The organism is Paenibacillus sp. NPDC058898, from assembly GCF_049316025.1.
Taxonomy (GTDB): domain Bacteria; phylum Bacillota; class Bacilli; order Paenibacillales; family Paenibacillaceae; genus Paenibacillus_AQ.
Genome location: NZ_JBMOSM010000014.1, coordinates 1 through 115,343, shown reverse-complemented (window position 1 = coordinate 115,343; position 115,343 = coordinate 1). Strand labels below are relative to the sequence as shown.

The following is a 115,343-nucleotide window of genomic DNA, read 5'->3' as shown; positions in this document are numbered from 1 at the left end:
CTGCAACTATCCTCCGGACGCCTGCTCATTGCCGCGCTTTCCTCACCCAACCTGTCGCTGGCTTTAGCCTTTGTGGGCGGTATTTTATCTTTTGCCGATGACCTGCTCCCGGATCGGATGTACCAATCGCTGTTTCAATCGGCAGGGAAGCTGCTGCCCGGCAGTTGGATCAGCATTGCTGCTGTGGCGCTCATCATATCCTGGCTGCTCTCCGCCGTGCTCTACACGATCAAATATGCGGGATTTACCGTCGAACGCATCGGGAAACAAATCTCGGTCAGCTGCGGTCTGCTGGAGAGAAAAAGACTGCTCTTCTCTCCCGAACGCGTGCTGGCCATTACCGTTAAAGAAGGCGTATTCCGGCGCTGGTTCGGTTACGCTGAAGTGAAGGTTCATGTGCTAACGTCCGAGTCCGACAAGCATTTCATGCTTCATCCTCTACTGAAGACTGGAGATATTCCGGCACTGCTGAATCGGGTTACGCCTCAATTCAGCGCTCAGACCATTACCGCTTCGCCGCCGCCCCGCGCAAAATGGATGTACTTGCGGTGGAAGCTGGCTTTTGCCGCGGTAGTTAGTGCCGCGTGCATTTGGTATTTTGACAAGCTCGGTTTGTTATCGCTTCTGCTGCTTCCGCTCTCGTTAGCTTGGGGACTCCTTTCGCACCGGGATTCCGGACTTAATGTAACAGACAAACAGCTAACGATCCGCAGCCGTTTCATTGCTATGTCCACCAGGTATATACGCAGGCCGCAGATTATCGCCATGGAGGTTAGCGGTACCCGCAGACAGCGGAGAAGAGGGCTTCTATCCCTTCAAGTGAAGATGATATTCAGCGAGATCAACGAAAGTTTAAGCGGAATGGATCAGCGAGAGATCGAGGCTGTTCGGGCTTGGTTCCAAAAGAAAAAGGGCGAGAACTCCGCATCTGCTGAACGGAGTGGTCCCGCTTCATCAATTGAACACTTATAAACGTTCGGTCTCCGTTCTTCCTGAACGACCAAAGCCCGACAATCGGTAAACCATAAGGGTTATCACAAGAAATACGCCATATACGCCGATGGTGATGATGATGTGGGAAGGGTCGGTCATGAGATGATCCCCCACCATCGAGAACAGCAGCATGGCTGGGATTTTGCCTAACGCGGACGCGATGCTGTATGATGCGAACGTTACCTTGCTGAGAGCCGCGTACACATTGATGACAATGGAAGGAATAAACGGGATTAACCGGGTAAACAGGATGGTCAAAAAGGCGTTCCGTTCGAACATTGTTGTCACTTTTCCCAGCCTGTTATAACGGTAAAGCACCCGGTCGCCCCATTCCTGATAGCCGTATCGGATGAACATAAACATAAGGATGGAAGCGGCGGTGGAGCCGACCCAAGTGACAATTCCGCCGATGACCGGCCCCAGGGCGGCACCGATAACGCCTCCTACCACCGGATAAGGGATCACCGGAAACAAGGCCATGATGACGGCCATGAACATCATCAGCATGATACTGTCTGTCGATCGAATCCATACCAATATGGCATCGCCATAAAAGTAAACAAGACCACCTACGGCGGCGTAAACCAATGCCATTCCTAATTTCTTGAACATGCACCACACTCCAGGTCGTAATGCACCTATTGTATCACGCATATCCATTGGAACAAGCGCAAAAGGGACATCCCAAGGCTATAAGCCGGGATGTCCCTTTTGCTTGAAATGGGCTGGTCGTTCCCTGAAGCTACATGTTGCTAGGGAAGTGGAACAGCCGTTAACCGGTATGGATTAGATCCTATCGCGCTCATGTCAACTCACGGTCTGCTCGGTTTCCCTGGTGGTTTCCCTGGCGGATTCACCGGGGGCTTTCCAGGCTTACCACTATGCTTCACTTTCACCGTGACCGGTTTGCTTGGGGCACTCTCATTATGCAGACGATCAACTGCCGTCACGACATACGTATAGGTTTGTCCCTCCGCTACGGTATGATCGACAAAGAATTGCATCTTATCGGCTGTTTTTCGGAGAGTCCCTAACAAATGCGACGGATCTTGAACACTGCCGGTTCCTCTGCCATCAAAACGATAAACCGCATAATACGTCTCATCATCTGTCGACCTCCAGCTTAGCTGCACACCATCCTGCTCGTGATCAGCCTTTGGCTTCTTAGGCGAAGTCGGCGCTTCCGAATCGATCCAAGGCATCGCCGGGATCAATGCCGGATACCGATACAGATCGTTCTTCAGTCTGTCTGTAAATCCGAGCGCATTGTCCTTAAACCATTTGGAGCTGAAGTATATGCTGCCCCGGACTTCCTCAAAGTTGCGATTGTAATGGATCTGGTTCGGCATCTCTTCGGGGTTGGACCAATCGGCATTCGACCCGATTCTATATACCGCTTGTCCGCTGTATAGATGAACGTTCTTGCCGGACACCACTCCGCTCCACCAATCGATCAGCTTATCGTAAGCGGCAGCGGAATAACCGATATTCCAATAAATCTGAGGCGTGATATAATCGATCCACTCTTCTTCAACCCATTTCTTCGAGTCGGCATAGATGGCATTGTAACTCTCAAGACCATTGGTTTCAGAGCCGGTCGGATCGCTGGATTTATTTTTCCAGATACCAAACGGACTGATGCCGAATTTCACGTAACTCTTCTCTGCCTTGATGGCTTCGTTCACGTTCTGAATGAATTGATTGACGTTATTTCTTCTCCAGTCTCCCTTATTCGTAAAGGAGCCTTTGTATTGGTTAAAGGTGTCCGTATCCGGGAAATCCACGCCGGTTACGGGATACGGGTAGAAGTAATCGTCAAAATGCACGGCGTCGATGTCGTAATTCCGAACGACCTCCATGATGCCGTCGATAATAAACTGCTGCGCTTCCGGTATTCCTGGGTTGAAATACAGCTTGCCGCCATATTCTTCAACCCACTCCGGATGCTGCCTGGCCGGGTGGTTTGCTACAAGTTTGTTAACGTCTCCTTGAAGACTGATGCGGTATGGATTAAACCAGGCATGAAACTCCATGTTCCGCTTATGGACTTCCTCCAGCAGGAATGCCAGCGGATCATACCCCGGATCCTTACCCTGAACTCCCGACAGCCATTCTGACCATGGCCCGTAATTGGACGGGTAGAATGCGTCCGCCGTCGGCTTGATCTGCATAATGACCGCATTCATTCCCGCATCCTCCAACTGATCAAGCAGGCTGATAAACTGCTGCTTCTGCTGATCCGGATCGGTGACTCCTTTGGCTGGCCAGTCAATATTGTCGACGGTTGCAATCCAGGCCGCTCTCATCTCGGCTTTCGGATGCTCAGAAGCTTTGTTCACCGTGATATAGAGGGAACTGGTCTTTCCTTGGAATGTGGCTGTTACTCTAGCGGAACCTATCTTCAAGCCGGATACCACTCCTTTATCATCGACAGCGGCTACATCCGGATGACTGCTGGTAAACGTAACGCCTTCCGTTATGATCACCGGCTCCTCCATCCAGGAGTAGGTTGCGGACACCGCCGTCTCGAAGGAGTCTCCAACCGTAACCGCTGTAAGTCCTTGAAGTTCGATGCTCTGCAGAACAGGAACCGGATCCGTCACCGTAATGGCATGCTGCGTGGTTATTCCGCGGTACGAAGCCATAATGTCTGCCGTTCCTGCGGAAACTGCGGTCAATTGACCGGTTTGATCTACCGATACAACGCCCGGTTGATGGCTTGCATAACTAATTCCTTCAGTCAGCCATACAGGGTCCGTCTGGTTTCCGTATACGGAGTAAACCACACTGGTTCTCATGTTGCCGGTAAGACTGGTCTCCATATGAAGCGGCCCCGATAACAGCAATTCTCCAGGGGCTGGCACATCCTGCGTAATATGAAGCTCATACTGAGATTTTGGTCCATCTCCGTATTCTGCCGTTATGGTTACCGTTCCCGGCGCCAATGCTTCAATAGTGTCGTATGTAGCGCCCGTGACCGTAGCGATGTTATCGTCACTGCTGGTGAGTTTCACGCCGGTTGTTAATATTGCAGGTTCCGTATGTCCTTCATAGGTTGCATATACTTGGGGCTTCGCCGTTTCTCCTACGCCCATGGGCGTCAGCCCGCCAATGTCGAGCCCGTGCACCTGGGAAGCCGTATAGAATGCGGACAACCTGTCGAAGTATACGGTACCTTTGTTTTTATTCGTGTCCTTTAATTCGGTGATATAGATTTGATTCACTTTGAGAGGAGCCTTGATGGTAGAGGGGACGTTAAATTTGACGTATTTCCAGCCCTTCCAGCTAAAACCGGAGGTAGAGGTTAAATCCACAGCATGCTTGCCGCCGGAAGCGTCCTGAAGCTGAGCCCGGAGCCAGTGGTTCCCGCCATCGCCGTAAACCCATAAACCGAGTGCAGTCGGTGAACCGGGGACGCTTCTGCCGGTAGAACCGTCCGGATCTTTGAAGTTGAGATAAGCCGCCGAGGTACCGGATTCGCTGCCCACAAAATCATACGTTAGAGCTGCAGCGTGATGTCCATAATAGATTGGTTCCGGCCTCCCCACTACATCCAGCTGAGCCTTTCCCCTTACGGAGGTTGCGGACATATTTGTTACCGATTCGAAATTTTCAATCACAACAGCGCGTGGATCTCCGGCGTCTGCGTCTACATCAACGGAACTGCTGCCCCATGCAGAAACAGCTGTACTGAACATCATCGCTAACGCCAGCGTCATGCACAGGATCGGCCTGCTGCTTCGATAGACATGTCTTCTGGTTTTCATTCACTAATTCACTCCCTACTTTTATGAATGCGCTTACTATTCGTTGAACCCGAATACGATTACGATTCGAATCGGCGCCCCCCACCTCCTACCTCTGTCGCTAAAAGTAGATGATCGGCATGGATTCGAACACACGCGTTCATCTCTACCTCTATCATATTGAAATTTTATTTCAAATTTCAATAGTTTTTATAAAATATAATTTTATATTTCGAGCAGGAATTTAAGCTGCCATGGCGTATGCAATCGCAAAAAAGAAGCCAACACGGGACAATCCCCCGTATTGGCTTCCTGATTCATTCAGTTCACGTGTTCAAGAAGTCCGATAATCAGCGTCACGGCTTCCGCCCGTGTTGCGAATTGCTGTGGAGCGAAGCGATTGTTACCCACACCGCCCACAAGTCCTGCATCAACCGCAGTCGCAATATACGGCGCAGCCCACTTCGGAATTTCCTTCGTATCTTTAAAGGTCAGTTTCGCTACCGAGTCGGGATTTATTCCGCTGGCACGAACGATCATCGCTACCAGCTCGGCCCGGTTCAGCGGCTTGTGCGGACCGAAGGAGCCATCCTTGTAACCGCTGATGATGCCTGCTGCCACGCCTTGCACTACAGCATCCTTGGCCCACGAAGGAATCTTGCCTGCGTCCGTGAACGTAAGCTTAGTCCCGCCTTCGGTCAGATGCAGCGCGCGGCCCAGCATAGCCGTGAATTCAGCCCGCGTCACCTGTTGATTTGGCCTGAAGGTTCCGTCCCCATACCCGTTGACAAAGCCTGCTGCCACGGCCTTATCGATGGCTGATTTGGCCCAGTGACCCGCAGTATCCTTCAGCGCCGGTGGATTCCCATTACCCGAATCCGTACCGGGGTTGCTTCCAGGCTGAGAACCTGTTTCCGATCCGTTACCCGGGTTCGTTCCATTCCCGGCACCTGAACCGTTCTCCGAGCCTGATCCTGAGCCACTTCCTGAACCGGAACCTGGATTATTGCCTGAACCAGAGTTGCTTCCTGATCCTGGATTGGATGTGCCAGGCCCCGGATTCGGTGTTCCTGGACCTGGTCCCGGACCTGGAGTTCCTGGATCGGGATTCGGCGTTTGAACATCCTTCTTCACGATACCGAATTGATCAATGATAAATGGCTGTGCACCATTGAGGTTCTGATCAATTTCATAGCTGACCGCGGTCAGCTTGCCGCCATCGATCGTAATACCGACGAAGTTTTGTACCTGGCTGCGTTTCGGACGCCGGTTATCGCTCGGATCCGGTCCGTATTTGGCCGCATGATTTTCTTCCGCGCGTTCAAACAGTCCGTAGTATGCATCCCCAAGCTTCTCGCTCGGATTCTTATAATAAACTTTCGGTCCTGCGGTTGCCGGAATCAAATAGATTGTACCGTCAGGATTCACCGAGTATTCCAGCTTCTCACCGTTTAGCATCTCCGTAATCTTCCCCGGCTCTGCCGCTTTGCCGTCAGCCTTGATCGGTTTGGTGCGGGCATAAATATGATCATGACCCTGCAATACAAAATCAATGCCGAGCTCTGCCATTAACGGAGCAATCTTGGACCGGACGCCATTAGCACCCATAATATCGGAGTCCGTGGCATGATTCGACGTGGTGTACGGACCTTTATGAATATTGACGATCACCCACTCCGCTCCGGCTTTTTTAGCCTTCTGCACATCTTGTTTGAGCCATTCCACCTGCTCGACAGAGAAATTATCGTACACGTCCGAGTCCTCATTGGAATTCAACACAACGAAATGCGCGTTGCTGTAATCGTATGAGTAGTACGCTCCAGTCTCGGTTGCCGAATTATCCGGCTGCTGTACATTGAAATGTTCGATGAAGGCGTAGTTTTCATCCTCGTGGTTACCCGCAGATGGCACCAGCGTCGTATGGAGCAAGCTTTCCTGCGAATGACCTAACAGCCAATTCCACTGTTCTTCCTTGACGCCCTTGTCTACAATATCGCCGTTATGGACAACGAATTGCGCTTCCGGCACGGTAGCCAGCGCCTTGGCAAGTGTCTCGGATGAAAGCACCGCTTCATCTTCTGCCTTCGCCTGCGTATCGGCCAAATCAATGAACGTGAACGCTCCTTTCTCCGGCGCAGTCCGGAAGGTTCCCGTCTCACTCCAAACCCCAAGCGCTGCATCCCCTACGCGGAAATCGTAAGACGTATTGGGCTTGAGTTTCGTTGCTTCCGCTTTATGCACAAGTTCTGCTGCTGAATTAGTAGAAGCAGCCGAACGTCCTTGGAACGTGATCCCATTCGTAAAGTCAGGAGCGACAGCAGACTTCTCCACGATCTGAAGGTCACTGCCTGTCACCTGCTGGGATGTATACCAGGTGAAACCCTTGGATGTTTTGGCATCGCCGTGGAACGTAACCGTCACTTTGCTCACTTTTTCCTGAACAGGATCCGGCTTCGTCTCCTTCATGATTCCAAACTGATCCACGATAAACGGCTGCCCGTTCATCTGATTCTGATCGATTTCATACGTCACAGCTGTCAGCCTGCCACCGTCGATCGTAAACCCGACAAAGTTCTGAACCTGGCCTCTGGCAAGGCTGGTTGTATTTCCGTACTGGCGGGCGTGGTTCTCTTCGGCGCGCTCAAACAAATTGAAATATGAATCACCCAGCTCCGGCTTCTGGTTCTTGAAATAAACCTTGGCTCCTGCGGTGGCAGGAATCATGTAGATGGTTCCATCCGGCTTAACTGCATATTCGATGTTCTGCCCATTAAGCATCTCGGTAATTTTCGTGACATCCTCGGCGGTTCCGTCGCTCTTGATCGGCTTTGTCCGCGCATAGATGTGATCATGGCCCTGCAGCACCATATCAATTCCAAGCTCGTTCATCAAAGGAGCAATTTTGTTCCTTACTCCGTTCGCACCAATGATGTCACTGTCGGTTGCGTGGTTCGAAGTTGTATACGGCCCTTTATGGATATTGACGATAATCCAGTCTGCGCCGGCAGCCTTCGCTTGCTCCACATCCTGCTTCATCCACGCGACTTGCTCTGCAGAGAAGTTCGCGTACTCGGGCGAATTCTCATTGGAGTTAAGCACGATGAAATGCGCATTGCTGTAATCATAAGAGTAGTACGCGCCAGTAATCGTTGCAGCGTTGTCTGGCTGCTTCACATTAAAATGCTCGTAGAAGGCATAATTCTTATTCTCGTGATTCCCTGCGGAAGGGGCAATCGTTGTATTCAAAAGGCTGGATTGCGAATGACCCAGCAACCAGTTCCATTCCTGCTCCGATGTGCCGTTCTCCACCACATCTCCGTTATGGACAACGAATTTAGCATCTGGAATAGTGGCAAGTGCTTTGGACAAGGTAGCTGCCGACAGCATCGCCTCGTCCTCTTCCTTCGCTTGTGTATCCGTCAGATCGATAAACGTGAAGGCACCGCTGACAGGTGCCGTCTGAAAGGTACCCACCTCGCTCCACACATTCAGGCTCTGGTCCCCAACTCTGAAATAATAGGAGGTATCCGCCATTAAACCTGTCGCTTCCGCTTTATGTACATGCTCTCCCGGAGAATTCGAGGAGACGGAAGTACGACCGCTAAATGCTAGCGCCTGACTGAAGTCCGGCCCGGCCCCGCGATTCTCCACAACCTGGACATCGCTTTGGGAAGAGCCCAGCGGCGTATACCAGGTAAAGCCTTTCGCGCTGGTCGCGTCTCCATGGAAGGTTACCGTTACCTTGGAAATATCCAGTGCCGGTGCCTGCGCTAACGCGGCAAGCTCCATATCGAAATATAGATCCGAGCTGCTGTCGCTCTGCTGATGGATCTCGACCGCAATTTCGTTATTGCCGTCCTGCAAATATGTTTTCAGCGGCTCGGTCAGGTCCACGTCCCCATATATAACGGGCAGGTCCTTGCTCGAGGTCGCCTTCATGTCGTACATGATTTCGCCTTCCGGCATGCCCATGCGTCTTACTTCATGGCCATTGACGTAGAGCACGGCGCCGTCATCAATGCCGAACGTGCCGAGAATCTGGCCGTAACTGTCAATTTGGGCCTTGTTGACTTGAAGATTCGTTCGGAAATACGTCGTGCGGTGCTTGAGTTTTTTATCCGTACCATAGTCTACTATGGTGCCCAGCGGACCAAACTCCGTGGTTGCTATGCTGCTTCCGTTATCTTTATAACCGAAAGGAGCGAATCCGGATTCCCATGAGGAATCATCATAGGTGGAACGCCATACGGTTGTTAAATCTTGGCCCTGATCAAAATACTTCCACTCCGCATTGCGCTGAAGTAAGATATCAGGCTGATCCTGCGTTGCTGCTTCAACAGTGGATAAGGATCCGATTCCTGCAAATAATCCAAACACTAACGCTATGGATAACAGCATGGATAATAGCCTTTTGTACAGATGAGTAATCATGTATTCTCTCCTTTATGATGTTGGATGTGTGTGAAGCAAGACTGTCAAACAGCTCCAGCATAACAAGAGAAGATTAATAGCTTGTCATCCCAACGTAAAACTTATGTAAATAATGACATTGAAAACATATGATATTGCTCACGTCATCTGAACTATGACAAAAACAAAAAAAGCAGGGCGAGAAGTTCTCTCGCACTGCTCCCTTATTTGCCAAGATGGCTTAACCTTCCGAAGGATACTTCAGTCCCCACTGCCCCCGGATTTGATCCAGCAGCCTCATAATCGCAAGCGACTCATCAAGCGGCATCACGTCGCTCTCCAGCCGCCCTTCCAGCAGACACCGCCCCACTTCGTATGCCTCGAAGCTATACCCTTTCTCCTGCCGGTCATCTGTAACAACCACCGGTTCCTCGCCATCTACATAAAGCGCAGCGGATGTTGCATTCAAGAAGGACGGAATGTGAATATACCCGTTGGTGCCATAAATATAAGCTTCATTCGTCAATCCAAGCCGGATCGCCCCGTTTAACGAAGCGGTCTTGCCCGATTCATAAGATAGAATCACCGAGAACTGCTCATCTACGCCCGTCTCACCGATATGCGCGGTACTCCAAATCTTCTCCGGCTCGGTTCCAAAAATCATGGATGCAAACGACACCGGATAAATACCCGCATCCAGCAGCGCGCCGCCGCCAAGTTCCAAATTCAGCAAACGTCCCTGCGGATTCCAGCCGCTACGGAAACCAAAATCGGCCTTCAGCAGCCGAACGTCGCCGATAAGCCCGTCGTTCAACCATTCGCGCACCTTCCGAATCGGGGGAAGGAAACGCGTCCACATGGCCTCCATCAGGAACAGCTTTTGCTCCCGTGCAGCTGCCACTAATTCCTCCAATTCATCCCCGTTAATCGTAAAGGGTTTCTCGCACAGGACGGCTTTGCCTGCCTGAAGACACATTAAGGCATGATCCCGGTGCAGCGGATGCGGAGTCGCTATGTAAACAACGTCAATATCGGGATCCTTCACGAGTTCCTCGTAACTGCCATAGGCCCGCGGTATATCGTATTTAGACGCAAACTCTCCTGCATTGCTTGCCGTACGAGAGCCCACGGCCACAAACTGAGCGTTCTCCACATACGCCAGATCGGCTGCAAACTGCTCCGCAATCCAGCCTGTCCCTATGATTCCCCATCTGATCTTGCCCGGATTCTGTATCATCATTTACTCCTCCTCATCATCTTCCTGGATTAGCCTTGCCTAAAGCTTGTAGAAGCTGTCCCTCTCCACTTTGCAAATTCGTAAGCCAAAGCTTTTATACCACTCGTTCTTGCCCCGTTCCTGGGCTACCTGATGAGCAGCATTCTCCTTCCATAAACGAATGGCCTCCAGGGAATCCCAGTACGATACCGTGATCCCAAGGCCCTCATCCCGTGCAGACTCCAGCCCCAAATAGCCGGGCTGCTGCGCGGCGAGCTCTGCCATTTTATCGGACATCTCCCCATAACCCCGGTCACCCTCTGTTCGTTTGGACACAAAAATGCAGGCATAGTAAGGTGGCTTCGGCGTATTCGCGTATTCCGTCATTCTCTCTCCTTCTTTCCGGTTTCCAGTTTAGCCATTAATTCGATTCACATTCGTTCATTGACTATGACATCATTATATCGGAACTTCCGCCATTCTTTAACCTGTAAGAAAAATGTCTCTAGAAGTATATGCCGTGAAGACAGACCTCGATTAGTCTTAAAAAAAAGAAACCGCCTCTCTCCTCTATGATCATCTACAGGAGAAGAGAAGCGGTAGTCTGCCTTCTAGCCTTTACTTCAGTTTGTGCAACAGATTATAGATGACCTGCGCGCTTTCCGCACGCGTGGTCAGGCCTTCCGGTTCAAAGCGGCTCGGTGTACGGCCCTGAACAAATCCGAGGGCATGCGCGGTTTCTACCGCTTCCCTAACCCAGCCCGGGGATGAAGCAAGATCGGCAAAATCGCTGCCCTCGCTGATGTTCTCCTGCTGTAGTTTCATCGCGTGGGCATAAGCGCGCACCAGCATCGCCGCCATTTCCTGACGCTTGATCGGGGCATCCGGATCAAAACGGTCTTTGCTTATTCCATTCACGATGCCCGACCCGGCCGCTGCGGCCACAGCCTCTGCGTACCATTTGCCTGAAGCTACATCGGCAAACGGCGCAGAGCTCTCTGCCTGAAGATCGAGCAGACGAACCAGCATCGCCGCAAATTCAGCCCGGGTCACTTGCTGAGCCGGTGCGAAGCGTTCCGTGCTGACGCCTTCGATGAGCTGCTTCGCTGCCAAGTCGGTAATCACTTCTGCAGCCCAGAATGAAGATGGCACATCGGCAAAGGTTTTCTCATAATCAAGTAAACCATAGGCGCTGAAATGTCGGATCCCCGAAGTCATGCGGCCATCTTTTTCCACTCCGCCTATATACTCCAACTCACCATTTTCGGACAAATAGTACATCGCAATTCTTTTACCGTTAGTGTCATTAGATAACGGCAGTTCCAGCGTAATCGGATGATCGAATTCAGTTAAGTTGTAAACTTTTCCATCCGCTGTCGTTAATCGAAGCTGGAACTCCAGCATGGCTCCGACTGCTGTCAGCTTGGCCCCGGAGACGCGGGCAGCTTGCGCGATTCGCTCCTTCATCTCCGCATCCGATAACGTGGCGGCACTCAGTTTCATCGTGCTCTTCTCAAGCTGGCCAGGATATGCAAGACCACCCAACTGGCGAAGCACTTCGGCCGGGATCGTTATGGCCACATTCTTCGCTTCAATATGGATCGAACCATCCTTAAGTATGTCTGCTGCATTCCCTGGCAGCGTGATATCCGTAAAGCTTCCATTCATCGTGATTACAACCTGCCCGTTCGACAGCTGAGCTGCCAGCTCGCTCGCTGATAAGGTGACGCTGCCTGACGGTGGTGTCACAGGCGGAGTGACCGGTGGTGTTACTGGCGGTGTCACAGGCGGCGTTACCGGTGGTGTTACCGGCGGCTGTACCGGAGGGTCTACCGGTGGCTCCGGTCCCGGATCAGGATTTCCCCCGCCCCGGGTGGTCACCTTCAAATCATATTCCGACTTGAACCCTTCGTAGGTTGCCGAAATCACGGTCGCCCCTTCGGCCAATGCCCGGACTGTGCCTAACTCATCGATCGAGGCGATCTCTGGCTTACTGCTCTCGTAGGTTACACCTTCGATTAAGCGGATACGGCTGCCGTCGGTATAAACCGCCTCCGTGACGGCCTGATCGGTATCCCCGACCTTCAACTCGGTTTTACCACCTAAGGCGATCGACTCCATGCTGCCGTTCGGAATTCGGTCCACCGTAATCTTCACATCTGCATAGACGTCCGGTGCTACCGTGCTGGTCGCTCTTACGACCGCGCTGCCCAGACCTTGAGCCGTCACGATGCCGTCTGCAGATACGGTGACGACATCATTCGCCGGTTCGGAACTGTATACGGACCACACAACGGTTCGTTCAGCCCTGCGCGGCTTCACTTGAGCCAGCAATTTCTGGCTCTCGCCTACAGCTAGTGTCAGCTGGCTTGGCGTTACTTCAATCTGCTGCGGCTCCGGCTTCGTATCCGATTTCGCCAGCGTAAACTCATCCACGACGCGTCCGTCAACCGTTTTGGTTACATAATAAAGCTCGTCTCCCTCCACTTCCACGGAAGCATACATCTGAGTTGGTTCATCGTCGACCACCTCATGCCAGCCTCGCTCCGTGTGAGAGTAGAATTTAGGTCCTGACGATCCCGCTACGACGTAGGTTGTGCCCTTCCCGTCCGCAGCAATCTGGTTGTTCATCATCGGATAGGAACGAATATAAATATGATCATGTCCGTTTAACACGAGATCCACACCGGATTCCTCAAGCACCGGCGCCCACAGACTGCGTACCTCGGCGGAGTCATAGATGCTTCCGTAAGGCCCGCGGTGGAACATCACGATAGTCCAATCTTTGTCATTGCTAGCCAGATCCTGTTGGAGCCACTTTTTCTGATCCTCCAACTGATACTCGCTGTTCAGCATAATAAAATGAATGTTCTTGTAGTCAAAAGAGAAATTGGTTCCCTTCAGGGTGTCCAAACCATTGCCCGGCTGGTTAAAGTGAGCCAGGAAGTCTCCGTTCTCGTTATTCCCCATCACTTCATGGTTGCCGATGGCAGACACTAACGTCGTATTCAGGAAATGCTTCTGGGCTTCAGCGAACCAGTAGTTCCACTGCTCCTCCAGGAATCCCTTGTCGACCATATCGCCGGCATGGACCATAAATTCGGCGTCCGGATGCTCGGCTGCCGCCTTGTCGATCGTATTCCCCCACAGCTCGAACTCCTTCGCTGTGGATGCCTGGGAATCGGCAAAATACAGGAATTTCGTTGTATCTCCCGTAAGCTCCGTTGTGCTAAAAGAGCCTTGGGCACTGTAATGGCCTTGTCCATCACCGACACGGTACACATACTCTGTGCCTGGCTCAAGTCCGGCTGCCGTCGCTTTATGGACACGAACGGTGCCGAGATCCAAGGTATGGTACAGCTCGCTGGCACCATTGAACTTCTGGACGTTCGGCGCATCGAAATCCGTAAATTCGGACCGCTTGGCCAGTTCCACAACGGTCCCATCCGTCGCCGGGTCCGTGTGCCAGTTCAGCATCCGCGACGTGGTCGGATCTTCGCCCATACCCACGCTGATGTTGAATGGAGTAGGACTTCCAGCCAGCGGCGAAACCTTAAACTCCAAGGCCGGGCTATATTGATTATTCTTTACGGCTTGCACGGTATACGTCTTCACCTGGGATGTTAGCGCCGCCGTCTTCAGGATGCCCGCAGCATCTGTTTTGCCCACCGCCGCTACGTCAGCCATGATCTGAACGCCTTCCACAGGTTGACCTTGGGCATCGGTCACTTCAAACACGGTTTTGTATCCCTGTACGGTTCCTTCCTCATTCCAGCTCAGCGCATAATGCGTTGCGATCTGCGATTCTATCGGAAGACCGTAGAACGAAAATTCGGTATTGCCCGTATCGGCAAAGGATACCGCCCCGGACGTGAGTGATAGAATGCTGCTGCCGGTGGCGTTCTTTTTCACGTCATACCGGATTTGGCCGATCCAATCCGTATCCTGCAGGGATGCGGTATGGATGTCCTTCCAGGTCACTCTCACCTTTCCAGTTGTACCGTCGATGTTCCCGCTAACCTGGGTTGGACTCAGCTTGTCTCCCGGTATGAGCTCCAGATTCTCCACTTTGGTGGGATCGAATTGGAAATCGACATGCCCGCCGCGAATTTGGGAGGTCTTCACTCCGCCGATATCGAGCGTATAACTGCCGCCAACATAGATCGTATCCGGCGTATCGTACACCACCTTGGCTGCGCCCGTATTTACGGTGAAGTTCCATTCCTTGGTCGTTTGGTTGCCCGACAGATCGCGGACGGTTACTTTCGCCTGATGAACGCCATCGGCAAGCGGAACGCTCGGCGTGTAATGGATTCTTCCTTCCGGCGGATACAGGGTGTGCTGCACCGGACTGCCGTCCAGATAGAATCGGATTTTGTCCGGATCAATTAAGGTGGTTCCCGGGTGCGCGACAGGATCATAACCTGCATCCTCGGCATACACGGCTATGGTCGGCGTATTCACCTTGATTTCCGCACCGCCAGCCGGCGAGAATTTCTTCAGAATCGGCGGTTCGATATCGTCATTAGCCGGGCCGTACAATGCCCGAATTTCGTCCACGTAGATGGCACCGGCGTCTTTTTTCGCGGCCTGGGTTTCCATATAACGAACAGGCATGTCCATCACCAACGGAAGGGTTCTCCCTTTGGGAACGGACGCTTCGAGATACTTCCATCCCTTGAAATCAACGCCAATCGTCTGATCGGTAAAATCGAGCGGGATCGCGCCCTTGCTGTCACGAATCTGGGCACGGAGCCAGTGCGCATTGCCGTCCCCGTAGACCCACATGCTGATCTTCTCCGGATAACCAGGAATTTCGATATTGTCCGCTGTGTCATTCGTCTGCAGATAAGCGCCGGAGGTGCCTGTCATTCCGGTAAAATCATACTCCAGCTTCAATGCGCCATTCCCCGAGCGAATGTAGGTCTCATCGGTTTCAATGGATACCTTGGTCGACTTATACTGGGCTCCGGCACTTGGTTTATAACGGCTGAGGCCGTTCTCAAAATCCTCGAGCATCACCGGAGGAAGACCGACATTCACATCAATGGAAGTTTCAACATTTCCGTATTTCACATGGATTTTGCCGCTGACATCCTGCTTGTCCGTGGCGGTAAACGTTCCATTTGCGTCAATCGTCCCGATGTCGCCTTCGGTTCGCCATTCAAAACGACTGTTATCCGCCTGAATCACCTGTCCATTTCGAAGCGCGGTCACCTTAAGCGTCTCGGTCGAGCCGGAAGAGAAGGTCTTCACGGCGTCCGAGAACTTGAGCTCGGTCAGCTCATTAACGACTTCCAACGCGGCTGTTCCGGTCAGATTGCCGGATTGTACGGATACTTCGGTTACACCCGGTTGATTCCCTGCCGTAAACGTACCGCTTGCGTCGATCTTCCCATAAGCAGGGTCAACGCTCCATGCCGCAGCCTCCGTCATTTTCGCCGGATGCAGGTTCTGGTCCACGGCTGCCGCCTTGAAAGTTGTAGAGGAACCTATCAGCACTCTCTCCAGTGTAGGTGCAACGACCAGTTTATTCGGTGCTCCTTCAGGCGCCTTGTTCACCAGCAAAATACCGTTGGCCGTCTTGCGTTCACCGCCATCGGATGGCGAGTTGAGCACCTTGCGCGTGGCTTCTCCCGACAGGCGGGCAACAAAGGTAGCTGATCCGCCTCCATCCAGATTCAGTGCGTTTACCACACCAAGCTCTTGCAGCATTTCGCCAAGCTCAATGTAGTTAAGCCCTTCACTGAAGCCGGGCTGACGACCATCGACCTCGAACAGCACAACGGTTCCATCCGCTTTGGTTCCCACCACCGTTCTTGGATGCACGGCCGGATCGGTATGCTGCTGGACTACGCCATCCTGCACCAGCATCACCGTACCGCCAATCGCCATCGTGACATCCTTCCACTCGTTGTCCAGCTCAAAACTTGCCTTTACTTCATCCCCTGCCTGGAGTCCGGCAAGCTTGCTCCGCTGTGATCCCGATGCGGATAGTACCACCTGGCCTGGGCCAATCGGCGAATTCCCCTGATCTTTAAGAACAGAGGCCACCTTCATCGTCAAGATCTCCCCACTGGCGACCCTGCCGCTCACAATCTCCAAAATGACCTCGTCGCCAAGATTATTGGTCATCGTTGTAGCATTGAATTTTTCGGTATAAAGGACAAGTGCGTCCGTCCCTCTGAGACGGTTGATGGATGATAGACTGCTTACCGCTCCACCTATCGTCACGTTTTTCGTCAATTTCGGACTGCCGTACATGCTGGTCCCATCCGGCTTAATGCCAAAGGCGTTCCGGCCACTGGGCGGATCCGTTAATAACTCCCCACCCCCCATAAACAATCCGAGCGGAATTCCGGTGGACATATCGTAAAAATCCCCATTCACTGCCGCGATGACGCGGTTGCCTGCCTTGTCGGCATCGGATGCCATTTTGCTGACTCCCTGCATGCCGTAGACCTTGCCATCGGTGAGGCCGGGCTGAAGCTCCAGATTCCCTTGCGATGGATCAAACTCCACCATGTGGACCTTCTGCTCGCCACTGCCCTTTTGCATATTCGCCCATGTATATGTAGCCCCTGGCCCAATCTCCATCTGCCGCATATCAATGACCGATGACGCAGCGGCGACCGGGTCGGCAGCAGCTTGTCCTGCGGGAAGCAGCAGCGAAAGCAACATCACTCCGCTGAGCAGCGACGATATTCTCTTTTTGCTTTTTATCATGTACATTAATTCCTCCTTCTCTGTGCTTGGACTCTTGTTTTCTCCCGGATGTTTGTCCGTGAATGAAAGACCTACTCGGGAGTATAACGTTAGCTTGTTAATTCCACCTCCAATCTGTGTTAAGACGAAGTTAACTCTGCCGCTATCGGCTGTTACATTCCGTCATTAGCTGGAAGGGCTGCAAAAATGTATGCTTCCGCTTCATATTCACCGCTACCACCAACGACCGAAGTTAACCTGTCTTCTTTTCCTTATCATATTGAAATTTTATTTCGAATTACAATATGTTTTGTAAAACTTTATTTTGTTTTTTAGAGCAGGAATTTCTGGCTGGATGGAGTAAGTGCGGATTTTGTCGAATTCTGAGAATGAGAAAAAATCCATACCGTTTCTGACATTTTTTGCGAAGGTCTTCCTCAGCGCACAAAAAAACAACCGCGTCCTATGGTTATGGCCGCAGTTGTTTATAAACTTCCTTTTATTTTTTGGTGACATTGCCGTTGACATCAATTTTTGCATTATAGGAGAGTTTGTTCAGTTTCGCGATGATGTCTTTGTTGTACTTCTTGTCCATCAGATTCGGTTGACCTTGAATAATTTTCACCGGCGTAATCCGGCTCGTGATCTTGGAACCCTGGATCTCAAAATGGACCATCATCGACAGCAAGGTATTGTCACCGCCCCGGGTCGAGCGATTAAACACGAAGTTGCCCAGCGAATAATAAATCGGTTTGTTCTTGTAATACTCAATGCCCATCAACGTATGGCTGTGGGAACCAATAATAATGTCGGCACCCGCATCGATCATCTTCTTCGCCATCGTGCGTGCATATTCTTCCGGATAGTCGGCAAATTCCTCATTCCAGTGGATATACACGATCGTATAATCGTTTGTTTTTGCCGATTTCTTAATATGGGTCAACATCGGCTCCATTGTGTACGCGGAAGCAGCGCCCGGATGGTTCTTGCCCGCGATCCAAGAATTACCCGAGAGGACCCGGCTGACGCCCAGCACCGCAATTTTCTTCCCTTCAATGTTCTGCACGTAAGGCTGGAAGGCCTCGTCAATATTGCGCCCGGCTCCCGTGTACCCGATCTTCTGGCGCTTCAAATGTGTAATCGTATCCAGCATCGCATGCTGCCCATAGTCCAGAATGTGGTTGTTAGCCAGCGTTACGCCGTCGATTCCTGCATAGACCAAGCCTTCAAGCGTATCCGGCTTCGAACGGAAAGCAAAGGTTTTATCCGCAGCCTTACCCCGAGTGGAGACCGGTGTCTCCAGATTGGCAAACGCCATGTCCGCTTTTTTCAAGATGGGGGCGACCTTCTTAAATGGGTATAGGTTCCCGAATCTATCAATCTGACTCCCCACGTAGCCGTCCAACAGAATGTCACCTGCAAAAACAAGATCTATCGGTTTGCTCTTCGACTTGGCTTGAGTGGTTGTGCCCGCTGTATCCTTGGTCTCCTGGACCTTGCTCTGAGTCTCTTTCTCATTCGTGCCCGCTGCCGAAACGATGCTGACCGGGAGAATCATAACGATAACCAGAATGAGGCAAAATAATCTTTTCATATCGATGCCGCCTTTCCAAATAAGAACTTCTAAGAAGCTAGTCATTTACCACGTTTATCCTATCATAATTTGATATAAAAGGGTAATTCTATAAAATGAACCATTTAATAGAATTACATAATGGATTCTAACCAGTTATCCCTTTCAGCACTACGCATGCGGATTATTCTTCCGATCCCTGTTGCCCCCAGATTTTTTAACGGATTAACAGTGGTTGAACATCCAGATAAATCAAAACTATCTTTTTCTATCCATAGTCTTAGACTTGAAAAGCGGACAAAAAGTTTCAAACTTTGCAAATCAGATTGAAAATATTATAAATTGCTTATATATTTAAACGTATCGCAAGTATAACCTTCATTTTAATTACGTTTTGTAATAATTATGTCGGCTAACTCTTACATATAAGTAAAACCAAAGGAGCTGCAGCCCATGAATATTCATTCTTCCGGTGAAAACGGGCCTCCCCTGATTGATGATACGGACCGCAAAATCATTGCGATCCTCGGCAAGAACGGGCGAATCTCGTACACGGATTTGGCTAAGGAGATTGGGTTGTCCCGCGTTGCCGTACAGGCCAGGGTCAACGCCCTAATCGATGACGGCGTTATTGAACGGTTCGCGGCGGTCATTAATCCGGAGAAAGTGGGGATTTCGGTGTCTGCTTTTTTCAATGTAGAGGTCGAACCCAAACATCTACAGCAGGTAGCGGACACATTGGAGAACGAGCCGTATGTAACAAGTCTGTATCATATGACCGGTCCCAGTAAGCTACATATGCACGGACTATTTACCGATCATAAGGAAATGGAAATGTTTTTAAATGAGAAGCTTTACCCGCTCCCGGGCATTACAAGTGTGGATACGCAGATCTTAATCAAGCGTTATAAAAGCCGAATGGGCATCCGACTTTAACTCTTACAACAGAAAGGACTCATACCTTGCCTGATAAAACTAGCAACCCATACATGGAATTAACGTTCGGCATGTTCCGAACCGGAATACTCGGCTACGGCGGCGGTCCTTCAGTTATTCCGTTGATCCGTCACGAGGCCGTCGTTCGTTACAATTGGCTCAGCGACGATGAATTCGGGGAGGTGCTCGCGTTAGCCAACGCGCTTCCGGGTCCCATCGCCACGAAGATGGCTGCCTATCTCGGTTACCGGGAAAAAGGGGTGCTTGGCGCCATAGTTGCCATTCTCGCGCATATCCTTCCGACCTGTATTGCGATGATCGCGCTGTTGTCGGCGGTGACGTTCCTTAGCAGCTCCAAAGTGGTGGCAGGCATGATTGCCGGCGTTACGCCGGTCATTGCCGTGATGCTGGGAACGATGGCTTACGAATTCGGCGAAAAGGCTGTAAAGGGGCTCGGCATCTACGCCGGGATCGGATTTTTCGCAGTATCGTTTCTTCTGCTGGAGAGTTTCCAGATTCATCCGGCCATTGTCATTATACTGTTCCTTGCCTACGGCACCGTACATTTCAAAACCGTAGCCAAATTAAAAAAACAAAGACAGGATAAGGAGGGGTCCGCCTAATGGAAGAATGGCTTCAGCTGCTGATCAGCTTTTTCGTCTCCAACGTGCTCGGTTATGGCGGCGGTCCCGCTTCCATCCCGCTCATGTACAAGGAGATCGTCACGAATCACGGATGGCTGACCGATCCGGAGTTCTCCAACATGCTGGCCCTTGGCAACGCGCTTCCCGGGCCGATCGCCACCAAAATCGCCGCTTTTGTCGGGTACGACGTATCCGGCTGGATGGGCATGACCCTTGCCCTCGCGGCTACGGTTATACCTTCGGCGGTAGCTCTCATCTGGCTTTTGAATCTACTGCAGAAATACCGTACGTCGCCAGTCGTCAAAGGGATGACCCTGTTAGTTCAGCCCGTCATCGCCATCATGATGCTGACCCTGACCTGGCAGATGGGCAAAAGCTCCGTCATCTCCATCGGCCTTCTGCAATCCCTCGGCATCGCCGCCATCGCCTTCTGGGCCATGAACATCCGCAAGATCCACCCGGCGCTTGTGATCCTGGCCGCGTTTGCTTACGGGGGATTGGTGTTGTCGCAGGTGGTGTGAGGGGGATTGTATAGAACAACTATAACCCGTTCGGGATAATCGCCATGACTAAAAGAGCGAGTGTGAGGGACTCATTCCCACCATACTCGCTCTTTTTTCAGTCGACAGCCATCCAAGCATGCCCCGGATCACGCACCTTACCTGTCCCCCGCTTAGACTGATAGGGCAATGAGTAGAAATTCACCTGTGAACCGGACGGTATATGATCGCTATATCATTTAATATGTCCGAAAGTACTCTTATTCGTCGTGAAGACTTCCTAACGGACACAGAATACCTTATTTTGTCCAAAATAGCCCTTTTGGTGACTTTAGCGGACCCAGAGGACCTTATTTGCTGTCTTTATTGGTATTGGCACCCGTAATTCGCACAATAGCGGATCTGGAGTCCGGTACTTTGTAAATAATCAGGTTGTGATCTTAAATAACGGATCTAGGGTCCGTTAAAAGCTGACACAAGTACCTTGAGCGCCCATGGTTGGCAATGAAACCTGCAGTTTCCCATTAAGTAATCCCAGGAAGTGACGCAAGGTCACAATAACCAGGAGCAGGCCAGGTAATTTGCCACATCCGATTATATCTCAATGCCACACCAATGTAATAGCGACAACTCGTTATATCCAACTCCCAGCGAATGTGCCTTGATCGTCACCTGCATCCATCAAGTATCCAATCGTCACCTGCATCCAACAAGTATCCAATGCTCGACGGCCCCACGTCTGTTCACATTGGATGGAGCCCCTCTGTCCTTAATGATACTCTTTCAACTCCCCACCTACTTCCTCCCCATCACCACCCCGATCTTGCCCTCATGTATCTCTACCTTATACTTCTTCACCCGGATGCGGTCGCTGAACAGCGACTTGCCGGTCTGCAGGTCAAATTCCCAGCCATGCCAGGGACAGCGGACGATCTCGCCTGTCCGGCCGTATTCGTAGTCGTATACCTCCGAAGGAAGCGTCGTACCGGAGACCAGTCCTGCGCAGATCGGCGCCCCCTGATGCGGACAGTAGTTGAGAATCGCATGAAACTCGCCGTTGATCCGATAGATTCCAATTTCGCGTCCCTCAATGTTTACGACCTGGTGTCCGCCCTCCGGTATGTCCTCCTCCGCCAGCACGTAATGTACTCCCATTCATGCACCTCCTTGCCTGTGCGCCCAGTTCGTTAATCAAGTTTGTCTTTCACCGCGTGCTATTCACCCAGAGTACCTTAGTTGACTCCAGTCAAATTCATTAATCCCGGTTATCGAGTTACCCTATCTGCCCAGCCACTCCCTATCATATTAATTAATCCAATGGCTCAATTTAGCTAAGGTATTCTATCCAGCAGTCCAAATCATCGAGTTCATAACCTACTCCTGCTCAGTAAAAAAATTGCCAGTTATTGACGTTCATCGTTGACCAGTTTCAATCTAGCAAGCTAATCTCATCTAGTAGGCTGGTTTCGTTCATACGAGTTCATACGAGCTAGCTTCGATCATGCGAGCTAGTTTCGACCATGCGAGCTAACTTCGATCATGCGAGCTAGTTTCGACCATGCAAGCTAACTTCGATCATGCGAGCTAGCTTCGATCATGCGAGCTAGTTTCGACCATGCGAGCTAACTTCAATCTAGCAAGTTAGTTTCATCAAATTGGCTCTACGTTTATCATCCATCCGCTCAATCCAATCTGTACAGCTGCTTCGCATTCTCGTAAAAAATCTTCAGCCGGGCCTCCGGCTTCAGCCCCCGCAAAATATGGCTTGGCGAGTCGAAGTCCCAATGCGGGTAGTCGCTGGAGTAGAGCAGCATGTTCTCGGCATCGATCATGTTGAAGAGATCGATGAGATGCTGCGGATTGTCGGGCTCCTCAATCGGCTGCGTGGATAAGTAGCAATGATCCCGGATGTATTCGCTCGGCATTCTCGTCAGCCAGGGCACGGTTGCGCGCAGCGCCTTGTAATTTTTGTCCAGCCGCCACATCAGGCCCGGCAGCCAAGCCACTCCGCCTTCAACCAGAACGACCTTCAGGTTCGGGTACTTCACGAATACGCCCTCGCATACCATGCTCACCAGATGCGCCATGAACATCTGGGAGAGGCAGGTGTGCCACTCAATGTAGCGGGTCGGGTAGCCGGCCGCGGTGGGAGCCGTCGAGCTCCCGCCGCCTTCCGCTCCCGGATGGATCCCGATTGGGAGACCCTTGCGCTCCGCTGCTTCGTAGATCGGGTGATAATGACGCTGACCCAGCGGCGAACGCGCCGCGCTGGAGATCATCACCTCCACGATATCCGGATGGCCGCCGATCCGGTCGATCTCGCGTGCCGCCAGCAAAGGGTCCTGAGTCGCTACCGCCATTGCGCCTTTGAATGCTTTATGTTTGCCGAGCCACTCGGCGATCAGATAATCGTTATAGGCCGAGCATATCGCGGCTGCGTAATCCGGATCATGGGTGGAAGAGATGTTGTAGACAACGCCCGTCAACACGGCGTAGTCCAGATTATAACCCTCGATCAGCTGCTTGATCATATAATCGGGGTCGGAACCGGCTTTGCCTCCACCCGGAGGGATCGAGTCCTTTTTCATCACGCCGATTGGCGAGTAATACCCTGAGCCTGCATAACCGATGCCAGATGCGGCTACCCGGGAGCGCCAGGGCTCCTGCAAATATGGAAGCAGCGCCCTGTCGTCCTGCTCGTTATGAACGTCGACGTCGATAATTTTCATATCGTCCATTGCCTGATTCCTCCAATCTCCATAAGTAATTACTTACCGCCATACGTGCGCGTGTAGGCGGTGTTGTACATAGTAAGGAGTTCATCGGAGCCGAGTTTCTTGGCCTGGTTAATAAATTGCTGATAGGTGGTGTCGTTAATCGGGGTTTTGCCGGTCACGAACTCCGTCACCTTTTGCTCAAGGAATTTGTTCAGATTGTTCAGCTTCGATTTCTCGAGCTCCAGCTCCTCTTCCGTCTTGACGATCTGTTTCGGTGCCGGGACAATGTACTGCTCATACCGGGCATTGATATCCTTGCTCTTCTCGCTTAAACCACGCTCCCACACTTCACGGGATTTAGCGTTATTCAGCGTGATTAGGTCATACCATACGCCCCAATCCTTACGCAGCGCATTAAACGGAGATTCGCCGAACTCCTTGTTATATACCGCTTTACCGTCCTCCATCGTATACGTTTTGCCTTCGATTCCCAGGGACAGATAATTCGTTCCCTCTTCGCTGACCAAATAATCAAGGAATTGAACGGCACGCTCTTTATCCTTCACTTTGGCCGATATCGCTCGACCGACAGTGCCAACGACCGGACGGGAAAACTGATAGTTCTTGACCCCTTCCGCGGCAAAGGAAGGAATCGCGTCGAGTTCATACTCGGCCGTACCAGCCCCCCTCGCCTTCGCTACGAGCGACTCCAGATCGGCCTTCCAGAAAAACGTCACCAAGGATTTGCCGGTTAGTATTCGCTCCTCCCACTGCGCTTGCGTTAGCAGCGAGAATTCCGGATCCAACAATTTTTCCGCATACAGCTTATTCAGATAGACCAGCATATCCTGATAATTCTCATGATATGGGGCAAACGCGTATTGATCCGTGGTCGGATCCAGATTGTAGAAACCGCTGATCCCCGTGAAGATACGCCCAAAGGTCGTATACAGCCCCGTATCGCCAACGATGGCGTTGGATATGAGCGGATAGGAATCCGGAACCTTCTCTTTCAATGTTTTCAGATACTGATAAAATTCATCCACGGTGGTCGGTGCCTTTATCCCATGCTGATCCATGATATCCTTGCGGGCATACCAGATAAAGTTGAAGCCCTTGCCCTCCGCATCCCCTTCCAATACGGGTACGGTGTACAAGCCTCCGTCCGTGCCCGTTGCCAGCGCCTTGGCTTCAGGATATTTTTCGTAAAAAGCTTTAAGATTCGGTGCCCGATCCAAGTAATCATTAAGGTTCAGGAACACCTTCTCCGGCCCATGCTCCCTGCCGTCCTGCGTCGGCACCTGGATAAAATCCGTGGCGGTATTCGTAGCAATCATGATCTGCCTCTTCTCCTCAAGCCCCTCCTGGCTCACGATCTGGAACTTCACTTTGACGCCCGTCTTCGCCTCGATCTCTTTGAAAATCTCCCAGTCATCCCGAACCTTGCCCTCGACCCGGTCGTATACCAGCCAAGAAAAAGTAACCGGTTTGTCAGGACTTAACGTTCCCGAATCATCCTTGCCCCCGCCGGAGCATCCCGCAACCAGCATCGCGCTGAGCAGGATCATGGCAAGCGCAGTTCTGAACCCCTTTCGCCTCATTCCCTAACCTCCTTTTTATCTTCACAGCGTATAGAGACGGATTTGCTTGAAATCCATAACTACCCCTTAATGCCGCCAATCATCGTGCCCTGTACAAAATATTTTTGGATAAACGGATAGACGCATAGGATCGGCAGCGTACCGATCATGATCATGGCGTATTTCAACGTCTCCAGATGCGTCAGGTCTCCCTCGCCCTGCACATTCGTACCGGCGATCAGGATGTTGCGCATCATAATCTGCAGCGGGTACATCTCCCGGTCATTCAGATAGATCAAAGCGCTGAAAAAAGAGTTCCATTGATTCACGGCCGTGAACAGGCCGATCGTGACCATCACCGGTACGGATAAAGGCAGCACGATCCGCACCAGAATCTGCATGGACCCGCATCCGTCGATGGCAGCCGCGTCCTCAAGCTCCTCCGGCAGCGCCTCGAAGAATGTCCGCATGATAAACAGATACCATGTGCTGATCAGTGACGGGAGCACGATCGCCCATATCGTATCGAGCATCCCCAGCCTTTGAACGATCAGGAAGGTTGGAATCATGCCGCCGCTGAACAGTAGTGTGAACGCCGCCATCAGCAGAATCACTCTTCGGCCGGGCAGCCATCGTTTCGCAAGCGGATATGCCATGGCGGAGGTCGCAATCAGCGTCAGTACCGTCTGAAGGAAGGTATAACGGATCGTATTCCAATAACTCACCCAGAGATCCGGGTTATAGATAAGCTGCTCGTAAGCGATCAGCGTGATCTTCTTCGGCCATAGCAGCACGGCGCCACTCGCGACCATGGCATTGTTGCTGATGGAAGCCGAGAATACGTAAACCATCGGATAAGCCATTACAATGATCAGCACAATCATGAACAATACATTGAATACGTCAAACAGCTTCGAGGCGAAGCTTTCCTGCTTTTTCATCGTGCACCTCCCTTACCACAGGCTGGTCTCCGAATATTTGCGTACGATCCGATTGGCCGCAACGACCAGAATGAAGCCAATCGCCGATTGGAACAGGCCCACCGCAGTGGCGAAGCTGAAATCGGCATCGAGGATGCCCCGCCGGTACACAAAGGTGTTAATGACATCCGAGGTTTCATAATTCATCGTGTTGTAGATCAATAGTATTTTCTCGAAGCTGGCCTCCATGAAATTACCAAGCGACAGCACGAACAGAATAATCATGACAGGCACCATGCCGATGAACGTAATATGTCTGACCTGCTGCCACCGATTCGCCCCATCCATCTTGGCCGCTTCATACAGCGTCGGATCGATTCCGGCAATCGCAGCCAGATAGAGAATGGTGCCCCACCCCACCTTCTGCCATATTTCGGAGCCCACATACACCGTCCGGAACCACTCCGGCATGCCCAGAAACATGATCGGCTCGATGCCAAGCAGCTTGACGAGCAGATGGTTTACCACGCCCGTGGTGGGAGACAGGAAGGTCACGAGAATGCCCGCGATCACGACGGTGGATAGGAAATGCGGCATATAGCTGATGTTTTGCACAAACCGTTTGAACCATTTGCTCTTCAACTCATGGAACAGGATCGCCAGAATGATCGGCGCCGGAAAATGAAACAGGAGATCATACACATTCAGCATGATCGTGTTGCGAATCAGCTTCCATGCATCGGGGGTGACGTAGAAAAATTCAATCAAATGCTTGAATCCGACAAACTTGCTTCCCAAAATACCCCGGCCGATCGAATAGTCCTGGAAGGCAATGATGATGCCGTACATCGGCGCGTACTTAAATATCAAGTAGTACAAAATGCCGGGCAGCATCAGCAAGTACAACGCTTTATGTTTTCTCAGAACATAGCCGATCCGTGATAGCTGCGCCAATAATCCCCACCTCCGATTGAAAGCATTTACATTCATTTGTTGTTGTCCCCACTATACGAGCCGTTCTTCCTTCGCGTAAAGCAAACATCTTTTCCTTAAGACACATGTTTTGCACTGCCTGTGCCGCAAGGCTTTCAGCCTGTTCCATGCAAAAAAAGAGACTTCAGAAAATAATGCAGTCTCTTCTTTCCTATTGGTGAAAACTCCGGTATTTGGCGGGCGTAATGCCTTCATATCGGCGGAAAGCCCGAATCAAAGAATTTCGGCCCCAATACCCGACCTTCTCGGCAATTTCGTCAATTTTCAAATCGGTTTCAAGCAAAAATTGCTTCGCCTTCATCAGCCGGTACTTGGCGATATATTCCACGTATTTCTCGCCGACCTCCTCCTTGAAGGTCCGGCTGAAATGCCCGATGGACATATTCAACATACCGGCAAAATACTCGATCGACATCTCTTGATCATAATGCTCATGAATGTATTCAACGATCTCGCTAAACTGTTGACTCCGGCTGCTGGAAGCCGGCTTCCGGAACAGAAAACCATGAATCTCTTCGAAACAGCACGTCAGCTCGTCCCATGTCATGCAGCGATTCATTCGTTCGAACAGACCCGAGTAATACGGAACATTGAGTTCATTGCGCTCCGATTCCACGGCCCGAATCCAGGTGTTCAGCACATCGGCTAGCAGATATTTCATCTGCATGGCAGATGCATCCTTGCCCTTTCCCTCCTCCAGCAGAGCAAGCACGGAATGAAGCAGCTTGTCATACTCCCTCGTTTTGTACTGATTGAGAATCCGCTGAACCTCCTGTACAGATAGAAAAGAATCCCACTGCTGCAGCTCCCGGGAGGGCTGATTGCCGCAAATCTCCACCGCGGAATGCAGCCCCCGGTACTTCAGCATGGCCAGCGCATGCTCATAAGACTGGTGCAGCTCCTCAATGGCATGAACGGTCTTTCCGATACCGATGGTCGCTTTATAATAAGCACCGTATTCCAGAAAAACGTGCCTTATCTGCTCCGCTATTTGTTCCGGATGGTCCTCGCCCTCCGTAATGGGACCATGCTCCACGATGCAAGCTATCAGATCCGGCCTTGTCTGGCAGATCCAGACCATGCCATGTGCCAGCCGATGAATCTTGTCCTTCAGCTCCGTCAGCAAAAAAGTCTTGGTGGATTCCGATGCCGACTCGTAAACGGTTGGATCATAATGGAACGAGATGCATAGGACGGTTCTTGCCGCCTTATGGCTGTAGGCAAACTCAATCTCCTTGGCATAGTACTCAATCGATAAAGCATCGCGGTATTGCCCCAGCAGGATTTTCGTAAAAAACTGCTCATGAACAATCGGCAGCATCCCGTTCACCATCTGGAACAGCTCTTTATTCTCCGTCATAATGAACTGGGAATAGCGTTTTATGACATCAAACTCGTTTCCTTCGTGGCCGACCTCCCCGTTCGGATCGTGATGCAGCTTCAGTCCATCCTTAATCTCCCGAATCGGTCGGTATAAGCGCCGGCTTAAATAATACGAGGCGAGTGCGCCAACAATGAAAAAGAATAGGAGGAACAACCAACAGATCCATCGGGTCATATAGACCGGCTTCATCAATGTACCCAAATCGATCATGCTGATATAATGCCAGGACTCGTCAAAGCCGGATGCCATGAAGGACAGTCCCGTCTTGTCCGATATCGTGAATTGCGAAGCAATGCCCTCTGTACGTATTCGCTGCTGCAGGGCAAGCTGGTCCTGCTCGGTCAGTCCGTTCTGGGCGATCACTTTGGCCCTATCATCCACAATCGCCGTGCCCGTAACCCAGCTCTCCGGAATATGAATCTGCTCCTGAAGCTTGTCTCGTTTCACTTCGACCAGGAGATAGACTTCAGGAGCCGCGGTATTAAACGGGTAGCTCATGGAAGCCGTCAACGTGTCGGGGGTATCCATAAAGTCCATCATTTTTTTGCCGGATAATTCAGCTTCCAGCTGATGGCGGCGGTTCAGATCCAGGGGATAATGGGAATGGAAATAATACGCTTTATTCGTGTAGGTTTCGGCATCCATCATCAAATCCTGGTGAACAAAATAATAATACGCCCTCTCGACGAGATCATCCGATTCCAGCTGCTGCAGCTGCTCCCGCAGGGAATGAAGCAGTTCCGGAAGCAGCTGGCTTTCCGGCGAAGAAGCCATGGGAGCGAGAAGCACGCTCCGTAATCTGGAGGTGCTGAGGATATTAATCATGCTCGTTTTCAAGGACTGAAGCTCGGTATCCGTCTGCTCGGAGAACCGATTCATCATCACTTGGTTAAAACGCTCGGCATCCTTTTCAATGATGCGAACGACCAGCACCTGGGCAAGAACCGACGCAACAATAACGGGAATGAGAATGAGGAGAAAATAGTTGGCGAACAGCCTCCAAAACAGGGTGTACCTTCTGGGAGGCGGAGAATCGGTATCTCCCGGCTCAGGTGATCGGTTAGGCGGCGTCCTTCGCTCCATGAATGTCCCCCCCTCTTGGTATTTAAAATTGCAAGTAACAAGGCTTGCAGTTACGTTTACTATATTTTGATGTAAGTTATAATATTCGCTGCAACTTCTGTGCATGGAGTTTCAAGCTTAGAGCAAAATTGATAACCAAAAAGAAACCTTGAATGGCACAAAGCCTTTCAAGGTATAAATTGATTTTTGACTATTCAATTTGCACTGAGACTCTCTTATCCCTATTTTTATTCTTCTTAATTAACTCACTAACTTCGTCTAATGTTTTCTATTTTTTTCATGTTTCATTCCTCATCCAATGTTCGACGTTAATTTCAATCTTGGTGTCCTCTAAAGCTGTATATTTATGTTGAACGGGTTTGCCGCTTGAATCCACCTCCACGATTCCATCCTGTCTACTGATTTGGTAGATAAACTCAGCATGTAAAGGTACCTGCAGTTGATTGTAGTACATACCCTTACTCGGATCTTGAATCAGAGGAAACCAAGCATACAGGTTCATATCGACGAGTGTATTTAGCGGAACATGAACAACCATGTCCAAGGTTACACACTCTTTTTTCTCATCAACAACACGAATCTCTGTAATAGCTTCCAAGTCCTTGTATTTAACGGTTACCGAGGTGACCCCTGTTTTCTTAGGCACGATGGTTCCGTTCGCTATTACTTCCGCGATCTCTTGATCATACACATGATAATCCGCTCGTAATAAGGACATTTTAAAGTCATCCCCAAATTCCAGAATCGCGTTCAGTCGGCTTGTGGGACCTACAATACCCACCTCTTCACAACCAATTAACGATAATGAGCGTGCTTCGCCTTTCCTTCCAAAAAAATGAATGAGTGGAGATGATAATCTTACTGCCCAATCTTTCTCCACATGAGCAGCACCCGGATCATTGAAATAGATCAATTGAGTGTCGGCTTCATAACCTAAATCTACGAGTTCCTCTGTCACTGCACGGGTATGCTTATCCATGACTAAAGTTCCTTCAGAGCTCCCTAAATCAATCCATATTTGGGATATTGGTTGCTTCTTTGTAAAAGTATGATACAGCCTGATTTCTTCGAGTGAAATGGGATCTACACAATAAAAATAAGGGGAAACGATAGCTAGTTTACCGAATATATCTGGATTACGAAATCCGATATGATAGGTAACTTGCCCGCCTCTGGATGAACCCATTAACGCCGTGTGTTCAGGATCTGATTTCGTTCGGAAAACCGAATCCACGTAAGACTTCACTTCTTCAATGATGAACTTTTCATATAGAAGACCTTTGGGGTGAATCGGAACTTTATCGAGTGGATACAGCACCCCTTCCAAGTCATGGGTATATTCGTCGGACCTCTCCAGTCCCATATTAGCAATACCTACAACGATGATCTCTTCCATCTTGTGATCACGGATCAATCGATCAACGGTTTTATCTACATGCCAAGAATACCCATTGAAGGCGGGGTGAAAGATATTTTGCCCGTCATGCATGTATAATACAGGGTATCGCTTCGTTTTGTCGTACGCATAACTAGGAGGAAGATATACAAAAATATCTCTCTTATTATCCAAATGCGCCGAGTAAAAGCTCTCAATTCGCAAAATGCTTGACTTGTATGTCATTTTCATCACCTTCTGCAATTCTCGGGTATGAGATCTACCCATTGATCGACTTTGTAATTCAGGATTAATCCATCATCCGTTGTAAACTTTCGATATGGAACTTCCCTGCCTTGAATGTCTGTTTCATGCATGCCTAATCCACGAGAAATACGGAATTCAAACGAAATGCCTCTTGGCACCTCAAACGTTCCCCCATATAGTCCTTCTTGAATCATTGGTAACTCTATACCGGCGTATAACTTATCTGTTTCTGGCGTAAATGCCGGCACTTTTACGGAAAGATTAACGGTGACTGTATCGGAAATAAAGGGCACAACTGCGATTTCGAATTGATTTGTTAGATTGTTATTCATATATGTGATGGTGGTCTTCCCTACTTTTTTGGGGATTAATCTTCCTTCCTTTGTTACCTCCAAAATATCGGGATCACCAACTTCGTAAGTTGCATTTAAATCCGTCATCATAAATCCGCTATCAAAATGCACCACCGAATTTAATGTTCTCTTAAGTCCATCTATGCCAACAGCTTCAGGACCATGCAAATCAACACGGACCGGCGTACCTATTTCGCCAAAAAAATAAATTAACGGCGCATGAACCCGAGCCGCCCAATCCTTTTGAGAGTGGCCAGAATTGACAGCAAGATAATACATCAGGTCATTTCCGGGCTGGTAGCCGCTTTTAATAAGTATATCTGCCACATATCTCACATGTTTCTCCATCACGGTGAAACCCTCAGCATCTCCTACATCTATCCATATTTTAAGATCCTTTTTTTCTGTGTATACACGGCTTAACCATCGATCTTCCATCGTGCTCGGGTCGACACTGACAAAGAATGGGCATAGCGCACCTACCATTCCAAAAGTATCTGATTGGCGGAATCCTATATTATAAGACACGAGTCCACCCGCGGAGGAGCCCATTAAAGCCGTGTTACGCTTATCAGGTAGCGTTCGATATTCTTTATCAATGTAAGGTTTAACTTCTTTAATAAGGAATTCCTCATAAAGTTCGCCTTGATTGGTCGTATTAAAAATATTATGTCCATCAGGATTGGCATGCATATATTCTGATATTCTAGTGTCTTCTACGTGAGAGATGGCAACAACGATAATTTCTTTCATTTTCCCCTGAGACACCAATGCATCCACTGTGGTATGAATATCCCAAGATTCGCCTTTGTGATCTTCAAAGAACATATGCTGACCGTCATGCATATAAAGGACAGGATATCTTTTTTCTACATCCTTTTCATAACTAACGGGTAAGTAAATAAACATATCTCTCACATTATTAAGAATACTGGAATAAAAGTTCTTGATGGCGATTAACCGCGATAAATTCACAAGGCATACTCCCTCAACTAAAATTATTAGGATTGGGTCGACAAGAAAAAGAATTTCTCCTTGTTTACATAATCCACATCCTGAATGTAACGATCCATCATGCGCACAACTCCTTTATAATCATTCAAATTGAACTTGATTTGATACATATCGTCTCTCAAGATCTCCGAACAATCGCAGGTGCATATGGCAACTATTTTTTTATGCGTTTTGAATACCTCGTTAGCTAAAAATTCGTTCACGACCATTCCAGGGCTGTCTGGAAATTGGGATAAGAACGTATTCATACTGCTAGCTGTGTTATCTGAGACATAAATCTGGTTTTCATCTAAATTTGACTTTTGTTTAATAAACTCCATGAGTTCAGCATTGTTATAGGAATCCATAATCAGAAATTGGGGGGATTCACCAAGTAAACGCTGAGATAAATGAAAGCTTTGCTCAAAATCTGGGAGGACTTTATGAAACAATGAGTTATCAATATAACTGTCCATTACAAATACGGGAACCCCAAATCCAAAATAATTGGATATCGTCGAGAATCTGTCTTGATCCACATTTATTAAGAACGCACCATCTAGATTTCTTTCCATAATAATCTTGTTGGATGGCGTCATGCTGTCGATTTGCATAAAGAGGACATGGTAACCTAACTCGCTGCATAACTGCTCAAGCTTAAAAATGGCTTTCGAATATTTTAAATCTGACCATACATGCTGTTTTTCTTCTTTGAACAAAATGATGCCAATTAATCCGGTTTTCTTGATTTTTAAAGACTGGGCTGTTCGGTTTGTTACGTACTTAAGCTGTTGGGCAATTTTAAGAACTTTAACACGCGTTTCATCCGAAATGGATTGCGTCTTCACATTGTTCAAAATATAAGAAACTGTCGCGATCGATACATTTGCTTCTTTTGCTATATCTTTAATAGTTGTTTTTTTCATGGATAAACCGCCTTTACTTAAACGTTTAAGAGATTTAACCATATCCCTATTCTTTTGTCAAACGGGTGGCCTTGGCGGTATTTAATACGATCCATCCGAATGCAGGTAAACTTACGTTAATTGCATCACCCTCCACTTCATATGTTCCGTTGCCTATCATTAGTTCGGGTGAAAATTCCTGATGAATTTTGAAATCAACTTGTTCCGATTGACTGCTGTTATTAAAACAAATGTAGATTCGTTCATTGTCATTCTTTCTTTGTACGACAAGTTGATTATTTTTGGCATACATAAAATCGAATGAGCCTTCTTGTAATACGCGATGTTTCTTTCGAAATGAAATCATATCCTGATAAAAATTAAAAAGCACGTGGTTTTGTTTCTCCTTTTCCCAAATCATTGGTTTCCTGCAATCTGGGTCTGCCCCCCCTGTCATCCCTACTTCATCTCCATAGTAAATGCAGGGCGTTCCAAGGAATATGAATTGAAACAGTACAGCCAGCTTTAATTTATTCTCATCCTGTGCGACTGTGAGCAGTCTCGGCGTATCGTGGCTTCCCAGAACGTTAAAGGTTGCTTCGTTTACTTGCTGCGGGTAATTAGCCAAGAGCCAATTGATTTGATAGGAGAACTGTACCGCATCCAGGTTATCCTTCGCAAAAAACTCGATAATGGCATCCGTTGCAGGATAGTTCATGACCGCGTCAAATTGGTCTCCTTCCAGCCACGGCATGGCATCGTGCCAAATCTCTCCCAGAATATATAAATCGGGTTTCAGCACTTTTAATGTTTTTCGGAACTCTCTCCAAAAATCGTGGTCAACCTCATTCGCCACATCCAGTCTCCAACCATCAATATCACATTCGGTAACCCAATATTGAGCAACTTCTAACAAGTATTTTCGCACTTCAGGGTTAGACGTATTAAGCTTAGGCATATGGGATTCAAAGGCAAAACAATGATAAGATGGTCTTGGCTCACATGTAATCGGAAATTGCTTGATATGGAACCAATCGCGATATTTAGATTTCTCTCCGTTCTCGATTACATCCTGGAAGGGTGCAAAGTCATAACCGCTGTGATTAAACACCGCATCAAGGATGACACGAATACCTCGCTCATGACATGAATTCACCAGTTTTTTTAATAACTTAACATCGCCAAAATAGGGATCAACTTTTAAGTAATCTGTCGTATCGTATTTATGATTTGTTTTGGCTTCGAATATAGGGGTAAAGTAAATGGCATTAACACCTAGGGAACTGATGTAATCTAACTGATCTAACACGCCTTGCAGATCTCCTCCATAATAATCTTGCGGATCTGGATTGCTGTCTTTCCAAGGACGCACAGATGCAGGATCATTGCTCGAATCACCGTTAGCAAACCTTTCAGGGAAAATTTGATAAAATACAGACTCCTTTACCCACGCTGGCGGTTTTAACACCTCATGCGACCAAATAAACGGAAAATCGAAAAATGTTAGAGGGTTCCCCGGTTTTTCTTTACAGAAACCTTTCTCCGTGTACCAATATGTTTGATCCCCTGATATCAAGTGAAAGGCGTATCTGAGTCGTAAATGTGTAGGTTCGATTTCTACTTGCCAGTAATCGAATAATTCGTCACTTGCTATTTTATGAAGAGCCTTTTCGCATGCGGTATTATCCCAATCATACTTATCACCGTAAAAGGCATGAACCTCTTCGAGGTCATCTTTTTTGGTCCGAATTCTGATATGAATGAGATGATCATCGTATGCATAGCAATAGGAATTCCTTGGTCGATGATAGATTGCTTCTAATAACATGATACACTCCTTAGACATATGTGATTTGTAATCCCTTAACCCTTATCCGCACCCGCTGCGATCCCGTTAATCAAATATTTCTGGAAGTACATATACAGGATCGTAATTGGCAACGCAACAAGCACAGCACCTGCGGCAAATAAGGTAAAGCTGGAATTCGTCTCGTTCGCAACCATATTATATAAACCTTGCGCTAGCGTCATTTTTTCTGATGATCTTAGAACAATTTGCGGCAAAATAAAATCCATGAAGGGCGTAATAAAACTATTCAGTGCAACGAATGTAATGGCCGGCAAAGACAAAGGTAAAATAATTTTAAAAAATGAATCCTTATTACTGGCCCCATCCATAAAAGCAGCTTCTTCTAGACTTTTGGGAATCGTGTCAAAATGACCCTTCATCACCCATGTTCCCATTGAGATGGACCCGCCAGCATAAATCAAAATTAACCCTAGATGTGTATCTAGCAACCTCGTTTGTAATAGCAGAACAAATAGTGCCATGACGGATAAGAATCCGGGAAACATTTGCAAGATTAATAACGTCATTAATCCTGTTTGTCTACCTTTAAATCGAAATCTAGAAAAGGCATAAGCCGTCGCAGCTACAAGTGAGGTGGATATCACCGCATTCGAAATGGCGATCTTTATTGTATTCTTGTACCACAGTCCAAAATCAGTGTTCCTCATAAGATCAACATAATGAGCAATCGTGGGATGATCAGGAAACATCTGACTCACCAATAAGGTATTGCCGGGATTAAGTGAAGTTCCAATAACCCAAATAATTGGATATATCGTGGTAATGAATAGCACAATAAAAATCATGTAGATGCCAATGACCAGCAAGTTGTCTTTTATTTTCGACATTTAGACCAAATCCTCTTCTTTATTTGACTTCATCCGCCTGTAATTCCATAAGGAGAAAAACGCAATGAAAACGAACATAATAATAGACACAGCGGAGGCCATATTAAATTGACTTTGGTTCAGTGTCATTTTAAAAATCCATGAGATCAGAATATCGGTGCTTCCTGCGTAGTAAAAGTCCGGATTTTCCGGTTTCCCATCCGTTAGTAAATAAATTAGATTGAAATTATTAAAATTAAAAGCGAATTGCATAATAAAAATAGGCGCGGTAGCCAATAAGACAAGAGGAAGAGTGATCTTAAAAAAGTTTTGTAATTTTGAGGCGCCGTCTACCTCTGCAGCTTCGTAAATGTCGCGCGGCATTGTCGTTAAGATCCCCGACATTAATGCCATGAGAAAAGGGGTTGAGAACCACAAATTCACCATAAGGATAGACACTTTCGCCATCGTCGGATCGGAGAGCCACGGTACAGGTGAGAAACCAAGCTTCACCACCAAATCGTTAATCGGACCGAATGAGCCGTTCAATAATACCCTAAAAACCAAAATCGATATGAATTGTGGAACCGCCCAAGGCAGGATAAAGATGGTTCTCCAAAACTTTTTGAATCGAATCCTTGGGTGATTCACCATCATCGCTAATAAAAGACCGCTCAGAAAAACGGTGCTCGTCGAAACTGTAGCCCATATCAAATTCCAGACGGATATACCGAAGAAGGTAGATCTCCATGATTCTTGTGCAAATAAATCATAGAACACGCTAAATCCGATCCAATCCACTAATGCACGATCCGGAATATGTCCAGGAGCAGAATAATTGGTAAATGCGATCAACACATTAAATAGCAGAGGTATTAAGGTCACAAACAAGACAAAAAAAGCTGCGGGCAATAACAAAAGGTAGGGCAATTTACGAAATTTCATGGTTTTAATGGAATCTGTAAATCGTGGAGCACATCCCCCTTTGTCTCTAAGCGCTCCGTTTTTCCTAGCATCATAAACATTCATGAAATAAAAACTCAAATACAAAAGAATGATTATGAATGTGATCAGACCATTGATTAATAGAAAAATAGAATGGTCACCCTGCACGACTTTCCCCTGAATAACCTTTGTAGGCACATCGCCTAATGTAATAAATCCCACTATGCCTTTATAGGCGACAGGATAATAGTTCCAGAAGAACAATTGGGCTAGGATCATATAAATCAAGCCCTTCAGATACTGCTTGTTGTACAGTTGGCCCAATCCAATAAAAACCGCAGACAAAATCATGCCTTTCGTCTGATGCTGACGAGAACTTTGGTTCAAATGCATATCTGAGACCGCCTTACTGAGATTTGGAGAATCATCCTACTTTTTCGTATTGATTGCTGTTTTGATTTGACTTACGGCTTGATTTAAAACTGTGCCCGGGTCTTGATTGTCATTCCAAATGGATGAGAGAGCAGCACTTGCAGGAACCCATACATTACCCATTTCGGGAATAGACGGCATTGGAATTGAATATTTCGCTTGCTCTAAGAAAGCCGTTGTATTAGGGTCGTTCGTAAGAAGCGGATCGTCCATCAGATCTTTCCTGGGAGGCAATTGAGTTGTCATTTCAAAACGTTTCGTTAAACTTTGTTTCGTTGTCGCATAACTAGCAAATAATTTTGCAGCAACGGGATATTTCGTGTATGAGTTCACATATAAACCTCTAATACCTGAAAAACTTACTGGATGTTCACCATTAGGCAATAGAGGTAAAGGAGCTACGCCATAATCCATTTCCGTACTTGCCAAAGTTGAAATGAACCACGGTCCATTAATAATGGCAGCTGTTTTGCCTTCTTGGAAAAATCCAGTGATAATATTATCATTGAGGTCGTTTATATTTAGGGGCAATACTTTTTTAAAGGATTGTAAGAATCTTGCTCCTTCAATCGACTTATCATTGTTAAGACCGATATCATTTATATCCGTCCCATGATTGCCAAATACATATCCTCCGTAACCGCCAAGGAATGAATAAGATAAATACAACTGACCTACATCCCACATAAAACCATATTTTTTATTTTTCGGATCGTTATAAGTTTCGGCGAACTTAATGATCTCCTCATAAGTCTTCGGGGCTTTCTCCATCAACTTCTTATTGTAAAAAAGCGCATAGGTGTCAATGGCTGTTGGAAACCCATACAGGACACCATCATAGCTAACGCCATCGATTGCAGAAGTCATAAAATCATCTTTTTCAGACTCGGTAAACACATCATTTTGCAATACGAGTCCTGCCATAACAGCGTTTCCCAATTGATCATGTGGCGATGAGAAGACATCGGCACCAATTCCAGCGGGTCCATCTGTGGTAAGTTTCTTGACGGCATCTATCGCAGGAACCGGCTCTACCTTTACTTTTATTCCATATTCCTTTTCAAAATCATCTGCGACCGCTTTCATAAAGTCGAGTTCAGGACCTTTCGATTCCCATACAAGCAATTCAGCCCCGGCCTCAGGCTTCATCCTATCTTGTTGTTCGTTACCTGCTGCTTCATTCCCTTGCGATTGCTGGCTTGATGATTGATTATCCGTTCCACATGCAGTGAGGAATGAAAAGCTGAACAACGTTAAAATGATTGTGGAAATCAACAAACGTTTTGACATGAATACTCCCCCTTTTCGATCACTTAAACGTTTAAGCTATATTTCACTGCTATAGTAACTTCTAATCCCCACCAAAGTCAATGTTAAATTCTTGAAAAAAATTGTGCTTCAGGGGAAATCTTCTCCCAGTAGCAGTACAAGTCAAAAAAACGGATGAACGTTAATTAACGTCCATCCGTTTATATTGTGACTTTTTATAGAACCGTATCCGTCTAAATACCCTGCAATCACATTACAACTAATACCGGAGGTTTTCTCAAAGATAAAGACAGCCAGACACAATGAACGGCCAACACCAGCAGGATCAATAAATCATAACCGATAAAGGCATCACTGTTGTCGTTACCGACAAACTGAACGAAGTTGTGAAGGAAGTGGAATAGTATGAGAGGTATAATATTTTTGTTCTTCACCATCAGCAGAGCCAGTACAGCGCCTATAAGCAGAGCATATACAATCTGTAAAATCGTTTGGAATGCGTCCTGCCCTGACAAGACGTTCAGTACGTGCGTGACCGCGAACAGAATGCTAGAGGTGATGACCGCGGTTTTAATGCCTTTGGGCAGCAGCGTCTTTAGAATCAATCCCCGATAGATGCTCTCCTCCACAAAACCAACTAGCAGGGTAAAGAAGATAAAGAACAGGACCTCCGAAGCGCTAATATCGCGCATTCCTTTGAGCGAGATGACAATCAGAATAAGGAGCAAGGGAGAATAATAGACCCAATCGTTGGCTGGAATACTGCTGAGCTTATGGAAACCGAGCGCATTCCACTTCTTTTTCCATGTAAAGTACACCATCAACACCAGCGCGATTGGGATAAATGAGATCAGCACAGGCGAAGTATAACTCAACTCTTTAATCGTGGCGTAAGCTCCAGCGGCAAATACGGCTAATAACAGCAGAACCTCGATAATGATAACAGTTAAAACCGGGCGGTTTTGTGAAAAAGAAACCCTAGTTTTCAGGTTTGACATGGTTCAGATCCTTCCTCTCCATAATATCCTTCAGCCATTGCCGTTCCATCTGAAAATGGTTCAATCCATACGCCAGAACCGATACCCGATAGTAATAATTCTCAGGATGTTCGATCTCAGCCAATTCTCCAGTCACGACGTTCTGCACCGCCTCAAGCATGTGAATTTCCTGATCCAGCTTAAATATGTACTCAGCCAATCGTTTTTGACGAAGGTCTTCATCCAAATAATCAAAAAAGAAAATGCGGATCAGCTGCTCATTGCGCCCCGTCTGCATCGGTCCGGACAACCAGTCGAGAAAAGCCTTTTGACCGCTAGGCAGCAGTGTATATAGCTTCTTGTTCTTGCTGTTGTCCGTTTCGGTCAGTGTGACCATGTCCTTCTCTGCGAGTCTCTTGAGCGCAGGATAAAGACTTCCGTAACTCGCTTTGTAGAAAGTGCCTACAGTGCTGTCGATTGTTTTCTTAAGATCATAGCCGCTCATTGTTCCTTCCATCAGCATGCCGAGGAGAATGTACTCCAGCAATGTCATCACCACGTTTCATATAATGTATCTATTTGATATATCTATTCGATATATTTATAATTAACTTTTTTTCGAATAAAGTCAAGGGGAATTTTAACAAGCGATTCTTTTCTTCCGTTCATCCATCGCCATCCACAAAAAAAACGCCCCTAGCATCTGTTACCTGACACCAGTGACGCTTATCTCTTGATTCATTCTTTATTCCATGCGTTCAAACAGTTCATCCAGACGAGCCTTTAATTCTTCCGCATCATAGCGAATGAACGCTCCATTCACTGTTCCGACCACCACCTCATGATCCGTTACGTTCAGTGCACCGTTTCTGGCATATTGCTCTCGCAAATCCACGTTGCCGGTAATCACGTTATGCAATCTTCCCAAGCTTCTGCCGTCGTCCTTGTTCAGCACCACAAGATCGCTTCCCAAGCTCAGAAGCAGGTAGCGGTCCAGGATTCCATAACTGCTGCCAACTAGATGGGATAGATCGTCACTCGCTTTGGATATGGTCTCCATCTTCCAAATTACGCTGCCGGTCTCTTTATCTACCGCTGCCGGGATGCCGTTCAATGTAAGATAGACTCGCTCTCCCTCGATGGCGCCGCGGGCAGCTTTGCCTTTCACGGTCCATAATTCCCGATCTTCCAAGCTGTCATACAATACGCTTTCGTAAGCGGTAGCCCCGCTGAAATACTTCCATTTCAACGCGCGCTGCACCAACAAATACCGCTCATTTAGCACCTCGAACCGTTCCATCTCATCGGCTGGATACACACCTTCGCGTTCGCCAGTTTCCGTATTGAGCAGAACCCACTCCTTGCCAAGCAGCATCCATCTTGTTGTCATATCCGTAGGAGATACCGGATCGTAGCGATAGCCTCCAGTAAAATACGGATTTCGGTTCGGATCGTCCATGAACTTTTTCCCGACTTTGTAATCCCATACGGCTTTGCCGGTTTCGGGATCGTAGGCGGTAAGCTGTCCGTTCTGCTCGATGAGCACGTACGGATCGTCCGTGCCCTGGTTCAACAAGCGGTGTTCGCCGGACAACGTCTTTTTCCAACGCAGCTTTCCGGTTTCCTGATCCAGCACGCTCAGCAAACTTTTGGTTTCGTTCAGATCGAGCGGTTCATCCAGAACTACCGTGTCTTGCGCAGCCGTCATCGTCAGTCCAAATTCGTTCTTCGGCTCAACCTCCCATAACACTTTTCCATCCGACAACCGGATATGCCGCACGCGGGCTACATAATCCTTTACCACCGGGTTATAAGCCGAGAACATCGTGACATTCTCCTGCTCCTTATCCGTGACGGCTGTATACCAGCCAAATCCCGCATCCTCCTGCCACAGCTTCTTGCCGGTGCCGCGGTCAATCGCATACAAAGAAGAATTATCATGCATCCCGCTGTATCCGCCATCATCCCCCTTGAGGAGCAGGACGTCCTCGTTTGCCTCAAGCAGGAAGGTGAAGTTCAGATTGCCCTGATTTCGCCAGTCGGGCTCAGCTTTTAGGGTCTTCGGCGGCGGCACGGCGGCAAAACGATAGGTAAACTCGTAATCATCGCCGGGACTGAAACTCCGTTCAAAGGATCCGGCCCCCGGAATCGTCCACTCGCTGAACGTCAGTTTTCCGGACGGTGAGAATGTCACGGTATAATGGGCATCCCGCTGCTCATATCTCCAGGTCTCGCCGAGTATCATCGGTTTATTGGAGCTCATCTCCTGATTCCGCGATGTCTCCCTCGCCTGCGGCTCGCCAAGCAGCTTTTTCACATAAGAAGAAGGGGTGCCTTTCTTGAAAAGAAACTCCGTCAAGTTGCGTACCACATCCGTCGTTATTTCCGAATTTCCATCGAGAAGCCCGTCAGGCATCGCCTTCTTGGCCGTCACGTCACTGCCTCGTACCCACATCATCGCCGGACGGTAGATCCGGTAATCTTCCTTCCACTTGGCAGGACTGATCATGACGCCGTACCAGTCCTTCCACTGGGCTACAGCGATGAGCGACGTTCCGGTTTGGGATATCGGCCATTTGATCATGCTGCCGGGAGCAAGATATATACTGCCGCTGCTGCGCAGTTGAAGCGAGAGCGGGAAAATTTCTTTCACTTGGGCAGCTTCCTTGGACACATACCATGTCGGGAGCCATAAGTCTCCCCGGGAATCGGATTTGATTAAAGCCAATTCCCCCTTCACGGAGGTAAGCCGGAGCGTTTCCCCCTTGGTGCCGTAATAGCTCACCTTGAGTTTTGTCAGATTACTATTCTTACTAAGCGTATTAGGAAATAAAGCAACCTTCTGCTGAATCGTAACGCCTTGGCCGGATGTAAAGCCCCCAGCTTCAGCAGCACCAGCGAATACGACATGAGCACTCACCTGTGTACCCTGAGTCGATTGCCCATTAAGTGAAATACAGACGGCTGCGGTTATTCCGATGAAAAGTCGCTTTCGGATCGATATGCGTAAACTCACAGAAAACCATCCTCTCCCATACAAGCCTATATAATGTAAACGCTATTATAAGGCAATCTGTTCCAAAATCAAAACAAAAAAACTCCCTTCCAGGAAAGGAGCCGTCCACATTTTCTTTATTGTCGTCTACATTCACGATAGGATCTCGTTAAAATGACTTCTGCAGCATATTCACAAATAGCCGTCTTCCCTGCATTATCGTACCTCCATACGCCAACTCGCTTCGGATAGGGTATGGCCCGGCGTTTGCCTGCCTGTCATTTTTCTGGTGCGATTCGTCACCCCGTCTGATATTTCCCCCCATAATTGCTCGAGAAAGGATGCTGGTGCCATCGATGAGTTTCTATTGGCTGCTGCCGCCCCTCCAATGGTTCGATTCTCAATCCGGGTATCTTCACCAGAAATCTTGAACTCTGCGCACCCCGATAGTAGCAAGACACCAACCAATACTATGATTGCTGGCCATACCATAGTAAGCCTAATGTTCCGTTTCGCATGATGTATGGATCCCATCCCGACTGCCTCCTTATGTACTCTCTGAAGGAAAGTATAAGGAACATATCTTATCAATCAGTGGGGTAAGTTCTTAACGAATGCTTAAATAAAGCTGAACAATTACCTTCGCTTATGCTGAATCAGATCGTCATACATTCGAAAAATATGCTTAAATCCATGTACTTCCCTCCGCTGAAGGGGTAAACAGCCAGAGCGCAATCCGAATTGACTTTAAAATGCTTGGAAGATTGGATTGAAAAAAATAAATGATTTGTGGTTGTAAACGGAATGGAAAATTTACCTATATATATGAAGGCCAATCAAACCATAAATAAGGAGAGTTGACCAATGAAAAATGTATTGTATGTACCCTTGGATGATCGCCCAGTAAACCTTGATGATGTAATCAAATTGGGACAAGCTTCGGGCTTGAACCTGATAACTCCTACTGCTGCAGTTATTCGTAACCGAATCGATTCGGTCGCAGAAGCCTCAGGCAGCCAACTTATAGGTACCTCCGCACCTACTTTTGGTAAACCGGAGGATATTCGTCAGTTCATATTGAATCATGCCTCTTCCGTACAGGGTTTTATTATTTCTATCGATATGCTCGTTTATGGGGGGTTAATCGGTAGTAGACGCTTGCGAACAAGCGGAGGAGGGACGTATCCCCATTATGATTCAGGGACAACAGACTTGCTTGACCTAATCCGCGAGATTAAACAACATTATCCCAGCAAGCCAATCTATGTGTTTGATACCATTTTGCGACTCGCTACGACCACTTATGTGGAGGGACTCTCTTATAACGCGTACACCGAGTCTCGCAGTTTCATGGGTATAGCTCGCAAAAAATATACAGACTTCAGCGATATTTTGAACGGCTATAATGTATCCAGTGATGGCGCCGAGCTGGGCGATACCGTCCACTTCAATAAAACCCATTACTACAACACAAGGCAACATAAGTTTAAAACCAATCATTATGTATTGGACAGGCTTGTACGTCAGGGCTATATTGATTTCCTGGCCGTTGGAGTGGACGATGCGAAAGTAGAAGGTGTGCAAATCAATGAAATTAAATTTGTGGAGAACTACATCGATCGTTATCTAGACGGTTGCGAGGGGCAAAATCCGAATCGTGCCATTATATTGCCTGATGCAGATGGCTTGGGTCATTCTCTGGTAGCACGGATGGCTAATCAATTGCATCGAGAAGGCAGCAAAACGCAAATTTCGCTGCAATATTACGGCCCTCATGGATCCACGATCATCAACGACTATGAATACATGACTTTACATCAGAATATTCTTCGTCATATTGATGTGGTTGGCGGCCAATATGTAACTTGCGAACCAAACATAGAAATTCTGGCAATCACAGACGAAACACAGGTGTCCCATGCCGTAAGCCGTATCCATGCCAATGGAGCAAACTTCGTAGCAACCGTGGTTATGGATTTCACCGGGAAAGGCTCTGCCAATCCCACAGTAACGGAAGCGCTGCTAGACAGCCAGTATACGGGACGCCTATTAGGTTATAGTGCATGGAACACTGCCGGGAACCTTATGGGCATCTCGCTTGGCATGGGGCAAGCGAGATATGCTTTTTTGGTATCAGAAACCTCTGCCTCCAAGTTGAACATGGCCGTTAACGCTCATGGGTCACTACTCTTTAAACGATTTTTGAAGGATTACTATTATAAGAGGCTTGCTGTCGTCGATGTCCGAAGCTATTCCAGAACTCCAAGCCATATTCGTTACGATAATCTTCAAGCCTCGTTCGCTGATCAGAACATGCGTCTCTTTAACACAGAATCAGCTTACCAGCAAGTGTTCACGATCCTTCGAGATCAAATGCAGATTCACCAAACAACGCTGGCTGGAAGGGACGCTTTCCTGATTGGCACCTCCGCTCCGACATGCAATGTCAAACAAATAAAGGGGTGTTCGTGGAGATTGGCAGAATACAGCAGTGCTTCGCTGGCTTATGACAATCCTGATTTCATCTGGTGGCGAGCCTTTGAGATCACACTCAATCCTAGGGTCACACTCCAATAACATGAGAATGAAAAAGGACAGCTCGGTCTTTATCGGAGCTGTCCTTTTTCTTTTGTCCGTTTTTATGAGTGGATTCAATAGTTCAACTTATAGAGTACCATTTCACAATAGATGTAAAAAATGGTATAATAAAATAGGAACAAATGTTCTTATTTTTTGCGGCTCGTTAACTTCTCTTTTTTCCCTAAATGATGAATACGATTATAGACAGGCATAGGAGGGATGCGTTATGAAGAAGCATATAACAGCATATGAACGCTATAAAACAGAAATTTATCGAATTGGTTGGAGAATACAATATCAGGCTAAAAAACTTAGAAAACGAGAAACGCCGTACCCAGATTTTAGTACCGTGCAGACAGGCTCATTTCATGCAAGATCCGATGACCGCATTTGGATTGGTCAATTACTGGATTCATTGCCTCCGCAAGGGAGAACCATTATATATAAACTCTTCATAGAAGACCTCACTGAAGCGGAAGTAGCCAAGCAGCTCCATATCTCTCAACAGGCGGTGAACCGATGGAAAAGAAAAATGATCCAAAAGTTATCTCAGATCGCGAATTCATGACTTTGCTGCAAGCTGCAAAGCAGAATGATGATCAAGCCATTCTGCAACTCATTGATTTATACAAAGACGATATTTTGAGAATCAGTCAATATATCTATATGCCTCAAGAGGATGCCATATCAACGATTGTCCTGGAGTTTATGGAAGTGATTCGGGAGAACAATGATACCTATGAGACAGAGTAACTTTGCAGTTTCAATTATGGCCTCGATATTAGTGGGTTTAATCCCCAGAAAAATTTCTTTCTTTCCAGTATAAACAAACCCAGTACCGGCGCGGTACTGGGTTGTGTTTTACAGTGTAAAAAAAGATGTAGTACATACAGGCAAGTTAAAGCATCCGTTATACGACTTTAGGAAACCGCGTTTCAAAGGTTGTCCTCTGCTGGTCGCTCCGTACCCGGATTTCACCGCCTTGGATCTCCACAATGCTCTTCGTAATGGCCAATCCCAAGCCGGTACCCCCTGTCTGCTTCGAACGTGAGGTCTCCACACGGTAGAAGCGATCAAAGATGAACGGCAAATCACGCTCAGGAATCGGATCTCCGTAGTTGGTGAAGCTAATGCTCACCTGATTGCCATCGCTGCGGACGGCGATGTCGATCTTTTTGCCCGAATCTCCGTAACGGATCGCATTGGTTATCAAATTCTCGTAAGCTCGGACAAGTTGGGCGCCATCTGCCTGAATAATGAGGCCTTCCTCTGCCGCAAGCTTGCATTCCATCCCGGATTTCTCCAGGGCAGGAACGAATTCCTCGATCAGCTGTCTAATGAACTGAGCCATATCGATCTTCTGGATATCCAGCGGAAGCCCGTTATTAATCCGTGTGTATTCGAACAAATCATCAATAAGCTTCTTTAGATTTTGCGCTTTCTCATAAGCGATATTCACGTAATATCGCAGCTCCACTTCATCCTGGTACCGGTCTTCCTCAATAACTTCCAGAAATCCCAGTATCGATGTAAGCGGCGTCCGCAAGTCATGGGAAACGCCCGTAATCAGATCATTCTTTGTTTTCTCCGCGTTACGCTCCTCCAGAATGGATTGGTGAAGCTGCCTGCTCATTTGGTTGATGCTCTCCGCCACCTCACCCAGCTGGCTGCCTGACTGCACCGGAATGTCGGTGTCGAAATTCCCCTTGGCAATCTCGCGAAGCCCATTCCTGATTTCCTCCAGATAAACGTTCAGCTGTTCGGTCATGCGGTTTATGCTGGAAGCGACGACGCCTAATTCATCTTGGGATTTAAGCTCGATTCTGGAATCGAATCGTCCCGCCGTGATGTCCTGAAGACCGGTCTGTATTTTCTGCAGATCAAGGACAAACCACTTCGTGCTCATATAATAGCTGGCAAAAAAGAGAATGATGCCCGTAACCAGCATAACCGGATCCGAGCCAATATGGTTAATGATCCAGACGAGCGGCGGCTTGATTGCCGGAATCGAGAGAATTAGCGTACTTAACGCATAGAGTATAATAAGCAGAGCTGCCGTGATGCCGATGCTGCTAAACAGCATAAGCAGCATCTTCAGACGGATGCTATGAAGCTTCATTACTTTCAAGTTAGTCACCTCTGCTTAAGTTTACTCTATTTTGTAACCAATCCCCCACACCGTCTTAATATATTCCGGCTGCTGCGGATCCTTCTCGATCTTCTCGCGCAGCTTGCGAATATGTACCATGACCGTATTTTTCGATTCCATGAACGGTTCGTTCCACACCTCAGTATAAATCTTGTCCATGCTAAGCACGAGTCCGCGATTGATGGCCAGCATATGCAGCAGGGCAAACTCGCGCGGCGTCAGCTTAATCTCAACGCCTGCCACCGTTACCCGGTGAGAAGCGACATTCATAATCAGCTCATCGATCTGGATTTCGTTCTCATCCCTCACCGAGTTGCTGTTCAGCTGTTTGTATCGGCGGAGCTGTGATTTGATTCTAGCGATTAATTCCAGCGGGCTGAACGGCTTGGTCACATAATCATCCGCGCCGATGCTGAGCCCGGCAATCTTGTCAATCTCCTGACTCTTGGCGGACAGCATGATGATCGGCGTGTTGTTCTCCTCCCGAATTCTCATACATGCCTCAATGCCATCCATCTGCGGCATCATGACATCCAGGATGATTAAATCCACTTTATGGGTTCTTAGAATCTCCAGCGCTTCCAGGCCGTGAGATGCGGTGAGCAGCGTGTAGCCCTCATTTCTGACGTAAATCTCCATCAATTTCAAAATTTCGGTTTCATCATCAACCATTAATATCGTAACTCCAGACATGGCTCCTCCTTGTTCCGAATGCGGCCGTCAGCACAACATCTGTACGTCGTCTTTCTCCATGGATGTCAGACCGCGTGGTGCGGTAATTGATGTTTCTTCTCCATAGCCATGCCCTCGTCTTCGGATGCGTCCTGGTTTGCGATGAAACCGACTACGAACCGGAAAACGGCACAGACGGCGAATCGACTGGCTTAACCGATTTCTTCGCCTTCGGAATATTACCGAATATCACCCATGAGCCCGGTATATATCGAACCGTCAATTCCACAACGATCCATGAACAGCCTAGCGCTGCCGCAAAACCTCCTGCATACCACAGATGGGTCAGCATCGAGCTCCCCGTAGTTAGCGGAAACTCCCGGTAGACGAGCAGAAAGAATGGATGAATGAGATATATCCCGAAGGATACGGCCCCCAGTCTCTCCAGCGCTGGTGTCCATCCGCGCACCCCTGCCCGATAGAACAGAATGGCAAACTGGAGCAGAACAAGCGTCCCAAAATAAGTATGCATATTCCACAATAGCTCATACAGCGTTGAATTATATCCGGTTCCGTGAAGACGGTTGTTGTAATAAATGTACACATGGCCGAGACCAGCAGCTGCCCATGCGATCCATAGCACCACCCAGGCGGCGATGCGGTGTGGTCGTGCGTTCGCGCGGCTAATGACAAGCCAGGCCTTCAGTTTCGGGTAATAGATGCCGATAAATGCTCCCAGCATGAAATAGGCAATGTAGGACAATGCCCAGCTCCCTTTATTCGGTACCTGCCAATAGTACTTATTCATTAGTATAAACGTCCACTGGATCACCAGTCCAATCGGTATCGCCCATTTCGCAAGCTGGGGCACCTTCTTGAACAGCCACAACACAAGCGGAAACAGCACATAAAACTGAATGCTAATAAATACGAAATATAGATGCGTATACGCTTTGCCCGTCAACAGCTTTTGAACAAAGCTCTCCATCGTCTCGCCAAACGGTCTGCCCTGATAATATAAATAGTGCAGCAGCGCGAAATAGAACACAGAGAACAGCGTATATGGAATGATAATATACAGCAGTCTTTTCTTGTAAAATCCACCGATCAGCTTTTTCGTCGTAGGACGGTCATAGTAATTATAAAAGAGTACCAGACTGCTCAAAAATATAAATGTTGGTGTTCCGTATTTCATGAAGATGTTCATGAAATTGTACATAAAAAAGTATTTGGAGTCTGTCATCGCAGATACAGCATACGAAGTGGAGTGCACAGACAACACGCCGAGGATGGCAAATGCGCGTACCAATTGCAGCTCGGGAAGACGTTCCCTTGGTAAAGCGTTTATTTTGTTCATGGCAGTACCCTCTCATCTTTAAAATCCGATTATTCCCGTTCATTCGGAAACGGATTCATCAAGTATAGTAGACATTTCTTAACGCCATACTTCCAAATTCTTATCATTTGCTTAAGATTATGGTCCTTCCTACTAATAAAATTCTCCTTGATTACGAAGAATCCTTGGACATACAATAAGAAAAACGTCTATTGACGCACTTTCTCAGTAGACAGACCGCATATAGCGGAAGTTTTTCTTACGAGATAAGGATGGTAAGCCTCAGATGTTTATCTTTCTTATCTCAAAAAAATAAACTTTTCAGAATGGGGGTGAATGGGATGTTGCACTTGATCCGTATCATTCGAAGTAGCTAGGCTCGGGTTCACAGAGGACCGGGCCATGCCAAAATTATAACTCGTAGCCATATGAGCTGCATTTTGCCATATAACATAAATCAGCTGCCGGACAGAAAGGGAGTCGTCCGTTCCTATGGACAAGTTCTCCTGCTCTATAACCAAGAAGTCTGCCGGCTTTTGGCTTCGAACGGATGAGGATCAGTCTGTTTACAGCATCCCATTTTATCTCATATGGAAGGTGGACAATATAAATGAATTCACAGGAATACAAGCAGTTTTATGATATTGTAGGGGCCTTAAACGGCTGGGACTTCAGCCAGGTCCGATGTATCTCGGAAGGTGTGAAGTGGGATTTTTACGATCAGGTCGGCACATTATGCAAACCATCCGACGTTGTGCTCGATATCGGCACGGGCGGCGGAGAAAGCTTGTTCTCCATCGCCGACAAAGCAGCCTTGCTGGTTGGAATCGATCTTTCACATGCGATGATAGAGACGGCCCTGCGGAATAAACGGAACGCCCTTGTTTCCAATGTACGCTTTATGCAGATGAATGCAGAGTCTCTTCAATTCCCGGAGGCGTTTTTCAATGTAATCTCATGCAGACACTCCCCTTTTCGTGCATCAGAGGTGGGAAGAGTACTAGATGAAGATGGCGTGTTTTTGACGCAGCAGGTTCGCGAATGTGATAAAGCCAATCTGGCTCAAGCCTTTGGCAGAGGACAATCCTCCCGTGAAGACGGTGCCTTAAAGGATCAATATATGAAGGAACTTCGGCTTGCCGGGTTCGGCGATATCCAATATGCCGAATACGATGCGGTTGAGTACTATGAGCGTGAAGAGGATCTTATCTTTCTGCTCAAGCACACGCCCATCATCCCCGGGTTTGGACAGGAGGAATTGGATTTTCGCATCCTGCAGCAGTTCATCAGAGACCATCGCACAGATCGTGGGATTCGGACGAATTCCGCACGGTTTATGATAGTGGCCCGGAAATAACCGGCCCCTCTGGAATTCCATAACCCGCAGCATCCCGCTGTTAAACAGAAAAAGCGCACAAAGGACAAATCCCTTGGCGCTTTTTTTATGCAAAACAGATTCGTATATTATCCCTTGGATGAATAGGTTGCCCATCGCATAAAAAAGCAAGCCCCCCCACAAAAGAGGAGCTTGCTTTCGGTATGGTTTATCATCGTATCAACCAAGGAGCGCTATTAGCCGTTGACCAGCAGTTCTTTCAGCTGCTTGATCTGCTTGCGCTCGCCCGCTAGTACCAGCGTCGATCCCGCTGTCAGGATGTCGTCCGGTCCCGGATTGATTTTCTGTTCTTTCTTGTTCACAATCGCTAATACATTAGCACCTGTACGTTGACGAACCTGAAGCCCTGCAATGGATTGTCCCACGCATTTGTAATGCGGCTCGATGCGTGCCCATTCGATGATCAGGTCTTCAAGTGTCACCTCTATTGTCTCCAGCGCTTTCGGCTTATACGTCATGCCGCCGATGATGCCGGCAATTTGTCTAGCCTCATCATCCTCTAATGTAATCTGGGAGATGGTCTCCTCAGGATCGTCATCTTCAAAATGGTACAGTTCTCTACGGCCATCGTCATGAATCACAATAACCAGCTTATCCCCTGATCTTGCCTGAATAAGGAATTTCTTCCCGATACCCGGCAGATCAGATTCGCGAATAATACTCATGTGAAAATCCTCCGTTCTGGGGTTAATTCAATCTCTAGATTATATAGATTAGTTGGAAGAAAGTAAATCATCCCAGCATCCTCATACTTTCCTTTTTTTTACTTTCTCCACAGGTTCGCTCCATTTGAATATTTTATTCACGCCACGATAGACCCGTTTTGACTCCTTGGCTAGAAGAGGCCCGAGGATCGCAAGAATCAGAACATATAGCGCCGAGAACGGTTTCAGCACGGCGGACAGTCCGCCAGCAAGTCCCAAATTCGCAACAATGATCGTGAACTCCCCGCGCGCCATAATAGTCAATCCGATGTTAAGAGACGACTTATGCGATAATCCTGCCTTGCGTCCTGCGATCATGCCTGCTACAAGGTTGCCAATAATAGTCAGTCCCACGGCACCGAGTGCCAGCCATAACGCATTCCCCAGCGTGGTCGGGTCGATACCGAGACCGAAACTGAAGAAGAAGATCGCTCCAAAGAAATCACGGAAAGGAATAACCAACTGCTCGATCCGTTCGCTATGATCTGTCTCGGATAAGGCTAGTCCGAACAACAGCGCGCCAATCGCTTCAGCCACGTGCAGCGTCTCTGAAAATCCAGCAATAAAGAACATTGACGAGAAAACAACGATAATGAAAATTTCGCTGGATGTAATATTCAGCAATTTGTTAAGTATAGGTGGACCTTTTCTCGCAATAACAAAGAACAACAGCATGTAACCTATGGATATACCTACGGAGATAATCGTTGCCCCTACCGATGTAGCCCCGCCTAACAGCAGTCCCGACATAATCGATAAGAACACGGCAAGGAATATATCATCGAACAAAATCATGCCGAGAATAAGCTCCGTCTCCGCATTACCGGTGCGCCGCAGATCCACCAGCACTTTCGCCACAATTGCAGTAGAGGAAACGGACAACATCCCTGCAATGATTAACGTCTCATATAGCGGCATGTTGATTACAAATCCGTAAGCCAGGCCCAGTGCAAAGTTTAGGATGACATATATGGTTCCGCCTACCACTATGTTTCGTCCGGATTTGATTAATTTTTGAACAGAGAATTCAAGGCCAAGGTAAAAGAGCAGGAATAGAATACCGATTTGCCCCAGAAAATCGATGATTCCCTGGCTCTCGATAAATTTAAAGTCAAGAATTCCTATCGTTGGTGCATGCGGACCTACAAGCATCCCGAGTACAATCAAGAACGGTATAATCGAGAACTTGAGCTTTCCTGCAATTATGGAGGCTATAGCAACCAGAATCAGAGCAGTTCCAACCTCAAACATCATATGGTCCATAGAAGACCTCCTCCTCCTCAAATTTGACTTCGGGCAATCATTCCTATTATACATAAAAATGCATACATTTACAAAGCAACAGCAATATTCTTGCTTGATAGCCAAATAGATACTACATTATTTACATAAAATACAGGCTTAATTTTATTAGTGATTTTATGGTTTCCAAAAAATATAAATTATATCCAAATAATTTACCACACAAAAGACAATGAATGTTTATGCACAAAAACGAATAATACATCAGGTAAAAAAATACATATATCGCGAATCAAAATGGATTTTCCGGGTTATACCTTGCCCTTTATCCACACGAAAAAGAAGCCCGGTGGCTGCAACCACGGGGCTTCCGGCTATATTTATTTAATTATTTAAACCAACCTTTTTCTTTAAAACGCGTGATCGCTTCGATCCGGTTGCTGACGCCGAGCTTATCAAGAATAACGGAAATATAATTCCGTACAGTACCCGTTGTAATGAACAGCTCATTGGCAATTTCCTTCGTATTCTTACCGTCCGCAATCAGGCCCAGCACTTCCTTTTCCCGCTCCGTCAGCGGATTCTCTTCACCGGAATACGCTTCATCCACAAGCTCCGAGGCGTATATTCGTCTGCCTGCCATAATGCTTCGAATGGATGCGGCCAGTTCCTCGCTCGGGCTGTCCTTGAGGAGGTAGGCGTTGGCGCCAGCCTTCACGGCACGTTGGAAATACCCCGGCCGAGCAAAAGTCGTCAAGATCATCACCTTACAACCATAGCCTTTTAGCTCTTCGGCAGCCTCAAGTCCGTTCATCATCGGCATCTCAATATCCATGATACAGATATCCGGTTTATGAAGTTTGACAAGCTGTACGGCATCCTTCCCATTACCTGCCGTCCCGACCACCTGCATATCCTCTTCCAGATCAAGCAGTGAGGCCAGGGCTCCAAGCAGCAACCGCTGATCTTCGGCAATGACAATTCGGATCATATTCCCGCCTCCTTATCCGGCATTCTAAGCACATTAGGTACACGAAGGATCAGCGTAGTTCCCTCGCCGGAAGTGAACTCCATGCTTCCGTTTACGAATTCAAGCCGCTCTCTCATTCCCCGGAGTCCATTTCCGCGGTTTCTCGCATCAGTCACGAACCCTGTTCCATTGTCCTTCACCTTCGCAACCAGATCCGTTTCCGTGGATTCGATCACAATGGAGCAGGCCGTGGCATTGCTATGTTTCACGATATTATTCACGGCCTCTTTCAGGCACATGCTGATCACATTTTCATTCATTAACGACAGATTTTCCGGCTCCAACGTTCCCTCAAAGGTTAATTCAATTTGTGCCGCCTTTAGAATTTGCTGAATGCGGAAAATTTCATCCGTGAGCCGGGTCCCCCGCATCCTTGTCACCATCTCGCGCACTTCCTTGAGTGCCGTTCTGGCCGTCTGGCGCACATCGTTGATCTCGGCCTGGGCTCTTTCCGTATCTTGCGTCATCAATTTACCAGCCAAATCACTTTTGAGGCCAATGAGAGACAGCTTCTGTCCCAGCGTATCATGCAAATCACGGGCAATGCGCTGACGTTCCTCCAGCTTCACCAGTTCCGAAATCCGTTTGTTGGCATCCTCCAGTTGACCCTGCAGCTGATCATTCTTATTCCGGTTATAGTTCGTCACGGGCAGCAGAATCACCCCGACAACACTGACAAGCATAAATGGCAGCTGTGTGATAAAGAACGGATTCCGCGTTAACAATCCATAATTGACTGTAATGATGGTCGTGACCAGATGGATCGAATACAGCGTGATAAACCCGGCCTTATTCTTGATGTTCCCGATGAAAAATGCGAGGAACAACGAGAAATAGATATACCCGAATACCAATGACATCGTAATTGATATCAGAATTTGCAGACTCGTCCAGAAGTAGACGAGCCAGCCTTTGGCCAGAAATGAGAGCACATAGAAGGCGAAGAACATCACAATCATCAGCGTGCCGCTGACGACCTGATAGGTAGAGGTCGACCGGAAGATGAAATAGAACGGAAGGATGTAGAAGACGACCCATACATAAGGGCTCAGCCCCGTACTTTTATGAAATATCTGATACCATTTCTGCATGGAGTCCCACCTTCTGTCGGTTCGAGCTTAGTCCTCATTTCTGCAAAACGTACCCGGATTCTTATTCATTCCTATTCCTATTATAACCTCGCAGCCGCAAGGAATTACTCGCCCTGCACTCTAGGTCTACTGCTCGCCAGGCTCTTCTCGGCTTTCGCCAATACCGATTCCTGCGGTTTACGGAGCGACTTCTTTGCATCCTTAAACGTGACGAACACCTTTTTGTCTTCATCCCACAGACGGAAACGAATCGACTTCAGACTGGTCTTGAGCGTAATCGTTGTTGCCTTTTGCAGCGGAGGAGCGGCTTCATGGGCCTTCTCCAGGTTATAATTAGGAACCTTCGGGCTAAGATGGTGAACGTGATGGAAGCCGATGTTACCCGTAATCCATTGCAGAACCTTCGGAAGTTTGTAATAAGAGCTGCCTTCTACGGCTGCATTGATATAACTCCACTCTTCATCATGCTCGTAATACGTTTCTTCGAATTGATGCTGTACATAGAACAACCAAATGCCAAGCATCCCCGATACCATAAAGATAGGAGCTTGAACGAGCAGAAATGCCTGCCATCCAATCGCCCAGCACAGTAATGCATACAGCGCAACAATCGAAATATTCGTTATATAGTTACTGATTTTCTCCTTGCGTCTCGCGCCTTTGCGGTTGAAACGATAAGATACCAGAAAAATGGCGATAGGACCCAGTCCAAACATCACGATCGGATTGCGGTATACCCGGTAATATAAACGCTGCCAAAAGGAAGCCGCTCCATACTCTTCAACGGTTAATACCCACATATCACCGATTCCACGCTTATCGAGATTGCTGCTCGTCGCGTGATGAATCGCGTGCGTGTTCTTCCATTGCTCGTAAGGGCACAATGTAATTACGCCTGTAATCGTGCCGAGAATTTTGTTCGCCTTGCGGCTTTTGAAGAAAGATCCGTGACAGCAGTCATGGAATATGATAAACGTCCGGACAACAAACCCCGATGCAATAACCGCTATGGGAATGGTAAGCCAGTACGATACGGATAGGCTTAAATAAGCTGCATACCATAGCAATATCAAGGGAACCAGTGTATTGAAAAGCTGACCTATACTCGCCTTTGTGTCAATTTCCTCATAAGGGGCAACGTTCTTCTTTAAGCTGGATAGTTTGTTATCGGGTTTAGCCATAGTTGTCTTCCTCCTCGAAATGGCGCAAGGACGTTATACATGTATCACGCACTTGTCTAACTTAATTATAGATAGAATGTCACGCGTGTCGTAGTCATAAACGTCATTTCGGGAGTATGACAAATATCATATATCGGTGCGGGAATCGGCCGGATACCGCAGTCCGACCTGACGTCTGGCTTCCTCCATAATTTCAGCCGTAATGAGTGAGTTGGCATGGGTATTGATTGCACTTTCCCTTTCGCCGCATTGGATTAAATCGATAAATTCCCGAGCTTCATAATACATCGATTCATGGGTCTGCAGTTGGGTAACGTTCTCAATGGTGCCGTCTCTGTAATGGATCTTCACATCGTAAGGCTGATTGATCTTGTCGATAATCATCGTGCCGTTCTCTCCCTGGATTTCGGCAGGGGCATAGGAATCGCTGATCTTGGAGTGCATGATAACGGCATCCATCTCGGGATAGGACAACAACAGACTGCCCTCGCCATCAACCCCGGAGGATAGCATATAACCCGAAGCTTTGACGGAGCCCGGTTTACCGAACAGGGTGACCATCGGGTACAGGCAATAAATCCCCAGATCCATGAGTGAACCGTTGGAATATTCGGGATTAAATGCATTGAGTACCGTCCCCTGCTTGTACGCATCATAACGGGAGGAGTATTGGCAATAGCTGGCGAAATAACGCCGAATCGGACCCAGCTTGTACAGGTTGTCCCTGACGGTCTTGAAATTCGGCATCAACGTCGACTTCAGGGCTTCCATTAGCAGAACGTTGTTATTCTTCGCAGCTTCAATCATGGCGGACACTTCGACTGCGTTAGAAGCCATCGGCTTCTCGCAGAGAACATGCTTCCCGTGGTTCATGCATAATATCGCCTGATCGACGTGATAGGAATTCGGGCTCGCAATGTACACCGCATCAATCTCGTCATCCTGCAGCATCGTTACAAGATCCGTGTACACTTTGGGATCCGCGTACTTGGCCGCGAAAGCCTTTCCCTTCTCTTCTGTACGAGAGTATACGGCAGCAAGAATAAATTCTTCCGTTTCCAGAGCAGCTTGGAGAAACCGCTCGGTAATCCAGTTTGTGCCGATAACGGCAAAACGGATGTTCATCCCTAATCCCTTCCCTTCTTATCTGATTATGATTGATCTTTCGCTTTTCGTTACATCCATCCTTCAAACGTCGAAATTCGCTCGCGTGCCGAATCCGGAATCGGCGTGCTCTTGCCTGACGCGGTATCGATGAGGACAATGGTTCCGCGACCGGCCGCTTTTAAGGTGCCATCCACCACGATCGCATATTGGACGTCCATGGAGGAACGCCCGATCTCAGCCACCCGGACATGAAGCTTAAGCGGGTCCTTCAGATACATTTGAGCAAGATACTGGCATTCCAGATCCGCAACCACCGACACCTTTTTGTCGCTGAACAGATCCTCGGTCAATCCCAGGTTCTCGAAGTACTCAATGCGTCCCTGCTCAAAATACATGAAATAACTGACGTTATTGACATGACCCAGCATATCCGTTTCGCAATACCTTATCTTTATCGGAATTTCAAAGTGAAATGTGTCCAGCCAAGTCATGGGATCCGGTTGTATAAAGGTTGTTTTTTTCATGATGAGTCCCCTTTCTCTTTATAGGAGGTCCAAAAAGTCATCTTTTGATCACGAAGCAGTACAAGAAGCTTAATCGACATCGAATATTGAATTCTGCCGGGCCTTCCGGTGCTCACGTAGGTTTTGCCTACGCTCCGCTCCTCAGTCCCTAGCTTCATCCAACCTTCTCGGTGCTGAAAACCCGACTTTTTGAACACGCACTGTATGAGGCAAATGTATGTACAATTTATTCAGTCTTCTATCAAGGATAATGAATACAAGTTGGGTCCGTCAACTAAATAACCAAATCATGGATAATCCGCCGAATTCGCCCGTAGAATATGGCTTAAAATTTTGCTTATCCCATAGTTGTCTAAATGCTGCTAGTCATGAAAAAAGACCACCCACTCCGAAGTTGGGACACTGGAGGGATGGTCTCGATAAGTATGAATGGAACAAAGTTCGGTTACAGAAAGCGCAGCTTAAGCGATCAATGCCGCTTCTTATAGTAGGTTAAAGCAAGCGCCAACGCCAGCACGGCGCCCTTCACGATATCCATCGCATAATACGGCACGGACAGCATGATCAGGCCATTTTGCAATATACCGATCAACACGGCGCCGACAAAGGTCCCCAGCGCATTTGGCTTGCCGGCTCCGAATACGGAGTATCCGATGAAAGTCGCGGCGACGGCATCCATCAGATAAGGTCCGCCGGAGTTGACTTCGGCCGTCATGACGCGTGCCCCGAGGATAATGCCGCCGATGGCGGCAAACAATGCAGAAACCAGATAAGCAAGCAAACGGTATTTGCTCACCGGAATCCCGGATAAAGCCGCTGCTTCACGGTTGCCTCCGATCATATACATATACCGTCCGTGTTTGGTATAGGTCAGGAACAGATGGACGACGAGGACGACGAGAACCATAATGATAATGATCCATGGCACTTGCCCAATCTTCTCAAACACCGCCGGAATTTTACCGGTGGCAAAATCTCCGCTCGGCAGGATCATATTCTGGGAAATGGTAGCGCCGCGGGTATACGTGAGCGCAACGCCTTGAAAGATAAACATCGTGGCCAACGTCATCAGCATATCATCAATTTTGAAATTGATGACCAGGAAGGCGTTGATCAATCCCACGACCAGACAGAACAGCAGCGTGATACCAATGCCGATGCCGATATTTTGCCCGTGCCAGACAAACATGGAAATGACCAGCGCGTTCGCCAGGGAAGCCGTCGAGCCGACAGACAGGTCAAAGCCGCCAACAGCCAGCGATACGGTCAGCCCTACGGCAATGATCGTCACGATCGAGATCGAACGGAGTATGTTAATAATGTTGCTTGTATTCAAAAAGTTGTCGGCGACGGTCCCGAATACGAGAATAAGTACAAATACCGTAATCAACGTACCGTATTTATAAAGAAAATCAAAAGCGAAACTAGCCGCCGGCTTCTCCTTAACAGGTCTTGCTGTATTCATGTCAACCCGCCTCCTGTGCAATAAAGCAATAGTTCCTCTTCGTTGGATGACTGCGTCGTTAGCTCCTTCGTGATGCCGCCGTCATACATCACATATATCCGATCCGTGATGCCAACGATTTCGGACAGCTCGCTTGAGGCGTACAGCACGCATTTCCCCCGCTTGGCCAGCTCGGCCACCAGATGGAAGATGTCCCGCTTCGCGCCAACGTCAACCCCTTTGGTCGGCTCATCAAAAATATACACGTCCGCGTCGACCAACAGCCACTTGCCGATCGCCACCTTCTGCTGGTTACCCCCGGACAGGTTTCTCACTCTGGCCCGCTCATTTGGGGTCTTAATGCCGAGCGACTGAATAATCTCCCTCGCCGCCTGCTTTTCCTTGCCGAAGCTAAGCCAGGAGCCCCATCTGGAAAAACGGGACAGCACCGCAGCCGTTAAATTGACGGACACCGCTTCTTCCACGAAGACACCTTCGCGGCGGCGCTCCTCGGGGACCAGCGCAATGCCCTGCGAAACAGCATCATGCGGCGAGCGGATGCGCAGCTTTTTCCCGTTCAGCGTGATCTCGCCGGTCGATGTGTCGGATGCTCCGAATATTGCCCGGCACAGCTCGGTTTTCCCGGCCCCGACCAGACCGGCCAGACCGACGATCTCCCCTTTGCGGATGTGCAGGTCAACGCCGTTGATTTTGCCCGGGTCAAACATCTTCTTCACCTCGAACCAGGTGGAGCCGATGTCCCGCTCGACGTGGGGAAACTGCTGCTCCATCTTGGAGCCCAGCATGTACTCCACCACTTTCGGCTGATCGATATTCGCAATGCGGTCACTCTTCACTAGCTGACCATCCCGCATGATCGTAATATCATCGCAAATTTCATACAACTCCGGCAGCCGGTGCGATATGAAAATAATGCCGACCCCATCCTGCTTCAGCTTGCGCACCAGCTTGAACAGCTGATCCGTCTCGCTGTGGCTGAGCGGCGCGGTCGGCTCGTCCAGCACCAGAATCCGGCACTGCTTGGAGACGGCTCTTGCGATCAGCACCATCTGCTTCTCCGCCAGTGTCAGCTCCGAAATCAGCTTCTTGCCGGAAACCCGGATATTCATCCGTGCAAGAATCGATTCGGCTTCCTGATGGAGTTCTTTCCAACGGATCAAGTGCCGTTTGCCCATATCGTGAACCGTCCGGTCGAGCATAATGTTCTCCCCGACCGTCAGGTTCGGGATGAGCGCCGTATCCACCTCTTGATAGACGATCTGAATGCCCAGGTCCTTCGCTTCCTTCGGGGAACGAATGTGCACCTTGCTCCCATTGATCCAAATCTCGCCCTCGTAATGGTTGTAAGCTCCCGATAGAATCTTCATTAATGTAGACTTCCCTGCGCCATTCGCGCCGATCAACGCATGGGCCGTTCCCGCCGTCGTCTGAAAATCAACATCGGTCAACGCCTTAACACCCGGAAAGGAGATCGAGATATGCTTCATTTGAAGTAAGGGTGCCGCACCCGACACGTCGGTCGATGTGGCAGTTGTTGGCTCCATAACGCTTCGCAAGTGCATTCTTCCCTTCAAATAGGATAGGGCGCCCTTATCGATGACCGACAAGAGCGCCTGTATGAATCGTGCTGTTTATTTGCCGCCTGCTTCTTTCAACGCCTTCATCCACTCCTCTTCGAATTCGGTGCTTGTTCCCCAGCTAGGGATAATATCCGCCAGGTTGACCATGTTGACCGCTTCGGTTGCACCGGCAAGGCCTGAGCGCTCGATCAATACAGGCTCCAGATTGACCGTAGCAGGCGTTTCCTCGCCGGCAATCTTTTTAGCAAGCAAACGGACGTTGATCGCGCCGATCGTTTTCGGATCCACGGCAGCCGTTGCCACCCAGGGGCTGTCTTGCTTCTGAATCAGCTCCAAATCTGCATTGGATACGTCGATGCCGTAAATCTTAACCTCGGTGCGTCCCGCTTCCTCCAGCGCTCTGGCTGCACCGATGGCGAAGGCATCCCAGGTAGCGAAGATCGCATCGAGCTCACCCTTCGGATATTTCGTCAGGATGGCGGATACTGCATTTTGCGTTTCCAGTGAAGTCTGGTTACTCGCTACACCGAAACGCTCCAATTCCTTGATGCCCGGGTTGTTCTTCAGCGTTTCCTGGTATACGGCATTACGACGCACCATCGGCGGGAATCCGTCTACCCAGAGATAGACAATGTTGGCTTCCGGCCCTTGCTCTTCGACCAGTTTGTCCAGTGCCAGCTTCGCCAGCTGCTCGTCATCCTGCGATGTCTGGGTTACCCCTGCAATGTCGCCGATCTCCGGCAGGGAGTCAAAGGTGACGACAGGAATCCCTTTATCCGTAATCTTCTTCACGTCTTGAACCGATGCAGGATCGTCTCCGTGCGAAATGATAAATCCATCGTAATCGCTGTCAATGGCCTGGGCGATCGCATCATGGAATTTGGCGGAATCCCCGTTCGCCGAGAAGGTATCTACCTTAAACCCGAGTGCCTCGCCTTCCTGCTTCGCGCCTGCCAAAAATTGCGCCGTATGATCATCGCCCCCGATTTTCCGGACGACCATCAATTTCACAGGATCCTTCTCCGCGATGCCTGCCGGCAGGTTCTCGACCTTGTCCGCCAGATTCCCGGCTCCGTTACCGCCACCGCTGCCCGATTCGGCACAACCGGTTAAGACAATCATAAACGCGAGCACCAGCGTCGTTAATTTCCTTACATGTTTACTGCCTTTCATGTTCTCTCTCCCCCTGTTTTCCGTTAAAAGGACGAATATTAATACAAGTAATCCTATAGGATTTAACGGGAGGCGTCAACCTTTATTTTCTCGCTTTAATGCATGATTAAAAAAAGAGCTCGAAAGGCAGTGATTCACGCCCGAGCTCTTTTCTCATCTTGATCGATCAGCGCATCAAGCTTATCGTTCATCTTGCATTCCGCTTTTCGCTGATAAATGAATTAATCCAAACGAACGCCCATCGTTTCAAGCCAAGCCTTCGCGATCAGGCCGTGTCCGGCCGGCGACGGATGCACGCCGTCCGGCGCCCAGAAAGCAGCTTCGCGGCGCACCGACGCCGCAGCGAACAATCCGTCCAGCGGCACTAGAAGCGCCCCGTATTCTACCGCCAATTCGCGAACCGCCGTGATTTTCGGATCCAGATCCTCGCGCCAAACTCTGCGATCCTCCGGATGCGGCAGCACGAACGGTTCAACCAGAATCAACTTGGCGTCCAGCGCCCCTTTGGTGCGTTCGATCAATCGACGGTAGCCAGCTTTGTAATCCTCGGTGCTTGTCGGGTCACCGCTATCATATCGGCGCCAAGTGTCATTGATTCCGATATAGATGGATACCCAGTCCGGTTTCAGGTCCAGGCAATCCTCCTGCCATCTGTCATTCAAGTCAACGACCCGGTTTCCACTGATCCCTCTATTCAAAAAGGTTACGTTTAACTCAGGAAATTTCATGCCGAACAACGAGTCAATCAATAGCGGGTAGCCGTTACCCAAGCTGCCAGAAAAGTTCCGGTCACGACCGCAATCCGTAATACTATCCCCTTGAAATAATACGACATCCCCTTGCTGCAAACGATTCATTCCACTTCCTCCTTATCGGTATGTTGCTAATGTACGTACAATTGGAAATTCGTAGGCTCATTTCTCGTGAGAACGCTTCCTAACATTTAAATATTTGCCGTTCAGGGCTCAATTCCTTTTTTATGTACCACGCAAATCGTCGATTTATGAGCGAATTTTTTGGCATGTCCATTGAATGAGAACAAAGTTGATCGGGCGTACTTTCCCAGAAGACAGACCGTTTCTAGCGGAAGTTATTGGCGAAAGTTTTTTTGGCGAGATCAAGACGGTAAACTTCTGAACTTCATACTCCTTATTCAACAAAAAACCTGCCCCGACTCCGGTCGGGACAGGTTCTATTATTGTTCGTTAGGCTCCGGTTGGCATAGCCACCCAGTGGCCTTCCGATACTTCCACAAGCTCCGAATGCTCGAGATTATACTTGTCCTCTCCGGTGCGTTCTTCCAGCAGTACCCGTTTCTTCTTGGATTCGATCTTCGGATCGGGTACCGGAATCGCCGCGAGTAAGGACTTCGTATAATCATGCTGCGGATTGGAGTACAGCTCTTCACTTTCAGCCAGCTCTACGATTTTGCCCATATACATAACAGCAACGCGGTCGCTGATATGCTTCACCATCGACAGGTCATGCGCAATAAACAGATAGGTCAAGCCCAGACGATGCTGCAGTTCCTCCAGCAGCTTCACGATCTGCGATTGAATCGACACGTCGAGCGCGGAGAGCGGCTCATCGCACACGATGAATTTCGGCTCCACTGCAAGCGCCCGGGCAATCCCGATCCGCTGGCGTTGACCGCCGGAGAACTCATGCGGATAACGCGTGGCATAGGCCGGATCCAATCCTACCATATCCAGCAGCTCCTCGACCCGTTTCTTCCGCTCCTGTTTACTGCCAGTCAATTTGTGAACATCCAGCGCTTCGCCGATAATGTCCACCACCTTCAATCTCGGGTTGAGCGAAGCATACGGATCCTGGAAAATCATCTGCATATGGCGCCGCATGGCCTTCATTTCCGAAGGAGAAAGACGATTCACAGACATTCCCTGATACAGCACTTCTCCGCCTGTTGGCTGGTGAAGGCGAAGGATGGCTCGTCCCGTCGTCGATTTTCCGCTGCCGGATTCCCCGACGACTCCAAGTGTTTCCCCAGCCTGAATATGAAAGCTGATATCATTCACCGCTTTAAGCACATTTCCTTTACCCATATCAAAATACTGCTTCAAGGATTTAACCTCTAACAGAGGTCCCTTGTAATCCGTGCTTGGCACGATGATCGGAGCCGGCTTAACTTTCTTCTTCTCATCCAGACGCGGAAGCGCGTTTAACAGCTTTAAGGTATAAGGATGCTGAGGATTCTCGAAGATTTCCTCCGTCGTGCCCGTCTCCACGATCATGCCGTCCTTCATCACCGCCACGCGGTCGCACATGCCCGCAACAACGCCGAGATCATGCGTGATCAATATAATGGAAGAACCGAAGCGCTCCTGCATATTTTTCATCAGATTAAGGATCTGGGCCTGAATCGTTACGTCAAGCGCCGTTGTAGGTTCATCCGCAATCAGCAGCGCAGGTCTGCACGCCAGCGCGATGGCGATCATGACCCGCTGCCGCATGCCGCCCGAGAACTCGTGCGGATATTGATTATAGCGCGCTTCGCTGTTCGGTATGCCGACCAGCTTCAGCATCTCAAGCGCCTGCTTCTTCGCTTCCTGCTTGGACAGCTTCTGGTGTTTAACCAGGCTCTCCGATATTTGTTCCCCGATTCGGATAGTCGGATTAAGCGAGGTCATCGGGTCCTGAAAAATCATCCCGATATCGCGTCCGCGGATGCTCTCCATCTCTTTCTCGGTTTTCTCCGCCAGGTTCTGGCCAAGGAACAGGATCTCCCCATCCTTCATATAAGAGGGCGGGGACGGCAGCAGCCGCATGATCGAGCGTGCGGTGACGCTTTTGCCGCTCCCGGATTCCCCAACGATCCCGAGCGTTTCCCCTTTCTTCACTTCAAAGCTGACCCCACGCACCGCGTGAAATTCTGAATCACGGGATTGAAAGGCTACACTCAAATTTTTAACCTGCAATATCGGTTCCAACTCTGCTCACCTGCCATTATGCGTTTATGTCATTAAAGGAATATCATCTACAACTCTTATAATCTATTGACTTTTAAAATAGGCTAAAATAAAATATACTATATCACTCGGAATAATGCAATTTGAAACAAGGAGGAAAGGCAGCTTATGGGGGGGACAGAAGCAGCAAGACCAAACAGACTCATAGGTTTGATAAGCAGCACATACAGTAAGATCCTTCTGAATCCTTCTTATAGATACTTACTATTATTATTGGGAGCGCCCGTGAATCTCGTGGTCTTCCTATTTTATTTGGTTCAGAGAAAGAAGGATGACTACACAGCGGCGGAGAACCGCATACGCAGCGAGATGCTGGCTGCCGGATATCTGGAGGCCCTTCGCTCCGAGATTATGGAGCAGCAGAAACGCAAACACGACTTTTTCAAGCAAAAAGTCAATGAGGGTCAGCTCCGGCAGGAAGTCGACAAGATCGTAGAAGCAAGATTCCATGAAGTCCTTAAGGAACGGACTGCCAAGGAACTGAAGCTGAACAACCGGAAACGGTTGACCATGGCGGATACGTTTGGTTCTCTCATCGAGAATCCGTTGTTCTTCATTATATCACTTATTCCAGGCTTGCTGATGTACATCCTTATTTTTTTGTACAGCAATCCTTACCTGAAATATATTATGGAGAGACTCGTGATGACGGTCTTCGTTATCTTTGGGGTAGCCGTGCTCGTCTTTACGATTCTCCACTTGTCGCCGTTCAACCCTGCAGCCAACATCCTGGGCGAGACGGCAACGCCGGAACAGATCGCGGCTTTTAACAAAATGCACGGTCTAGACCAAGGGTACCTGGCGCAGCTGTGGAACAATATTAAAGGAATCGCCTATTTCGATCTTGGCAAATCCTTCTCTGGCAACGAAGAGATCACCTCAAGCATCGCCAGAAAGTTCCCGATCACACTGACGCTCACGGTCATTTCCCTGATCATTGCGATTGCGATCGCATTGCCAATCGGGATTATCTCGGCTACGAGACCGAATTCATTCTTTGACTATACCTTTATGTTCGTGGCTCTGCTCGGGCTGTCCATTCCGAACTTCTGGCAGGGACTGATCTTCATCCTGAATTTCTCGATCAAGCTGCATTGGCTGCCCGCCACCTTTAATCCGGAGAACTGGTTGTCCATGATCATGCCGGTGATTGTGCTCGGCACAGGACTTACTGCTTCGGTAGCGAGAATGACGCGCTCCTCTACTCTGGAGGTTATTAATGAAGATTACATGATCACAGCCAGAGCGAAGGGGCTCAGCAAGGGCACCATCCTGATGAAGCATGCTGTCCGCAACGCCATCATTCCGATCATTACCGTCATTGGACTTCAGTTCGGCGGGATGCTTGGCGGCTCTGCCGTTACAGAGAAGGTGTTCAACATCAGCGGTATCGGCAGCTACATCGTCGATAAACAATTCATCCCTGACATCCCGGCCATTATGGGCGGCGTGGTATACACCGCCATTACCATATCGCTGGTGAACGTCATCATTGATATCTTGTACGCGTTCTTCGATCCACGGATCAGGTCCAAGATGAAACAATACTAAAGCAGGTGTACTCATGATCAAGAAGCTTCTTTCTAAACAAGAAACCAAACACCAGCTGAAATCCTCACACGAGTACAGTCAAGCCAGCTTCACATGGGTTATTTCTTTGACCTTAACGGTGATCCTGCTTCTGAACAGCTTTGATTTCACTGGGGGAACCATCAAACCGTGGGTGTTCACCGCCTTTGCGGTATATGCATTGTTTACCATCATTCAGATCATCATCACGCTGTTGATCCGAAGAGACCTTCAAAGCCAGGGAGAAATCCGGCGCTCGACGAGGATCCTGGGATACATTCAGCTGCTGAGCATCGTCACAGGAAATCTGTTTACCGTCACGTTCGGTTTCAATCTGATTAAAAAACAGAAGCCTCCTGAATATACGATTGCCGTCTACATGCTGTTAACCCAGCTCTTTGTTATCGCGGTATCGGCACTGAATCTGTTCAAGCCTTACGTCTCGAATACATTCCTGCCGGCGATGGCCGCGCTTCTGATTATTGCAGTCATTCAACTGGTCGCGCTTATACTCGTTGCCCGATATGTAACAACGAATTATGCACATCCCAAAATGGCCTGGCTTGCCTTTCCGGTCATTCTGACTGCAGTGACGGGTAATATTTTTGCCCTGGTGCTCGGCATCAACCTGCTAGCGAAGATACGCAAGAACGGCAATCCGGCGATGACTCGCTGGGGCGACGTGTGGGTGAAGCTTACCGCTAACTCCACGGCCATGTCCGGACTGTTCTTTGTGATCTTCCTGTTCTGTCTGTCAGTAAGCAGTCTGTTTACTTTCGATTACAGCATCGCAATTGATAACAACTACAGTGCCATCCTGCAGCCGCCAAGCCTTGTGTACCCCTTCGGTACGGACAACTTCGGCCGGGATTTGTTCTCCCGAATTGTGTTCGGGGCGCGAATCTCGCTGATCGTCGGATTTGCCTCTACAGCGATCCCGGTTGTCATCGGCGGTGTTCTCGGTGCCATCTCCGGCTACTATGGCCGCCATACCGATAACATCATCATGCGTTTGCTGGATGTGCTGTACGCCATTCCGGGTATCTTACTCGCCATTGCGATCATTGCTGCATTCGGAGCCAACACCATCAACCTCATCCTGGCACTCAGCGTAGGGGCTATCCCGACATATGCGAGAACCATGAGGGCGAATGTGCTCCTGGCCTCTACCTTTGAATACGTTGATGCGGCCAGAGCTTTCGGCTCGAGCAATTTTTCGATTATATTCAAGCATATTGTTCCAAACTCGCTTGCACCCATGATTGTCAAATCTACGCTAACCATTGGTGCAGCCGTCATCTCGACGAGCAGCTTGAGTTATCTGGGTCTCGGCGTTGAGCCGCACATCCCGGAATGGGGTAATATCCTTAAGATCGGAAGCACGTATCTTGAGACACATTCCTACTTGGCCATTTATCCGGGTCTCGCGATCATCGCGCTTGTCCTGTCCTTCAACTTCCTTGGCGACGGACTGCGGGATGCCCTAGATCCTAAGCTGGATTAATGAGCTTCAGTGCCCATGGCACACTAACTAATGGTTTCAAAAGTATTTTATATATATACAACTCAGGAGGGTATCACAAATGAAAAAGAGTTCCTTGCTGTTACTGTTCCTCTCGCTAGTCATTGTACTGGCTGGATGCAACGTAACAACCAAAGATGATGCACAGCAAAATCAGCAAGAACCATCGGATACAGCTACAGATACATCCGCTGTAAATATTGAACTGCTTGGCATGAGCTCTAACGAATCCGATGTCAACATCATTCGCGACCAGCTCACAAAGAACGGCTTCAACGTGAAGCTGAATCTGCAGCCGGATTACGGCAGCTACAAGGCACAGCAAGATGCCGGAAATTACGACATCGCGCTGTCCAGCTGGACAACCGTTACGGGTAACCCTGACTACGCTGTACGTTCCTTGTTCAAAACGGGCGGCGACTACAGCATCATGTCCGACGAAGAAGTGGACAAACTGATCGACCAAGCGGCAACACAAACGCCTGAGGACGCTGCCGAAACCTACAAACAGCTTGAACAGCGTCTCGTTACGGACAAAGCTTACATCGCGCCATTGTACATTTCCCTGAAGAGCCAAGCGTTCAACAAGGATGTGCTGGACGAAAACTCCGTCCGTCTCTCGAAATCCCGTTCCCTTCCTTGGGAAGCTGTTGATTTCAAAGACCAATCCAAGCGTGCTACGCAGCCGCTGATTCTGTCCCAATCGATCTCTGAACTGACTTCTCTTGATCCAATCAAGGGTAACGATGGTTCCATCAATATCATCAACACCAACATGAACGTACGTCTGATCAACCTGACCGATGATGACAAGATCACATCCGAAGGATCGCTGTCTTATAACCATGCCATTGGCGAAGGCAACTCGGAGTACTACTTCATTCTTAGAGACGATATTGACTTTGCTAAAATCACAAATAAAAAGGCTGAAGATTCCGGCGAGCGCGTAGGCGCTGACGATGTCATCTTCTCCATGAACAGAGCCAAAGACAAAAATTCGGTACCTGATCATCGCACCTACACGCTTCACGAGCATATCAACACGGTTGAAGCTGTAACCGATCTGAGCGCACTGGAGAACACTAAAGTGTCCGGTGGCAGCGAAAGCATCAAGGATGCACTGGAAGCTGGTTTGGATACCAAGATCACTTCCCTCGTCGACGACAAGAATCAAGCAAGCACGAAAGATGGTAAATACCAAGTCATTAAATTGACGACCACCGAGCCGTTCCCGCAAGTGTTGAACTACCTGGCTCACCAATCGGCCGGTATCGTATCGAAGAAACAAGTGGAATCCATCAACACATATGATGTTGAGAAATTCGATGTGAACAAAGACATCCCTTACGGCGACCAAAACACGGTAACCGAAGGCGACAAATACAACAACACGCTGTATGCCAGCGGTCCTTACATTCTGTCTTCCAAAAATGACTATGAAGCGACCTTCTACAAAAACCCTGGCTACATGAAGGGCACCGAGCACGAACCGAAAATCGAGCAAGTGAAAGTTCGCTTTATCAAAGATGCGGACAGCACGCTCTCCGCACTGCGCAGCGGCGAAATTCACCTGTACTACGGTGTGCCTGAAACGAAATACGATGTGGTTAAAGGCGACAGTAAGCTGAAGCTGCAAACCATCGAAAGCAACGCTGTATCCTACTTGCTGTTCAACACGAAAAACCGTGATGTGGCAACAAGCGATGATCTGAGAAGAGCGGTGCTCTACTCCATCAACCAGGATGAAATCCTGACTTACTACAACAACAACAAAATTAAAGCTTACTCCACCGTCAGCCCAATCGTTAAAACCGGCAACGAGCTGGTTGCCGATCCGGCGAAGGTGAAGGAATACTTGAGCGCATATAAAGCGAGCAAGTAAAAAAAAGAGGACGACATTAGCGAAAAGCTGATGTCGTCTTTTTTGATGCGAGCTTTATATGCGCCACCTTAAAATTATGGCTCCCATAGCATTGCTATGTCCGCAGGTAGACCCTTTGCATCGCTCCGGCTGTTTTTTTTCATCGCTCCGCATGCGGATGATTCTTCCGATCTCTGTTGCCCCCAGATTTCTATGAATGAATAGTCTAATGTAGAAATCCGGGGGCAAAGGAGACCGCTTCGCTTCTCCAGAATCATTCCGCCTTCTCCGCTGGAGCACTACCTTAAGTAGTCCGTTGTTAGCTCATGCTTCGATACATCTCACATTAGCCATAAAAAGGGACGAATGATAGCCGCAACGCAGCTATGTCGTCCTCTTTTAGAAGGGGGAAGGGAGGAGGAAGCCGCCCCCTGTAATTAACATATACAGGGGTGGCTGAACAGACGAAGATTGAAGTCTTGGATTATATACGCTTGATATCATCTACAAGCTCGGGCAAGCCCTCGCGGAAGTAGTGATCGTCACCCTCGTATACCCGGGTGACAGCTTGGGGGAGTTGCTTCACGTAGTGCTGAGCGTGGGCGAAAGGCACCACGGGATCTTGGCGGCTGTGGTACAGGTACAGACTGGATATGCGAGGCAGCATGGTGGCGAAAGAATCAGGCAATCTAAAATCTTCACTCTGCCAATCATCGTCTTTGCCCCAGTAGGGGGCTGCGATCAAGAACAGTCCCGAGATGGTTAGCTGGCAGTCTTCTTCCGAAAGATATTTCAGTAGCACGGAGCCGCCTAAGGAATGACCTACGAGCAGCACCTCTCCATTCAATGCATTGATTTCATTGGTGATTTGCGCTTTCCACAGAGCGTAATCCGGATCCGGCATGGCCGGGGATGAGACATGATAAACTTCCCCGAGCTGTTCTTTTAGATCTGCGATTAAGTCACAGCTGCCTTGGTGTATACCTTGAGGGCCGGCACTATGGATGAACAAAACTTGTTTTTTCATGTTTAGTCTCCTTCCCGATCTTTGCTTAAGGGTATGGACATATCTCAACAGAATGTCTACCAATCTAGGGTAACCGATAGTAGAGTGCTGGACTTCTTTTCATTTGCTGACATTTAGCCGGAATCGGATACCCTTTACATGCCCTCATCACATGGAGATGAAGATACCCCTAGGTTACTGTTGCTTATAATCAAACCATCGAAGATTGGTTTCTCTATCAGCCGCACAGTTCCTCGCTCACAGCGCGGAATTATTTGAAAAAGCAGTCAAAGTCAAAGAATATCCTGCATTTTCTTGTTTTCATTTTTACAAAAACAAAAACTGCCCTCTGGTCATGTTCAGACCAGTAGGGCAGCTCTTCCCTTGTTAACAATAAAATAATATTACGGTCTCTCCACAAGCAGCGCTTCCCATTGCAAGCCTTCTCCGGTGATTTCGATCCGCAGGTCGGAGATGCTCTTCAGTGCCTCTTCGCGTCGTGTCTCAAGGGTAATCACGGTTTCCTTGTAAAGCTCGCCTATCTTCTTCTGCGTGCCGCTTGCCATTTTCTCAATTTCGGATTTTCTTGCGGCGTTGCTCTTGGATATCGCGGTTGTTTGCTCTTTAAACAGCTTGCTGTATTGGCTCTTGGCTGTTGCCTTGCTGATTTTTCCGTGCTTGTACTTCCACATCGGACTGTTCAAATACGACGTGCTTGACCCGTTCCTTAGCTTCCACATCGGGCTATTCAAATAAGTCTCACTGACCGTTTTGTTAAATTTCCACGCGGAGCTGTTCAAATAACCCGGATTGATCGTCTTCTTATAGGTCCACATCAAGCTGTTCAAATAATCCTCGTTCATTTCTTTGCTCAGCTTCCAGAGCGTGCTATTCAAATAATGCCGGTTTGCAGCATTCGCATACTTCCACATCGGACTGTTCAAATAACTCGGATTGATAAACCGTTCATATTGTGTCAGCTTATCCTTTAAGTCGCGGTTTCCTTCATACTTCAGCTTCAGTTGATCCAAATCAGCTTGAAGCTTCTCATCCCACAGCTTTTGATCCTCCAGCACTTTTTTCTCCAGCTGATCCAGGGAAGCATGACTTTCATCATAAAATTGCTGATATTTCTTATCTGCTTGCTTCTGATAAGTGTTATATGCATTTACGGTCTTCTTGTTATACGATTGATACTCGCTCCATACTTGATTCATCCATTTCTGACCCGCTGCGTGAACCGTTGTTTGCGGAATCAGGACCGAGACTGCAAGCAAAAGGCTGCATAGGGTCAATAAGGATTTCCGCACCAATCTCATTGAATTTCGCCTCTCTTCTATAGATAGTAAACAAGGGATATTTTACCTAATGACTTGGTATCTTCCAATAGGAATTACGAACCCCTAACTTTTAAACTATAGCCTTCTTATTCCGTGCTCGAATATTTCACAGTACAGTATACTCCATTTCCTAGCTCCTTCGCGAAAAACATGTCTTTCTTTCATTATTCCATATTTCAAAGTGGAGGATTTATGCACTTCCTTAGTCCTGTAGTCGCTAAGTATCGCTTAAGTTAGTTAGCTAGTTATAACAGCCCATCTTTGGCAAGAACCACTTCCAGACGCTTGACCGCTCGAAAAACAGACTTATACAATGTATTTTGTAGTATTTCAGCAAATTATAGATGGAGGATTGCAGATGTTGAAGTTCAGGACACTATGTGCGCCTATACTCCTGGTTGTCTCTTTATTCGTTGGGGCTGGCAGCGCTTCCGCCGGGGTTACGTTTCGGGATATCGATAACCACTGGGCAAAAACGACCATCGAATGGGGCGTCGACAAAGGGATTGTCAACGGCTATGCCAACGGAATGTTCATGCCCAATCAGAATGTGACCGAGGCCGAATTCATCCGCATGCTGGTTGTCGGCATCACAGGCAAAGACCTGCAGGAGAACTATTTGACCGAACTATGGTCGGATAAATATTATCATTTTCTGCACTTCAAGAACTATCCTGTACACGGATTCACTGACAAAACCAAGCGGAGCCAATACATAACGCGGGGCCATGTGGCCGAGCTGATATCCAGCGCCGATGGCGTGAACTACGATGGAAATCAAGCGGTTCAATATGTTCTGGGCAAAAAGTACGCGCAGGGCCGGATTAAGGGCGAAAATACGATTGAAGGGTATGTAGGCAGCGGCACCATCACGCGCGCCGAAGTGCTTCAGCTGATCAAAAACCTGACCGATCGTGGAATGTCGAACCTGTACGATCGTCCTACCGTGCCAAGTGCGGAGGCCATGCTTCCGAAGCTGCCAACGCCTTGGGATGTGTACCGGGATGAGATGTATCTCGTGATTCGTCAGAAGGTATTCTCGAACTACAGCGGATACCGCATCTATGACGACGGGTTGAACAAAATTGTCATGACCAGCACGAAGCAAACCGGCGAAACGGATTATGCCGTGTCCGTTCAATTCGAGCCGCAGATTATGCAGTTCAGCGGAATCGCGCTATCCAATGCCACCGATAAAACGCAGCGCAGCATGCTGATCGAGCTCCTCCAACTGTATGGATTCCAAGTCGATTCCTCCTTCCTCGCGAAGATAGACTCCGCCGAGAAAAACAAGAAGGTGATCGAGTTGAAGGTAAGCGGCAAGACACTCGTTATCGATCCGCTAGTGGCAAGCCCCGCCGGGCATATCCACATCTACTATAAGTGGTGGGATGGAACGCGGGCGTAATTTAGGAAACTGGATTTGCTATAAGCGAAAAAGGGCCCTGACGGCAAATCGTCAGTGCCCTTTTTATTAGGTATAGAATCTACTTCTACGCTTCAACTTCGGTTGAGATATTCCAATTTACGCCATATTTGTCCTCAACGATCCCGTAGGCCGGGCTCCAGAAGGTTTCCTGCAGCGGCATAACCACCTTCCCGCCCTCCCGCAGTGCTTCATATACCTGCTTTGCACGCTCGGCTGCATCGGTCATGATGCAGATCTGGACCTGATTGCTGGATTGGACCGGTTGCCCGGGAAACGTATCGGATAACATCAAAACCGTCTCTCCGACGATAAGATTTGCGTGGGATACCCGATCCCGCGCGCTCTCCGGCAGCGGAAAGTCCGGGTTAGCCGGCATCTCGCCGAAAGTCTGAACCATGACGACTTTGGCGTCCAAAGCCTTCTCATAGAATTGAATAGCTTCCTTAGCGTTCCCATCCATAAAGAGATACGGATTCATTCGAAGTGTCATGTGATCGTTAACCACCTTTTTTTCATATTATCAAAGATAACTCCTATTATCTCCCACTGTGGCCACTTTAGCAAAATATGACGGAAATTCAAGGCTGGAAAAATACCTGCCTTATTTCCATCCATACAGAAGTGTGAAGTCGGCGGTTATCTCCATCTCTCCACCTGACATCCGTTCAATAACCTCAGACGAAACGCTCCAGGATAGCGGCGTCATATGAATCAATTGCTTCATCTGCTCGGAATCCAGAACGACGCGATACCGAATTTCTTCGAACTCGATCCGTTCAAAGTGACGGCTGAACAGCTCCATGGTGCCGTCATTGGAATACGTCTCTTTACCTGTACCTGTATAGAACAAAGCTCGAAGCTCCTGCAAATACAGGCTCCCCGGAATTACCTTCACCAACATTCCGTCACTCGTAAGCAGTCGCCTGAACTCCGAATAATTGGAAGGAGACAGAATATTCAAAATGTAATTAAACTGTTCGTCTGCAAACGGGCACTGAGACAGGTCAGCCACGCACCACATAGGATCCGAATATGTCTTGGCAGCCAATACAACTCCCTCTTTGGCAATATCCATGCCCACACCAATAACGTTAGGCTCATGCCCCTGCTCCTGTAGGTTATGTCCAATTGCCGAGAGATGGGAGCCTTCCCCGCATCCTGCATCGAGCAGTCTCAGAGGCCTGCCAGATTCCGACAGTTTCTGTTTCTGCATCCGGATCAGACGATTCGAAATTCCTTCAATCATCGGGCCAAAGAACCCGCTGCTGTTAATCATTTTTCGTGCCTCAAACAAGGCCTTATCATATTTAGTTTTGGCTCTATGGGATAGCAGGTTGACGTACCCCTGTCTGGATATATCATAGCTATGGAGCTTCTCGCACACCAAGCTTGCCAGCTGTTGAACCTTCATAGAACTGCCGCAAATCGGGCATTTAAACATCTTCTCATGCATCGATAGCCATTGTGCTTTTTTTAATAACCTTTCATTTCTGGACACAGTAAAATCACCCTTTCATTCGATCATACGCAATGAAAAAGGCACAGAAAAATAAACTCAAGCCGCACTCACAAAAAAAAGGGCCGAGCCTACTTGAATCTGTACCTCACATTATCGTAAGCGAATGAAATGGATCATGAGAACGAACACACTCCTAGTATCAATCAATTCGGGCAAGAGAACTGCCCAATTCCAATTGTAACACGCTGAGAAGTGTTGTAAACCTAATGTGCAGCTTAGCAAAATATATCAAGAAAAAGGCAGCCCTTTGCGGTATGATGTTTACCCGAGGATGAATATACTTTCATTTCCCAAATTGACTAATATTAAAATCAAAATGACATATATATATTGCAAAAAGACGTAAATACTATTACAATCCATGTATCAAGAAATCTCAGGAACGATTGTTAACCAAAATGGAAGGAATGATGTGTGTGAATTGGTTCAAGAAGAGCACGGTTGAGGATGAGCGTATCGTCAATCTGAAGAACAAGTTATATAAAGAGGTGTATACCTTGATCATGATCATTTGCAGCATTTCCGTCATTATTAAATCTTTTGCGCTGCCCCGAACGGAATCCGTATGGCTGGAAATGCTGATCATGCTGGGAGGAAGCATATATTTCGGCATCCGCAGCGTGGCGATGGGAATTTATTCGGATGAAGTGGAGGTCCATAACCAGCGAAGCAAAGTTTCATTCAGTAAGCGTACAGCGATATGGGGACTCATTATCGGTGTCGCACTTGCTCTTTATTTCGGTATCCGCAGCGCGATTCTGTTTGGCAATGACAGCAGTGCGACCGAGATAAATACTTCTTTATCGTTTTCTTCGTCTCACTGATCATCTATATCCCGCTCTTTGTAGGAGTGAATTTGGTGATCCACTATGGTGCCAACAAGGTAAGCCAGAAAATGTCGCAGAACGATCCGTTCGACTCGTAGAAAGGGTATCAGGTGATTTTCGCATGAAAAATATCAAACTAAAGATGGCCCGGGTTGAGAAGGATCTATCGCAAGAAGAACTGGCCCAGATTGTTGGCGTCTCCAGGCAGACCATCGGTCTGATCGAGCTTGGAAAATACAATCCGTCCCTCAGTCTGTGCGTTGCCATATGCAAGGCGCTCTCTCGTACTCTGAATGATCTGTTCTGGGAAGAGGACTAAGGCTGTGCAGCTGTGCAGTTCTCCAGCAAAATCACGGTAACTATGTCTATGTTAAGGAGGTGATGCTGCGTTCCCCAAGGTAATCATGACAATATCTTTTTTTGCTATACGTCCATTCAATTAGAGAATCATACAACTAATCATCTTATAAGGAGTGATCCTGCATGCCGCTACATAACGCTAGAAAAGCATTTATCGTGTTTCTGCTCACTGCTTCCCTTGTGGGGACATCCCTAATCCCTGCCGGAAAAATTTACGCTTCCACCCCGGAACCCATCCAAGGTCAGGTTACAGAAGTGAAAACGGCCCGAACCTCTGACGAAAAGATTGCCGAGTGGGAGGACTGGGCTAAAGACCACGTATACCGATTGGATACGATTCAGCCCGCCGACACAGCGGACGGTCCAAACCAATATAAGGATCTGGCCATGCTAAAACCATTACTGCAAGATAAACGTTTTGTGTTCCTCGGCGAGAGCTCCCACGGCGTTGCCGAGTTCAATCTGGCCAAGACCCGTTTAATCCAGTTCCTGCATCAGGAAATGGGCTATAACGTGATTGCCTTCGAAAGCGGACTCAGCAATACTTCTTTGGCATATGGTAAAACAGGACAACAGAGCCCCGAGTCGACCATGAAGGATTCCATCTTCGGTGTCTGGTGGTCCAAGGAAGTTTTGCCGTTGTTCGACTACATGAAAACAGCACAAAAGAGCAAGCAGCCGCTCGTGCTGACCGGTTTTGACATGCAGCTGCAGCACCCACTGTTGGATGGGCAATGGCTGCAGGATCAGGCCATGGCTAAGCGCCTTGCGGAAGCTGAGAAGAAATTGTCAGACTACTCTCTTGGTACGGATCTTGCCGCTTATCGCAAAGAGAAAAGTCAGCTGATCCAAATATACAAGGATGCTATAAAATCCTTAAAGATGGAGACAAACGAGGCTCATTTGAAGCAGCTATATCCGGATAACCCCAAGCTGTCCTTGCTGCTTGAAAGAAGTTTGAACGACCGGATTCGGGTAGCCCGGGAGTATGTGGAGCTCTCCATTAAATCAACCCTCGGCATGGAAAGCGGGGATTATGCACCGTTCCTGGAATCGATGGAATGGCGGGATCAGGCGATGCACGATAATCTCATGTGGCTGGCTACCGAAGTCTATCCAACGGAGAAATTCATCGTCTGGGGACATAACGACCACATCCGTAAGGCTCAAACCGAGGTCATGGGTACGCCATATCCGGTTACTCTAATGGGAGAAAAACTCTCGGACGAAATGAAAAAATACAGTTACGTACTCGGCTTGTATCCAGCCAGCGGACAAACCGCAGATAATATGGGCAATGTGCATGACGTTCTGCCGGCAGAACCAGGCTCCATTGAATCGATCCTGTCGGCCGCGGGTGCGCCGTATACCTTCGTTGATTTGCGATACCAGAAGCGTGAGGCGGGTAACTCCTGGATGTTCGAGCCGCGTTTTGCCTACAGCTGGGGCATGATCCCCGAAAGTCTGATTGCCCGTGATCAATACGATGGTATTCTGCTTATTGATGACGTAAACCCGCCGCAATATATGAGATCCTCCGCTTCATCCAAGGCTTCTGTACCTGCTGAAGAATAAATAAGTGCTATCATTCTTCTTTGTTATATAAAAAACTTGAATAGGTTAACATGCCAAGCATCCTCTTAGGGTCTGCTTCAAGAGTCGTAAAAGCTGTGAACTCTTGCAAAGGACGAGTACGGGGATGCTTGTTTTTTTTCTTAAGCTCTGTTCTTGCATGATTATTTTATCGAGATGTTCCCCGAGGAGGTTTTGAGCTTCACCTCATGCTTGCCATGACCGGATCGCCCTTCCGTCTTCCGATTGCTCTCCTTCCTGTCCTGGAGCAGAACGGCAATGGACCGATGTCCGCTTCCGGATTGCAGCATCCATGTCACATCAGGCGTTTCTTCATCCAGCTGGATGTTCACGTTTCCACTTGTCGCCGATACCTCCACATCGTTATTCAAACGGGTGAACGCAAGTGAGATATTCCCGCTTTTTCCCTTCACCTCGAGGCTATGATTTTGCAACCCTGTTCCCGTTACTTTGCCGGAAGAACCGTCAATTACGACCTTCCCGGCATAATCCGCAGGAATTCTCACGCTAAGCTGCGGCATCCTGCCGATATTCAACATCCGCGTGATGTCGTTATCTAAACGAATCTTTACCCGATTGCCATCCTGATCAACAACAGCCCCAGCGGACTTGGTGTTTCTGAGCAGCGAAACTTCCAATGCTTCCACATTCGCTGTCTCGACGAACAAGGTCGTGCTGCCATGGTCAATCTCCAGCACTTCAACCTCCTCAAGCGTTACGCGTTGAAGAGCCTCCTCTTCATCCGTGGAATTGCATGCACTGAGCAATAACACGCATAGGACACATAGAATTGCAGCTGCGTATCGTTTCATATCTTTCTGACACCCCTTTTCAACTTTGAAACCATTGTACAAGATGACGTTGCGTCACTTTCAAGTGATTTTTCAATTCTGGTAAAAGACAGGAAAAAGACACCGCCTTGTGGCAGTGCCTCCCGATAGGTCAAGGTATGGACCCTATGATTGTCCATATTTGTTGTCGTACCACGATCGTGTCGGACGGGTTGTAGGGTATCCGTGCTCCTCCCTAAATTGCTTACGCTCTTCGCTGAAATCATGCCAGCTCTTCCCGCTTTCCGGATGATTGGCATGATGAACAATGCAGCGAAATGCATCCTCTACGCAAGGATCCTCCCAGAATCCGCTGCTTGCCTCCATCCGGTCGGTTAACGCGGCGGCGTCTTCATTCTTGATTTCTTCCAATGCGTAATATCCCATCTTGACTACGCGTTCAGCCACTTTCGGTCCGATCGAAGGAACCGTCTGAAACTGCGCCAGCCCCCGGACATATTGTGCACGGCTATCCGAAATGCCAAGCACGCCAGACAATAACTCGATATCCATGTGCGCAATATCGATAAGCTTCATTTTGTTTGACCGCAGCTTCGCTCGCTCTTCTTCGGTTAACGGAAGCTTCGGCGATTTTCCCAGTACATGCCGCTGCATCCTTTACCATCCTTTCGCCTCAATCATCCTGCACCCGCAGTTTAATATAAATCGAACATGCTCACTTCATAGCCCTGGGCTTTCAGGTAATTGAACATTTGCGCCCGATGATGCTGGGCATGCGTGACGATTTCAATCAGCCACTTGGCTTGCGTTGAACCGTGCTCCAAATAGAAAGGTTTAGTTTTCTTTTGCATAAATTCTTCATCCGTCAACCCATTCATGTATGACTTTACATCCGCAAGTCCTTTCGTCATCCAGGAAATCAGCTTGTCCTTGTCTACGCCGTCTCCAGCAATGCTTGCCTCCAGCTCCCGGATCTCCGCTTCACTCTTCTCTTGCAGAATCAATAAATCGGTAGCAGGTACCGAAACGAGATGGTAAACCAGCTCCTGAAGCGACCTCATATTGTGGGCAGGTCTGTAATCCCAGTGTTCTGGCGAAATTTTGCCGATCAGATTCGAACTGGTTCTAACGATAAGCTCCAGTTCCTCAAATAACAACTGCTTCATTTCATTCAATTGACTCACGTTTCATCACTCCATTTTTTAGTTATAAGGGGTCTCTGGGTTCTACAGCCAGTATAGCGTATAATGGTGACAACTATTGTCATAGTCATCAAACGATACGGAGCTGATCTTATGTCCAAATCCAAACGTCTCATGGAGCTGATGATGACCGTGAACCGGATGCGGAAATTCACGGTAAGGGAATTGGCCGATCAATTCGGCGTGTCCTCTCGCACGATCTTGCGGGACCTGCAGGAGCTAAGCGAGCTGGGCGTTCCACTCTATTCCGAGGTAGGACCGCACGGCGGATATCAGGTTCTGAAGGAACGAATTCTTCCGCCAATCGCTTTTAGCGAGGAAGAAGCCGTCGCGATGTTTTTTGCCAGCCACGCCCTGCGTCACTATCTATTTCTTCCCTTTGAAGCCGAGTCCTCTACCGCACTTCAAAAATTTTATTATTACATGCCCGGGGATGTGCGCGACCGGATTGACCAGATGAAGAACCGGGTGGATTTTTTGACGCATACAAGGCAGCAGAAGGTTGAATCTCTCGGCGTTCTTCTGGATGCCGCCGTCGACCAGCGGGTCGTTACGGTGTTATACGAGAGCAGGGAAGGCTATGCCGAGCGAAGTATCCAGCCCGTGGGCATTTATGCAAGCAATGGCTACTGGTATTGTCCCGCTTATTGTTTTCTGCGCGATGATTTTCGCCTGTTCCGCTGTGACCGCATGAAGTCCGTGGCCTATGATACAACCGGAATCGAGCCGCGGGATAACCGCCATATCCATCTGGGCAATTGGAGGGAATACGGGGCAGAGAAATCGGTCTATGTCCGGATGGTGGTTGATCTGAGCCGGGAAGGCGTTCAGCGCTGTGAATCCGAATTGTGTCCTGTTCCCCTCATTGACATGCGGCCGGATGGAAGCGGACGGCTCGATCAGAATGTCCCTGCGAGCGAGCTTTTGTATTTTGCTAAATTTTTTATCGGATTAGGAAATGAAGCCACCGTGAAGGAGCCGCAGGAGCTGGTGAATCGCATTAAGGGGATACTCACAGAGATGATGGCGAAATACGATTAGAGGCAGCCAACCTTATGGATTATTCAAACACTTTCGATTAGAAAATCAATATTGAATATGATTCATCAATTATGTTACGATGGCGTAATACCTATTTTTAACAGGTCAAATTTCAGGAGTGATAAGCATGTTAAAACAACATGAAGAGTTTATTCAAAATCTTACAAAGAAGATAAAAGATGACGAACGATTTGTAGGTGTACTTGCTGGGGGGTCAATGAGAACTAATACGATGGATCAGTTTAGCGATCTTGATTTGATTCTTGTCTATGATCCAACCTTTAAAACGGACATTATGATGAATAGACTGCAAATCGTTGGTGAATTTGGTCACCTTTTATCCGGGTTTACTGGTGAACATGTAGGTGAGCCACGGTTACTCATTGGCTTGTACCATGGCCCTCTTCATGTTGATTTTAAATTTGTAACGATCGAAGAAATAAAGGATGGAGTAGAAAAGCCTGTTGTGGTATGGCAACGGAGTTCCTCTTTGGAACAGCTTCTGAATGAAATCAAGTTTTCTTATCCTTCCCCTGATCTTCAATGGATTGAAGACCGTTTCTGGGTTTGGATACATTATGGTGCTACTAAACTCGGCAGAGGAGAGTTATTCGAAGTCATCAGTCTTCTTTCATTTGTTAGAGAGGCTGTTATTGGTCCATTAATTTTAATGCAACACAATTCACTTCCAAATGGGGTACGGAAAATTGAAAGACATGCTCCTGAACTTATCGAGGAACTGGGAAAAACAATTGCTCTTCATGAAAAAGAAAGTTGCTATAACGCGATCAAGCATACGATATCATTATATGTAAATCTAAGACGAGGATATGAAAGCGATATACAAATAAAATCTGAGGCACAACAAGTATCCATTAAGTATTTAGAAAAGGTATACGAAGAAATGTAACGATAGTTCTATCGAATAATCGTTCAATATAAGAATAGCGGCTGATATACCCAACGCTGCGTTTCAATCAGAATCGTAGTTCCATCGTGTATGTGCTAGACTGCTTTTATCCATTTCCTTGTCCTCCTTGATCTTGATGATGCGGCCCTCTAACCGGCTATCATCTTATCATGATGTTCAAGGGATTTTTACTCATAGCTATAAGCCTTCCTGAACCCCCGGTCGAACCGGGGGTTTTCTTATACAAAAAAAGCCGCCAACATCGTGGCGGCTTACAGGCTGAAACTTCACTTTACCATTTTAAGAACATATCTCAATCCAAATCCAAAACCTTCAGAAAGGATCCTTCGTTCTCATTGGTTGGGGGAGCTGACTTTTCAAGCTCTTTGGCCTTTTCCTCCACCCGCTTCATGAGCCTTTCACTGAATTCCAGTGATGGCTTATATGACCCGTTATAACCGATACCGAGCAGCGCCTTGTCATATCGAGAGAAAGTCATCAAAGCTATTTCCCCATCTTCGCCTTTGATATCAAGTGAAATCGTCGGATCATTGTCGCTGTAGCCTTGGCCGTTATATGCAACCGACTTGATTGGACCGTGAACAACGTTATATTTCTCCGCCAGTTTCTTCGCCAGCGCAACATATTCCTGCGGGTTTTTATCAAGTGCCGGATCAAAAGCTACTGAAACCTTTTTATCCAGCGTTCTACCATGGACAATGTCAAATAATTCTCCTGTTACCGAATCCACAGAGAAAGAATAACTACGCTTACCGTTCACGAGCACATCAGCGTACCATCTCGAACGGGGGAGACTTTCGGCTGGCTGCTCGTAGCCCATTTCAATCACCTGACCCTCCAGGTTCAGGCCGAATACTTCCCACAGGGCCCGTGCGCCAATTTCCGCCGCCTCTTCTTTTGGCATGTCCTTGCTGGTCGGCTTCTGGTTGCGGTAATATTCAAGATCAATGGCTCCTATCTTGTAATTCGCTTTTTGGTAGCCTTTCGGCAAGCTGTTTGGCACCGCTTGGGAAGATCCGGCTGCATAATTCGAATAACTTGTAGGGATCGTATTTGTTTTTTTGAATTCCGTCGCCGTCGCTGCCTGTGTGAATCCCTGGAACAATAATGTGCTGGCCCCAATAACCGTTGTAGCCGCTAATATGGTTTTTTTTAAATTTTTTCTTTCCGATCTGTTTGTTTTCATCTGAATTCACTCCTCCATCGTTTTGGTTTGTGATCACAATAAGCAGTATAGAATAGCCAAATTATAGAACCATCACCAAGTCATTATGAAGTTGTAAAAATTACTTTGACTGTCGTTCCTTCCCCGGGATGGCTCGTAAACGCAAGCTCCGCGCGGTGACGCAAGACAATCTGTTGACAGATGGCCAAGCCTAATCCGGCGCCGCCGTCCCTGCGGTTTCGTGATTTCTCTCCGCGATAAAAAGGTTCTGTAATATGCCGGAGTATTTCAGCGCTCATCCCTTTTCCGTTATCCTGGATATAAACCGTCTTCTTTCCGGCCTCTATGGCGGCACGCACTACGATATGTCCGCCCGTGCTGCATGCCTTTATCGCATTGTCAATCAGATTGACAAACAGACTTTGCAGCAAGCAGGCGTCTCCCCACACAGCTTCTATTTCACAAATAAACTCGATTTGTATATCTTTTTCCGTAATTTTACTATGCAGTGTCTGTTGGACAGATCGAAAGAGACCGGTTACTTTCTGTGCTTCCCAGCCAATCTCATCGTTTTTAAGATTCGCCAATCCGAGTAATTGATAGGACATCGTCTGCATACGCCGGCTTTCCGACATGATATAGCTGATCGCGGACAGCCTCTCGTCCTCAGTCAGGGCAGCCTTTTGCATATATTCGGCGTATCCATAGATTGCGGTCAAGGGTGTACGGAGTTCATGGGCAAAATTATCAATAAACTGCTGCTTTTTGTCCGCGGCGTCGATAAGCTCCGTCATTTGACGCTGGATTTCATACGCCATATGATTGAAGCTTTGTGCCATTTCGGACAGCTCATCACGCCCGGATACCGGAAGCCTGGTTTCATATGCACCCGCTGCGATATTACGGGAGGTTTGGGAAATCTGCGACAGTGGCTTGAATATTCGATTCAGTAATAACATAAGACCAAGCGCAAGCAGACAGGAAAGAATAAATCCCGCGAAAAACAGCACATTTTTCATATGTTTCCATGCGGAGATGGCATCTGTCGCATCATAAAGATAGACCATGGTATAGGAATCATATGGCGCAGGAAGCTTTCCCGAAACAATGACATAGGAATGGCCACCTGTTTTTTGCATCGCAACCAAACGATTTCCGTCTTTCGGCGGCTCCAAAAAACGGCTCGGCAATACCATTTCCAGCCGATTGGAGTAGGCAAGCTGTTCTCCCTTGTAAAGCGCCAGCTTAACCTTCTGATCCCCGGACAGATAACTGTAGGGTTGGAGCAGAGAAGCCAATGAGCCCTCAATATGAACTCCACGGCTCTCCACTGCACGAAAATCCTTTATAAGCGCAGACGTAATAAAATAATGTTCGCCCAAACTTCTTTCTTCTGCTCGATGAACCATATCTTTGAATGAAGCGACAGAAATGATAAATATCCCGAGATTGAAGGAGAACAGAAAAAGCACAAGCGTCGTTAAAAAGGTTCTATATTTCATCGGCTTACCTCCAAGCGGTAACCCAGCTTATAGACGGTTTTGATCACGTGCTCCCAACCTAATTTTTTCCTCAGTCTTTGGATATGAACATCAATCGTCCGGGTTTCGCCTTCATAATCATGGCCCCACACGAGCTCCAGAAGCCGCTCCCTGGACAATGCAATATTGCGGTTGTTTACAAGCACTTCCAGCAATTCATATTCTTTCGGTGTGCATTCCACAAGCTCTCCCTTATAAAATACCTGACGGCCATCAAAATCAATCCTCACCTCTCCCGCTTCAAAGCATTTTTTATTTTTTTGGGTTCGCCGCAGCACCGCTTCGACACGAGCCAATAGCTCCAACATTTCAAAGGGCTTGGTCAAATAATCGTCAGCCCCCATGGAAAAGCCTGTTATTCGATCCGATAAGCTGTTACGTGCCGTTAAGAAAATGGTGGGAGTGCCATGTACTTCTTTAAACACTTCAAACCCGTCAAATTCAGGCAGCATCACATCCAAAATGATCAGATCATAGTTATGGCATTGTATTTCAGAAATCGCAGCTTCACCATCCAAAACCGAAGTGCACTGATGCCCCACAAGCTGCAAATTTCGTTTAATCAATTCATTGATTGATATTTCATCCTCAACTATTAAAATCGCTGCCACAATTATTCCCCCCTCCCCCTACTTCTACAATCATATTATTATTGTTTTGTAATAGAGTTGTAAAAGCGAATCTAAAAAAAGCACCATCCGCCCACTCGGAGGTGCCAAACTAAATATTGATGGTTAGAGCCTCATCTTATGCGAACCGATCGGATTCATATTGTTCCCGAGATAATTCCCATCCCCTCCACTGATAAAGGCTATAGACCCCGCCAACCTCGATGATCAATAACTTACCCGTAGCTGCCTCTATGTTGGTACACCAACATGCCCTCCTATGGACCCAGCATTAGATATCCTAAAAAAGTGTAGATAAAATAAGAGAATAACGCAAGCACATTGCAGGCTATTAATAGCAGGTCCTTGTTCGAGTCTGTTATTCCATAGGAACGTATGGATAGCGCGATCCCGAATGGTGGAAGAAAGACAGTGGACAGAAGTCCATAATAGTGAAACCAGTGCCCGTCGCGGACAAATAAAATCTCAATTGTGAATAAGAGGATAGGCAGAATAAACGTCCATGCTGAGATTTTACGCATAATGGGAACTCTCCATTTCAATGTCATGTCATCTCTCCGCCTTGTTCCGTGATAAGGAAAAACCCAGATCGCAACCTGGGTTTTTTGGTTTCGTTTTCTATATTTTAACATCTAACATTCCCTTTGGTAAACCGAATGGCCTCCCTTGACCGTCTCCACAATGCGAAGACTTCCCTCTTCCTTCTCCAACACCACGAAGTCGGCCTGCGCCCCTCTCTTTAATCCATAATGGTCTGCTTTCCCCATGGCCTGGGCTGGCAGCGTTGAAGCCATGTCCCAAGCTTCAGGAAACGTGCACAGCCCTGACTGAGCCAGCCGCCATACCGCATCGGCAAGCATCATGGCCGAACCGGCCAACAGTTCGGGCTTGCGGACGAGATGCAATCGGCCTTCGGGTGTTAATACGACATTGCCGCCGATATGGGTCTCGTATTCGCCTGGCGGCATACCGCTTAAATAGACGGCATCGCTGACGAGCAGCGCCTTGGACGACTTGGCGCGGAGCATCACTTTGATAACCGAGTCCGGCAGATGGTACCCATCCGCGATGATCCCGGCCCACAGCTGATCTTGCGCAAGCTGCTCCCATATATAATTCGGATGGCGCGGCAGCGTCAGATGCGCGCCATTTCCAAGATGCGTGGACATCGTCGCTCCCGCTTCCACGGCATCACGAATTTGCGCTGGCGTCGCGGCGGTGTGCCCGATCGATACCGTGATTCCCGCCTCTATGCACGACCGGATAAAACTCGCAGCTTCCGGCCACTCTGGCGATAGCGTCACGATCCGAATCCGATTTCCCGATGCCGCCTGCCATCTTGAAAACAACGCCCAATCAGGCGCTTTGATGTACCGGGAATCATGGGCTCCCCTGGGCCCTTCTTCCGGAGAAAGAAAGGGGCCCTCCAAATGAATCCCGCCAATGGTGGAACCGACCGCTTCATCCTCCAGGCAAGCGGCGTCGATAACCCGCAGCAAATGTTCGATCTCTTCATCGCCATTGGTAATGACGGTTGGGTAGTAAAACGTTATACCCTTTTCCCATAAACGCCGGGTTGCCTGGATAACCGTCTCCGTTGTGAGCGGCAAGGAATTGAAATCATGGCCGTACCCGCCGTTAATCTGAAGATCAACAAGTCCGGGAGCGATCCAGGCGTCCTCGTCACCATCGTGCGGAAGTATCTGCTCGATCCGGCCGTCAGGAGTCCATGTTAGCTTTATCCGCTCACCTGTTGTGTAATGACGGCCCACACGAACAAGGGCATGGCTATCCATTACGGATTGCCCCATACGACTCCCGGTCCACGTACAGCGTGCAATCCGCATGCCTTCGAAGAATGCTGGCAGGACAGGCCTCGTGTATATCGCCGTGCAGCGTCCTTTGTACCGCTGCCCGCTTGCTTGCACCCGGAACGACGCAGAACAGATGGGCACCTGACATTAACGCCGGAATGGTGAGCGTAAGGGCGTATTCCGGAACCTCCTCCAAGCTTGCGAAACAGCCGTCATTCACCTGCTGTCGGCGGCAATCCTCGTCCAGCTTCACCCGCTTTACCCATAACGGATCCGCAAAATCGGCAACGGGCGGATCGTTGAAGGCGATATGCCCGTTCTCGCCAATACCCAGGACCACCATATCGATCGGCGCAGCGGTAATCAATCCGCTGTATCTGTCGCACTCGGCCTCAGGATCATTCAAGCCGTCGATCAAATGCACCTCTCCTGGGGATACCAGATCAAACAGCTGCCGAGACAGAAAGTTCCCGAACCGCTGCGGTGCCGACGGAGGAAGGCCGATGTATTCATCCATATGAAAAGCCGTGACCCGACTCCAGTCCAATCCTTCCGATTGAACCAGCGCCACAAGGCATTCATTCTGGGATGGGGCAGCCGCAAAGACGATGCGAATGCGCTCTTTCTCGGCCAGAAGGCGCTGTATGGCCGAACGGATATCGGCGGCCGCTGCCTTCCCCATCGTTTCGCGCTGGTCATAAACGCGGACCTTCAGTTGATCTTGAACGTCTTCAAGAACAGGCTTTATGCTGCGCTGAGACATCATAAAGTCACCTCCATCCCCTACAATACCGGCATTCCGGGCTGCAGTTCGATTTCCTTGCGCTGCCGGGAAGCCTCGTAGGTGCCGAGAATAATCTCAAGTGAATGCCGGCCGTCCTTCCCGGTGACGATAGGCTCGCGGCCTTCGCGAACGGCAAGCGCCATATCTCGAATTTGCAGCCGGTGTCCGTCAGGTATAACTTTAAACGGTTCGAATTCAGGCAGCTGAACTTGCTGGCCATCGATCTCAAGAGATACGATCGTATCTTCTTCAATGACGAGCACACCCTTCTCTCCATGGATGACGAGCCGCTGCCCTTTCCCGTCGCAGGCCGTCGTCGTGATCTCCAGCACGCCCAGCGCGCCGCTTTCAAATTCAAGCGCAGCGATAACGGTATCTTCGACTTCGATATTGCGCAGCACGGCTTTGGCTTTCGCGGACAAGGACGCAACAGGCCCAACGAGCCATTGCAGCATATCCACCGTGTGAATTCCCTGATTCATCATAGCCCCGCCGCCATCCATCGCCCAGGTCCCGCGCCAGCCCGCACTGTCATAATAGGCTTGATCGCGGAACAGCATGACATACGCCGAGCATAAGCTAAGCTTCCCAAGCCGTCCTTCTTGAATGACCTGCCGTGCGTATCGGGCCTGCGGGGACATGCGCCTCGGAAAGACGGTTGCCAGCAGCACACCATTCTCCGCACATACCTCGATCATGCACTCGACATCGTCAAGCTTGATCGCCATCGGCTTCTCCGCCAGCACATGTTTGCCCGCCCGGGCGACCATCGCCGTCTGCTCTGCGTGCATGCCGCTTGGCGTGCAGATGCAGACAACCTCCACATCCTCGCGTGCCAGCAGTTCTTCCAATGTATCGCAGATAGCTCCTCCGTACTTTGCAGTCAGCTTGACCGCAGATTCCCGTTTCGTATCAAATACGGCGGCAAGCACGGCTTCCTCCGTGTTCAAAATGCCTTGTGCATGAATGTCGGCAATAATTCCGCAGCCGATAATTCCGAATCGAACCGGCACTGTTTCCTCCGTCATGTATCCTACGCCTCCTCGTTACGTTCAGTTTGCAGCGAAACCGCATGCTTTTCCCTATTCCCGAATCAGGATCCTTGCTTCCTCATCGGCCGTTACCGTAGCCTCCGAGGCTTTATAAATATCGTCATGCGTGATGATGCCCTCTTCCCCCTCCACCCGGCTCAGGAAATCCTGTGCAAGGGAGAGGGGAGGCGGTACCAAAGGCAAAGAGCGCAGCTCCTGATCGGTGATAACAAGCACAGCCTCATCACTCGAGAGCAACGGGTCTCCTTCCAGCCGAATTTCCACAATGCCTCTTGTCCCCGTAATGAATATCCGGCCATCTCCCCAAGTCCAACTGCCGGCGGGCGTATGCCAATCCGCGTAAAGCTGTGCCGTGATCCCGCCACCCATGAATACCTGCACGCCGGCCGTATCATAGAAAGTTGGGTATTCCGGCAGGATATGCTTAGCTAGATAACCGGATGTCATCTCCACTTCCCGGCCCGTCAGCCACCTTAACAGATCGAAGTCATGCACGAAGAGATCGTTAATGATGCCCCCGGATTGTGACTTGTCAAAATGCCAGGCCGGCCTGGCTTCCGGATTCAGCCGATGCGGTTTACGCATCGAGATATGGACAATGTCCCCCAATTCACCCGCCCCGATCATCCGCTGAACGGTATGCAGGGAAGGACGAAAGCGCTCGGTGAGCATCATGCCTACCTCGATCCTTCCCCGCTCCAAAACGCCGCGCAGCCGGGTCAGCCCCGCCCGATCCGTCACGGCGGGCTTGTCGATCATGATTGGTTTGCCATGGAGCTCGCACAGCTCAATGACATCCATCTTCTCATGGTTGATGGCCGCGCAGCCGATAACACTCACTCCTTCATCGCTCAGCAGCGATTCCCGATCCCCCGTCAGTTCCAGGCCGTACCGGTCGGCAAGAGTATGGGCTAACGGCTTATTATCCGGTTCGTATACGCCTGCACATTCGTAGCCCAGGGCCAGCATCTCCTCGATAAACATGCCGATGTGGGCATGCTGACAGCCAATGATTCCAAAACTCCGCGCTTTCCCCGTCATCTTGTCGACACCTCCACAGCCTGCAGCCATTCCTTGATGACCGACAGATCATAAGCGAGCCGTTCCTTCGGCGGATAGGGTGCTGCGCATTCCAGCGTAAGCCAACCTGCGTACCGCTGTTCCCGAAGTCCCCTGAGCAGCCCGCCGTGATCCACTTCTCCCTCACCAAGACGGCACTGCAGGAAGAACTCTTCCCCGTGTCGGGTCAAATTCTTGAACGTTCCCGGCGCGCCCACTTGGCTGATCCGCCGTTCATCCTTAATGTGCACATGAAACAACCGGCTTCCGAGCTGCCGGACCGACTCTTCCCCAAATTCCGTGTCCGTGATGTACATATTTCCTGCATCATGAATCAGGCCAACCTGATCATCGCCGATCAATTCCAGCAACCGCAGTGCGCTGTCCGTTGTCTCCACCAGGCTCTGGTTGTGGATCTCCAGGACGATCCGTTTTCCCGCAGCCCGGGCTTCCTCCGCGCATTTCCGAATCCAGAAAGCCGCCTTGGCATAATGATAATCCTCCGCCAGAAAGGCATTCGGCCCTCCCTGAAAGATCCGGATCATGCCCGCCTCCAACATCACCGCGCGTTCAAGCAGGCCCATAAACTGATCATAAGCCTCAGCGCATTCCGCATCTCCGCTTGTCGAGAAATATCCCATATAACCTGCCAATGCCGGAATCTCCAAGCCATGAACTTCCGCAACAGCCTTCATTTCGCGAACCCGCGGCAGCGAAGCTTCCGGACTTAAGTGCGGTTCGCGGCAGGCAATTTCGATTCCGTCGAAACCAAGCCCGGCCGTGATCGACATCGCTTCATGGATGCTGTAATCGATTAACGATCCACTGAATGCCGCTATTTTCATCTTGTCTTTCATCCTTTCCTTCACAGACATGGCCCCTTCCCGGGCCGATGATAACACTCCATTATTTAATCCCGGCCATATTGTGGTTCTGCACAAAATATTTCTCGGCAAACAGGAATACCAGCAGAATCGGAACGAGACTGACCAATGCGGCCGCGATCATAAGCTGTTCATTGCCGGTCCATTGGCCTGATAAGGAGAGAATGCCGATGGGCAGCGTATACTTCTCATTCGAGGTCAAATAAATGACAGGCGTCAAAATCTCGTTCCACTTGCCCATGAATGTAAAGATCGCCAGCGTCGCCAGCGTAGGCCTGGCCATCGGAATAAAGATCCGCAGATAAATCTGGAACGGATTGCAGCCCTCCATCTTGGCCGCCTCCTCGTACTCCTTAGGTATATTCATAAAAGCCTGCCGCATGAGGAAAATGCCAAACGGCTGAGCCAACCATTCGATAATCCACAGCGGCGTGAGCGTATCCAGCATGTTCAACTTATTAAAAATGATGAAATGCGGGATGATGATGACCACCGCCGGAATCATCATCGTTCCCAGCACCATCACAAACAGCGCACTTTTTAGCGGAAAGCGCAGCCTTGCGAACGCATAACCGACCATCGAGCAGGAGATCAGGGCGCCGACGACGGACAATACGGCTACGAAGATGCTGTTTAACGTGTAGCCGCCAATATTCCCAAGCTGAAACACCTGCGCGTAGTTAGACCATTGGAATACCTCGGGAATCCAGCGGGGCGGAACGGTTGTATATTCCTTGTAGGTTTTCAATGAATTCATGAGCGCCGACAGAAACGGCACGATCATGATGAGCGAGCTGATCCCGATCAGCACGTAACCGATGCTTTTTCCCAGCAGCTTTCTTCTCATGTGAGGTTCCTCCTTCCTCCGATGCGGTTCCACATCTGCAGTTCCATCTTGACTGCTTGATCAGTCATAGTGCACCCACTTCTTCTGACCCCTGAGCTGTATCAGCGTCAACAGGAAGAGGATCATGAACAGCACCCAGGCAATGGCGGAAGCATACCCCATCCTCATAAACGTGAACCCTTCACGATATAAATACAGCATCATGACCAGACTGGAGTTATTCGGGCCTCCCGCCGAGCTGATGTCGCCTCTGCCGGTTAGTACATAAATCTGTTCAAATGCCTGGAAGGTTGAAATCGTGCTCATAATGACCACCAGGAACGTGGTCGGCGAGATCAACGGAACCGTAATGTAGCGGAATTTGCGCAGAGCTCCTGCGCCGTCGATCTCCGCGGCTTCATACAGATCCCCGGGAACGCTCTGCAGACCCGCCAGATAAATGACCATAATATAGCCGATCCCTTTCCAGACCGCGATGAAGACAAGCAGCGGAATGGCCAGCTTCGGATCCTGCAGCCAGCCTTGCCCTTCCAGCCCCAGCTTGGCAAGCAGCGTGTTCGCCAGACCGAAGCGAGGGTTGAATATGGCGTCGGCGACGTACAGGATGACGGTCCATGAGGAGATCACCGGAATAAAATGGGCCATTCGAAACCATTTAAGCCCTTTCAAACGCTGGTTTAGCGCGACAGCCAGTACTAAAGCGAGAAAAGTCTGGAGCGGTACGAACAGAACCGCAAAATACAAGGTGTTCCACAGAGAACGCCAGAACATCGAATCCTCGGCCATGCGCCGGAAATTATCCAGTCCGCTCCACTCGGGCGGATTCAGCATATCGTAATCGGAAAAGCTGAAGTACAGGGATGCGGCGAGAGGACCTGCCACAAAGATGATAAAGTGGAGAAAATAGGGGGAGGCCATGAGCAGCCCCCATCTCCCCTCATGATCCCATTTCCGTTTTCGGGCGGGCTTTCCGTGCGGCATCGGATCGGCTTTGAGTGCTGCATTGTCGTTTAATGTATTGCCCATTTCACTCCCGCCTTTCTTCCACCCTTGTTTTATTTTTTATAAAAATCATCGAGAATCGATTGAACGGCAGCATCCGCTTCGCTGAGCGCTTGATCGATAGTTGCATCCCCAAGGAAGGCACGCTCCGCATGTTCGTTGAATTTGCCTACCCATTCTTCCCAGACCGCGTTATTGTCGAGTGTCTGTGCGAACTCCAGGCTATCCAGGAAGGCCTGGCGGTTAGCCGGCTGCTCTCCCGCCTTGAGGAACACTTCGGATTCCGCTACGGATTTTTTGACGGGCACGGCTTCACCCAGTTCAGTCCACTGCTTCTGCACATCGTCTTCCGTAGCCCAGTATTTAATCCACTCCCAGGCAGCCTCGGCTTTCTCGTCGCTCGACTTCTGATTAATCACCCATGAGTTGGCGATGACCGGGGACACTCGCTTGCCATCAGGTCCCTTCGGCAGCAGCGTCACATCGTAATTCAGGCCGGCTTCATTCGCTGCCTGCACCCGGGCATAGATGCCGATCCGCATGGCTGCAGATCCGCTTGGGAACACGGCGGTATTGCTCTGGAAGCTCTTCAGGTCGACCGGATCCGTAATGATGCCGCGCTGCATGCCGTCGACCATCCATTCGAACGCATGCTTATTCTCCGGCGAATTGATGATGGAGTTCTCCGCTTTCTCGTCAAGGACACCGCCGCCGTAGGATTTCATCACGGAGAACCAGCCTTCGGTAATGCTGAAGAACGTCAGCCCGAACTGATTCACGCTTGCAGCGTCAAACCCGCTGTCCTCGGCGGTTTTTCCACCGGCATCCACCGTCAGCTTGGCTGCCGACGATTTCAGGTCGTCCCAGGTCCATTCATCCGAAGGATACGTTACGCCTGCTTTATCAAACAGCTCCTTGTTGTAAAACAGCACGCCGACCTGAATGCCCTGCGGCACGCCCCAATAGCGCCCGTCCGCGTCCTTATTAAAATCGAGGCCGTAGTACTCGTCGGCTTTCAGGTCTCTTGCGATCCAATCCGTCAGATCCTTGGCGGCGCCCCGCTGGGCGTATTTCATGACGTAGACGCCGTCGGACAGCCATACGTCCGGCGCTTGGCCGGCCGCGATTTGCGTATCCAGCTTCTGATAGAACTGCCCGTATGGCGCGCTTTGCGTCTTCACCTTAATGTTCGGATGCTGTTTTTCGAACTGCTCGATCAGCTCCTTCATCTTCGTATCGGAGCTGTCGCTGGAATAATACCCGAGCAGGATTTCTACCTTTTTCCCTTCATCGCCTCCGGTACCGGGTGTGGCAGTACCGCCCTTTCCTTCATCAGCATTGCTGCAACCGCTTACTATAACGGTTATCAGCAATAAGGCCGTTAACCAGCTGTAAAGCCCTTTTCTCTTTTTCACAAATCCTCGCCCCCTATTGTTTGAAATGGATTAATGCGATTGTAGTTGATAACGACCAAATGCGCCCATGTGCTTTCTTAGCCCACTTGTGATTTCTTGCTGCGGCATCATGGTTTTTTATTTACAACTTGTGTTTTTTTGCTACAATGTTCCTTAAATTCCCTACTTCAATGCGGAAGGCGGAAGAGCGATGAACATCCAAGGCGTTTCCACCGGTAATCTGACCATTAACCAACGTTTGTTCGTTCTGATCATCCTATTCATTGGCCTCCCCTTCTTTCTGCTTGGCAGCTTCTGGTACCAGTCGTCTACCGAAGCGATTGAACAGTTTGCCGCAGGCGCTAACAGGCGTATCATCGAGCAAACCAACGTCTCACTGGATTCGTACATTTCCAATCTGGAGAACTCCACCTATCCCTTTATCCACAACCCGCAGATCCAGCAATTTCTCTCGACCACCCAGCTTACCCCCTATGCGTACTTTCAGCTTGCCAAAAAAGTCGAGGACGACTTGTTTGCCCAGATGATCTATGGCCGGTCCGATATTATCGGAATTTCGCTCGTCGCCGAGAACAAGAGACAAATCACCGATTATGAAAGCGCGCCGGGGCTGCTCGATATGAGTGAAATCCGCAAACGCAACCGTTCCTTTCAAGCGCAGCTGGATCAATTCAACGATTTTCAAATCATCGGCCTCAGCCGGGTAGGAAACACGCCAGCCCTTACCGTGGCCCGGAAGCTCTATGACAATTCTTCCTTTCTCTATAAAGGCTTATTGATTGTCGATCTCAATCTGAAGCAAATCGGAGCCATCTGCTCTAATGATTCGCTGGGCGGCTTTGACGTCTGGATCATGGGCACGGATGGGCAGATGATCTACCACCCGGATCCGAGTCGGGTCGGAACCCAAGTCGAACCGGGGCTGTTAACGCATATTCAAAACCGGGACTCCTCCTTCTTCCGGCATCAAGACGCAGCTTCCAGCACCGAAAAGATGGTCCTGCATGAACGCTCGCAGATCACTGGCTGGACGGTCGTCGCCGACCTGCCGCTGAACAATCTCATCGGCGGTTTAATCACCCAGCGTAATTACTCGCTTGCGGCCGCAGCCATTCTCTTGATCATTGCATTGGCGCTTGTAGGCGGATTCTCCTTGTCCTTGACGAGAGCGCTATCCATGCTCCAGAAGTTGATGGCCCGCGTCGAGCGGGGTGATTTTGTGCTTCCTACCAAAATGAACCGGTTCCGCAACAATGAAATGACCGCCGTATTCCAGAGCTTTTACAGCATGACGGGAGAGCTGAAGCGGCTGATTCGGGAGGTCCAGGATTCCCAACTGAAGGAGCGGGAGCTCTTGATCAAGCAGAAGGAATCCGAGCTCCGCTCCATGCAGTCCCACATCAACCCGCATTTTTTGTACAATTCACTGGAGATTATTAATTCATATGCCATTGCGGACGATCATATGGAGATCAGTCGCATGACGCGGGCGCTGGCCCATATGTTCCGTTACAATATCGGCCATGCCGGGTCTGTCGTGCCGCTGCGGGAGGAAATGACGCATGTCCAGTATTATCTCGATCTTCAAAGCGCCCGTTTCCGCAGACTCCAGATTGATATGGATGTGAACGAACGGGACCTGGATCGCGTAAATGCCGTCAGGCTGACGCTGCAGCCGATCGTAGAGAATGTGTTCATACACGGATACCGAGGTAAGAAGCCAAGCTACCTCGGGATAAGCACCCGTGCGGAGGCGGGCTATTTTGCCATCATGATCCGTGACAAGGGGGTTGGCATGGCAGCGGAAACGCTGTGGCAGATCAGGCGAATTCTGCAAACCCGGGAGAAGCCAGGTGAAGGCATGCTGCGAAACGGCGGGGAGGAACCCACGAGCGGCATCGGGCTCTTAAACGTGCATCAAAGACTTCAGCTTACCTTCGGTGACGAGTATGGCCTGCATCTTGTGGAGTCCGTGCCCTTGGAAGGCACGATATTTGAGATTAGACTGCCGTATAGGACTAGCGAGGAGGGACACCATGTACCGATTAATGATGATTGATGACGAATACGCCATTCATTTGAGTTTGCGAAAGCTTGTTGAGAGGTCCGGTCTTCAAATTGTGGTCACCGGCGAAGCCGAAGACGGGGTTGAAGCCCTGCAGATGCTAGAGAACAGTCGGCCCGATATTATCGTGACCGACATTTGCATGCCTGAAATGGATGGACTGGAATTTATCCGCTGTGTCCGGGAATCCCATCCACAGATGCATTTTATTATCCTCTCAGGCCACGACAACTTCGAATTTGCACGTCAGGCCCTGCGCTATGGCGCATCGGATTTCCTGCTGAAGCCCATCGACCCGGCGCAGTTCCATACAACACTGGAACGTGCCTGCAGGGAGCTGGATAACCGGAAAGCGCGATTCTCCCGGCAGACGGAATGGACGCTTGCGCAGCAGCGCCATAAAGCCAGGCTCGCCCAGCTGCTGTATTCTGCCGATGAGCAGGGAGCACTGGAACAAATCCGCCAGATCATGGCTCTTTTTGAGACGAGGGGACCCGAAGAGGTGAGCTTATCAAGATATGCTCATATGCTGATGCAGGATCTGCTGGCTGCGCTTGAAGAACGCGGTTTGCTTCTTGCAATGGATATCGGCGAGGATCAATGGCCACAGGACAATCCCATGGCCTGCCGCCATCAAATCGAGGATAAGGTCAAGGAAATGCTGGCGCTGATTAAGGGTTCCCGAAATCTAGGGTCTCGCCACAATATTCAGAAAGCCAAGCGATACATTGAAGAGAATTACGCGATGGAGGATTTGTCCTTACAGGAGGTGGCTGATTCAGTGGGGATGTCGGTGACGTATCTAAGCCGTACCTTCAAGAGCGAAACGAATATGAACTTCGTGAAATACTTGGTGCAGGTTCGCATGGAAAAAGCGAGGGAATTGCTGGCGGAGTCTGAGCTTTCCGCCGAGGAAACGGCCTACCGCGTCGGCTTCTCGGACTATGTCCATTTCAGCAAGACGTTCAAAAAATTTCATGGCCTCACCCCTTCCGCTTACCGAAAGCAGTGCAAGGCCATGAATGGAGGATAGAGTTACCAGACGCTTATTCGGATTGCACACCATTCATCCATACTTTCGCTCTAGCAAGAAGCTGTTCAACGAACGCATTCTTCTCATCGGAATATCGGAGCAAGGTCCGGGTTCCTTGCGAAACGATACGCTGTTTGATCTCACTGTAACGCTCGGCTTCCACGGCATGTGCTCGCAAGTACTCCCGGATGATGGTGTTATGATTCCAAATGTCGCCACGGTATAACACAATGTGAACATTATAGGCATGCCTACCTCTTTTGCGCAGGTATAAACGGCTGGGAATCCCGGCTTCGCCCAAGTCCTCGTAACCCATAGCAGTCAGTTTGGGGATGATTTCATTCGTATGCAACGCGTTCTCCACGCCCACCAGAATATCGATGATGGGTTTAGCCGTCATCCCCGGTACGGATGTACTTCCGAAATGTTCGATGGCGGACGTATAAGGGCCGATCTCCCTGATTAACGTCTGGTGTTCGTCGCTAAACCGATCCGCCCACTGCTTGTCGTAGGACTCCAAATGAATGGCTTCATCAATCGTCATGAAGCTTCCTCCTTCCAATTTGGTGCGCATGTGCTTATGAAGCTGCTTCGAGCCAAAAGTAGCGGGCCCCCATAAAAGAGCATAAGAACTGCTTCAGGTCATGTCATATATGACTCAATCATGCCCTTAATGGTTTCGGCCAGCAAGAGCCAATCTTCTATCGGTTAACGGAGAAGCGAGCCTCAGTATCTCGGCTTTCGGCTGCAGGTGCTAGAGCCTGATTGGCATATCTGTCGGCCTCCGCCTGGAGGGTTTCATCGCTTACCCGCTCCACGTTATAGGTCGCGAAGGCCGGCAAATAACGGACTTTACACCGGTCCAACGTGGCTTGAATCGGGCGCAGCAGCTCACTGACGGTGTACCAATTGTCCCCACCTGCCTGATACTCCTGTTCCGTGCCTGCTGCCGTCGTGGCCAGCATGAATTCTTTGCCCTTCAGGCTGTTGCCCTCCGGCCCGAACGCCCAGCCGAAGGTCAGCACGTCATCGAACCATTTCTTCAGCAGGGGCGGGCAGCTGTACCAGTAAAAAGGGAATTGGAACACCACCCGATCATACTGAAGAAGAAGCTGCTGCTCGCGCTCGATATCGATATTCCAGTCCGGATACTCCTTGTAAAGATCCCGGATATCTACATTTCCATTCGCATACAGCCTGCTGTTCTGCATCAGCACTCGATTAGCACGCGAGTTGTCTAAATTCGGGTGAGCCACAATCACCATAATTTTCATATTCAGGTCTCTCCTGTCTCATTTGGTTTGTTTGACACCCCCATTATGTTTCGGATCGGCTTCGTTGAAAAGTACGCTCTTTTTATGTACTTAGTCGGTTTTAGCGTACCTATTCATCCCATGCATAGTACGATAAAACATACTAAATACGAATAAGAATAGTACTAGGTTTAAACGGAATACTGTGCTACATTACTAACATCACATGAACAAAGACCGATGACACCCTTCCTATGGGAGATGAGAATATGAGAACAAGCGATCATGAACGGCCTAACACCGAAGGCATCCTGACAACGCTGCAATTAATCGGAGGCAAGTGGAAACCGCTGATTTTGTTTATACTGCTGCATGACGGAACCAAACGGTTCGGGGAGCTCCGGCGTCTGCTTCCGGGCGTAACCCAAGGCATGCTCACAAATCAGCTCCGCGAACTGGAACAGGATGGGCTGGTCGTACGCAAGGTATATCAGGAGATTCCGCCCAAAGTAGAGTATTCCATCTCGGAGCACGGAAAGAGCTTGGGCAGCGTTCTGACCGACATGTGCACGTGGGGGTTTGAACATTTGGATTATGTCGAGAAGAACAACGGACAACAAGGTGAAAGTCATGGGAAAAACGCAGGCGGACTGTAAAGTAAGAAGTAAAACCCTTAAGGCTTATGCTGGGCACTGCCCACCTATACGAACGCATGCATTTACTCCCTGCTGTGCACCACGAATCCTAGTCTGCTATATTCCTCAATTTGCAATTGACCTCCATCCCCCTCGCGCACTCTTCGGCCGATCCTACTCAGATCGGCTTCATTTGTTAGGTCCCCTCTAAGCTGGTAGTTCTAACAGGGATCAGTTTTTATAAGACTCCGTTTTAAACCGCTAATCCCTCTCTTCCTATTTTTTGTGTCTGACGCAGATTAAATGTATCGCTCCTCTTGCTTCACTTCATCTATCACTATCTTAGAGCGCCATGTCATAGTTACCGTCGTTTGGAGAACGATTGCAAAAAATCTTATCCAGGTATTTCATATTTATGTCGTTACGATATATATTTATATCGTAACGATATATTGTTGGAGGCGCTCATATGTATGAAATTTTTGTGTTGGGTGAATTGATGACCGGGGATAAACACGGGTATATGCTTCAAGAGATATTAAAAAATGCAGGGGGTCCTTACCGTCAGATTAGTTCCGGAACGTTATATCCCCTGCTCTCCCGGATGGTGGATCACGAGTGGATCCATCTTCGTCTGGACGAATCCAGCGGAGGCAAACGCCCCCGCAAAATCTACGGGATCACCGATTCCGGACGGAAGAAGTTTCTCGAGCTCATGGAGAACCCCCTGGAATACAACATGGATACGGAGCAGATATTCCATTTTAAAATGGTCTATTTCCGGTATGTTCCGAAGAAGGTTCGGCTCGATTGTCTAGAGCAGTATTTGATTTATCTGGAGACCAACCTGAAACATGTGACGGACTTTGAAGCGGAGATCACTTTTTATAAACCTGATCCTGAGAAACAGCGGCTTCAATTGCTGCGGGTACTCGATCACCGAAAGCAGATAGGAATGACGAATATCGAGTGGATCCGGAAAGAAATATCGACTGTTAAATCCGAAGAAGACTAGAGTCCAGATGTTTTCACATTGAGAAATTCGAAATAAGGAGGGATACAGGATGGAACGTTTATGGACGAAACCGTTTATTCAGATGACGGTCGGGATGTTATTTCTGTTTACGGGCTTCTATCTGCTGCTGCCCACGCTTCCGCTGTATATCAAGCATTTAGGCGGCTCCGAATCCCAGGTGGGCTTGGCGGCCGGTGCGTTCACGCTGACGGCGGTCGTCTTTCGCCCGATGGTCGGGGGATTGGTGGACCGATACGGCAGAAGAGCTTTTTACATTTGGGGTCTTATCTTCTTTGTTCTTTCGATGTATCTCTACGATTGGGTTGGCAGCATTCTGCTTCTGCTTGCGCTGCGGATCATGCATGGCGCGAGCTGGGCTTTCTCGACAACCTCCATCGGAACGGTCATTACGGATTTAATCCCAACCTCCCGCCGCGGGGAAGGCATGGGCTGGTACGGTATGGCGATGACGGTTGCGATGGCTATCGGCCCCATGCTAGGTACTTTTATCGTCAGCGGGTATTCGTTTCGGATGTTGTTCCTTGTCGCTACCGGACTCTCTCTGATTGCCTTCATACTGGCCTACATGACCAGAGCCCCTTTTCAAGCCAAACCGTCGGCAGGGCGAATTCAGTTAGTCGAGAAATCCGTTCTCCCTGTCACGGTCGCAATCTTTTTCCTGGCAGTCGCATACGGAGGGATCACGACCTTCCTCCCGCTGTTTGCCGAGTCCATCCGGGTCAATCCGGGAACCTTTTTCCTGGTGTACGCCGTCGCTCTTACCTTGATCAGACCCTTTGCCGGGAAGCTGTCGGACCGTTTCGGCGAAGCGGCTGTCATCATTCCGTCCCTTGTCGTAACGGCGGCGGCTCTGATCGTCTTAAGTATGTCAAACGGATTGACCGGGCTGATTACGGCCGCCATTCTGTACGGTATCGGCTTCGGCTCGGCTCAGCCTGCTCTTCAAGCAGCGACCCTGCGCATTGCTCCGGAGAACCGGAGAGGGGCAGCCAACGCCTCGTTCATGACGGCATTCGATCTCGGCATCGGACTTGGCGCCATTATACTCGGCTTGGTTTCCGAGCGTATCGGCTATACGTATTTGTTCACGGTTACAGCAGCATCGGTAGTCGTTTCCTTAGTCATATTCACGATCTTTGTAAGAAGATTGCTTACGTCTGGCGTTACAGACAAGGAGTGAAGGCTAGCTGATTTACAACAAACACGCCCGCGGCCTTGGACTACCGCTGTCGCATTGGAGCGTTCTTTCACATTGGAGCTTTCTTTCGCATTAGTGCTTTCTTTCGCATTAGTGCTTTCTTTCGCATTGGAGCGTTCTGCCTATCCGAAGCCCTTCTGCCGGGTTGACGGAGCCTTAGAAGCCTCCAAGTCTCAAGTCTCAAGACTCCGCTCCTGCCAGCTTCGTAACCTCTGCGTCCACTTCCGAATAGGCTAACGTATCTGTTGTTAGATTGGAGCGATTGTACGTATGGCGCAATATGTACCCCCGGCAAGTATCCATACCCTTACGCATACGGCACCCGGTCTCGTGATTCATTATCCGCAGGTACACGGCCTCATGGATCCGGAGGCGGAGGCTGCCATCAACCGGGCCATTATTCTTCAAATTCAGGAAATGCAGCGTGAACAGCAGCAGGTTCAGACCGGCACCAACCTGCAAACGACGGGCACCTTTGAGATCAAAACGAACGAGCGCGGCATTCTTAGCCTCGTGCTGACGAACTATACCTACTCCGAACATATGGCGCACGGGTATACGGTGACGAAAGGCCTGACCTTTGCCACGGCCACCGGAAAATCCTATGCCTTATCCGATCTGTTCCGCCCTGGCTCGGGCTATCAAGCCATCTTGGCCGTCGAGGTGAACCGTCAGATCAAGGAACGCGGCATTCCCGTGCTGGAGAACAGTCCGGTTACCGTTTCGCCGAACCAGGACTTCTATCTGGCGGATAAGTCACTGGTCATCTTCTATCCGCTATATGCCATCACCCCATACTATGTCGGCTTTCCGATGTTCCCAATATCGGTGTACGACCTTTTAGGCCTGGCAGCAGAGAACGGATTGTTATCGGATCTTGCCGCGGACGTGGTGTAACGAGCTACACTGCACTGAGATTAGATGTACAAAAAAACAAACCCGATTCCCTGGTACCTTACACCAGAGTTTCGGGTTTGTTTGTTATTATCTTATAATCCAGCTGCGCCGGTTACACCATGATTTTGCAAATATCGTTCGTGAATTCCACCGGATCGGCAATCGGCAAGCCTTCGATCAGCAGCGCCTGATTGTACAGCAGATTCGTGTAAAGCTTCAGCTTATCCTCATCCGCTTGCTGAGCTTTCAGAGATTTAAACACCTCATGATTCGTGTTAATCTCCAGCACCTTGTCGGCTTGGATATCCTGTCCGTTCGGCATCGCCTTCAGGATTTTCTCCATCTCAATCGAGACATCACCTTCCGTGGACAGGCATACCGGATGGGATTTCAATCGTTTGGAAGCTTTAACGGATTTCACCTTGCCGGCCAAGAGGCTGCCCATGGCTTCAAACAGTTCCTTATTGTCGTTCTCTTCAGCTTCATTCTCCTGTTTGTCCGCCTCGGAATCGAGGCCAAGATCGCCGCTGGATACCGACTTGAATTCCTTCTCCTTGTATTTCATGAGCATCTTGATCGCAAACTCATCAACATCATCGGTGAAGTACAGGATTTCATAACCTTTATCGAGCACCATTTCCGTCTGCGGGAGCTTCTCGATCCGGTCGATGGAATCACCGGAAGCATAATAAATATACTTCTGATCCTCCGGCATTCTCGATACGTACTCATCCAACGAAACCAGCTTCTTCTCCTTGGAGGAAGTGAACAGCAGCAGATCCTGAAGATCTTCCTTGTTCATGCCATAATCGTTGTAGACGCCGAATTTCAGACCTCTGCCGAAGGAGGCGAAGAACTTCTCATAGTTGTCTCGTTCGTCCTTCATCATGCCCTGCAGCGCGCTTTTCACTTTGCTCTTGATGTTCTTCGCGATCAGCGTCAACTGACGATCATGCTGGAGCATCTCGCGGGAGATGTTCAGCGACAGATCCTCGGAATCGACCATCCCTTTCACGAAGCTGAAGTAATCCGGCAGAAGGTCGCCGCATTTGTCCATGATCAGGACGCCGTTGGAATACAGCTCAAGCCCTTTCTCGTATTCCTTGGTGTAATAATCGAATGGCGTATTCTCGGGAATGAACAAAATCGCGTTGTATACAACAGCGCCGTCCGCTTTGACATGAATGTGCTTGAGCGGTTTATCGAAGCCGTAGCGCTTCTCATTGTAGAAATTCTCGTAATCCGCGTCGGTCAGCTCGCTTTTATTCTTACGCCAGATCGGCACCATGCTGTTGATGGTCTGCTCTTCCTGAACTTCTTCGAACTCATTCTCGGAATCTTCTTTCGGACGCTGCGTTTTCACATCCATCTTGATCGGATAACGGATGAAATCCGAGTACTTCTTGATGATCGCTCTTAGACGATATTCTTCCAAATACTCGTCATACTGATCGTCTTCCGTGTTCTCTTTGATCTTCAGCACGATCTCGGTTCCGACAGAATCCTTCTCGGCCGGCGTAATGGTATATCCGTCGGCACCTTCGGATTCCCACTTGAATGCTTCGTCGCTGCCGAGGGCTCTGCTGGTCACGGTAACGACATCGGCAACCATGAAAGCCGAATAGAAGCCAACGCCGAACTGGCCGATAATGTTGTGGCCGTCCTTCGCTTCGTTCTCACTCTTGAATGCAAGGGAACCGCTCTTCGCAATGATGCCGAGGTTGTTCTCGAGGTCTTCCTTTGTCATCCCGATCCCCGTGTCGGTAATGGTCAGCGTACGGTTTGCTTTATCTGCGGTAATCTTAACGTAGTAATCTTCTTTGTTAAAGGTCAAGTTGTCGTCAGTCAGCGCTTTATAGTAAATCTTGTCGATCGCGTCGCTGGCATTTGAAATCAGCTCACGCAGAAAAATTTCACGCTGCGTATAGATGGAGTTGATCATCATCTCGAGCAGCCGTTTGGACTCAGCTTTAAACTGTTTTTTCGCCATGAAAAAATCTCCCTTCCAATCTGAACGAGGTTTCTTTTAGCACTCTTTACAGCAGAGTGCTAACACTTCTTCTATTTAAACATGTACCAATTTTTGATGTCAATATGTTTAAAGACTTTCCCTCGAACAAATACGGGTTCAACCTGTAACCGTGAAGCCGACGCCGAAAGATGAATATGAAAACAGCATGCTGCAATCAGCAAAAAGGCCGCCTAAAAGGGAATTCCCCTTTTAGACGGCCCTTCATTCATGGCTCGATACCGCTGTTTAATCTCTTGGATAAGACCGGACGAATCCACCATACGTAATACAGGCCGCATAGGAGCAGCACACCGGCCGTGGCCAGAAAGGGGAGCCGATAATCCTGCCTGGCCAGGATCAGTCCGGCAACAAAAGTTGCCCCGGACGAGCCTAAACTCCGAAATACCGACCGCATGCCGGCATACAGATTACGTTCCTTCTCATTGAAAGCCGACATCAGCAGACTATCCAGCAGATTGGACAGCATGGTCACGCCACCGCCCCGCAGCAGAAACAGCCCGACAAACAGCCATACGGGGAGAATCATGTATAGAGCGGCAAACAGCAACATATTAACGATAAATACCGAGATAATGGCCGTGTTATAACCGAACCGCTCCATGACGTACGGTGTCATCAATGAGCATATAAACAGAAGGATCGCGCCGATGGCAAGAATTAAAGATACCTGGTCATCCATCCAATCCAGGCGGAATTTCACGATGACGTTCAAGAATGAGCCAGTCATGGCGATACAGCCGCCGAGCAGAGCCGTAAACACGGCGAACAGCCACAAGGTCCCGGACGACAGAGGCCCCGTTAACCTGGATATTCCCTTAGAAGATGAAACCGTCGGCGCTTCCTCATCCAAGTCCCTGCGCTCAGAAGGCAGCCAGAACGCCCGGATGACGCCATGAAGCACAAGCACCAGCCCGGTCAGCAGAAGGGACACTTCATAGCCCCTGCTTCCCTCAAATCCCTTCGAGATATATCCGGCTGCCAGCGTTCCAAGACCCGTGAAAGCCGTAAAGACGGCAAACATCAAGGAAAATGCACGGGCCTCCTCCTTACGGGAACGGCAATAATGGAAGAGAAGCTGAATCTCCGTCGTTTCCACAAGTGTCAAGCCGGTAGACACCAATATTTGAGCGGCATAGAACCACAGCAAATCATCGCTGACAGCAAACAGCACATTGCCTGCGGCGATAAAGAATACGCCGGTAACCAGCAGTTTTTTCCTTCCGGTCCGGTTGGCGAGCAGAGATACCGGAATGGCGAGCACGCCCATAATCAGAATGCCCATCGACACCAACGCGCCGATTTCGTCCTCCCTTAGCCCCCGAAAAAGCAGATGCAAATTCAGGACGAGTGTATAGAGGCCGATTCCAATGCCGTAGAAGGCCTCGCTTATAAGGAAGCGGCGCACCCCCGTAGACAGCTGCAGCAGGTCTTTGATGTAAAAGGACATGTTATTCCCCTTCTCCAGAAAATCCGATCACGATCTGAAATGAAATCAGTCGGTTACTTGTATAATTCCGCTTCCGAGCGCATCCGCCGGCTCAGTCTTACCGGATCGTTATCCTCGGCAGTGTAAGCCTTCAGGAGAATGCGGAACGAAAACGGCTCCGGCTTGATCGAATGCTCCGGAGACTGTGCCGGACCGCAGCTGTTGCTGCCAAGTCCGTTCTGCCGATAATCCAGATTCAGCGTAATGAAGCTGCGTGGAACAAGGTCGCTGGCATGCGCCGCGGACTCCACATCCTGGTCGGTGTACCGGCTTGCATTGAAATTCAGGACAGGCTCGCCAACGGCGAGGAGCCCCAATCCAGCACCATCCGCGAGCGAGATCCAGCGGACATCCGATCGGTTCCCATTCTCCTGCGGATAAATATACGGCGTGAACAAGCCGTCCACAGTGCTGCGGTATTCCCCGAACCGTCCCGCTTCCAGGCTGTCCGGATAGCTTTCCCCAGGTCCTCTGCCGTACCACCGGACATGTTCCATGTCTCCCGCGACTTGCATTTGCAATCCGATTTTCGGCAGCATGGCGGGCGGCGTGCCGATCGGCTCACCCTTCACATCCATGATAATCAGGCCGCTGGAAGTGATCGTATAGGTCGTTTCGCAGCGGAAACCCCAATCATATACCGGCGGCGCAATCCGGGAAATCCGCCGCACCTCCACGCTGTCTTGGTCCAGTCGCTTCCATTCGAAATGATCGATCCGCTCGGAGAGTCGGTCCAGATGGGCCTTACGCCAATCCGGCAGCACGTACATATCATTATCAATCGGCGGGCGCCAGAAATTCAGCATCGGTCCGCCAAGCGTGATTCTTTTGCCATGCAGGAATAAGCTCTCAAATCCGGAATGAAGCGAACCGAGTGACAGCTGAAAGCTGCCATTTCCCACCTTAAGCTTGTGCTTCTCCTCGGTGACCTGTAGTGGTCCCCGCCGCAATGCGGCCGTTTGCTCGAATTCAGGCTTGGACGATTCCCGCAGCAGAAACTGGGACCATGCCACCTCATGTCCCCGTTCCGCCCAGCTGCAGTCCGCAGCCAGCGAGAGGGATACCTCAAACCACAGCTCGGCATAAGGACTCACGCCTATTGTCGCTTGCTCCAAAATCTTCTGGAGGCTTAACTCCGTGCTTGTGCCTGCATCGATGCGGGGAAGTTCCAGCGCTCCGCTATGGACAAGCTGTCCATCGGCCAACACCCGGTAATGAGCCACCAGATGATCCAGCGAAATGAAATCATAGCGGTTCATGATATGAAGCACACCGTGTCTTCGCATCGACATGCGGACCGGTTCAATGACCTTTTTGTATTCCAGAAGTCCAGGTGAAGGCGTCCGGTCGGGACGGACCAAACCGTCAATAACAAAATTGCTGTTGTTTGGAACATCGCCATAATCACCGCCGTATGCATAATCCATCCTGCCGTCCGGCGTCCTTCTGCTCAGCCCGTGATCGATCCACTCCCACACGAAACCGCCCGCAAGGCGGGGATGCGCTTCAAAGGTATCGAAGTAGGGACGCAGACCGCCGGGCCCGTTGCCCATCGCATGCGCGAACTCACACAGAATATGCGGCTTGGGATGATCGGTCATTTTGCCGAATCCCTCCATCTTCTCGACGGAGGAATACATGGTGCTCACCACGTCGCACACCTCGGCTTCGCGGTCCTCCTCGTAATGGATCAGCCTCGTTGGATCATTCTCCCGGCACCATTCCGCCATCGCGCGGAAATTGCAGCCGAAGCCGGATTCGTTGCCGAGGGACCAGAATAGCACGGACGGATGGTTCTTATCCCGTTCCACCATTCGGCGGACACGGTCCACATAGGCTTCCTTCCACTCCGGATCATCGCTCAAGCGGGAAATGTTGCCGAGCGGCTCGAAGCCGTGGGTCTCCAGATCCGTCTCTTCCATCACGTACAGCCCATACACGTCGCACAGCTCGTAGAACCGGGGATCGTTCGGGTAATGAGCGGTCCGTACAGCATTGATGTTGTGCTGCTTCATCATACGGATGTCCTCGAGCATCGTGAACAGGGTGACGGTTCGGCCCGTATCCGGATGATGGTCATGGCGGTTGACGCCTTTAAGCAGGATTGTCTTGCCATTTACCAGGAGCTGTCCGTCCTTCACTTCAATGGAGCGGAAGCCGACGCGCTGCGCCACCGTCTCCAGCGTTCCCCCTTGAGCATCCTGCAAGATGATCACCAAGTGGTACAGTGCCGGGGACTCGGCACTCCATAAATACGGACTGGCTACTTCGATCTCAAAGTCCTCCACGGCGGAGTGCGAGACATCCTTCCCGGCTGACCCTACTTCCACTCCGGCTCCGTTCAACAACCGCAACTGGACGGAGCCATGTTCTCTTCCTTCTAGTTCCAAACGCACGTTCAGCTTAGCATTCAGATACTCCGCATCCAGATCGGTCGTTACGCGGAAGTCGTTGATGCGAAGCGCTGACGGCTCGGCTACCAGATACACATCCCGGAAAATGCCGCTCATCCACCACATGTCCTGATCTTCCAGATAGCTTCCATCAGACCACTGGTATACCCGAACCGATATCTTGTTTACGCCGGTCTTCACATAAGGCGTCAGATCGAACTCGGAGGTCAGCCGGCTTCCCTGGCTATAGCCGATAAACGACCCGTTTAGCCACACATGAAACGCACTGTCCACCCCGTCGAATTTGACGCAAATCTTCCTGCCGTCCCAATGCTCCGGAAGCTCGAACTCGCGTACGTAACTTCCGGTCGGATTCGCATTTGGCACATGCGGCGGATCCACGGGGAATGGATAGTACAAATCCGTGTAATGAGGATGGCCGTAGCCCTGCAGCTGCCAGTGCCCCGGAACCGGGAGGTCATCCCAGGCCGATACATCGTAATCTTCTTCATAAAAAACTTCAGGAGCTGTCTCCGGCTCCTCGGCATAGTGGAATTTCCACACCCCGTTCAGTGATTGGTACCAAGCCGAACTGCCTCTGTCATAGCTTAACGCTCCGTCCGCATCCGCGAACGGAATGAAATAGGCCCGGCTTTTCGCCCGGTTCCGTTCCAGCACGCTTAGGTCATCCCAGTCGCGGCCGATACGATGGTCTTTCATATATCTCTCCATCCTTTCCCAAGCAGTCTAAATTACCCCTTGATCCCCGTCGTGGCAATGCCGCCAACGATATAACGCTGTGCAAAGAAAAATACGGCCAGCGGCGGGATCGAGATCAGGCAGGTGATCGCCATAATGGATTGCATATCGACGCCGTGCATACCCTTGAATTGGGATAACCCCAGCGTCAGCGTATATTTCGTCTGATCATTCAGGAAGATGAGCGGACCCAGATAATCGTTCCAGCAGCTCATCATATGGAACACGGCCACCAGAATGAGCGAGGGTCCCATCAGCGGCACAATGATCCGCAGCAAAACCGTCATTTTGCCCGCCCCGTCAATCGTTGCCGCTTCATCCAGCTCCTTCGGCAAGGTCATGATGAACTGGCGCAGCAGAAAAATGAAGTAGGCGGAACCAAACCAGGAAGGTACGATGAGCGGTTTGAGCGTATTGATCCAGCCCAGGTAGTTGAACTCCATATACTGTGGAATCATGGTCACTTCCCACGGAATCATCATGGTGGCAAGCACGATCAGAAATAGCGCATCCCGTCCCTTGAACTGAAACCGGGCGAACCCGTATGCCACCAGCGTGCACGATATGAGCTGCCCGAGCGTCGACAGCAGCGTCACGATCAGCGTATTTTTCAAAAACAGGTTAAACGGCTGAATGCTCCAGGCTTCGGCGAAATTGCTGAATCTCCACACGGAAGGCAACCATTTTGGAGGAAACAGATACAGCTCCTGCTGCGACTTCAGTGCTGTCGTGATCGCCCAGAAGAGCGGCGCAATGAACAGCAGGGAGCACAGGATGAGCAGTGTGTACGTGATTACTTTTTTCATGCGGAACGCCCCTCTCTGCCGGCAGGTACGCCTGCTTTGTTACGCTTTGGCTTCGCCTTCTCCTTCTTCATCTCTCCCTCATAGAACACCCAGGCCTCCGAAGACTTGAACACGAGGAACGTCAGCGTTAGCACGATCAGGAACATAAACCAGGCATTGGCTGCGGAATAACCCATCTTGAAATACTTGAACGCATTCTCGTACATGTACATCGCATAGAAAAACGTCGACTTCAGCGGGCCACCGCCCGTAAGCAGAAGCGCCAGCGTCAATTGCTGGAAGGCCGCAATGATGGACGTAATCAGGTTAAACAGCAGGGTCGGCGTGATCATCGGGATGGTCACATTGAAGAACTGCCTGATCTTGCCCGCTCCATCTATCGAGGCCGACTCATACAGGTCCTTCGGAATGCCTTTGAGACCCGCCAGAAAAATAAGCATCATCGAGCCCTGTCCCCACAGGCTTGCAATAACCATGGCGACCAGGGACCACTTCGTATCGTTCAGCCAGTCCGGGCCTTCGATGCCGACAAGCGATAAGAAAAAATTCAGGATCCCGTAATCCCCGCTGTACACCCAAGACCAGATCATGGCGAGGGCAACGCCGGAAATGACCGACGGCAGGTAGAAGGCGGTGCGGAAGAACGCGCTCCCTCTCACCTTTTGATTCAGCAGCATCGCGAGTCCCAAAGCCACGATGATGTTCAGCGGAACGAACAAAGCCGCGAACTTTAACGTAACTATCAGCGATTTCCAGAACAACGGATCGTTCGAGAACATCTCCACATAGTTGTCGATGCCGACAAAAGTCACTTGGCCTACGATCGGCCAATCAAAAAACGAAATGACAAGGGAAAACAGCAGCGGACCAAGCGTGAAAACCAGGAAACCGAATATCCATGGAAAAATGAAGAGGTAGGGCACGGCCCCACCCCAACGTTTTGGTCCAAGTCGCTTCGGGGCCGCTGTCTGCTGTTGTGAGTAAGGCACTTCAGTATGGGCCATATTCGCGAACCTTCTTTCTTCGTTTATTTCAAATAGCGTTCGCTATCCTTCACTGCCTGGTTCAGAACCTCCTGGGCATCGCTGCCAAACATGACGGATTCCACAGCTGCCGACAGCTGGCGGTTCACTTCGTTCCATTTCGGATTCAGCAGGAAGGCCGGCGTATTGTCCGAACGCTCCAGCATCGTGTAATACGGCTTGTAGAGCGGATCCTGATCCTTCTTCAGCTCGTTCACCACGCTGACCCGGACCGGAAGGTCGGCCACGCGCATTTTGATCGCTTCGTCCGATACGTAGAACTTAATGAACTCCCAAGCCAGATCCTTGTTCTTGGAATCCTTCGCTATCGACAGCGCGGATTCGGCCAATACGCCCTTTACAGGCTTGCCGTCGAAGGCCGGCATCTCCACCGTACCCACGTCGATTCCGGCTTCCCTGAAGGATTCCAGAGGCCAGATACCGCTCTCCCACATGGCAATTTTGCCGGCTTTGAAAATATCCTCCCCGCTCTGCTGCCCTTTGCCTCCAGTCAGGACGGCTGAGCCGTTCTTGAGCATATCGCCCAGCATCTGAATGGCTTCCGCCGTTTCCTTGCTGTTCATGTAGCCTTCAATCGTTGTGCCGTCCTCGGAAATGAAGGAACCGCCGTTGCTCCATACGAACCCTTGCAGGTCATACGTATCGTTCTCGGCTCGTACGCCGAAGCCATACTGCTTCTTGGATTTATCCGTCAGCTTCTGGGCATTCTCCTGGAATTCCTTCCATGTCCATCCATCGCTCGGATAGGCGATGCCCGCATCGTCGAACATCTTCTTGTTGTAGTACACCACCCGGGTCGTAAAGCCCGCCGGGATTCCGTACAGCTGATTATCGATCTTGCCGTAGTTAAACAATCCTTGGTAAAAATCATCGATATTCAAATCCTCATCCTTAGACGCGTAGCCGTCCAGCGGCTCCAGGGATTGGTGATACGTTGGAAAATCCCACATATACATCACGTCCGGCGGATTGGCTGCACCAAAACCGGCGGCCAGCTTCTGATCGAATCCGTCGGCATAAGCCTCCACCTGAACCTTCGTGCCGGGATGCGATTCCTCGAACTTCTTGGCGATCTCCTGCTCGATCTTCAGCGCATCTCCCGTATCCCAGGTAGCGAAGCGAAGCGTTGTCGCCGCGCCCGATGCATTGCCGTCCGGCTCCTTCGATGCTCCGGTCCCGCCGCTGCCGCCGCATGCGGCCAGCAAGGATGCCATTAACGTCATAACCGAAACCAACGCGATCCATGACATTTTCTTTTTCATATTGTCAGCTCCCCTAAAGTATTGAGTTGATATGAATTGAACCGCTTTCATCATAACTCGGATGAAAGCGGTTCAAAACGTGCGCTGATTCGCAGATGATCGTATTTTTGTTCGAACTTTCGTCCTCGGGTGTTCATTTGTTTACAATGATTCCCCTTTTTGTTCGGCACGGTATTGGCTTGGCGTCTGACCTGTGCAGCGCTTGAACCATTTGCTAAAATATTTGCTGTCGCCAAGCCCGGTCTTCTCGGCGATCTCCTGCATCGTTAAGGAGGTTTCGCGCAGCAGGCCATAGGCGAGGCGGAGCTTGCGTTTATATTGGAATGTGATGAAGCTGTCGCCAACCGTTTTCTTGAACAGGATCGAAAAATGGCTGCGGCTCAGCCCCACCTTCTGGGCCAGCTCCGCTGCCGACCACTCGTCCGCGGGATGTTCATGCAGGAGATGGACCGCGTGCAGAATCGGCTCAGGCCACTGCTCCCCGCTAAGACCGTACACCCGTTCCAGCTCGGCTTCCTTATGCAAGGATTGAAAAGCTGCCTGCACATCCTCCGAATCGTGAAGACATTCCCGCGAATTCCATGTGAGCTTCCCGCACCGGCTCTTGATCTCCACCAGCAAGCTGTCCGCCGCTCCCTTAAACTCCTCCGGTACGGCCCAATAGCAGCTGTCCGCGCCGTAGTGAATCAGCTTGCTGCAGCGCAAACCCGGCTCGTCGGAGCCCTGTTCCTGAAGCAGCCCCTCCCAATTGCTGCTGAAGCCCGCCGTCTTGATCAGATAGAGGGAGATGGGCTTGCACTCCCCCTGCCCCACACGGCTGCAGAGCTGCCGGAGTTCTCCCGGGAATCGATCGCTATGACCGTTCAGCCAAGCAAACAGGTGAGCAGAAATCTGCTCTGCCAACTCGTGCGCGTAGGACGGCGTATCGGACAGCTCACGCTGGAATTTTTCCAGCATCGCTTCGAGTTCTTCGTCCTCGAAGGCTGTTTTCAGCAGATATCCCGAGGCGCCAAGCCGCATCCCCTCTTGGGCATACTCGAAATCCCGGTGGCAGCTGAGCAGAATGATTCGGGTTTCCGGCGCGACCTCCTTCACCTTGCGCGACAGCTCGATTCCATCCATCTCCGGCATGACGATATCCGTAATGACGACCTGCGGGCGAAACTCCAGAAACGCCTCCCAAGCCGCCTGACCGTTGGGGCTGTCCGCCACAACCTCCATCCCGAATCGGTCCCACGGCACCGTGGAGCGGAGTCCCTTACGCACAATGCTCTCATCATCGGCAATTAACACCTTAAAGTACCCTGCTTTCATCATCGAAAGACTCCTCCTTTTTCGGCCAGCGTATGGTGATCGTTGTTCCTTCTCCCTTAATCGAATGTACCTTCAGTCCGTATAGCGGACCAAAATGCAACTTGAATTTCTGATCGGCGTTCCGCACGCCAAGCCCGCCGCGTCCCTTCCGCTTCATCTCCGACGAGAATAACTGAGTGAGCTTCTCCTCCTTGATGCCGGCCCCGTTATCGCGAAGCGTAAGCACCAGCTCGTCATGATCCTCCTCAACCTTGACATGTATCTCTCCCTGACCATCGGTGAAGGCATGGAAAAAAATGTTTTCAAACAGCGGCTGAAGCGTCATCCGTGGAATCAAATAAGGCAGAAACGCCTCATCGCAATCCAGCTCATAACGGAACACCTCGCCGTACCTGATCTCCTGGATTTTCAAAAAGTGACCGATCATGCGCAGCTCCCTGTTCAACGTGACCAGCTCCTGCGAGATATCCAAATTCCCCTCCAGCACCATCGTCAGATGATACAGCATCTGACGGATGTCCTCCGCGCCTTGCAGCCTGGCTTTCCACTGGATGGAGTTGAGTGTATTGAACAGCAGATGGGGGTTGATCTGATAATGGAATGCACGCAGCTCCGCCTCTTTTTTCAGCCGCTCGCTCTGCTCCACTTCGCCAATCAGTGTCTGCACGCCCGTAACCATCCGGTTAAAACTCATATCGAGACTGCCCAGTTCATCCCTGCCCTCGATTGGCGTACGGGTATCCAGCTTGCCAAAGCTCACCTTCTGCATCGAGTCCTTCAAGGTCCGAATTCGTGAGGTGAACCGGGAGGAGAACAGATAAGCAATGCCAAAAGCGAGCAAGCAGGAGACGATGGCAACAACCATCGTGTTCGCCCGGATAACGCCCGAGGATTGATAGAAAGCCTTGGCGGGAACTCTGGCTTCCATGGTCCATTGGTTGACGCCAAGCGTCCGGGACCAGGTCACATCGTTGTCATGGGGCGTATACGGAGCATCCGTCTCATACACGATCGTGCCGTCCGGCGATGTAATGAGCAGGTGGGCGTGCGTGTCGGCCTCGAACTTGGCATAACTGCGCAGCAGCTCCTCGGCACTCTCCTCAATGAGGATGATGCTGCCGTCCTGAGCCTTGTCCGGGTGGTGGATCGGTACGGCGAGCCCGATGACCGGCACGTTATCGCTATCACTGCTCTTAATGGAATGATCCTGTTTGTAAAAACCGAGCCAATACGTCCCGGCATAGGCCTTCGGCCTTGTGCTCCACATCGGGATATTGCCGAGTTTATTCACATCCAGATTGTTCTCCCCATAGTAATAGCCCGAGGTCGTAATGATATAAATTCCCGCTGTCAGCTGCGTCCGAAGAGACTTCAATAACGATTCGAAGTCGTTCTTCTCCATAATGTCGCCGTATGTGGATGGCGTCCCGGCTCCAATCCCCGAATGGCTCGGGTCCAGTAAATAGGAATAAATTGTTTCCGCCGTCTGCTTCATCCGCCCTAATGCCGAACTGGTCTGCTGCTCCAGCTGCGCTACGGCATTATCGCCGTATTTGCCGAACTGGGAGTTAATCACTTTAGCGGATTGATAATAGGAAAGTCCGCCAAGCGAGAACAGCGGAATCAGGGTGACGATTAAAAAACAAGCAAGCAGCTTCGTTCGTATACTGTGATAGGTGCCGGTGAACAGCCGGCCCACTCGATCTTTGATCCCCTGAAGATTCATGGTTACTCTCCCCGTTGTCGTATCGTATCGTGAAACTTTCGTCCACTCGTTCGCCATGCGGCCGGACTGCTAACCCGTCCGTGATACCGCTTTCATTATAAACCCGAACAAAGGGCTTGTAATTAGGCGGCAACTGGAAAATGAGAGGAAACGGAAAAAGCACCTCCCCCACAAGGCAAAAGCCCGGGAAGAAGTATTTGTCCGTCATCGTTATAGAGGTTGTTCAAAAAGTCCACTTTTGATAAGAAAACCAATCGAGGCCAATCAAGGATGAGCGACCGCGATTCAAAAGTAGGTTTTCTTGCGATATAGAATTTCATCAGCTCTGCTGATAACGAATAAATTCTATATCTAACACGAAGCGAATCAGGAAGCAGCTCGGCATCGAATCTTGAATTCAGCCGGGACTAAGCAGATG

Annotated in this window: 89 protein-coding genes and 1 pseudogene (1 of these 90 running past the window's edge); 23 read left to right on the top strand and 67 right to left on the bottom strand. The window is 49.3% G+C overall.

Annotated elements, in window-relative coordinates; genetic code table 11:
• On the top strand, nt 1–972 hold the 3' portion of the coding sequence (locus ACOZB4_RS28055) for a PH domain-containing protein (protein WP_379412904.1). Its footprint begins 702 nt before the window's first position; 972 of the gene's 1,674 nt are visible here — the last part of the coding sequence; the start codon falls outside the window, past its left edge; its stop codon occupies nt 970–972.
• Here the strand turns inward: ACOZB4_RS28055 and ACOZB4_RS28050 are convergent.
• The 7 genes from ACOZB4_RS28050 to ACOZB4_RS28020 form a co-directional block, all read right to left on the bottom strand.
• Complete coding sequence (locus ACOZB4_RS28050) at nt 967–1,605, bottom strand: TVP38/TMEM64 family protein (RefSeq protein WP_339292575.1); 639 nt, start codon at nt 1,603–1,605, stop codon at nt 967–969. The two genes, ACOZB4_RS28055 and ACOZB4_RS28050, sit on opposite strands and share 6 nt — an antisense overlap.
• Before the next feature lie 200 nt (nt 1,606–1,805).
• Nucleotides 1,806–4,760: a family 10 glycosylhydrolase gene (locus tag ACOZB4_RS28045; RefSeq protein ID WP_379412884.1), complete on the bottom strand. Its 2,955-nt coding sequence runs from the start codon at nt 4,758–4,760 to the stop codon at nt 1,806–1,808.
• A 300-nt stretch (nt 4,761–5,060) separates the two neighbouring features.
• Nucleotides 5,061–9,170: an S-layer homology domain-containing protein gene (locus ACOZB4_RS28040; RefSeq protein WP_379412882.1), complete on the bottom strand. Its 4,110-nt coding sequence runs from the start codon at nt 9,168–9,170 to the stop codon at nt 5,061–5,063.
• A gap of 220 nt (nt 9,171–9,390) precedes the next feature.
• Entirely contained in the window at nt 9,391–10,386 is a 996-nt protein-coding gene (locus ACOZB4_RS28035; protein WP_379412961.1) for a Gfo/Idh/MocA family protein, read from the bottom strand.
• A gap of 39 nt (nt 10,387–10,425) precedes the next feature.
• Nucleotides 10,426–10,752 (bottom strand): antibiotic biosynthesis monooxygenase family protein, encoded by a 327-nt coding sequence (locus ACOZB4_RS28030; protein WP_379412876.1) that lies wholly within the window; start codon nt 10,750–10,752, stop codon nt 10,426–10,428.
• Between the two features lie 231 nt (nt 10,753–10,983).
• A complete protein-coding gene (locus tag ACOZB4_RS28025) occupies nt 10,984–17,091 on the bottom strand; it encodes a phosphodiester glycosidase family protein (protein WP_379412869.1) in 6,108 nt (2,035 codons plus the stop codon).
• Between the two features lie 478 nt (nt 17,092–17,569).
• The gene (locus ACOZB4_RS28020; RefSeq protein WP_379412858.1) at nt 17,570–18,664 is read right to left on the bottom strand and encodes a CapA family protein; all 1,095 of its coding nucleotides are present in this window, start codon (nt 18,662–18,664) and stop codon (nt 17,570–17,572) included.
• A 432-nt stretch (nt 18,665–19,096) separates the two neighbouring features.
• Between ACOZB4_RS28020 and ACOZB4_RS28015 the strand changes: the two genes are divergently transcribed.
• From ACOZB4_RS28015 to ACOZB4_RS28005, 3 genes are read left to right on the top strand one after another with little or no spacing between them, the layout of a single operon-like run.
• Nucleotides 19,097–19,579 carry an Lrp/AsnC family transcriptional regulator gene (locus ACOZB4_RS28015; RefSeq protein ID WP_076322912.1) on the top strand — a complete coding sequence of 161 codons (483 nt, stop codon included), beginning with the start codon at nt 19,097–19,099 and terminating at the stop codon, nt 19,577–19,579.
• Nucleotides 19,580–19,632: 53 nt separating this feature from the next.
• A complete protein-coding gene (locus ACOZB4_RS28010; protein WP_339273412.1) occupies nt 19,633–20,202 on the top strand; it encodes a chromate transporter in 570 nt (189 codons plus the stop codon).
• Nucleotides 20,202–20,744 carry a chromate transporter gene (locus ACOZB4_RS28005; protein ID WP_339271110.1) on the top strand — a complete coding sequence of 181 codons (543 nt, stop codon included), beginning with the start codon at nt 20,202–20,204 and terminating at the stop codon, nt 20,742–20,744. Before ACOZB4_RS28010 ends, ACOZB4_RS28005 begins: the two co-directional genes overlap by 1 nt.
• A gap of 774 nt (nt 20,745–21,518) precedes the next feature.
• Here ACOZB4_RS28005 and ACOZB4_RS28000 read toward each other — a convergent pair.
• The 17 genes from ACOZB4_RS28000 to ACOZB4_RS27920 form a co-directional block, all read right to left on the bottom strand.
• Nucleotides 21,519–21,878 carry a Rieske (2Fe-2S) protein gene (locus tag ACOZB4_RS28000; protein ID WP_339271108.1) on the bottom strand — a complete coding sequence of 120 codons (360 nt, stop codon included), beginning with the start codon at nt 21,876–21,878 and terminating at the stop codon, nt 21,519–21,521.
• Nucleotides 21,879–22,405: 527 nt separating this feature from the next.
• Nucleotides 22,406–23,461, bottom strand: coding sequence for an amidohydrolase family protein (locus tag ACOZB4_RS27995; RefSeq protein ID WP_379412829.1), 1,056 nt, complete (start codon nt 23,459–23,461; stop codon nt 22,406–22,408).
• A 29-nt stretch (nt 23,462–23,490) separates the two neighbouring features.
• Nucleotides 23,491–25,041, bottom strand: a complete 1,551-nt coding sequence (locus tag ACOZB4_RS27990) for an extracellular solute-binding protein (protein ID WP_379412823.1) — start codon at nt 25,039–25,041, stop codon at nt 23,491–23,493.
• Between the two features lie 59 nt (nt 25,042–25,100).
• On the bottom strand, nt 25,101–25,961 hold the full coding sequence (locus ACOZB4_RS27985) for a carbohydrate ABC transporter permease (RefSeq protein WP_379412814.1): 861 nt from the start codon (nt 25,959–25,961) through the stop codon (nt 25,101–25,103).
• A 12-nt stretch (nt 25,962–25,973) separates the two neighbouring features.
• Nucleotides 25,974–26,894, bottom strand: coding sequence for an ABC transporter permease (locus ACOZB4_RS27980; protein WP_076322906.1), 921 nt, complete (start codon nt 26,892–26,894; stop codon nt 25,974–25,976).
• Nucleotides 26,895–27,084: 190 nt separating this feature from the next.
• Entirely contained in the window at nt 27,085–29,400 is a 2,316-nt protein-coding gene (locus ACOZB4_RS27975; protein WP_379412805.1) for a helix-turn-helix domain-containing protein, read from the bottom strand.
• Between the two features lie 277 nt (nt 29,401–29,677).
• Nucleotides 29,678–31,021 (bottom strand): alpha/beta hydrolase, encoded by a 1,344-nt coding sequence (locus tag ACOZB4_RS27970; RefSeq protein WP_379412958.1) that lies wholly within the window; start codon nt 31,019–31,021, stop codon nt 29,678–29,680.
• Between the two features lie 5 nt (nt 31,022–31,026).
• A complete protein-coding gene (locus ACOZB4_RS27965) occupies nt 31,027–32,370 on the bottom strand; it encodes an alpha/beta hydrolase (RefSeq protein WP_379412797.1) in 1,344 nt (447 codons plus the stop codon).
• Between the two features lie 26 nt (nt 32,371–32,396).
• A complete protein-coding gene (locus ACOZB4_RS27960) occupies nt 32,397–33,314 on the bottom strand; it encodes a LacI family DNA-binding transcriptional regulator (protein WP_379412794.1) in 918 nt (305 codons plus the stop codon).
• Nucleotides 33,315–33,360: 46 nt separating this feature from the next.
• Nucleotides 33,361–35,121 carry an alpha-glycosidase gene (locus tag ACOZB4_RS27955; RefSeq protein ID WP_379412789.1) on the bottom strand — a complete coding sequence of 587 codons (1,761 nt, stop codon included), beginning with the start codon at nt 35,119–35,121 and terminating at the stop codon, nt 33,361–33,363.
• Between the two features lie 35 nt (nt 35,122–35,156).
• The gene (locus tag ACOZB4_RS27950) at nt 35,157–35,990 is read right to left on the bottom strand and encodes a sugar ABC transporter permease (protein WP_076322900.1); all 834 of its coding nucleotides are present in this window, start codon (nt 35,988–35,990) and stop codon (nt 35,157–35,159) included.
• Entirely contained in the window at nt 35,991–37,307 is a 1,317-nt protein-coding gene (locus ACOZB4_RS27945; RefSeq protein ID WP_379412782.1) for a sugar ABC transporter permease, read from the bottom strand.
• 36 nt (nt 37,308–37,343) lie between these two features.
• Nucleotides 37,344–38,636 carry a maltose ABC transporter substrate-binding protein gene (locus ACOZB4_RS27940; protein WP_379412779.1) on the bottom strand — a complete coding sequence of 431 codons (1,293 nt, stop codon included), beginning with the start codon at nt 38,634–38,636 and terminating at the stop codon, nt 37,344–37,346.
• Nucleotides 38,637–38,863: 227 nt separating this feature from the next.
• Nucleotides 38,864–39,613, bottom strand: coding sequence for a CPBP family intramembrane glutamic endopeptidase (locus tag ACOZB4_RS27935; protein ID WP_379412777.1), 750 nt, complete (start codon nt 39,611–39,613; stop codon nt 38,864–38,866).
• A complete protein-coding gene (locus ACOZB4_RS27930; RefSeq protein ID WP_098742392.1) occupies nt 39,594–40,145 on the bottom strand; it encodes a helix-turn-helix transcriptional regulator in 552 nt (183 codons plus the stop codon). Before ACOZB4_RS27930 ends, ACOZB4_RS27935 begins: the two co-directional genes overlap by 20 nt.
• A 192-nt stretch (nt 40,146–40,337) precedes the next feature.
• A complete protein-coding gene (locus ACOZB4_RS27925) occupies nt 40,338–42,608 on the bottom strand; it encodes a PQQ-binding-like beta-propeller repeat protein (protein ID WP_379412774.1) in 2,271 nt (756 codons plus the stop codon).
• Between the two features lie 195 nt (nt 42,609–42,803).
• Complete coding sequence (locus ACOZB4_RS27920) at nt 42,804–43,121, bottom strand: hypothetical protein (RefSeq protein WP_076322895.1); 318 nt, start codon at nt 43,119–43,121, stop codon at nt 42,804–42,806.
• A gap of 330 nt (nt 43,122–43,451) precedes the next feature.
• Between ACOZB4_RS27920 and ACOZB4_RS27915 the strand changes: the two genes are divergently transcribed.
• From ACOZB4_RS27915 to ACOZB4_RS27905, 3 genes are all read left to right on the top strand, one after another.
• On the top strand, nt 43,452–45,164 hold the full coding sequence (locus tag ACOZB4_RS27915; protein ID WP_379412771.1) for a DUF4127 family protein: 1,713 nt from the start codon (nt 43,452–43,454) through the stop codon (nt 45,162–45,164).
• Nucleotides 45,165–45,393: 229 nt separating this feature from the next.
• Nucleotides 45,394–45,735 carry a sigma-70 family RNA polymerase sigma factor gene (locus ACOZB4_RS27910; RefSeq protein ID WP_076322893.1) on the top strand — a complete coding sequence of 114 codons (342 nt, stop codon included), beginning with the start codon at nt 45,394–45,396 and terminating at the stop codon, nt 45,733–45,735.
• A complete protein-coding gene (locus ACOZB4_RS27905; protein WP_083659672.1) occupies nt 45,732–45,920 on the top strand; it encodes a hypothetical protein in 189 nt (62 codons plus the stop codon). The genes ACOZB4_RS27910 and ACOZB4_RS27905 overlap by 4 nt, the downstream gene beginning before the upstream one ends.
• A gap of 157 nt (nt 45,921–46,077) precedes the next feature.
• On the opposite strand, the gene ACOZB4_RS27900 is transcribed toward ACOZB4_RS27905, so the two are convergent.
• The 3 genes from ACOZB4_RS27900 to ACOZB4_RS27890 form a co-directional block, all read right to left on the bottom strand.
• Nucleotides 46,078–47,295, bottom strand: a complete 1,218-nt coding sequence (locus ACOZB4_RS27900) for a sensor histidine kinase (protein WP_076322891.1) — start codon at nt 47,293–47,295, stop codon at nt 46,078–46,080.
• Between the two features lie 21 nt (nt 47,296–47,316).
• Nucleotides 47,317–48,009, bottom strand: a complete 693-nt coding sequence (locus ACOZB4_RS27895) for a response regulator transcription factor (protein ID WP_339271086.1) — start codon at nt 48,007–48,009, stop codon at nt 47,317–47,319.
• Nucleotides 48,010–48,160: 151 nt separating this feature from the next.
• Nucleotides 48,161–49,345 carry an acyltransferase gene (locus tag ACOZB4_RS27890; protein ID WP_379412763.1) on the bottom strand — a complete coding sequence of 395 codons (1,185 nt, stop codon included), beginning with the start codon at nt 49,343–49,345 and terminating at the stop codon, nt 48,161–48,163.
• Nucleotides 49,346–49,934: 589 nt separating this feature from the next.
• Here ACOZB4_RS27890 and ACOZB4_RS27885 point away from each other — a divergent pair.
• Nucleotides 49,935–50,681 carry a class I SAM-dependent methyltransferase gene (locus ACOZB4_RS27885; RefSeq protein WP_379412760.1) on the top strand — a complete coding sequence of 249 codons (747 nt, stop codon included), beginning with the start codon at nt 49,935–49,937 and terminating at the stop codon, nt 50,679–50,681.
• A 215-nt stretch (nt 50,682–50,896) separates the two neighbouring features.
• On the opposite strand, the gene ACOZB4_RS27880 is transcribed toward ACOZB4_RS27885, so the two are convergent.
• The 12 genes from ACOZB4_RS27880 to ACOZB4_RS27825 all read right to left on the bottom strand — a co-directional run bounded on the left by ACOZB4_RS27880 (nt 50,897) and on the right by ACOZB4_RS27825 (nt 64,765).
• Nucleotides 50,897–51,385 carry a cation:proton antiporter regulatory subunit gene (locus tag ACOZB4_RS27880; protein ID WP_071221197.1) on the bottom strand — a complete coding sequence of 163 codons (489 nt, stop codon included), beginning with the start codon at nt 51,383–51,385 and terminating at the stop codon, nt 50,897–50,899.
• Between the two features lie 81 nt (nt 51,386–51,466).
• Nucleotides 51,467–52,687 carry a cation:proton antiporter gene (locus tag ACOZB4_RS27875; protein WP_213645875.1) on the bottom strand — a complete coding sequence of 407 codons (1,221 nt, stop codon included), beginning with the start codon at nt 52,685–52,687 and terminating at the stop codon, nt 51,467–51,469.
• Nucleotides 52,688–53,054: 367 nt separating this feature from the next.
• The gene (locus ACOZB4_RS27870) at nt 53,055–53,657 is read right to left on the bottom strand and encodes a response regulator (protein WP_379412756.1); all 603 of its coding nucleotides are present in this window, start codon (nt 53,655–53,657) and stop codon (nt 53,055–53,057) included.
• Nucleotides 53,654–54,787, bottom strand: coding sequence for a sensor histidine kinase (locus ACOZB4_RS27865; RefSeq protein WP_076322884.1), 1,134 nt, complete (start codon nt 54,785–54,787; stop codon nt 53,654–53,656). Before ACOZB4_RS27865 ends, ACOZB4_RS27870 begins: the two co-directional genes overlap by 4 nt.
• Nucleotides 54,788–54,891: 104 nt before the next feature.
• Nucleotides 54,892–55,968, bottom strand: a complete 1,077-nt coding sequence (locus ACOZB4_RS27860) for a fatty acid desaturase (RefSeq protein ID WP_076322883.1) — start codon at nt 55,966–55,968, stop codon at nt 54,892–54,894.
• 126 nt (nt 55,969–56,094) lie between these two features.
• Nucleotides 56,095–57,093, bottom strand: a complete 999-nt coding sequence (locus ACOZB4_RS27855) for a Gfo/Idh/MocA family protein (protein ID WP_379412748.1) — start codon at nt 57,091–57,093, stop codon at nt 56,095–56,097.
• A gap of 50 nt (nt 57,094–57,143) precedes the next feature.
• A complete protein-coding gene (locus ACOZB4_RS27850; RefSeq protein ID WP_076322881.1) occupies nt 57,144–57,599 on the bottom strand; it encodes an acyl-CoA thioesterase in 456 nt (151 codons plus the stop codon).
• 469 nt (nt 57,600–58,068) lie between these two features.
• Nucleotides 58,069–59,064 carry an ABC transporter permease gene (locus tag ACOZB4_RS27845; protein ID WP_076322880.1) on the bottom strand — a complete coding sequence of 332 codons (996 nt, stop codon included), beginning with the start codon at nt 59,062–59,064 and terminating at the stop codon, nt 58,069–58,071.
• Nucleotides 59,061–60,608, bottom strand: a complete 1,548-nt coding sequence (locus tag ACOZB4_RS27840; RefSeq protein WP_379412742.1) for a sugar ABC transporter ATP-binding protein — start codon at nt 60,606–60,608, stop codon at nt 59,061–59,063. The genes ACOZB4_RS27845 and ACOZB4_RS27840 overlap by 4 nt, the downstream gene beginning before the upstream one ends.
• 87 nt (nt 60,609–60,695) lie before the next feature.
• Nucleotides 60,696–61,817, bottom strand: a complete 1,122-nt coding sequence (locus ACOZB4_RS27835) for a sugar ABC transporter substrate-binding protein (protein ID WP_379412739.1) — start codon at nt 61,815–61,817, stop codon at nt 60,696–60,698.
• Between the two features lie 221 nt (nt 61,818–62,038).
• Nucleotides 62,039–62,674, bottom strand: coding sequence for an SGNH/GDSL hydrolase family protein (locus tag ACOZB4_RS27830; protein WP_076322878.1), 636 nt, complete (start codon nt 62,672–62,674; stop codon nt 62,039–62,041).
• Between the two features lie 348 nt (nt 62,675–63,022).
• Complete coding sequence (locus ACOZB4_RS27825; RefSeq protein WP_379412734.1) at nt 63,023–64,765, bottom strand: dipeptide ABC transporter ATP-binding protein; 1,743 nt, start codon at nt 64,763–64,765, stop codon at nt 63,023–63,025.
• A 147-nt stretch (nt 64,766–64,912) separates the two neighbouring features.
• Here ACOZB4_RS27825 and ACOZB4_RS27820 point away from each other — a divergent pair, with 147 nt between their 5' ends.
• The 3 genes from ACOZB4_RS27820 to ACOZB4_RS27810 all read left to right on the top strand — a co-directional run bounded on the left by ACOZB4_RS27820 (nt 64,913) and on the right by ACOZB4_RS27810 (nt 69,777).
• Complete coding sequence (locus ACOZB4_RS27820) at nt 64,913–66,355, top strand: ABC transporter permease (RefSeq protein WP_339271065.1); 1,443 nt, start codon at nt 64,913–64,915, stop codon at nt 66,353–66,355.
• A 13-nt stretch (nt 66,356–66,368) separates the two neighbouring features.
• Nucleotides 66,369–67,877, top strand: coding sequence for an ABC transporter permease (locus ACOZB4_RS27815; RefSeq protein ID WP_339271063.1), 1,509 nt, complete (start codon nt 66,369–66,371; stop codon nt 67,875–67,877).
• Between the two features lie 79 nt (nt 67,878–67,956).
• A complete protein-coding gene (locus tag ACOZB4_RS27810; RefSeq protein WP_076322874.1) occupies nt 67,957–69,777 on the top strand; it encodes an ABC transporter substrate-binding protein in 1,821 nt (606 codons plus the stop codon).
• A 463-nt stretch (nt 69,778–70,240) separates the two neighbouring features.
• Here the strand turns inward: ACOZB4_RS27810 and ACOZB4_RS27805 are convergent, their stop codons facing one another.
• On the bottom strand, nt 70,241–70,783 hold the full coding sequence (locus ACOZB4_RS27805) for an alpha/beta hydrolase (protein ID WP_379412728.1): 543 nt from the start codon (nt 70,781–70,783) through the stop codon (nt 70,241–70,243).
• Between the two features lie 383 nt (nt 70,784–71,166).
• Nucleotides 71,167–72,081 (bottom strand): hypothetical protein, encoded by a 915-nt coding sequence (locus ACOZB4_RS27800; RefSeq protein ID WP_379412724.1) that lies wholly within the window; start codon nt 72,079–72,081, stop codon nt 71,167–71,169.
• A gap of 379 nt (nt 72,082–72,460) precedes the next feature.
• On the opposite strand from ACOZB4_RS27800, the gene ACOZB4_RS27795 reads away from it, so the two are divergent.
• The gene (locus tag ACOZB4_RS27795; RefSeq protein ID WP_379412722.1) at nt 72,461–73,510 is read left to right on the top strand and encodes an S-layer homology domain-containing protein; all 1,050 of its coding nucleotides are present in this window, start codon (nt 72,461–72,463) and stop codon (nt 73,508–73,510) included.
• An 85-nt stretch (nt 73,511–73,595) separates the two neighbouring features.
• On the opposite strand, the gene ACOZB4_RS27790 is transcribed toward ACOZB4_RS27795, so the two are convergent.
• Nucleotides 73,596–74,021 carry a VOC family protein gene (locus ACOZB4_RS27790; protein WP_076322870.1) on the bottom strand — a complete coding sequence of 142 codons (426 nt, stop codon included), beginning with the start codon at nt 74,019–74,021 and terminating at the stop codon, nt 73,596–73,598.
• A 111-nt stretch (nt 74,022–74,132) separates the two neighbouring features.
• Nucleotides 74,133–74,972: a putative RNA methyltransferase gene (locus tag ACOZB4_RS27785; protein WP_379412955.1), complete on the bottom strand. Its 840-nt coding sequence runs from the start codon at nt 74,970–74,972 to the stop codon at nt 74,133–74,135.
• A gap of 476 nt (nt 74,973–75,448) precedes the next feature.
• On the opposite strand from ACOZB4_RS27785, the pseudogene ACOZB4_RS27780 reads away from it, so the two are divergent.
• From ACOZB4_RS27780 to ACOZB4_RS27770, 3 genes and pseudogenes are all read left to right on the top strand, one after another.
• Nucleotides 75,449–75,975 (top strand): annotated as a pseudogene (locus tag ACOZB4_RS27780) (DUF6773 family protein).
• A gap of 23 nt (nt 75,976–75,998) precedes the next feature.
• Entirely contained in the window at nt 75,999–76,196 is a 198-nt protein-coding gene (locus ACOZB4_RS27775; RefSeq protein WP_009594955.1) for a helix-turn-helix transcriptional regulator, read from the top strand.
• Nucleotides 76,197–76,360: 164 nt separating this feature from the next.
• Entirely contained in the window at nt 76,361–77,812 is a 1,452-nt protein-coding gene (locus ACOZB4_RS27770; RefSeq protein ID WP_379412717.1) for an erythromycin esterase family protein, read from the top strand.
• A 161-nt stretch (nt 77,813–77,973) separates the two neighbouring features.
• On the opposite strand, the gene ACOZB4_RS27765 is transcribed toward ACOZB4_RS27770, so the two are convergent.
• From ACOZB4_RS27765 to ACOZB4_RS27755, 3 genes are all read right to left on the bottom strand, one after another.
• Entirely contained in the window at nt 77,974–78,642 is a 669-nt protein-coding gene (locus tag ACOZB4_RS27765; protein WP_076322868.1) for a DUF4097 family beta strand repeat-containing protein, read from the bottom strand.
• Nucleotides 78,643–78,786: 144 nt separating this feature from the next.
• On the bottom strand, nt 78,787–79,275 hold the full coding sequence (locus ACOZB4_RS27760) for a helix-hairpin-helix domain-containing protein (RefSeq protein ID WP_379412713.1): 489 nt from the start codon (nt 79,273–79,275) through the stop codon (nt 78,787–78,789).
• Nucleotides 79,276–79,316: 41 nt separating this feature from the next.
• A complete protein-coding gene (locus ACOZB4_RS27755) occupies nt 79,317–79,805 on the bottom strand; it encodes a DinB family protein (protein WP_379412710.1) in 489 nt (162 codons plus the stop codon).
• 111 nt (nt 79,806–79,916) lie between these two features.
• On the opposite strand from ACOZB4_RS27755, the gene ACOZB4_RS27750 reads away from it, so the two are divergent.
• Together ACOZB4_RS27750 and ACOZB4_RS27745 are read left to right on the top strand one after the other, a co-directional pair.
• Nucleotides 79,917–80,864, top strand: coding sequence for a helix-turn-helix transcriptional regulator (locus tag ACOZB4_RS27750; RefSeq protein ID WP_379412708.1), 948 nt, complete (start codon nt 79,917–79,919; stop codon nt 80,862–80,864).
• 127 nt (nt 80,865–80,991) lie between these two features.
• Nucleotides 80,992–81,774 carry an oxalate:formate antiporter gene (locus ACOZB4_RS27745; protein WP_379412706.1) on the top strand — a complete coding sequence of 261 codons (783 nt, stop codon included), beginning with the start codon at nt 80,992–80,994 and terminating at the stop codon, nt 81,772–81,774.
• Nucleotides 81,775–82,087: 313 nt separating this feature from the next.
• Here ACOZB4_RS27745 and ACOZB4_RS27740 read toward each other — a convergent pair whose 3' ends face one another.
• The 11 genes from ACOZB4_RS27740 to ACOZB4_RS27690 form a co-directional block, all read right to left on the bottom strand.
• Nucleotides 82,088–82,981, bottom strand: a complete 894-nt coding sequence (locus ACOZB4_RS27740) for a hypothetical protein (protein ID WP_379412704.1) — start codon at nt 82,979–82,981, stop codon at nt 82,088–82,090.
• A gap of 83 nt (nt 82,982–83,064) precedes the next feature.
• Nucleotides 83,065–84,462 (bottom strand): HAMP domain-containing sensor histidine kinase, encoded by a 1,398-nt coding sequence (locus tag ACOZB4_RS27735; protein ID WP_379412701.1) that lies wholly within the window; start codon nt 84,460–84,462, stop codon nt 83,065–83,067.
• Nucleotides 84,459–85,112 (bottom strand): response regulator transcription factor, encoded by a 654-nt coding sequence (locus ACOZB4_RS27730; protein ID WP_339292558.1) that lies wholly within the window; start codon nt 85,110–85,112, stop codon nt 84,459–84,461. Before ACOZB4_RS27730 ends, ACOZB4_RS27735 begins: the two co-directional genes overlap by 4 nt.
• A 650-nt stretch (nt 85,113–85,762) precedes the next feature.
• Nucleotides 85,763–86,926 (bottom strand): N-acetylglucosamine-6-phosphate deacetylase, encoded by a 1,164-nt coding sequence (locus tag ACOZB4_RS27725; RefSeq protein ID WP_379412952.1) that lies wholly within the window; start codon nt 86,924–86,926, stop codon nt 85,763–85,765.
• Nucleotides 86,919–87,710 carry a glucosamine-6-phosphate deaminase gene (locus ACOZB4_RS27720; protein ID WP_379412695.1) on the bottom strand — a complete coding sequence of 264 codons (792 nt, stop codon included), beginning with the start codon at nt 87,708–87,710 and terminating at the stop codon, nt 86,919–86,921. The genes ACOZB4_RS27725 and ACOZB4_RS27720 overlap by 8 nt, the downstream gene beginning before the upstream one ends.
• A gap of 17 nt (nt 87,711–87,727) precedes the next feature.
• A complete protein-coding gene (locus tag ACOZB4_RS27715; protein WP_379412692.1) occupies nt 87,728–88,756 on the bottom strand; it encodes a Gfo/Idh/MocA family protein in 1,029 nt (342 codons plus the stop codon).
• Nucleotides 88,757–88,810: 54 nt separating this feature from the next.
• Nucleotides 88,811–89,821: a Gfo/Idh/MocA family protein gene (locus ACOZB4_RS27710; RefSeq protein ID WP_379412689.1), complete on the bottom strand. Its 1,011-nt coding sequence runs from the start codon at nt 89,819–89,821 to the stop codon at nt 88,811–88,813.
• Nucleotides 89,818–90,684, bottom strand: a complete 867-nt coding sequence (locus ACOZB4_RS27705) for a sugar phosphate isomerase/epimerase family protein (RefSeq protein WP_379412686.1) — start codon at nt 90,682–90,684, stop codon at nt 89,818–89,820. Before ACOZB4_RS27705 ends, ACOZB4_RS27710 begins: the two co-directional genes overlap by 4 nt.
• 61 nt (nt 90,685–90,745) lie before the next feature.
• Nucleotides 90,746–91,570: a carbohydrate ABC transporter permease gene (locus tag ACOZB4_RS27700; protein ID WP_076322856.1), complete on the bottom strand. Its 825-nt coding sequence runs from the start codon at nt 91,568–91,570 to the stop codon at nt 90,746–90,748.
• Nucleotides 91,571–91,630: 60 nt separating this feature from the next.
• Nucleotides 91,631–92,596: a carbohydrate ABC transporter permease gene (locus tag ACOZB4_RS27695; RefSeq protein ID WP_215163803.1), complete on the bottom strand. Its 966-nt coding sequence runs from the start codon at nt 92,594–92,596 to the stop codon at nt 91,631–91,633.
• Nucleotides 92,597–92,625: 29 nt separating this feature from the next.
• The gene (locus tag ACOZB4_RS27690; protein ID WP_379412679.1) at nt 92,626–93,987 is read right to left on the bottom strand and encodes an ABC transporter substrate-binding protein; all 1,362 of its coding nucleotides are present in this window, start codon (nt 93,985–93,987) and stop codon (nt 92,626–92,628) included.
• Nucleotides 93,988–94,177: 190 nt separating this feature from the next.
• On the opposite strand from ACOZB4_RS27690, the gene ACOZB4_RS27685 reads away from it, so the two are divergent.
• Together ACOZB4_RS27685 and ACOZB4_RS27680 are read left to right on the top strand one after the other, a co-directional pair.
• The gene (locus tag ACOZB4_RS27685) at nt 94,178–96,046 is read left to right on the top strand and encodes a sensor histidine kinase (RefSeq protein ID WP_379412676.1); all 1,869 of its coding nucleotides are present in this window, start codon (nt 94,178–94,180) and stop codon (nt 96,044–96,046) included.
• Complete coding sequence (locus ACOZB4_RS27680) at nt 96,024–97,085, top strand: response regulator (RefSeq protein ID WP_379412673.1); 1,062 nt, start codon at nt 96,024–96,026, stop codon at nt 97,083–97,085. Before ACOZB4_RS27685 ends, ACOZB4_RS27680 begins: the two co-directional genes overlap by 23 nt.
• Before the next feature lie 13 nt (nt 97,086–97,098).
• On the opposite strand, the gene ACOZB4_RS27675 is transcribed toward ACOZB4_RS27680, so the two are convergent.
• Nucleotides 97,099–97,629 carry a GrpB family protein gene (locus tag ACOZB4_RS27675; RefSeq protein WP_379412670.1) on the bottom strand — a complete coding sequence of 177 codons (531 nt, stop codon included), beginning with the start codon at nt 97,627–97,629 and terminating at the stop codon, nt 97,099–97,101.
• Nucleotides 97,630–97,786: 157 nt separating this feature from the next.
• Nucleotides 97,787–98,359, bottom strand: coding sequence for an NAD(P)H-dependent oxidoreductase (locus ACOZB4_RS27670; RefSeq protein ID WP_379412665.1), 573 nt, complete (start codon nt 98,357–98,359; stop codon nt 97,787–97,789).
• A 248-nt stretch (nt 98,360–98,607) separates the two neighbouring features.
• On the opposite strand from ACOZB4_RS27670, the gene ACOZB4_RS27665 reads away from it, so the two are divergent.
• From ACOZB4_RS27665 to ACOZB4_RS27650, 4 genes are all read left to right on the top strand, one after another.
• Nucleotides 98,608–98,994 (top strand): winged helix-turn-helix transcriptional regulator, encoded by a 387-nt coding sequence (locus tag ACOZB4_RS27665; RefSeq protein ID WP_379412662.1) that lies wholly within the window; start codon nt 98,608–98,610, stop codon nt 98,992–98,994.
• A gap of 448 nt (nt 98,995–99,442) precedes the next feature.
• Nucleotides 99,443–99,988, top strand: a complete 546-nt coding sequence (locus tag ACOZB4_RS27660) for a PadR family transcriptional regulator (RefSeq protein ID WP_379412659.1) — start codon at nt 99,443–99,445, stop codon at nt 99,986–99,988.
• 49 nt (nt 99,989–100,037) lie between these two features.
• Entirely contained in the window at nt 100,038–101,189 is a 1,152-nt protein-coding gene (locus ACOZB4_RS27655) for an MFS transporter (protein WP_379412657.1), read from the top strand.
• A 288-nt stretch (nt 101,190–101,477) separates the two neighbouring features.
• Nucleotides 101,478–102,104 (top strand): DUF3298 and DUF4163 domain-containing protein, encoded by a 627-nt coding sequence (locus ACOZB4_RS27650; protein ID WP_379412653.1) that lies wholly within the window; start codon nt 101,478–101,480, stop codon nt 102,102–102,104.
• 112 nt (nt 102,105–102,216) lie between these two features.
• Here ACOZB4_RS27650 and htpG read toward each other — a convergent pair whose 3' ends face one another.
• The 8 genes from htpG to ACOZB4_RS27610 all read right to left on the bottom strand — a co-directional run bounded on the left by htpG (nt 102,217) and on the right by ACOZB4_RS27610 (nt 114,982).
• Nucleotides 102,217–104,094: a molecular chaperone HtpG gene (gene htpG / locus ACOZB4_RS27645; RefSeq protein WP_076322843.1), complete on the bottom strand. Its 1,878-nt coding sequence runs from the start codon at nt 104,092–104,094 to the stop codon at nt 102,217–102,219.
• Nucleotides 104,095–104,341: 247 nt separating this feature from the next.
• The gene (locus tag ACOZB4_RS27640; protein WP_339271003.1) at nt 104,342–105,583 is read right to left on the bottom strand and encodes an MFS transporter; all 1,242 of its coding nucleotides are present in this window, start codon (nt 105,581–105,583) and stop codon (nt 104,342–104,344) included.
• 53 nt (nt 105,584–105,636) lie between these two features.
• Nucleotides 105,637–108,735 carry a glycoside hydrolase family 2 TIM barrel-domain containing protein gene (locus ACOZB4_RS27635; RefSeq protein WP_379412648.1) on the bottom strand — a complete coding sequence of 1,033 codons (3,099 nt, stop codon included), beginning with the start codon at nt 108,733–108,735 and terminating at the stop codon, nt 105,637–105,639.
• A 32-nt stretch (nt 108,736–108,767) separates the two neighbouring features.
• Nucleotides 108,768–109,580 (bottom strand): carbohydrate ABC transporter permease, encoded by an 813-nt coding sequence (locus ACOZB4_RS27630; RefSeq protein ID WP_053489640.1) that lies wholly within the window; start codon nt 109,578–109,580, stop codon nt 108,768–108,770.
• Complete coding sequence (locus ACOZB4_RS27625; RefSeq protein ID WP_339270997.1) at nt 109,577–110,584, bottom strand: sugar ABC transporter permease; 1,008 nt, start codon at nt 110,582–110,584, stop codon at nt 109,577–109,579. The genes ACOZB4_RS27630 and ACOZB4_RS27625 overlap by 4 nt, the downstream gene beginning before the upstream one ends.
• 23 nt (nt 110,585–110,607) lie before the next feature.
• The gene (locus tag ACOZB4_RS27620) at nt 110,608–111,885 is read right to left on the bottom strand and encodes an ABC transporter substrate-binding protein (RefSeq protein WP_379412641.1); all 1,278 of its coding nucleotides are present in this window, start codon (nt 111,883–111,885) and stop codon (nt 110,608–110,610) included.
• Between the two features lie 141 nt (nt 111,886–112,026).
• A complete protein-coding gene (locus tag ACOZB4_RS27615; RefSeq protein WP_379412636.1) occupies nt 112,027–113,202 on the bottom strand; it encodes a response regulator in 1,176 nt (391 codons plus the stop codon).
• The gene (locus ACOZB4_RS27610; RefSeq protein ID WP_379412633.1) at nt 113,180–114,982 is read right to left on the bottom strand and encodes a cache domain-containing sensor histidine kinase; all 1,803 of its coding nucleotides are present in this window, start codon (nt 114,980–114,982) and stop codon (nt 113,180–113,182) included. Before ACOZB4_RS27610 ends, ACOZB4_RS27615 begins: the two co-directional genes overlap by 23 nt.
• Nucleotides 114,983–115,343: the final 361 nt, after the last annotated feature.

What these genes read in the sequence shown, in the direction of transcription:
- ACOZB4_RS27625 (WP_339270997.1), bottom strand. Translation starts at nt 110,584, where the DNA reads ATGGCCCATACTGAAGTGCCTTACTCACAACAGCAGACAGCGGCCCCG.
- ACOZB4_RS27715 (WP_379412692.1), bottom strand. Translation starts at nt 88,756, where the DNA reads ATGACGGAGGAAACAGTGCCGGTTCGATTCGGAATTATCGGCTGCGGA.
- ACOZB4_RS27930 (WP_098742392.1), bottom strand. Translation starts at nt 40,145, where the DNA reads ATGACATTGCTGGAGTACATTCTCCTCGGCATGCTGATGGAAGGAACA.
- ACOZB4_RS27610 (WP_379412633.1), bottom strand. Translation starts at nt 114,982, where the DNA reads ATGGCGAACGAGTGGACGAAAGTTTCACGATACGATACGACAACGGGG.
- ACOZB4_RS27865 (WP_076322884.1), bottom strand. Translation starts at nt 54,787, where the DNA reads ATGCAGAAATGGTATCAGATATTTCATAAAAGTACGGGGCTGAGCCCT.
- ACOZB4_RS27620 (WP_379412641.1), bottom strand. Translation starts at nt 111,885, where the DNA reads ATGAAAAAGAAAATGTCATGGATCGCGTTGGTTTCGGTTATGACGTTA.
- ACOZB4_RS27685 (WP_379412676.1), top strand. Translation starts at nt 94,178, where the DNA reads ATGAACATCCAAGGCGTTTCCACCGGTAATCTGACCATTAACCAACGT.
- ACOZB4_RS28005 (WP_339271110.1), top strand. Translation starts at nt 20,202, where the DNA reads ATGGAAGAATGGCTTCAGCTGCTGATCAGCTTTTTCGTCTCCAACGTG.
- ACOZB4_RS27905 (WP_083659672.1), top strand. Translation starts at nt 45,732, where the DNA reads ATGACTTTGCTGCAAGCTGCAAAGCAGAATGATGATCAAGCCATTCTG.
- ACOZB4_RS27655 (WP_379412657.1), top strand. Translation starts at nt 100,038, where the DNA reads ATGGAACGTTTATGGACGAAACCGTTTATTCAGATGACGGTCGGGATG.
- ACOZB4_RS27805 (WP_379412728.1), bottom strand. Translation starts at nt 70,783, where the DNA reads ATGAAAAAACAAGTTTTGTTCATCCATAGTGCCGGCCCTCAAGGTATA.
- ACOZB4_RS28010 (WP_339273412.1), top strand. Translation starts at nt 19,633, where the DNA reads ATGGAATTAACGTTCGGCATGTTCCGAACCGGAATACTCGGCTACGGC.
- ACOZB4_RS27855 (WP_379412748.1), bottom strand. Translation starts at nt 57,093, where the DNA reads ATGAACATCCGTTTTGCCGTTATCGGCACAAACTGGATTACCGAGCGG.
- ACOZB4_RS27650 (WP_379412653.1), top strand. Translation starts at nt 101,478, where the DNA reads ATGGCGCAATATGTACCCCCGGCAAGTATCCATACCCTTACGCATACG.
- ACOZB4_RS28045 (WP_379412884.1), bottom strand. Translation starts at nt 4,760, where the DNA reads ATGAAAACCAGAAGACATGTCTATCGAAGCAGCAGGCCGATCCTGTGC.
- ACOZB4_RS27705 (WP_379412686.1), bottom strand. Translation starts at nt 90,684, where the DNA reads ATGAAAATAGCGGCATTCAGTGGATCGTTAATCGATTACAGCATCCAT.
- ACOZB4_RS27895 (WP_339271086.1), bottom strand. Translation starts at nt 48,009, where the DNA reads ATGTCTGGAGTTACGATATTAATGGTTGATGATGAAACCGAAATTTTG.
- ACOZB4_RS27800 (WP_379412724.1), bottom strand. Translation starts at nt 72,081, where the DNA reads ATGAGATTGGTGCGGAAATCCTTATTGACCCTATGCAGCCTTTTGCTT.
- ACOZB4_RS27950 (WP_076322900.1), bottom strand. Translation starts at nt 35,990, where the DNA reads ATGTCGAAAATAAAAGACAACTTGCTGGTCATTGGCATCTACATGATT.
- ACOZB4_RS28020 (WP_379412858.1), bottom strand. Translation starts at nt 18,664, where the DNA reads ATGAAAAGATTATTTTGCCTCATTCTGGTTATCGTTATGATTCTCCCG.
- ACOZB4_RS28025 (WP_379412869.1), bottom strand. Translation starts at nt 17,091, where the DNA reads ATGATAAAAAGCAAAAAGAGAATATCGTCGCTGCTCAGCGGAGTGATG.
- ACOZB4_RS27820 (WP_339271065.1), top strand. Translation starts at nt 64,913, where the DNA reads ATGGGGGGGACAGAAGCAGCAAGACCAAACAGACTCATAGGTTTGATA.
- ACOZB4_RS27860 (WP_076322883.1), bottom strand. Translation starts at nt 55,968, where the DNA reads ATGGCTAAACCCGATAACAAACTATCCAGCTTAAAGAAGAACGTTGCC.
- ACOZB4_RS27960 (WP_379412794.1), bottom strand. Translation starts at nt 33,314, where the DNA reads ATGAAAAAAACAACTATTAAAGATATAGCAAAAGAAGCAAATGTATCG.
- ACOZB4_RS27815 (WP_339271063.1), top strand. Translation starts at nt 66,369, where the DNA reads ATGATCAAGAAGCTTCTTTCTAAACAAGAAACCAAACACCAGCTGAAA.
- ACOZB4_RS27850 (WP_076322881.1), bottom strand. Translation starts at nt 57,599, where the DNA reads ATGAAAAAAACAACCTTTATACAACCGGATCCCATGACTTGGCTGGAC.
- ACOZB4_RS27875 (WP_213645875.1), bottom strand. Translation starts at nt 52,687, where the DNA reads ATGGACCATATGATGTTTGAGGTTGGAACTGCTCTGATTCTGGTTGCT.
- ACOZB4_RS27890 (WP_379412763.1), bottom strand. Translation starts at nt 49,345, where the DNA reads ATGAACAAAATAAACGCTTTACCAAGGGAACGTCTTCCCGAGCTGCAA.
- ACOZB4_RS28035 (WP_379412961.1), bottom strand. Translation starts at nt 10,386, where the DNA reads ATGATACAGAATCCGGGCAAGATCAGATGGGGAATCATAGGGACAGGC.
- ACOZB4_RS27635 (WP_379412648.1), bottom strand. Translation starts at nt 108,735, where the DNA reads ATGAAAGACCATCGTATCGGCCGCGACTGGGATGACCTAAGCGTGCTG.
- ACOZB4_RS27640 (WP_339271003.1), bottom strand. Translation starts at nt 105,583, where the DNA reads ATGTCCTTTTACATCAAAGACCTGCTGCAGCTGTCTACGGGGGTGCGC.
- ACOZB4_RS27835 (WP_379412739.1), bottom strand. Translation starts at nt 61,817, where the DNA reads ATGAAAGGCAGTAAACATGTAAGGAAATTAACGACGCTGGTGCTCGCG.
- ACOZB4_RS27670 (WP_379412665.1), bottom strand. Translation starts at nt 98,359, where the DNA reads ATGAAAATTATGGTGATTGTGGCTCACCCGAATTTAGACAACTCGCGT.
- ACOZB4_RS27765 (WP_076322868.1), bottom strand. Translation starts at nt 78,642, where the DNA reads ATGAAACGATACGCAGCTGCAATTCTATGTGTCCTATGCGTGTTATTG.
- ACOZB4_RS27955 (WP_379412789.1), bottom strand. Translation starts at nt 35,121, where the DNA reads ATGTTATTAGAAGCAATCTATCATCGACCAAGGAATTCCTATTGCTAT.
- ACOZB4_RS27830 (WP_076322878.1), bottom strand. Translation starts at nt 62,674, where the DNA reads ATGAATCGTTTGCAGCAAGGGGATGTCGTATTATTTCAAGGGGATAGT.
- ACOZB4_RS27725 (WP_379412952.1), bottom strand. Translation starts at nt 86,926, where the DNA reads ATGGATAGCCATGCCCTTGTTCGTGTGGGCCGTCATTACACAACAGGT.
- ACOZB4_RS27885 (WP_379412760.1), top strand. Translation starts at nt 49,935, where the DNA reads ATGAATTCACAGGAATACAAGCAGTTTTATGATATTGTAGGGGCCTTA.
- htpG (WP_076322843.1), bottom strand. Translation starts at nt 104,094, where the DNA reads ATGGCGAAAAAACAGTTTAAAGCTGAGTCCAAACGGCTGCTCGAGATG.
- ACOZB4_RS27775 (WP_009594955.1), top strand. Translation starts at nt 75,999, where the DNA reads ATGAAAAATATCAAACTAAAGATGGCCCGGGTTGAGAAGGATCTATCG.
- ACOZB4_RS27695 (WP_215163803.1), bottom strand. Translation starts at nt 92,596, where the DNA reads ATGGGCAATACATTAAACGACAATGCAGCACTCAAAGCCGATCCGATG.
- ACOZB4_RS27700 (WP_076322856.1), bottom strand. Translation starts at nt 91,570, where the DNA reads ATGAGAAGAAAGCTGCTGGGAAAAAGCATCGGTTACGTGCTGATCGGG.
- ACOZB4_RS27630 (WP_053489640.1), bottom strand. Translation starts at nt 109,580, where the DNA reads ATGAAAAAAGTAATCACGTACACACTGCTCATCCTGTGCTCCCTGCTG.
- ACOZB4_RS27840 (WP_379412742.1), bottom strand. Translation starts at nt 60,608, where the DNA reads ATGGAGCCAACAACTGCCACATCGACCGACGTGTCGGGTGCGGCACCC.
- ACOZB4_RS27910 (WP_076322893.1), top strand. Translation starts at nt 45,394, where the DNA reads ATGAAGAAGCATATAACAGCATATGAACGCTATAAAACAGAAATTTAT.
- ACOZB4_RS27870 (WP_379412756.1), bottom strand. Translation starts at nt 53,657, where the DNA reads ATGATCCGAATTGTCATTGCCGAAGATCAGCGGTTGCTGCTTGGAGCC.
- ACOZB4_RS27990 (WP_379412823.1), bottom strand. Translation starts at nt 25,041, where the DNA reads ATGAGGCGAAAGGGGTTCAGAACTGCGCTTGCCATGATCCTGCTCAGC.
- ACOZB4_RS27675 (WP_379412670.1), bottom strand. Translation starts at nt 97,629, where the DNA reads ATGACGATTGATGAAGCCATTCATTTGGAGTCCTACGACAAGCAGTGG.
- ACOZB4_RS28000 (WP_339271108.1), bottom strand. Translation starts at nt 21,878, where the DNA reads ATGGGAGTACATTACGTGCTGGCGGAGGAGGACATACCGGAGGGCGGA.
- ACOZB4_RS27940 (WP_379412779.1), bottom strand. Translation starts at nt 38,636, where the DNA reads ATGTCAAAACGTTTGTTGATTTCCACAATCATTTTAACGTTGTTCAGC.
- ACOZB4_RS27975 (WP_379412805.1), bottom strand. Translation starts at nt 29,400, where the DNA reads ATGGAGCGAAGGACGCCGCCTAACCGATCACCTGAGCCGGGAGATACC.
- ACOZB4_RS27810 (WP_076322874.1), top strand. Translation starts at nt 67,957, where the DNA reads ATGAAAAAGAGTTCCTTGCTGTTACTGTTCCTCTCGCTAGTCATTGTA.
- ACOZB4_RS27880 (WP_071221197.1), bottom strand. Translation starts at nt 51,385, where the DNA reads ATGAGTATTATTCGCGAATCTGATCTGCCGGGTATCGGGAAGAAATTC.
- ACOZB4_RS27735 (WP_379412701.1), bottom strand. Translation starts at nt 84,462, where the DNA reads ATGAAATATAGAACCTTTTTAACGACGCTTGTGCTTTTTCTGTTCTCC.
- ACOZB4_RS27710 (WP_379412689.1), bottom strand. Translation starts at nt 89,821, where the DNA reads ATGACGGGGAAAGCGCGGAGTTTTGGAATCATTGGCTGTCAGCATGCC.
- ACOZB4_RS27660 (WP_379412659.1), top strand. Translation starts at nt 99,443, where the DNA reads ATGTATGAAATTTTTGTGTTGGGTGAATTGATGACCGGGGATAAACAC.
- ACOZB4_RS27615 (WP_379412636.1), bottom strand. Translation starts at nt 113,202, where the DNA reads ATGATGAAAGCAGGGTACTTTAAGGTGTTAATTGCCGATGATGAGAGC.
- ACOZB4_RS27785 (WP_379412955.1), bottom strand. Translation starts at nt 74,972, where the DNA reads ATGTTTAAATGCCCGATTTGCGGCAGTTCTATGAAGGTTCAACAGCTG.
- ACOZB4_RS27750 (WP_379412708.1), top strand. Translation starts at nt 79,917, where the DNA reads ATGTCCAAATCCAAACGTCTCATGGAGCTGATGATGACCGTGAACCGG.
- ACOZB4_RS27970 (WP_379412958.1), bottom strand. Translation starts at nt 31,021, where the DNA reads ATGACATACAAGTCAAGCATTTTGCGAATTGAGAGCTTTTACTCGGCG.
- ACOZB4_RS27665 (WP_379412662.1), top strand. Translation starts at nt 98,608, where the DNA reads ATGAGAACAAGCGATCATGAACGGCCTAACACCGAAGGCATCCTGACA.
- ACOZB4_RS27915 (WP_379412771.1), top strand. Translation starts at nt 43,452, where the DNA reads ATGAAAAATGTATTGTATGTACCCTTGGATGATCGCCCAGTAAACCTT.
- ACOZB4_RS27790 (WP_076322870.1), bottom strand. Translation starts at nt 74,021, where the DNA reads ATGACACTTCGAATGAATCCGTATCTCTTTATGGATGGGAACGCTAAG.
- ACOZB4_RS27935 (WP_379412777.1), bottom strand. Translation starts at nt 39,613, where the DNA reads ATGTCAAACCTGAAAACTAGGGTTTCTTTTTCACAAAACCGCCCGGTT.
- ACOZB4_RS28050 (WP_339292575.1), bottom strand. Translation starts at nt 1,605, where the DNA reads ATGTTCAAGAAATTAGGAATGGCATTGGTTTACGCCGCCGTAGGTGGT.
- ACOZB4_RS28040 (WP_379412882.1), bottom strand. Translation starts at nt 9,170, where the DNA reads ATGATTACTCATCTGTACAAAAGGCTATTATCCATGCTGTTATCCATA.
- ACOZB4_RS27795 (WP_379412722.1), top strand. Translation starts at nt 72,461, where the DNA reads ATGTTGAAGTTCAGGACACTATGTGCGCCTATACTCCTGGTTGTCTCT.
- ACOZB4_RS28030 (WP_379412876.1), bottom strand. Translation starts at nt 10,752, where the DNA reads ATGACGGAATACGCGAATACGCCGAAGCCACCTTACTATGCCTGCATT.
- ACOZB4_RS27720 (WP_379412695.1), bottom strand. Translation starts at nt 87,710, where the DNA reads ATGATGTCTCAGCGCAGCATAAAGCCTGTTCTTGAAGACGTTCAAGAT.
- ACOZB4_RS27760 (WP_379412713.1), bottom strand. Translation starts at nt 79,275, where the DNA reads ATGCAGCGGCATGTACTGGGAAAATCGCCGAAGCTTCCGTTAACCGAA.
- ACOZB4_RS27745 (WP_379412706.1), top strand. Translation starts at nt 80,992, where the DNA reads ATGTTAAAACAACATGAAGAGTTTATTCAAAATCTTACAAAGAAGATA.
- ACOZB4_RS28015 (WP_076322912.1), top strand. Translation starts at nt 19,097, where the DNA reads ATGAATATTCATTCTTCCGGTGAAAACGGGCCTCCCCTGATTGATGAT.
- ACOZB4_RS27995 (WP_379412829.1), bottom strand. Translation starts at nt 23,461, where the DNA reads ATGGACGATATGAAAATTATCGACGTCGACGTTCATAACGAGCAGGAC.
- ACOZB4_RS27845 (WP_076322880.1), bottom strand. Translation starts at nt 59,064, where the DNA reads ATGAATACAGCAAGACCTGTTAAGGAGAAGCCGGCGGCTAGTTTCGCT.
- ACOZB4_RS27770 (WP_379412717.1), top strand. Translation starts at nt 76,361, where the DNA reads ATGCCGCTACATAACGCTAGAAAAGCATTTATCGTGTTTCTGCTCACT.
- ACOZB4_RS27985 (WP_379412814.1), bottom strand. Translation starts at nt 25,961, where the DNA reads ATGAAAAAGCAGGAAAGCTTCGCCTCGAAGCTGTTTGACGTATTCAAT.
- ACOZB4_RS27920 (WP_076322895.1), bottom strand. Translation starts at nt 43,121, where the DNA reads ATGGGATCCATACATCATGCGAAACGGAACATTAGGCTTACTATGGTA.
- ACOZB4_RS27680 (WP_379412673.1), top strand. Translation starts at nt 96,024, where the DNA reads ATGTACCGATTAATGATGATTGATGACGAATACGCCATTCATTTGAGT.
- ACOZB4_RS27945 (WP_379412782.1), bottom strand. Translation starts at nt 37,307, where the DNA reads ATGCATTTGAACCAAAGTTCTCGTCAGCATCAGACGAAAGGCATGATT.
- ACOZB4_RS27740 (WP_379412704.1), bottom strand. Translation starts at nt 82,981, where the DNA reads ATGAAAACAAACAGATCGGAAAGAAAAAATTTAAAAAAAACCATATTA.